We start from the raw sequence: 113747 nt of genomic DNA, 5'->3' as shown, positions 1-113747 counted from the left end.
ATCGACCAGGTGGACCTGGAGCTTCTGGCCCTCCTCAACAAGCGGGCGGGCTACTCCATCGAGGTGGGCAGGCGCAAGGCCGACAGCGACGAGCCCGTGTTCAAGCCCTTCCGTGAGAAGGAAGTGCTGGAGAAACTCTCGCACCTGAACCCCGGCCCCATGCCCGACGAGCACCTGCGGGCCATCTACCGGGAAATAATGTCCAGCTCCAGGCGGCTCCAGCGCCGCCAGAAGGTGGCCTACCTGGGGCCCGAGGGAACCTTCTCCTCCTTCGCTGCGGTCTCCTACCTGGGCAAGAGCGCGGATTTCGAGCCGCGCAAGACCATCGACGAGGTCTTCGAGGCAGTGAGCCTGCGCGACGTGGAGCTTGGGGTCATTCCCCTGGAGAACTCCCTGCAGGGCACGGTGGGCCAGAGCCTGGACCTCTTTCTCAGGCACGAGGTGTTCATCCAGGCCGAGCTCTACTGCAAGATCAGCCACGCGCTCCTCTCCAAGGGGACGGACCTGACGCGCATCGAAGAGGTATACTCCCACCCGCAGCCCCTGGCCCAGTGCGGCGGCTGGCTCAAAGCGCATCTGCCCATGGCCCGCATCGTGCCCGCTGAATCGACAGCGGCTGCGGCGCGCCGGGTGATCTACAACCCCAAGGCCGCGGCCATCGGACACGTGAAGCTCTCCGAGATGCTGGGCTTAAACGTCCTGGCCAGCCGCATCGAGGACCTGCCCGACAACTGGACGCGCTTCCTGGTCATCGGGCCAGCCGAGACCAAGTCCGGCAACCGGGACAAGACCTCCATCCTGTTCACCCTGCCGGACAAGCCGGGCGCGCTCTCGGTGGTGCTCTCCAAACTGGCCGGGGCCGGGATCAACCTGACCAAGCTGGAGTCGCGCCCGCTGCGCGGCGAGAAGTGGAAGTACGTGTTCTTCGCCGACCTGCAATGCGACCTGGGTCGCGAGGAGTTCCAGAACATGCTGGTGGAGCTCCGCAACGAACTGCACTCCCTGCGCATTCTCGGGAGCTACCCGGCGGGGCCGCACCTGGACGTGTCGGGCTCGGCCGTGGTGGAAAGGGGATAGACATGCGCGACCTCATCGACATCAAGGCTCCGGCCTCCAAGTCCGTGTCGCACCGGGCCTTCATCTGCGCCTCCCTGGCAGACGGCGAGTCCCTGGTGGTGGACGCCCTGGAATCCGACGACCTGATCCGCACCCGACGCTGCCTGGCCGCCTGCGGGGCCTCCTTCAAGAGCACCGACCGGGGCTGGGAGATCACCGGCATCGGCGGACGCCCCAGGGGCGGCACCTCCGAACCGGCGGACTGCAACGTGGGCGAATCCGGCACCACCTGCCGCCTGCTCACGGCCGTGCTGGCCGCCGGGGAAGGGCTGTTCCGCATCCACGGCGAGGGCCGCATGCACGACCGGCCCATCGGCCAGCTCACCAGCGCCCTGGAACCGCTCGGGCCGCAGTTCCGGTGGGAGGGCAAGCCCGGCTACCCGCCCTTCGTGGTATCCACTTCCGGCCTCTCGGGCGGCGACGCCTCCATCTCGCTGGACGAGTCCAGCCAGTACCTGTCGGGCATCCTGCTGGCCTCGCCGCTGGCGGACAAGCCCATGCGGGTGGGCATCGGGGGGGACAAGGTGGTCTCCTGGCCGTACGTGTCGCTCACGCTCATGGCCATGGCCGACTTCGGCATCGACGTGGCCGTGCTGGCCCTGGAAGGCTCGGACTGGGTGCGCAAGCAGTTCACCGAGGTCTCGTCGGTGGTTCCGGGCAAGCTCGTCTTCGAGGTGAGCCCGGCCCGCTACAAGGCCCGCACCTACGTGGTGGAGGGCGACTGGTCCAACGCGTCCTACTTCCTGGCCGCCGGTGCCGTGGGGCCGCGTCCGGCGAGGCTTCGCGGACTGCGCCGGGATTCGCTCCAGGGCGACAAGGCCATCCTCGACATCCTGGCCTCCATGGGGGGCAAGGTGACCTGGGACCAGGACGGCGTGGTGGTGTCACCCGGCGACGGCGGCCTCACGGGCGTCGACGTGGACATGGGCCACTGCCCGGACCTGGTGCCCACGGTATGCGCCGTGGCCGCCCAGGCCAAGGGCGCGACCACCATCCGCAACGTGGCGCATCTGCGCATCAAGGAATCGGACCGCCTCCAGGCCTGCGCCGACGAGGTGCGCAAGGTCGGGGCCGAGGTGGTCACCTTCGAGGACGGGCTGACCATCACCCCCGGCCCCATCCGCAGGGACGAGGCGGTCAACTTCTGCACCTACGGCGACCACCGCATGGCCATGAGCATGGCCCTCATGGAGCTCGCCGGCATCGACGTGCGCCTGGACAGCCCGGCCTGCGTGGCCAAGAGCTTCCCGGGATTCTGGGATCAGTGGAGGCTCACGCGGTGATGCGGACACGAACGCAACGCATGCCCGGCGGCCCGGCCGTCTCCTCCGGACCGGTATCGAGGTGCGCACGGTGAGCAAGGCCCAGGCCATTCGCACGCTGACGGTGGTCGGGGCCGGCGGCAAGATGGGACGGCTTTTCGTGTCCCGCTGCCGCCGGGAGGGCCTGGCCTGCTTCGAGCTGGACGCGCCGCTGGAGAGCGAGGCTTCGCGCGAGGCGGCAAGTCGCGCCCTGCCACGCACGGATATGGTGCTGCTCTGCGTGCCCGCCCAGGCCATGGCCTCGGTGCTGGCGCAGCTTGGGCCGCTGATCCCGAAAGGCTCTGTCGTGGCGGACATCTGTTCGGTGAAGGTGCGTCCGCTGGAAGAAATGATGCTTCTGCATCCCGGTCCTGTGGTTGGCACGCACCCGCTGTTCGGCCCCAGGCCCGCCGAGGGCGAGGAGCTTCGGGTGGCTGTGTGCCCCGGCCGAAGCGAGGAAGCGGCGCGCCAGGTGGAGGAGCTGATGGCCAAGCTCGGCTTCGCACCGTTCCGCACCACGGCCGAGGAGCACGACCGGGCCATGGCCTACGTGCAGGGGCTCAATTTCGTGTCCACGGTGGCGTACCTGGCGGCCCAGGCCAGCCACGACGAGTTCGACCGGTTTCTCACTCCGTCGTTTCGCCGCAGGCTGGACGCGGCCAAGAAGCTGATCCTCGAGGACGCGGACCTGTTCCGCCTCATCTACGAGGCCAACCCGTTCAGCCTGGAGGCCGTGCGCTCCTACCGCAACTACCTGAACGTGGCCGCGGGCGGCGACCTGGAAGTGCTGGTGGAGCGGGCCAAGAGCTGGTGGAAGGACGAAACGCCCCGCCCGGGCGGCAAGGTTAACTAAGACGGGATTCCAAAGGGACTGGTCCCTTTGGCCGCCGGAGGCATCCTCCTCCCGGCCGTCCCGCCCAAGAAACGCGAAAAACCGCGAGACCGCCGGATGCCTCATCCTCCCCGGCGTCCCGCAATGAACGAAAGGACGCGCCATGATCGAGCTCATGCAGGAAGCCAAGTGGCTGCCCGCCGACGTGCAGACGCCCATCAGCCTCTATCTGGGGCTTGTGGGCGACAGGCCGGGCATACTCTTCGAGTCCGCCGAGGTGGACGGACGCCTCGGACGCTACTCGATCCTGGCCTGGGACTTCCGCCTGACGGCCAACTGCCAGGACGGCAAGCTCTCCCTGACCACCCGCGACGAGCGCCTGAAGCCCCTCGAGGAACTGAGCGGCCAGCCTTTCCTTACAGGCGTGCGCGAGCTGATGGCCGCCATCACCCTCACCCCGCCCGAGGGCTTCGAGGACCTGCCCGGCATCACGCGCGGCCTGTACGGCTATTTCGGCTACGGCTCGGCCGCGCTCTTTTCGCCCAAGGTGGCCAAGGTCATCCCGCCCAAGGACATGGACTGCACCCTGGTGCTGCCCGGCCATGTGGTGCTCTTCGACCACCTGCGCCACCGCTGCTGCCTCTTGTCGCTCGGCGGCGGCATGCGGCCCAAGCTGGACGCCTCGGCCGTGCTGCGCACCATGGACAAGGCCGAGATGGGCGGAGTGCTGCACCATCCGGGCGAGCAGGCCTTCCTGGCCGGGGTGCGCAAGGCCAAGGAGATGATCCACCAGGGCGAGTGCATCCAGGTGGTGCTCTCCAACCGCTTCCATGCGCCATTCTCGGGCGACCCCTTCGCCGTGTACCGCCGCCTGCGCCAGGTGAACCCCTCGCCCTACATGTTCTTCGTGAGGCTGCCGCGCGTGACGCTGGTGGGCTCCTCGCCGGAGTTTCTGGTGCGCTGCGTGAACGGCCAGCTCACCACCGCGCCCATCGCCGGGACCCGCCCGCGCGGGCGCGACGAGGCCGAGGATGAAGCTTTCGCCCAGGACCTGCTGGCCGACCCCAAGGAGCGCGCCGAGCACGTGATGCTCGTGGACCTTGGCCGAAACGACCTGGGCCGCATCGCCACCCCCGGCAGCGTCCGCGTGGAGAAATTCATGCAGGTGGAGAAGTTCTCCCACGTGCTGCACCTGACATCCTACGTCACGGCCCACCTCAAGGAGGGCTTGGACGCCCTCGACGTGATCGGCTCGGTTTTCCCGGCCGGCACCGTGAGTGGCGCGCCCAAGGTCCGGGCCATGGAGATCATCGCCGAGATCGAGACCATCTCGCGCGGGCCCTACGCCGGAGCCATCGGCTGGCTCGGCCTGGACAAGGGCCGCGTGGACCTGGACACCGGCATCCTCATCCGCTCCATGTGGTTCAAGGACGGCATGGTGCACTGGCAGACCGGGGCCGGGATCGTATTCGACTCCGACCCGGACAAGGAATGGCAGGAAGTGCACAACAAGGCCCGGGTGCTTGCCGAGGTTCTGGCCAAACAGGGAGATACCGATGTTTTTGCTCATAGATAATTTCGACTCGTTCACGTTCAACCTGGTGCAGTACTTCCAGCAGCTGGGGCACGAGCCGGTGGTCCTGACCAACGACGACCCCGAGGTGCTTTCTCTGGCCGAGTCCGGGAAGATCGAGAGATGCGTCATCTCTCCTGGGCCGAGCAGGCCGGAAAACGCCGGACTGTGCCTGGAGTTCCTGGGCAAGCTGCCCAAGAAGACGCCGGTTTTGGGCGTGTGCCTGGGCCACCAGATCCTGGGGCACTTCGCGGGCGCGCCTGTGGTGGTGGCGGACAGGATCATGCACGGAAAGACCAGCCTGGTGACCCACCGGGAGAGCGGGCTTTTCGAGGGCGTGCCCAACCCCATGGAAGTGTGCCGGTATCACTCGCTCTTGGTTCTTGCCCATAAGGCCCCGGAAAAGCTTGAGATCACGGCTTGGACCGACGAGAACGAGGTGATGGGCCTGAGGTGGAAGGACCGCCCCTGGGTGGGCGTGCAGTTCCATCCCGAGAGCGTGCTCACGCCGGACGGAATGCGGCTCTTAAAGAACTTTCCGGAGAAGATCGCCTAGGCGGGGACGGCCATGCCACTTTCCATCCGCAACATCTCCCCCGGCGACGAGGCCGCGAGCGAAACCACTCTGTGGAAGTACCTGACCTTCGAGAAGTTCCTGGACTTTCTTCTCATGAAGCGCCTGTATTTTCGCCGCGCGGACAAGCTCACCGACCCCTTCGAGTGCCTGGTGCCGCCCGAGGTGTGCATGGGCGACCCCGCCGACGGCACTCCCCAGGCCGAGCGTGAATTCCTGGCCGCCCACGAGAGTTACATCAACTCCGCGCGCACCAAGGTGTTCCTAAACTCCTGGCACACCAACGAGCACGAGTCCGAGGCCATGTGGAAGCTCTTCGGCGGCGCGGGGCACTCCCTCGCCATCCGCAGCACCCTGGGCCGCATCACCAGCCGGCTGGCCGGGCACGACCTCACCGCCGGGAAGGTCCTCTACAAGGACATGGTGCGCGACGATTGCGTCATCTCGGACATTTTCGACTTCGCCCTGCTCAAGCGCAAACCCTTCGAGCACGAGCGCGAGTTCAGGCTGATATTCATAAACGAGGGCGGGGACGACAACCCCCGCCTGCTGGACAGCTTCGGGCTGCACATTCCCGTGGAACCGGCGGACATCGTGGATAGGATCTACGTCTCGCCGCTCTCCGAGCCGTGGCAGTTCGAGCTGACCCAGTCCATCATTACGAGGCAGGGATTGTCCGACCGGCTCATCCGGTCCACCCTGTTCAATTTCCCGGGAATGAAACGGTAGCGGGCCGAGGCGCGCGCACCTGAAAAGACCATGCGGCGGCCCGCCCGCCGGTAAAGAAGGAGCAGTCTCCATGGAAGTCCTGGAACATCTGGCCATCGGCAAGAACCTGACCGAAGAGCAGGCGCTCGCGTCGTTTCGCGCCATGTACACGGGCGAGATGCCCGCGTCCTGCGTGGGGGCCTTCCTCATGGGCCTCAAGACCAAGGGTGAGACCGGCCTCGAGATCGCCTGCGGCGTGAAGGCCGCCCTGGAGCAGGCCCGCCTGGTGCCCGGCCTCACCGAGGACCGCATCGACACCTGCGGCACCGGCGGCGACAACACCTGCTCCTTCAACTGCTCCACCGCCGTGGCCCTGTACCTGGCCGCGCTCGGGCACAAGGTGGTCAAGCACGGCAACCGCTCCGTGTCCTCCACGTGCGGCTCGGCCGACGTCGTGGAATCGCTAGGCCTCGGCCTCACCGTGGAGCCCGAAAAGGTGGCCGCGCAGCTCAAAGAGCGCAATTTCGTCTTCCTCTTCGCCCCCAACTTCCACCCGGCCTTCAAGCGCATCATGCCCATCCGCAAGGAGCTGGGCGCGAGGACGCTCTTCAACCTCATGGGGCCGCTCTTGAACCCGGCCCGGCCCACCCACCAGCTTCTGGGCGTGCCCACCGCCGGATTCGTGCCGCTCATCGCCGAGGCCCTGGCCCTCACCGGCGTGCGCCGCGCCGCCGTGGTGCACGGCGCGGGCGGCTTCGACGAGCTCTCGCCCTTCGGCCCGGCTGAGGTGGTTTGGATACGCGACGGCTGGACCCGCCGCGAGACCCTGGACCCGCAGACGGTGGGCATCCCGCGCCACAAGCTCTCCGAGGTGGCCGTGGCCAGCAAGGACGAGGCCGTGGCCGTGCTCCTGGAGCTCCTGTCCGGCGACGGCCCCGAGGCCATGAAGGACATGCTGGCCCTGAACCTGGGCGCCTGCCTGCACCTGCTGGAGGACGGACTCACCCTCAACCAGGGTGTGGAGAAGGCCCGCGAGGCCGTGCGAGCCGGAGCCGCCGCCAAGTTCTGGGAAGGAAAGATCAATGCTTGAGAAGTTCCGCCAGGCCAAGGGCCCCGGCATCGAACGCCTGATCGCCCTCGAGGATGAAGGCCTCATGCCCGCTCCCTTCGGGGGCGAGCGTCCGGACTTCATCCGCGCACTCTGGGAGCACGCCCCCGGCGCGGTGATCGCCGAGTACAAGCGCGCCTCCCCCTCGCGCGGCGAGATCGACATGACGCTCACCCCGGAGCAGGTGGCCGCCGCCTACAGGGACGCCGGCGCCGCCGCCCTGTCCGTGCTCACCGAGGAGCACTACTTCAAGGGGAGCCTCGAATACCTCAGCCGCATGGCCGGGGCGGGGTTGCCCATGTTGCGCAAGGACTTCATCCTGCACCCCGTGCAGGTGATCGAGACCGCCGCCACCCCGGCTTCCGCGTTCCTGCTCATCGCGCGCATGAGCACGCAGGAGGAGCTGCGCGAGATGCTGGGGCTGGGCATGGCCTTCGAACTCCAGGCCGTGGTGGAGGTGTTCGACGAGGCCGACCTGGAAAAGGCCCAGGCCCTGGACCCGGAAATCATCCAGGTCAACAGCCGCGACCTGGACAAACTGACCACCGACCTGGCCGTGGCCGAGCGGCTGGCCAGGCACAAGCAGGAAGGCCAGATCTGGATCGCCGCCAGCGGGATCACCACGCCCGACGATCGCGAGCGCATGATCCAGGCCGGATACGACGCCGTGCTGGTGGGCACGTCGCTCATGAGCGGCGGCGACCCCGGCGCGGCCCTGAAGAAGCTGATGGGGAGAAACGGGTGATGCGAGGGGAACGGCGAAGAAGAAGCCTCCGGCGGCAGGACGCGAGCGCAAGGCGGACAGGAGGAAGCCTCCGGCGGCCAAAGGGCTCGCGCCCTTTGGAATCCCGTGCACGGGTCCGTTTGCGGCGCATGCGTGATGCGTTCGCTGCGGCGGACGGCGGCATGCGGGAGACGGCCGGGGGAACGCCTCCGGCGGCCAAAGGGACAAGTCCCTTTGGAAACCCGTATGGAGACGCGTCGTGAGCCGCCTGGTGAAAGTCTGCGGCATGACGTTACCCGAACAGGTCAAAGCCCTGGACGGCCTGGGCGTGGACCTGCTCGGCTTCATCTTCGCGGCCAAGAGCCCGCGAAGGGTCACGCCGGAGCACGTGGCGTCGATAGCACGCGGGCGGGCCAAGCGCGTCGGCGTGTTCGTTGAGCAGGACGCCGACGCGGTGAACCGGATCATGGAAGCGGCCGGGCTCGATTACGCCCAGCTCCACGCCGGGCAGGACGAGGCCTTCTGCCGGACAGTCGGCCACGAGCGGGTCATCAAGGTGTTCTGGCCGCAGCGGTATCTCGTTGTTGGTTCGCCCAACCCGATCGCGCAGGCCGGGACCGTGGACCCGGCCGCCGCACTCGAGGCTCTTGAGCGCGACATGGACCGTTTCACGCACTCCTGCGCCCTGATGCTGCTCGATTCGGGCACATCCGGCGGCGGCCACGGCAAGAGCCTCGATTTCGCCGCGCTCTCCGGGCTTCGCGCCCCGAAGCCGTGGCTCCTGGCCGGAGGGCTCTCCCCGGACAACGCGGCCCTGGCCCTGCGGGAAGCTCATCCCGCCGGACTGGACCTCAACTCCGGAGTCGAATCCTCTCCGGGCGTCAAAGACATTTCCAGAGTTACTCAAGCGCTACACATAATTAAAAGTTTTTGAAGGAGAGTCCAAAGAGGCAAACTTTTTTTCAAAAAGTTTCCTCTCTGGCCGCCGGAGGCAAATCCCCATGCAAAAAGGTTATTTCGGCAAATTCGGCGGGATGTTCGTTCCCGAACTGCTCATGCCGCCCCTCCTCGAAATCGAGCAGGCCATGAACACCATCGTCCCCAGCCAGGCCTTCCAGGCGGAATTCCAGTCCGTCCTGGAGGACTACGTGGGCAGGCCCTCTGCCCTGTACCGCTGCCCCAACCTCTCCAACAAACTCGGATTCAACCTCTGGCTCAAGCGCGAGGACCTGAACCACACGGGCGCGCACAAGATCAACAACGCCCTGGGCCAGGGGCTTTTGTGCAAGCACATGGGCAAGTCGGTGCTTCTGGCCGAGACGGGCGCGGGCATGCACGGCGTGGCCACGGCCACGGCCGCGGCCATGCTGGGCCTGGAGTGCGTGGTGTACATGGGGGCGACCGACGTGGTGCGCCAGTCCCACAACGTGCGCCGCATGGGCCTTCTCGGCGCCACTGTGGTGCCCATCGACTCCGGCACCCAGACCCTGAAGGACGCCATCAACGCGGCGCTGCGCCGCTGGATCGCGGACCAGCGCACCACCCACTACTGCTTCGGCACGGCGGCCGGGCCGCATCCGTTCCCGCAGCTGGTCCGCGAGTTCCAGGCCGTGATCAGCCGCGAGGCCAAGGCCCAGTTCATGCGCAAGATAGGCCGCCTGCCGGACTACGTGGTGGCCTGCGTGGGCGGCGGCTCCAACGCCATCGGGGCCTTCCACGAATTCGTTCCCCACACCGAGGTCAAGCTGGTGGGCGTCGAGGCCGCCGGCACCGGCGAGCCCGGCTGCGACAACTCCGCTCCGCTCAATCTGGGCACGCCGGGCGTGCTGCACGGGGCCATGAGCATGCTGCTGCAGACCCCGGAGGGCCAGATCATGCCCTCGCACTCCATCGCGCCGGGCCTGGACTATCCGGGCGTGGGCCCCGAGCACGCCGGGCTTCAGGACAGTGGGCGCGCCGCCTACGGCACCATCAACGACGGCCAAGCCCTGAACGCCTTCCACACCCTGTGCAGGACAGAAGGCATCATCCCGGCCCTTGAGAGCTCCCACGCGGTGGCCTGGGTGCTGGAAAACGCAGGCAGCATCCCCAAGGACAGCCACGTGATGGTCTGCCTGTCCGGGCGCGGCGACAAGGATATCGGCATCATCGAAGAGTACGAGAAGAAAGGGAAGGCATAGCAATGTCCATTCTTACAGAGCGCATACAGGCCGCCAACGCATCCGGCCGCAAGGCCGTCATCCCCTACCTGCCCGCCGGTTTCCCGGACGGCGCCCGCTTCTGGGACGAAATCGCCGCCCTGGACTCCGGAGGGGCCGACGTGATCGAGATCGGCGTGCCCTTCTCCGATCCGGTGGCCGACGGCCCTGTGGTGGAGAAGGCCAGCCTGGACTGCCTTACGCGCGGCGTGAACCTGGCCTGGATCCTTTCCGAGCTTCAAAAGCGCAAGGGCGGATTCAAGGCCGGTATCGTGCTCATGGGCTATTACAACCCCTTCCTGCAGTACGGCCTGGAAAAGCTCGGGCGCGACTGCGCCGCCGCCGGAGTGGCCGGGCTCATCATCCCGGACCTGCCCATCGAAGAGATGGGGCCCATCCGCGCGGCGCTCGAAGGCACGGGCGTGGAACTCGTCTGCCTGATCGGGCTGAACACTCCCAAGGAACGCCTGGCCATGTATGCCGAGGCGGCCAGGGGCTTCGTGTACTTCGTGTCCGTGCTGGGCACCACGGGCGTGCGCGAGAGCCTGCCCCAGGAGGTGCTGGCCAAGCTCGGCGAGGTGCGCCCCCTGTTCAAGGTGCCCGTCGCCCTGGGTTTCGGCATCTCGCGCCCGGAGCAGGTGGCCCCCTTCGGGGACCTGATCGACGCGGTGGTCATCGGCTCGGCGCTGATCAAGATGATCGACGCGGGCGGCGACGCGGCCAAGTTCATGGGAGGCTGGCTAAGCGGCGGCAAGTAGGGTTATGGAGGGGCACGGAGGTGCGCCATGATCCGTCGCATACCGGCGGCTACCCGCCACTACTCTGACTTCAACTGGCTGAGGACCTACTGGCTGTTCTCGTTCTCGGACTACTACGACCCGGACAACATCCAGTTCGGGGCCCTGCGCGTGTTCAACGACGACGTGGTGGCCCCGGGAACGGGCTTTCCCACCCACCCGCACCGGGAGATGGAGATCGTGACCATCCCGCTCTCGGGCGAGATCACCCATGCGGACTCCATGGGCAACCGCACGGTGATCAAGGCGGGCGAGGTGCAGCGCATGAGCGCGGGCACGGGGCTGACCCACTCCGAGTACAACCTGGGGCACGAACCGGCGCACTTTTACCAGATATGGTTCTTCCCGGACGTGCTGGGCGCCGAGCCCTCCTACGACCAGCGAGAGTTCGAGGAGGCGTCCTGGCACAACCACCTGCGCCCGGTGGCCTCGGGCCAGGGGATTCCCGGCGTGGTCACCTTCCAGACCGACGCCACCATCTACCGGGCGGCCCTGGACGCGGGCACCACCCTGCGCTTCGACTGCGACGAGTCGCGCCGGGTGTTCATCTACCTGGCGACCGGGCGGCTCACGGTGGACGACGTCATGGCCGTGCAGGGCGACCAGGTGCGGGTGGACCTGCAGACAGCGGTCATCCTCAAGGCCGTGGAGGAGACGGAGATCGTGCTCATAGACTCACCCTCCTGCAAGGGCTTCGGCTACGACGGGCGCACCCTCAGGGGAGTCGCGGCGCGCTAGGCTCACGCCCTCGGGAAACATGTTCGTGGTTCCCGGGGGCACAACCAATTTTCCCGGTTGCACCCACGATTCGTTCCGGTGGACCGCGAGGACACGATACCGGAATGTGGGTTTTTCTCATGCTGATCGCGGCCTTCAGCCAGGCCGTGAAGGATCTGTACCTGAAGCGCAGCGTCGCGGGGGTGGAAGCCCCGGTGGTGGTCTGGTCCTATTGCCTGACCACCACGCTCTTCCTTGCGCCCCTGGCCCTGCGGGAGGGAATCCCCGCCCTGGACGCGGGCTTCTGGACGGCTCTCGCGGTCACGGGGCCGCTCGCGTCGGTCACGCTCTCCTGCTACGTGCTGGCGCTGGAGTCGTCCGACCTTTCCCTGGCAGCGCCCATGCTCACGGCCACGCCGCTGTTTCTTCTGGCCACCTCGCCCATCATGCTGGGCGAGACCCCAGACCCGGCCGGGATCGTGGGCATCGTGTGCATCGTGGGCGGGTCGTACGTGTTGAACCTGGGCCATGCGCGTAGCGGGCTGCTGGGGCCTTTCCGGGCGCTGATGCGGGACAAGGGCGCGCGGCTCATGCTCCTGGTGGCCTTTCTGTGGTCGGTGTCGGCCAACATAGACAAGATCGGGCTGCTCCATTCATCCCCGCTCTTCTGGATCATGTGCGCCTTCGGCTTCACCACCGTCTGCCTGACCCCCATCGTCTGGATGCTCAGCAAGCGCGGCTTCGGGCAGGTGCGCCACAAGCCGCTGGAACTGGCGGCCACGGGATTCCTCGAGGCCGTGACCTGCACGGTGCAGATGTATTCGCTGACGGTGGCCATCGTGCCCTACGTGATCGCTGTGAAGCGCATGAGCGCCGTGTTCGCGGTGCTCCTGGGCTGGCTGATCCTGGGAGAGGGGCAGGTGCGCGAGCGCCTGTCCGGCGCGGCGCTCATGGTGCTGGGGGTTTTTCTCATCGCGCTTTTGGGCTAGGCTCAGCCCTGCGCGGCTCCACGGGGCTGCCGGGCAACAATTTGAAACCTTTCGACATCCGGGCCGCACATGTCCACTTCCCATCGCTTCCTTCCAGACCTTTCCCAGGACGAACTGGCCGCCAAACAGGCCGCCGGGCTCAACTGGACCCTCAACCACGCCTACGCCGGCAGCCCGGCCTACCGCAGGAAGCTCGCGGGCGCGGGATGGGAGCCGGGCATCGAGCTCGGCCTTGAGGACCTTCCGAGCCTGCCCTTCACCACCGTGGAGGACCTGCGCGAGGGCTATCCCCTGCCGCTTCTGTCCGTGCCCGAGGACCAAGTGGTGCGCGTGCACGCCTCCAGCGGCACCACGGGCAAGCGCAAGGTGCTGGCCTACACCCAGGCGGACATCGACACCTGGAAGCACATGTTCGCCCGCTGCTACGAGCTGGCCGGACTCACCACCCTGGACCGGGTGCAGATCGCGGTGGGCTACGGCCTGTGGACGGCCGGCGCGGGCTTCCAGCTGGGCTGCGAGCACTTCGGGGCCATGGCCGTGCCCGTGGGCCCCGGGAACATGGAGATACACCTGCAGCTCCTGGAGGACGTGAAGTCCACGGTGCTGTGCTCCACGGCGTCCATGGCGCTGCTCATGGCGGAGGAGGTGCAGAAGCGCCACCTGAAGGACAAGATCGCCCTCAAGCGGGCCATCTTCGGGGCCGAGACCCACTCCCCCAAGATGCGCGCCCGCTTCCAGGACATGCTGGGCATCGAGGAGAGCTTCGACATCGTGGGCATGACAGAGCTCTACGGCCCGGGCACCGGGCTCGAATGCCGGGCCCACGAGGGCGTCCACTACTGGGCGGACCTGTACATCCTGGAGATACTTGATCCGGAGACGCTTATGCCGGTGGCCCCCGGCGAGGTGGGCGAGATGGTGGTGACCACCCTCAAGAAGGAAGCCGCGCCGCTGATCCGCTACCGCACCCGGGATCTGACCCGGCTCATCCCGGGCCGGTGTTCCTGCGGGGTGAGCCTGCCGCGCCACGACAAGATCCTGGGCCGCTCCGACGACATGTTCATCTTCCGTGGCGTGAACATCTACCCCGGCCAGATCGCGGCCGTGATCGAGCATTTTCGGGAGCTGGGCAGCGAGTTCCGCATCCACCTGTTCCGCAAGGCGGGAAAGGACCAGATGCTCCTGCAGGTGGAGCGCCGCCCCGAGGTGGACGCGGCCTACGACCAGAACCTCTCCGAGTCCGTGAGCGAAGAGCTGCGCAAGCAGGTGATGGTGCGGGCCTGGGTGGAGGTGACGGGCCAGGGCGAGCTGCCCCGCAGCTTCGGCAAGACCAAGCGCGTGGTGGACGACCGCGAGGCGGGGGAGCAGGCCTAGGCGAAAGCCTTCCCTCTACCGTCCCGCGCCTTTGGCGGGTGGAAGCGTGCACACGTCGCGCACGAGCTCCCCGGCGAAGCGCAGGGCGTCGGCCTGCAGGGCCGAGGCGGTGACGGCCGGAACCTTGAGCGCGTCCAGAACGACCTTGACGCTCTTCCAGTCGGCCTGCTCCAGGCCCTCGGCCAGGGTCAGGAGCTCCCGTGCCTGGTTCTGCCCGCCCTTGAGGGCTTCAGCCAGCTCCGCTGTCAGGGGAAGGTCCTTTATGATCTCGTCCATGGGCTGGCCCAGCAGCGCATCGAGCAGCGAGAAAAGCCCCAGCACGAAAAGGGCGTCCGGGCGGGCCGGAGGCTCACGCAGCATGCGGCCCAGAAGCTCCAGGAACTTGGCCCGGCGCACGGACAAAAACACCAGTTCCTTGCCCTTGGGCGTGGGGTTCAGGTCGCTCATGAGCACGGCCTGGAGCCACTTGGAGAGGTTGCGCTGCCCCAGCACCATGATGGCCTGGCGGATGGAGTCGATGGCGTCGCGACGCCCGAACGAGGCCGAATTGATGTAGCGCAGCAGCCGGTAGGAGAGCGACAGGTCCGTCTCGATGATCCGGGAGACCTTGCCCGGGTCGAAATCCTCGTCGGCCAGCTCCTTCAAGAGCTTGAGCTTGCTCATCTCCGAGCTGGACATCTTGCGGCCCTGCACCAGCTCGGGCTTCTGGAAGAAGTACCCCTGGAAGAGCGAGAAGCCCATGTCCAGGGCCCGCAGGTGCATGGCCGCGTCCTCGACCTTCTCGGCCAGAAGCGTCCTCTTGCCCCCGCCGAGCTTGGCTGCCAGCCTGGGCAGGTCGCCGGGCGGCGTGCCCAGCACGTCCACCTTGACGATGTCGGCCACTTCCAAAAACGGGGCGTGCTCGGGCTGGCCCACGAAGTCGTCCAGGGCCAGGGTGTAGCCCGCGTGCTTGAGCTTGCCCAGGGCGGCCAGAATTTCGGGCGAGGGGGTGACGGTCTCCAGAATCTCGATGACGCAGCTCTCGGGCGGCAGGGCGAAGCCGAAGCCAGCCAGCAGGAGCTTCTCCGGGAAGTTGACCAGGGTCTTCTCGCCAGGCGCAAGCCCGGTGCGGCCAAGGGTCACCCCGTCGGCAATGACCTGGGAGGTGGCCATGTCGCCGTCGGCGAAACTGGCCTCGCCCGCTTCGCCGGCGTGGCGGTAGAGCAGCTCGTACCCCCAGACCTTCATCTTCGTGTCGAAGATGGGCTGGCGGGCCACGAACACCTGCTCCTGAAAGCCTTCGCCTTTTGCCTTGTATTCAGCGGAATCCATGATCCCTCGCGAATTCGCTACGCCTCTTGCCAACCTTGGGCCTGAAAAGACGCCGGAAGTCAAATCACGTTTCCCCTGGTCGCGCCCGGCAAGGCAGGGACCTGAACGTGAAGAGTGCCACCAGCTCCTTCAGGCGACTTCAACCGCGATCCGCGCGGGAAGGCTCCGATGTCGAGCCCCTAGGGCATGAAGGGCGACAGGGCCAGGCCCTCGCCCATGTCCAGGCCCAGCATCAGGTTGGCGCAGGCCAGGGCCTGTCCGGACGCGCCCCGGCACACGTTGTCGATGGCCGAGCAGATGATGAGCCGGTCCGTGCGCGGATCGACCACGAGGCCGATGTCGCAGAACATGGTCCCCCGCACGAAGCGCGTCTCGGGCAGCTTGCCCGAGGGCAGCACCCGCACCCAGCCGTGGTCGGCGTAGTGGCGCTCGTAGACCCCGCGCACGCCCTCCTGGGTCACGCCGCCCTTGAGCTTGGCGTAGATGGTGGAGAGAATGCCCCGGTCGATGGGCAGGATGTGCGGGTTGAAGGACACGGTCATGTCGCGTCCGGCCACGAAGCCCAGCTCCTGCTCGATTTCGGGGGTGTGGCGGTGCTTGGCCAGCGAGTAGGCCCGGAAGGAGTCGTGGATCTCGCAGAAGAGCGTGGCCGTGCCCGGCTTGCGCCCGGCCCCGGAAGCGCCGGACTTGGAGTCGCACACGATGTCCTCGGGGTCGATGAGCCCGGCGGCCAGGGCGGGCCAGAGCCCCAGAATCACCGACGTGGGGTAGCAGCCGGGGTTGGCGATGAGCCGGGCCTTGGCGATCTTGTCGGCGTAGCGCTCGGGTAGGCCGTACACGGCTTCGTCGATGAGGGCCGGATGGCGGTGCTGCAGGGCGTACCACTGGGCGTAGACCGAGGGGTCGCGCAGGCGGAAGTCGGCGGAGAGGTCCACCACCCGCAGGCCGGCGGCCAACAGTTCGGCGGCGGTATCCATGGCCGCCCCGTGGGGCACGGCCAGAAACACCAGCTGGCAGGACTCCGCCAGGTCCTTGGGGTCGGGCTCGGTCAGGACCAGCTTGCCCAGGCGGGTGCCCTGCACGAACGGATAGATCTCGGACAGGGGCTTACCCGCGTCCGTGCGCGAGGTGGCCCGCACCAGTTCGAGCGAGGGGTGCACGGCCAGCAGCCTGGCCAGTTCCATGCCTGTGTAGCCGGTGACGCCCACCAGCCCGACGGGAATCCTGGACATGATATCTCTCCTCGTGTCCGCCACGGAAAGCGCGGGGCGCTCGTCCGCCGGCGATACGGTCACGTTCCTGTCATCGCGCCCAGGCTTGCCCGGACGCGCGAAAACGCGGCGTCAGCCGTTCTTGCGCACGCACAGCATGCGCAGGTGCCCCAGGATGTCGGCCACCTGCTTGGCCTCGTCCGCGGTCAGATTGCCCTTGGTCTTCTCTTCCAGCATGGCCAGGGTGTCGATGGTGTGCTTGGCCAGGGGGATGTTCACGGCCACCTGGCCGGACTCGGGCTCGGGCATCTCGCCCAGGTGCACCATGGCCGCCGAGGCCAGGGAATAGACGAAGGTGGTGAACTCCACCTGGGGCAGACAGATTCCGGCGTAGTCGGCCTGCCCGTCGGGGCAGTCGCCGCACTTGTTGTCCTGGTTCATGGGACGCTCCTCGGGATGCTTCTTCTACTTGGCCGGCGGGCCGGATTCCATGGCCTTGGCGTAGGCGTTCATGGCCTGCTCCAGCACGTCCGGGCAGCCCACGAAGCCGCCCGAGGCCGTGAACGCGGCCCGGAAGGCGGCGAGCCCGGCCAGCACGTCGCCGAAATCCACATGGCCCATGTGGCCCAGGCGCACCACCTGGTCCTTCATATGACCCTGCCCGGCGGCCAGTACCACTCCATAATCATTGGCGGCGGCCTTGACCACGGCCGAGCCGTCCACGCCCAGCGGCATGCGGATGGCCGTGAGCCCCCAGGTGAAACGGTCCTTGGCCAAGAGTTCCAGGCCCATGGCCGCAGCCCCAGCCCGGGCCATCATGGTCAGGGCCCACTGCTTGCGGAAGAGGTTCTCCAGGCCGAACTCCTGAAAGAGCTTCAAACTCTCGCGCAGGCCCACCAGAAGGCCCACCGAGGAGGTGAACATGGTCTGGTTCTTGGCGATCTTCTCGCGCTCGCCCATAAGCTGGAAATAGAAGTTGGACGGCCGGACCTTGGCGCACTTGGCCCAGGCCTTGTCCGAGCAGGCGATGAAGGCCAAGCCAGGCGGCAGCATGAGCCCTTTCTGGGAGCCCGTGAGCAGGCAGTCCAGCTCCCATTCGTCCATGGGGCATGGGGAAATGCCCACGGCCGAGATGCCGTCCACCACCAGGAGCACGTCGCGCCCCCCGATCCCCCCGGTGACCTGGGCCAGCTCCTTCACCGGGTGCAGGACGCCCGTAGAAGTCTCGGAGGCCTGCACGCACACGCCCTTGATCCCGGGGTCGGCGTCGAGAGCCGCGCGCACGGCCTCGGGGTCCACGGCGGTGCCCCACTCCACGGGCATGCGTACGGCCACCTGGCCGTGCATGTCGCAGATTTCTCCCCAGCGCTCGCCGAACTTGCCGCCCTCGATGCACAGAATCTTCTCGCCGGGGGCGAACAGGTTGGTGACGGCGGCGGCCATGGCCCCGGTGCCGGAGCACGACAGGGGCATGACTTCCTGGGAGGTCCCGAACAGGTATTTGAGCCCGGCGCGCACGTCCTGCATCACGGGCAGGAAGGCGGGCTTGCGGTGGTGGACCATGTCCCGGGCCATGGCCAGGCGCACCTCTTCGGGCAGGGGCGTGGGGCCGGGAGTGAGCAGTCTTTGTTTGTTGAGCATGGATGACGTCCTCGCTGGCGAGGTTTTACACAAAAGCCCGCCAAAGCGCATCCGCTTTATGCAAGTGGTCCGAAAAAGGCATTTTTTGATACACTTCCGGGACCCCTTCCGGTATGCATACGCCTGAACCCTTTTTTGGAGCATGCCATGACCACCAAGATAATCGCCACCCTGGGCCCGGCCTCCATGTCGCGCGAATCCATCAAGGCGCTGGCCCTGGCCGGCGCCAGCATCTTCAGGCTGAACTTCTCCCATTCCGTGGCCGCGGACTTCGAGCCCATCATCAAGATCATCCGGGACGTGGAGTCGGAACTGGGCAAGCCGCTCACCGCCCTGGGCGACCTGTGCGGCCCCAAGACCCGCATCGGCGAGATCGAGAACGCCCCCCGCCAGGTGGACAAGGGGCAGATCCTGCGCCTTGGCCTGCCGGGTGAAAACCCGGGCCAGGAAGGGCTCTTCGTGCCGCTGGACGTGCCCGCGCTGCTGGCCGGACTCGAGCCGGGCATGCCAGTGAACCTCTCCGACGGCATGCTCCAGTTCACCGTCACCCGGGCCGTCAAGCAGGACCGCCTCTACGAGATGGTGGCCCTGAACGCGGGCGTGCTCTCCTCGCGCAAGGGCATCGCCTTCCCCGGCAAGCACCACTCCCTGCCCGCCCTCACCGAAAAGGACATCAAGGACCTGCACGAGGGCCTGGAAATTGGGCTCAACGCCGTGGCCATCTCCTTCGTGCAGAACGGCGAGGACATCCGCCACATCAAGAACGAGATAAAAAAGCACGACGTCTGGGTGCCGGTGGTGGCCAAGCTGGAGCGCCAGAACGCCGTGGACCGCCTGGACGAGATCCTGGCCCTCACCGACGTGGTCATGGTGGCCCGGGGCGACCTGGGCACCGAATGCCCCATCGCGGAGCTCCCCATCATCCAGAAGAAGATCATCCGGGCCTGCCGCCACGCCCAGAAACCGGCCATCGTGGCCACCCAGATGCTCCTCTCCATGGTCAAGAACCCCATCCCCACCCGGGCCGAATCCACCGACGTGGCCAACGCCATCATGGACGGGGCCGACTGCGTCATGCTCTCCGAGGAGACCGCCGTGGGCGATTTCCCGGTCAAGGCCGTGGAGTACATGCGCGAAATCTCCGACAACGCCGTGGACTACTACCTGGAGCGCATCCAGGGGCCGTATGCGCCGAAAAGGGAAAAGAATCCCGCCAAGTACCTGGCCTACGCCGCCTGCATCCTGGCCGACAACGCCGAGTCCAAGGCCCTGGTGAGCCACTCGCTCTCGGGCTCCACGGCGCGGCTACTGTCCTCGCGCCGCCCCAACCTGCCCATCTACGCCCTCACGCCCGACGAGCGGGTCATCCACTACATGAACTTCGTCTGGGGCGTGCAGCCCAGGATCATCGAGGCCACCAACGAGAGCCACATGAAGCGCGCCGAGAAGTTCGTGGCCGAATGCGAGGATTTCAAGCATGGCGAGTCCGTGGCCATCACCGCCGGCCAGCCCACCCCGGGCCAGACCGAGCGGTTCACCAACCAGATCAAGCTGTATTACAAGTAGAGAGGAAGAGAAGAGCCTCCGGCGGGCAGAGAGGGCGCTGCCCTCTCTGCACTCTCCCGCCAAAGGAACTTCGCTCCTTTGGAATCCTGTATCGCTTCGCGGGTATCGCAGTGAGCTTCGGGCAGTGCCAAGGTGCCGCGCATGAACATTACTCTTCTGGAACAGAGGCTCGTGGAAGCGAACATCTTCCGGGCCATGTACGCAACCCTGTCCGAAACGCTGGGCCAACAGGCCGCCCTGGGGGCGGTGATCCAGGCCGCGAAATCCCTGGCCGCCCAGGCCGGGCGAGCCTTCGCCGCCTGCGCCCCGCCGGAGGACGGCGGCCCCGGTTTCGAACACTTCAAGACCGTGCTCGAACTGTGGAGCGGAACCGGGGCGCTCACGATCGAAAACGTCCGCGCCGACGGGAAGGAGCTCTCCTTCGAGGTGACCCGCTGCACCTACGTGGAGAAATACCGCGAGATGGGACTGCCCGAGGAGCTTGTCGCGACCATCTCCTGCTGCCGCGACGAGCCCTTCGCCAAGGCCTACAGCGGACACATCTCCATGGCGCGCTCGGATACCATCGGAGAAGGGGCCGACCGCTGCCGCTTCCGATTCACCTGGAGGGATTGATGTCTGCCCGTGCCGTGATTTTTGACTTGGACGGAACCCTGCTGGACACCCTGGAAGACTTGGCCGACGCGGGCAACAACGTCCTGGCCGCGCTGGGCTATCCCACGCACCCCATGGAAAGCTACAAGCAGTTCGTGGGCGACGGGGTAGCCATGCTCGTGCGCCGCGCCCTGCCCGAAGACGCCCAGCACGACTTCGACCGGGCTCTCGAGCGCATGCGCGAGGAATACGCCACCCACTGGAAGGTGAAGACCCGCCCCTACCCTGGCATCGCCGAGATGCTGGATGCGCTGGTGGCGAAGGGGGTGCCGCTCAGCGTGCTGTCGAACAAGCCCGACAAGTTCTGCCAGCTGACCATGGAGCACTTCTTTTCGCGCTGGCCCTGGGCCGCCGTGATGGGCGAGTCGGAAAAATACCCGCGCAAGCCCGATCCCACGGGGGCGAAAGCCATCGCCGAAAAGCTCGGCATCCCGCCGGGGGATTTTTTGTTTTTGGGCGATTCGCCCATGGACGTGAAGTGTGCGCTGGGCGCGGGGATGACGCCGGTGGGGGCCACCTGGGGGTTTAGGGAGCGGGCGACGCTTGAGGCAGCCGGAGGAAAGGTGTTCATTGACCGGCCGCAGGAGCTGTTGAGGCTAATATAATCGCAGCTCACAACGGATGATCTTCACTTCCTCGACAGGATAATCGCGAGCACACCCCATAACACGAAGAAGCAAATGCATGCCAAAAACGTCCCCAAAAACAAACAAACGTATTTGTACATACTTGACTTATATCTATCGAACCTTTCGTCCTCATTTATTCCGAATTCTTTAATTTGTTTTATCGTATTAAATACACATGGACCAGCCCCAACCCATTTCTCTCCATTGAACACATCCTTAAACGAATCAACTGGCACAAACCATTGAGGAAAGAACAGAAATAAGAAACCATTTTTCGACCACCACTCGGGGTATCTTCTTCGCAAATACAATACCACTTGAGTTTGAACAAAAACAATCATTGCTAACGAAAACATCATTATTGCCATCGCCGCAATGACGACTGAAAATAATACATAATCGGCATTCATGCGAAACCCTCGCCCATGAAATTCGAAGCTTCCTAGCGCATCCTGATACCTCGCAATTTCAAAAACTACAAATCCTCAAGCCAAAAGCAGTCTTTCTCCTCGCCGCAACACCCCCCTTACCCGCGACATCTCCCCCTCCATGGCCTCCAGGCGGGCGAGCACCCTCTCCTCCTCGCCGGTGCGGGTCTGAACCAGCTTCACCGCCCCGTGCTCGAACACCAGCCTCCGGTCCGCCGACAGGGCCAGCACGGGGTCGTGCGTGGCGATGACGATGATCTTGTCGCTGGCCAGCAAGAGATCGAGCGCCCTTCTCTTGTCCACGCCCGCGTTCTCGATCTCGTCGATCAGGAGCACCGGCGACCAGCTTAAAAGCGCCGTATCCGCGATCATGAGCGCCCGCGACTGCCCGCCCGAGAGCTGCGTCAGCTGCACTCCCGGGCCGAACGGCTCGCCCGCCAGGGCGTTGGCCGCCTGAAGCACCCGCGACGCGGCCGCTTCAGGGTCCTCCACCTCGCGGCTCTTGGCGTGGGTCAGCACGAAATCGCGCACCCCCATGTCCAGCACGAAGTTCATGTTCTGGGTCAGCTGGGCCACCAGCCTGCCCTGCAGGGCGAATCGCTCGTCCGCGTCCGGGGCGCGCCCGTCCAGCTTGAGCGTCCGGCCGGTGGGCGTGTCGCCGCAGGCCAGGGATTCGATGTCCGAGAGAAACCGGCTCTTGCCCGATCCGGTCGGCCCCAGCAGCGCCGTGATCTCGCCAGAACGGAACACCACGTCCCCGGCCTCGGGGTTGCCCGACTTGTCGCGCCCGGCCGTGAGAGTCATGCTGTCGGGGGTATAGGCCAGGGCCTCGCCGTGCGCCAGTTCGCCGTCACTGCCGGTATCCCCGCCGCCTGTCGTCCCCACGGGGGTGTCCTCAGTCCGCATGCGCGCCTCCGAATTCCTCGAACCGGGCCTTCTTCACATTGCCCTTCTGGTAGCGCCCGCCGATGCGCGTCTCGCTCAGGCAATACGAGCAGACCGCAGCGGGCATGGAGAACCGGAGCTTCATGTCCGTCACCGACGCGACCTCCGGGGCCTGGGCCATGATAGCGGCCAGCTCGGCGCAGCCCTGTCCCGTAAGGCCGTTTACGTGGCGGATCACGGCCCGCCTGTTCATTTGGCGGATGCGGTAGCGGTACACCTCCCGCTCGGCCTGGGACACCAGGTCCCCCTTGGTGACGATGACGATGTCCGCCATGCGAAGCATGGGCCCGATCTTCTCCGGGGCGTCGATGCCCATGAGGTTGTCGATGACGCACACCCCAAGCGCTCCCCGGATGTGCGGCGAGCAGCGGTTGCACAGCCCGGCGGTCTCGATGATCCCCACCTCCGCGCCGGTCTCTCCGGTCCAGGCGAAGGCCTCTTCCAGGTTGGTGGCGAAGAAGTGGTCCGGGCACAGGCCGCCGGAGAGGGTCACGCTAGCGGGCACACCGGCCTCGCGGTAGAGCTCGCCGTCGCGACTTTGCAGGCAGTCGAACTTGACCACGGCGCAGGCCGTGCCCTGGCCCATGAGCGCACCGCAGGCCCTGGCCACCACCGACGTCTTGCCGCATGAGGGCGGTCCGGCCACGGTTATGAGCCGCATGAACCCTTCCGCACCATGGACCGAAACAGCACGTTCAGCTGGTCGCGCAGGCCGCTCACGTCGTTGTCCCAGGTGAAATCCCAGCCCACCCACTTGAGCGCCACCCCTTCCGGCAGCCTGGAAGGCACGGAACCGTCCATGGGCGCGAACCACGACGCGCTCTCGATGGACGCGAACCCGCTCCCGAAGAATCCGGCCAGGCTCGCAAGGCGCTTCCGCTCGCTCTTTTTGGCCAGGAAATAGAGGGGGCTGGCCGCCGCGCCGTCCTGGGGCCAGATGACCTTGATGTGCTCGGGCGGGCGGGTGGAAAAGGCGAAGAAGGCCGGGATCACGTAGATTGCCCCGGCGTCCTCGTCCCGGCTCCCGGCGGACTTCACCATGGAGGACGAGTGCATGAGGCCCTTGCTGACGCTTGCCAGGGCCTCCAGGCCCTGCATGCCGAAATCCTTGTAGAGGTTCAGCACCACGGCGTCGGCCATGTCGTCGCCGTCGCCGCACATGACCACCTCGCCCGCATACCGCGGATGCAGGATGTCCTCCCAGCGGCGGGGGATTGGCTTGTCCCCCAGGCGGCGGGTGTCCACCATGAAGACGTAGGGCGTGGCCCCGTAGACCGTGTAGGCCCCGCGCGGGTCCACGAGCCCGGCCTTCTCGTGCAGCGGGCTTACCCGCTCAGGGAGCGCCGCTTCGAACACCCCGGCGCGCACGTGGGCGTCCACGAACTCCCTGCGCCAGAAGTCCCCGAAGCCGATGGAACCGATGATGCCCGGAAGCTTCGCCGGATCGGGCTCGCGGTACACCGGGTCGTAGGGGTCGATGGAGGTGCAGCCCATGGGGATGTGGGCGGTGAGTTCCAGGCCCTGCGCGGCGTGGGCGGCGATGATGGCGTCGACTCCGTCCTTCATCACCAGCTTCACCGGGCAGGGCGCGTAGAGGAGCAGATCGACCGGGGTATCGGGCAGGGCCGGAGCCTCGTCCTCCTGGCCCATGGCCTGGACGCTGCGCATCAGGTCGTCGAGAGCTTTCATGGTTCCCCTTTGGCGGATGGCCGCAAATTTGTACGAAAGGTCTCCATTTTTGTAACGCCTTATGGGGGCCGGCCCCCCGGCGAGCGGGCAGGCGCGCGGTTTTGAGGGGACCGGCCCACGCGGCGTGAAGGGGAATGAGCAACGGACGTGCCAGCCGGGAGGATGCGCAGCGCGGCCGCTTTCAAAAGGGTAATCCTCGCATGCTGGACAGCGCGGCCGCGCGGCAATTAGGTGGTGCCATGAACGTCCCGCAAAGGAGTGATCCGTGAAGTTCGGCAAGAAAACCATTGTCTCGATGCTGGCCGTCCTGGCCCTGGCCGCCGCGTTTTCCGGCTGCGCCGTGCGCGTGGCCCCTGCCCCGCCCCCCGCGGAGCGGATCGTCATCCAGGCTCCGCCTCCGCCCGCCCCGCGCGAGGAGGTCATCGTGGAAACCGCGCCCAGCCCGCGCCACGTCTGGGTGCCCGGGCACTGGGTATGGCACGGGGAATGGATCTGGGAGCCCGGCCACTGGCGCGTGAAGCCCCACCCCCACGCAGCCTGGGTGCCCGGCCACTGGGAGCGCCACGGCGGGGGCTGGGTCTGGATCAGCGGCTACTGGCGCTAGACCCCGCGCGAGCAACATGAAAGGCCCGGCCCACATGGACCGGGCCTTTCATTTTTTTTAATTTGAATCGATCATGCGAAACAAATATTGCGACTGATAAATCGCGATGCTACACTTATCGAGCATTAAATCCAATAACCTCAAGGAGCCCCCATGCCCCTGTTGCGCTTAATGTCGTGGCTCTTGATCGCTCTTTTGTGTACCTCGCGCAGTGCAACCGCCGCCGGTCCGGATACACCGCCAAGCCAGGATTTATCCTCCGACTGGATGAGCTACTACTACCTGAGCAAGAACTCCGCCATGGTCCCCATGTTTTTGCAACAACTTCAGAACTCCCAGGTATTGGACAACCGGACCAGTGCACTCCCCGGCATGATGGGGTTTCTGGCGGTCATTTTCTCCGACAACCCGTCCAAGGTTTCGGCCTGGGCCTCCAGCGCCGCATTCACGGGGAAAACGAAAGAGGTTATCGAAAGGGCTTTGTGGCTGTCGGGAAATTCCAAAATGATTCAGGAAATATTTCATGAGAATCCGGAATTCGTCGCGAAGCCGCCCAAAAGGATTCAGGACATCAACCCAACGCGGCCAGGCGACCTGGACTTCCTCTGGGGGGCATTCTTCGCTTCCGGAAACGATGCGTTCCCGGCCAAGATCGTGAACGTCCTGGATGACGGGTACGCCCTGACCGGCGACGCCAAGCTGGATGAAATCACCCGGAAGGCTGCGGCATGGTCGCTTTCGAGCAACATGCGACAGCATGAAACCGTGAACCGACTGCTGGTTCGGGAGTCCAAAACGAGAACCGGCCAGACGAAAACGCGTATCGACGAGATCATCGCCGACAACAAGGCCAAGTTGACTCGCCTTCCCAATGCTGCCGGTGATTTCTCCGCCCTCCTGATACTGACTGGGCCGGACCAACTGAAGGAGTTTCAAAAACCAAGCAAACAGCAGATGAACTTCACCCAGATCAAATCCGTCAAGCGCGGCGATCCTGTGATTCTGAACATACTCTTCACCGGAATGGAACTCAACGAAGACTTGAGCGGCGACGTATCCTATACGATAACGCTCATCAAGCCAAACGGAGAAAGTGACCCAGTCGGGAAGGACCAACTGAAGCCCGTCAAACACAAATTTCCCGCACGATTCATGATACACAATCCAGAGTCATATATCGACATTACATTTGACAACAATGACGCTCTTGGAAAATACAAATTCCTCGTCACGATGAGCGACAACATAGGGAAGAAGACGATTCGCATGGAGCAGGAAATTGAACTGGTCCAGCAATGATTGAGCCTTCAGACTCTACCGCGATATCGCGGCCAGGCTGAAGGCAACCTCTTCACCCACCCGCGAGCTTCACCGTGTAGCCGAGCTTTTTCAGCTCCGCGAGAAGCGTCTCTCGGTGGTCGCCCTGGACCTCGATGACCCCGTCCTTGACCGTGCCGCCCGAGCCGCAGCGCTGCTTGAGCTGCTTGGCCAGCTTCTCGAGTTCCGCCCCGGCCAGGGGCAGCCCGGTGATCAGGCAGACGCCGCTGCCCTTTCGCCCCTTGGTCTGGCGCATGATACGCACCACGCCGTCGCCTTTCGGGGCGGACGGTTTCTTGCCGCAGGCGCACGAGGCCAGGGGTTTGCCGCATTTCGGGCAGGAGCCTCCAAGTTCCGTGGAATAGACGAGGCTGGAATTCTTGGTGCTGCGAAGGGCCATGGTGTTCTCTGAATCTGCCGGATGATTGCAGGCGCGAGCCTGGCCCGGCAGCCGCAGGACCAATACGCCGCCGCCCCGCATCCCGTCCAGTCCGGGAAGACGCGAAAAGGCCGGAGAGGCTTTCGTCCCTCCGGCCCGTGCGATCCATGATGCCGGTTGCGGCCTAGTAGCGATAATGATCGGGCTTGTAAGTAAGCCAAGATCCATCAAGCTAGAATATTCCGCTGCTCGCCCACTTGATCTGATTCAGTTTTGATTTGGCCCTTAGACAATCAAGAGAACAAACATTATCCACTCACCATATCATTGATAATGATTCGAGTAGATACAAGATATTCATCAATTTTCGAGACAGGGACCCGCTTCGTAGAAGTTAAAAAAACACCAACTGGTGTTTTCACATCAGCACCATAACTCATTCTAACTACTTGCTTGTAATTTAATCGCGTCGAGGAGTTGTTATGTGCAATATGGTTTCTAACCTTCCGCATCTCATCCAACATCCCTCCATGCGTTCTTGCAAAGAATATAAATTTCTCGTGACCATCAATAGTATACTTTGTACTATCAGCTATATATTTCGACTTTGTCCACTTTAACTCGCTAGCAATCCTAGCCCTGCCGCGTGACAACATAGCAGCCCGAGCATCTTGAATACTACAAGCACGATACAACAAGACAGGAACATTCCCGTTAATATATTCTGCACCACAGCATATTTTGTAAGCAATCTCTGCTATTGTTTTTTCGAGAACTGAAAATAACCGGAGCATAATCATTTCAGCAACAAATTGCTGGTATTTTGCCGGGAGGTGTACAGAATCACTTCTTATTGAAACAAGCCTCGCAAGTGAAGTGGATGCACCTCGGAAAGTATTTGAAAGAAGCGGCCTAGGCATTTGTCAAGTAATGAATGATATAGTGATGCCTCACAGTTCTCTGCGCAATTCGCTGCGTAGTTGAATTACTCGCATTATAGAATTGCACGTCGGCCAACATTCTATTTTCCATAGTTACAAACCGCGAATCAATTTCGCGCAAAGCCCTTTCAACAACAGTGGCACTCAATGTATCTAACGAATCCAACGCAATGATCAATGAGAAAAAAAGTGGTTGGCGCGCAAAGATAGTCTCCTTAACTACATCTGGATCCAATCCAACAATAAAGTTAAAAACCCTATTTAAACGTGCTTCAACGTTTTCGGCCAAGGGGAAATCCTCATCGTACTTCCCATACATATTGTCAATCTCTTGATTGCTAAAATCAGACAGCCCGTGTAATATATTATAAACAACATCTGAAACAAACTGTATCTCAATCATTCTTGCAATATCGTTTGAAGAAAAAATATTATAATTCCTCCAAAATGAAACTCTATTCGCTGCCTGGTGAAGACAGAATTGCTTCATCTCCCCACTGTAAGCTGCGTTTCTTTTTTCTTGTGCATTCAATGTCTTAGAAACAGAGTTAATTCTACCGAATATATCTATCACATCGTAATCAGAAGCTCCAAGCAAATACCCAACAGGAATCGACGTCATAAGAAATTTTTGTTGTTGCGCCCTGCTTAGCTGATTAAATTTCACCTTTCTAGCATGTTCTGGATGCCTTGCAGCAAACTCTCCATCAGAATATTCTATTATTGTTCGCGTTCGCTGCTGACCGTCAACAACTTCACGCATGCTTTTCCCTTTTTCAAGATCAATTGAGTGGCGCACATATATGGCAGGTATAGGCTTTTGCTCGAGTATTGTATTAATTAAATATGATTTTTGCGAATTAGACCACACTGAACGTCGTTGATACCAGGGCGATAAATTCAGTTCATCCGACCGTTTCAAATTAATTATATCTTGAATTATTAGCGATTGATATTCTACCCTGTCCATATGAACCCCTCCATGCCAAATGTATTCAATAATTATTTTATAAGGGCAATTCTTTGCTGTCAAACGTAGGTTCTACAGAGACTAATAAAAGCGCCCGGATTTCTCCGGGCGCTCCGTGTATTCTCAGGTGCCGAAGGCGGCCAATGGCCTAGTAGCGGTAGTGATCCGGCTTGAACGGCCCCTCGGGCTTGATGCCCAGGTACTTGGCCTGGTCGGGGGTGAGCTTGTCCAGCTTCACTTCCAGGCGCTCCAGGTGCAGGCGGGCGACCTCCTCGTCCAGGAGCTTGGGCAGCGTATATACGCCGATCTCGTACTTCTTGAGCGCCAGGTCGATCTGGGCCAGGGCCTGGTTCGTAAAGCTGTTGGACATGACGAAGCTGGGGTGGCCGGTGGCGCAGCCCAGGTTCACAAGCCTGCCCTCGGCCAGCACCAGGATGGACCGGCCGGACTTCATGGTCCACTTGTCCACCAGGGGCTTGATCACGTCCTTTTTGCACTCCTTGGAGTTCTCCAGGTAGTGCATGGCGATCTCGGAGTCGAAGTGGCCGATGTTGCAGATGATGGCCCCTTCGCGCATCTTTTCCATGTGCGCGCCGGTGACCACGTCGGAGCAGCCGGTGGCGGTGACGAAGATGTCGCCCTGGGAGCAGGCCTCGTCCATGGTGGTCACTTCGTAGCCTTCCATGGCCGCCTGGAGGGCGCAGATGGGGTCGATCTCGGTGATGATCACCCGGGCGCCGAAACCGCGCATGGACTGGGCGCAGCCCTTGCCCACGTCGCCGTATCCGGCCACGACCACCACCTTGCCGGCCACCATCACGTCGGTGGCGCGCTTGATGCCGTCGGCCAGGGACTCGCGGCAGCCGTAGAGGTTGTCGAACTTGGACTTGGTCACGGAGTCGTTGACGTTGATGGCCGGGAACAGCAGCTCGCCGTCCTTCATCATCTGGTAGAGGCGGTGCACGCCGGTGGTGGTCTCCTCGGACACGCCCTTGATCTTCTTGACCCACTCGGTGAAGCGGGTCTTGGAGGACTTCACGGACTCGGCCAGGCGGGCGAGGATGATGGCGAATTCCTTGTTGTCGGTGGGCTTGGAGAGGATCGAGGGGTCCTTCTCGGCCTTGACGCCGTAGTGGATGAACAGGGTGGCGTCGCCGCCGTCGTCCACGATCAGGTCCGGGCCGGAGCCGTCAGGCCAGGTCAGGGCCATCTCGGTGCACCACCAGTACTCCTCCAGGGTCTCGCCCTTCCAGGCGTACACGGCGGCGGTGCCGGCCTGGGCGATGGCCGCAGCGGCGTGGTCCTGGGTGGAGTAGATGTTGCAGCTGGCCCAGCGGATGTCCGCGCCCAGCTCGTACAGGGTTTCGATGAGCATGGCGGTCTGGATGGTCATGTGCAGGCTGCCGGCCACCTTCAGGCCCTTGAGGGGCTTCTGCGGGCCGTACTTGGCGCGCACGGCCATGAGGCCGGGCATCTCGTTCTCGGAGATGATCATCTCCTTGCGGCCCCATTCGGCCTGGGACATGTCGGCGACTTTGTAGGGCAGCTTCAGGTCAAGAGGCGTAACGCTCATTTGGAGTCCTCCACTTGGGGAATTGAGGGCCTGCGGGCGGTGTAGACGCCCAGCTCCAGGCCCAGTTTGACGGGTGTTGTTTCGACCGTATCCAGGATGAATCCGGCCTGGTCAAGCCAGCCGGACATTTCTTTCGCTTCGAAGCCCAGCCAGCGGTCGCCGAAGCGCTCGCGCATGAGTTCGTTTGCGTGCTTGAGGTAGTCCACCACCACAAGCGTGCCGCCGGGAGCCACCACGCGCCGGGCCTCCCTGAGGGCGGCCAGCGGATCGGAGAGGTGGTGCAGGGCCAGGCTCAGCACGGCGGTCTGCGCCTCGGAGTCGGCCAAGGGCAGATGCTCGAGCTCCCCCACGCGAAGGCTCGCCCCGGCCAACTTCACCTTGCGTCGGGCCAGATCGAGCATGGCGGGCGAGGCATCCACGCCGATAAGCCCGCGCGCCTTGGCGGAAAGGGCCGAAAGCAGCTCCCCCGGGCCGCAGCCCAGGTCGACGGCGATCTCGCAGTCGGGGAGGCGCTCAAGAATCAGCGCGTCCAGGTCCAGGTCGCCCAACACCTCGCGGCGCATGGCCTGCCAGTCCGGGGCGATGGCGTTGAAGAAGCGGCGCGTTTCGCTGTTGCGGGCGTCCAGGGCGGCGCGGGCGGCGACGAGGTCCTCGTCCGGGCCGCAGCCTGTGATATGAGGAGCGATGGATGCAAGAAAATCCGTCTTGCGCGCGGCGTAGAACACCCACAGGCCGTCGCGCCGGGCCTCCAGAAGCCCCGACTCCACCAGGATGCGCAGATGGCGCGAGATGCGCGACTGGCCCATGTTCAGCACGCCCACGATCTCGCCCACGTTCAGCTCGAAGCGAGTCAGCAGCCGCAGAAGCCGAAGCCGGGTTTCGTCGGCCAGGGCCTTGAAGGCGGACAGCGGCGGACAGCTCACGCGCGCCTCGCGTGCAGCACCCGGTCGGCCAGAAGTCCGCCGGCCAGGCCCCAGAAGGCCGAGCCTATGCCGAAGAAGCTCACGCCGGAAACGGTGATGAGAAGCGTCACCAGCGCGGCCTCGCGCCTGCCCGCGTCCTCCATGGCCTGGGTCAGCCCCGAGGCGATGGCCCCGAACAGGGCCAGACCCGACACCACCGCGATGAGCGCGCCGGGCAGCGAGGTGAACACGCCCACCAGGGCCGCGCCGAACACTCCCACGGCCAGGTAGCACAGCCCGCAGACGATGCCGGCCACGTAGCGCCGGGACGGATCGGCGTGGGCCTCGGGGCCGGTGCAGATGGCCGCGGTGATGGCCGCCAGGTTCACCCCGTGGCAGCCGAAGGGAGCCAGCGCCGTGGAGAACAATCCGGTGAGCGTCACCAGGGGCGTCGCCGGGGTGTGGTAGCCGCTGGCGCGCATGACGCCCAGGCCCGTGGCGTTCTGCCCGGTCATGGTCACGAGGAAGAGCGGCAGCCCGAGCCCCACGATGGCCCCCAACCGGAAGGAAGGCATGGTGAGCACCGGCACGGCGAGCGACGCGTGCACCGAGGAGAAATCGAGCCCCCCGGTGAGCCCGGCAGCCGCGAACCCGGACAGCAGCGTGCACACGATGGCGTAGCGGGGGCTTACGCGCTTGGCGGTGAGATAGGTGGCTATCATGACCCCGGCCAGCACCGGGGCGCTTTTCAGGAAGCCGAACACGTCCACGCCGAAGCGGAACAGGATGCCCGCCAGCATGGCCGACACCACGGGCTTGGGGATGCGGTCCATCATGGCCTGGAACACGCCGCTGGCCCCGGCCACGGTGATGAGCGCCCCGGAGACGATGAAGGCCCCGACGGCCTCGGGGTAAGGGTAGGCGGCCCACCCGGCCGCAAGCAAGGCAACGCCCGGAGTGGACCAGGCGGTGATCACCGGCTCGCGGAAGCGCCAGGAGAGATAGACTCCGGTGAGCCCGCTGCCGATGGAGATGGCCCATATCCAGCTGGAAAGCTGCGCCGGGGAGAGCCCGGCCACCTTGGCGGCCTGGAAGATGATGGCCGCTGGCCCGCCGAAGGACACGGCCACGGCGATGACCCCGGCCACGGCGGCGGACAGGGAGAAGTCGCTTAGGAAAGCGCGGTGTTTGAGTGCTGCTGTGACCATACGTGCATCCATCTTTATATCAAGATATGTTGATATGAGGAACTACTGAACTCCCCCTCCTCCGTCAAGCGCTTTTTCGGGGCCCCCAGTTATCCGCCCGAAGCCGGGCCGGAAGGCCATACCGGGCGGTATTTGCGCAGGACGTTCATCATTTCGGGGATATAGACCGGCTTGGCGGTAAAGTCGCCCATGCCGGCATCTTTGAAGAAAGCCCCTGCTCGTCAACGGCGCGAGCGGTCACGGCGACGAGGGGGATGCGGGATCTTCCAGGGGCTATTCGGAGGTGCCGAGGGGCAGGGTGAAGCAGAACACGCTGCCCCGCTCCCTGGCGGGCTCCATCCAGATGAAGCCGCCGTGGCGGGTCACTATGTGGCGGCAGATGGCCAGGCCCAGGCCCGTGCCCTTGGGCTTGTCCTTGAGGGTGTCCTTGCGGTCGTGCTGGTGGAACTTGTCGAAGACCTTTTCGGCCTCCTCCGGGGCGATGCCCGGGCCCGTGTCCTCCACGCAGACCAGCAGCATGCTTCCGTCCTCGGTGAGCCCCGCCTCCACGGTGACCTGGCCCTCCTCGGTAAACTTGAGGGCGTTGTCCAGCAGGTTGATGAGCACCTGAAGGATGCGGTCGCGGTCGGCCACCACACGGGGCAGCCGCTTGGGCATGTCCAGGCGCAGCGACACCGCCGGCCGGGCCTCGAAGCGACCTTCCAACGCCATGACCGCATCGGCCACCACTTCCACGATGCTCACGCGCTCGTCGCGCCAGGGCATCTTGCCGGATTCGATGCGCGTCAGGTCCAGCACGTCGTTGATGAGCCGGGTCAGGCGTTCGGATTCCTTTTCCACGATGCCCAGGTTGCGCAGTATCCGCACGGCCTTGCCCCACAGGGGGCTGTCCGGATTCTGCCGGAAGAACCTTTCGAAATCCTTGGCGATGAGCTTGGCGAACCCCATGATGGACGTCAGCGGCGTGCGCAGCTCGTGGGACACTGACGACAGGAAGGAGGACTTGAGCCGCTCAAGCTGCTTGAGCTGCTTGTTGGCCGCCTCCATCTCGGCCACCTTGCGGAAGAGCGCCTTGGTTCGCACCTCCACCTTGGCCTCAAGACGCTGGTTCAGGGTCTCCAGCAGGGTCTCGGCCTTCTTGCGGTGGCGCACTTCCTCTTCAAGCCGGTTCAGGGTGGCCTGCAGTTCGCGGGTCTTCTCCTCGATGAGCCGGTCCTGGTTGTCCCGGTTGCGCATGAGCTCGGACTCCGAGCTGGCAAGGCTCGACACCTTGTCCTCCAGGGAGCTGTTCATGGCCTGGATGCGCTGGTGCAGGTGCAGGTTCTCCAACGCCTGGGCGGTGTTGCCCAGCACGATGGACAGGATCGACAGGGAAACTTCCGACAGCCCCGGCAGCGGTCGCGCGAACGAGGCCACGAACATGCCCCGGGTGCGCGAGGCGGTGGTGATCACGTGCAGCAGGCGGCGGGGCTGGCCGGGGGCGGCCAGGGGCAGCACGGCCCTTTTCTCCCGCAGGGCGAAGGCGAAGGTGCCGTCCTCGATGCAGGCCCGGGCGAAATCGTCGAGGTTTTGCGCCTCTTCGGCGGGCTCGGTCCGGACCATATGGAAGGAGGAGTCCTCCTCGTCCACCAGCATGACGCCCACGGCGTCGAAGGTCATCAGCTTCCCGACCTTCTGCAGGCAGGCGTCCAGGATGGGCTCAGGCCCGGCCATACGGGCCAGGCTCAGGGAAAAATCGGACAGCGCGGCCGCCTGGTCCAGGGCCGCCAGCGCGAAACGGGTGGTCTCCTCCAGGTGGGACAGCCTGTCGCGGGGGGGGCTGTCGTCCGGCTGGCCGGTCTTGTGCGCGTCAATGGGAGACATTCTGCATGAAGATGGATTCGAGTTGTCCAAGCTGGTCCTCCACCCGGGAGACCACCGTCCCGGCCACGCCGGACGGAGCGTCGAGCATGTCGAAGGCCACCGTGTGCAGGGGCATGAGCACGGACTGCCCGCCGGAGCCGGCCACCAGCGCCTCGGCCAGGAAATCCGCCACATGCACGATGGCCACGTTGCGGATGTCCGGGGAGGCCAGCGGCTCGTGATGGTGGCGCGTGGCCTCGGTCAGGGAGGGCGGCAGCCCCCAGCCTGCCAGCAGGGCGCCCCCGGCCAGCCCGTGGTCCACGCCCAGGACGCGCCGTTCCGCGCCGGTCAGGCTCTCCCCGCGTTCGCGCACCAGTTGCAGCACCTGGCGGAAGCGGTCCGGGGCGTGCAGGATGAAAAGAAGCAGCCCCACGTCGTGCAAAAGCCCCGAAACGAATATGCGCTCGGTGTTGGGCATGCCCAGGGCCGAGGCCAAGGCGCGCGCGCCACAGGCGCAGGCCAGGCAGTGCCGCCAGAATCCCCGGACGTTCAGCACGTCGCGGGGGATGTCCTTGAACATGTCCATGACCGACACGCCCAGCGCCAGGGCCGAGAGCTGCTGCACCCCGATGACCGTCACGGCCCGGGAAATGGTGTCGATGCGCTGGGGAAAGCCGTACAGGGCGCTATTGGCCACCTTGAGGAGCTTGGCCGCGAGCGCCGGATCGTTCTGGATGATGCCCGCCACCTCCACCGGCGAGGCGGAAGGGTTCTCCATGGCCTGGGCCAGGCGGGCCAGCACCTCGGGCATGGCCCCAAGCGCGGGGTTCGAAGCGGTCAGGGCCTCCAGGTCCAGCACCTGGGCCGATTCGCTCCGGGGTTCGGGCTCGCCGAGCTCCACCGGAGGCGGCGCGCACGGCTCGCCCCGCTCGATGGCAGCGGCGATGCGCGCCGCGCCCAGACGGAACACTTCCTGGACGAACCCATGGGAAAGATCGTTGCGGGCCAGGCGGGCGTCCATGATTTCTTCGGCCTGCGCCAGCGCTTCCTCGAGCCCGGCTTCGCCCGGTTCGCTGGCTTTCTCGCCCTCCACCTGGACCTCGCCCACGCCCCACGCCTTGAGCACGCCGATGAAGCGGTCATTGAGGCACGTGCCGCCGCTTATGAGCAGGCGTCCGTTCACGTCGCGCACGTCGCGGGCCAGCACGAGGCCGGGGTGGAGATCGGACACCCTCACGAGCGCGCCCCCGGGATGGCGAAGCCCCCGGCGTGAAGCGGAGAAGCAAACTGCATCCGGTCTTTCAAGACCATTCCAGACGGGTTTGTCAAGCCAAGCCCTTGGCTCCGGCCTCGGGAAGCGCTAGGGTGCGGGAATGAACACAGTCACCTTGAGCGAAACCGTCGATCCCGCCGGGATCGAACGCAAAAGCTTCGCCATAATCGATTCGGAAGTGCCCGAGCCCCGTCCGTTCACGGGCGGGGAATGGGAAGTGGTCCGCAGGCTCATCCACACCTCGGCGGACTTCGACATGCTGGATATCGTCCGCTTCTCCCCCGGATCGGTGCACGCGGGAATCAACGCGCTGCGCTCCGGTGCGGTAATCGTCACCGACACCCGCATGTGCCAGGCGGGCATTCCGTCGCACCGGCTGGACGCCCTGGGATGCCGCACCGCCTGCTGGATGGGCGACCCAGAGCTCGCCGCCAGGGCCAGGGACCTGGGCGTGACCCGGGCCCGGCTGGCCATGGAGGAGGCCGCGCGCTGCGAGGGGCCGCTGGTGTTCGCCATCGGCAACGCGCCCACGGCCCTCTTGCGGCTCCTGGAACTCATCGACGAGGGAAAGGTCCGCCCGGAACTGGTGGTGGGGATGCCCGTGGGATTCGTCAACGCCGCGGAATCCAAAGCTCTGCTCATGGAGCGCGCGGACACGCCCTACATCTGCATCTCCGGGCGCAAGGGGGGCTCACCCCTGGCGGCGGCCTGCGTGAACGCCCTGGCCGAGATGGCCTTGCGGGCCGGGTCGTAGCGGGAGCTTCCGGGCGGCCTGGATTCCGGACTCGTCAAAACGGAAGAGGCGTGGTCCCGCGCGCGAGCGTGGCCCGGCTCAGCCGAAGGCCTGGCGCAGGTATTCGAAGGCGGCCCCGGCCGCCAGGGGCCGGGCGAAGTGATAGCCCTGGCCGTAGCCGCAGCCGAGCTCCTGGAGCGCCTTGAGCTCGTCCTCGCCTTCGATGCCCTCGGCCACCACGTCCATCTCCAGGCTGCCCGCCAGCTGCACCACGGCCTTGACGATATGCAGGTTGTCCCGGTCCTGGTGCAGGTTGCGAACGAAGGCCCGGTCCACCTTAAGGGCGTCCACGGGGAAGCGGCGCAGGTAGGCCAGCGAGGAATAGCCCGTGCCGAAATCGTCGATCATGGTGGAGATGCCCAGGTCCTTGAGTTCCGTAAGCATTTCCACGGCCCGTTCGGCGTTGTCCATGACCACACTCTCGGTGATCTCGAGCTTCACGCACCTGGGCGGCAGGCCGGAAGCCCCGACGATCCGGCTGATGCGTCCGGTCAGGTCTTCCTGGATGAACTGGCGTCCTGAAAGGTTCACACTCACGGTCAGCCCCTGCGCCCTGGGCAGTTGCTCGCGCCACCGGGCCAGCTGGGAGCATGCTTCCGAGATCACCCACTCCCCGATGGGCAGAATGAGCCCCGACGCCTCGGCCACCGGGATGAACTCCAGGGGAGGGATGACCCCGTGTTCGGGGTGCCGCCAGCGGAGCAGGGCCTCGAAGCCCGCCGGGGTGCGTCCGTCAAGCTCCACGATGGGTTGGTAGACCAGGAAGAACTCGCCGCGCTCCAGGGCCCGGCGCAGGTCGTTCTCCAGGAGCAGCCGGGCGCGCACCTCGGCGTGCATGGCCGTGTCGAACACGGCGGTCTCCCCCTTGCCCAGCGCCTTGGCCTTGAACATGGCCGTGTCGGCGTCCCGCAGCACGTCGTCCACGCTCTGGTAGCGGTCGTCCAGCACGAGGCCGATGCTGCAGGACATGAACAGCTCGTATCCGTCCAGCCGCTCCGGGGCGGCCAGCTCCTCGTGGATGCGCCGGGCCACGTCTCCGGCCAGTCCCGGGGCGTAGGGCTCGTCGATGAGGATGGCGAACTCGTCGCCGCCGGTGCGGGCCAGCATCCTTCCGGGCCCGGCGGCCTCGCTCAGGCGCTCGCCCAGGGAGCGCAGCAGCCGGTCGCCCAAATCGTGCCCCAGGCCGTCGTTGACCACCTTGAAGTCGTCCAGATCCAGAAAGAGCAGCGCGAACCGGGGGATGTCCGGGGTCCTGGCCAGGCTGGCCTCCAGGCGGGCCTTGAGCTGGGCGCGGTTGGGCAGGCCGGTGAGCTCGTCGAAGAATGCCTGCCTGCGCAGGCGCTCCTGGGCGCGCTTGCGCTCGGTGATGTCCTCGAAGAGCACCACCGCGCCCTGCACGGCGCCACCGGCGGACAGGGGGGCGATGGAGCAGTCCACGGGGAAGCCGGTGGAGTCCTTGCGCCAGTAGAGGTCCTCTTCCACGTGCCGGTGCCTGCCGTCGGAGAGGGTATGGGTCAGGGGGCACTCCTCCTCGGGGTAGGCGGAGCCGTCCGGGCGGGTGTGGTGCAGGAGCCGGTGGGAATGGGCCCCCAGGAGCTCCTCGGAGGAATACCCCGTCAGGCGCTCCACGGCCGGGTTGGCGAAGGTGACGTGCCCGGCCTTGTCCACGCCGAAGATGCCCAGGGCCACGGAATCGAGCACGGCGGCATTGCGCTCGGACAGGTTTTCCAGGGCCTTGAGCGCGTGGAAGCGCTCCACCGCGTCGGAAAGGACGTTGGCCACGGACTGGAGGGTGTGGACGTCGTCGTCGGAGAACCCCCTGGGCCTGGTGGAGTGCACGCCGAGCACCCCGTAGGGTCCGCCCGTGCCGTGGATGACCACGCTTATGCCGCTTGCCACCCCATGGCGCCCGAGCAGGCCGGGTTCCGATATCCGCTTGTCCGTCAGGAGATTCTCCACCACCACCGGGGCGTTGGTGGAGAGGGCCAGGCCCGCCTGGGTGCCCTCGACGCCGACCTGGATCGGCGTATCCGCGTTCCAGCCCGCGTCCGCCACCAGCGTCAGCCTGTCCCGGGCGGGCGAGAGTTCCAGCACCTCGGCATACTCGACTTCGAAGATCGTGGACAGAAGGCGGCAGGTCCTGCGCATGAGTTCGGACGGGGTCATGGAGCCCAGGGCGAAAAGCCCGAGCTCGGCCACCACGCCCTGCTGGAAGGCCCGGCGGCGAAGCTTGGCCTCGGTCTCGCGCCGCTGGGTGATGTCGCGCGCGAAGATCGCCACCTTGGAGACCTTGCCCGTGCCGTCGAACACCGGCACCAGATTGTTGTCGAAGACCAGGCCCGCGCGAAGGTCCTCCGTGCGCAAAGGCTTGGCCGACGCGAACACCACGCGGATGGACTCGAGGCGTCTCTCGAAAACCTCGCGGGGAATGAAGTCGCCCATGCTGCGGCCGACCATGGACCTGGCGTCGGGCGCGCCCATCTTGATCGCGCCGCGCTCGTTGGCCGCGTGGATGATCCCGTCGCGGTCCATGAGGAAGGCGGAATCGAGCGTGGCGTTGAGCAGAGCCCAGGCCGTGCTCTCGGACTCGCCCAGGGCGCGCAGTATCTCGCGCGTCCTGGAGTCGCACTCCTCGAGGCGGGGACTTATCCCCTCGCCTGACGGCGGCGGGGGGGCGGACTTGCTCATGGGCTCCTCAGACGTTGAACAGAAAATGCACCACGTCCCCGTCCTTGAACACGTATTCCTTGCCTTCCTGCCTGAGCACGCCCGCCGCCCGGCAGGCGGCCTCGGAGGCATGGGTCACGTAGTCCTGGTAGGAGATCACCTCGGCCCGGATAAAGCCGCGCTCGAAATCGGTGTGGATCACCGAGGCGGCCTTGGGGGCCTTCCAGCCGTTCTCTATCGTCCAGGCCCGCACTTCCTTGGGCCCCACGGTGAAATAACTGATCAATCCAAGTACCGCGTAGCCGGTACGGATGACCTGGTCAAGGCCGGAGCTGTCCACGCCGTAGGATTCCAGGAACTCAAGGCGCTCCTCGTCGGCCAGGGTGGCCATCTCCTCTTCCATCTTGGCGCAGACCTTGACCACGGGGGCGCCCGTCCTGGCGGCGAAGGCGCGCACGGCCTGAACCTGGGAGCCGTCCTCCGTGAGGCCGGCTTCGTCCACGTTGGCGCAGTAGATCACCGGCTTGGCCGTGATGGGGGCCAGCTCCGCGAACAGTTCGGCCATGGCCCCCTCGTCCGCGCCCTCCATGGCGGAGGCGGGCTTGCCCTCCATCAGGTGGGCCAGCAGCTTCTCGGCCACGGCCAGCTTGGCCTGGTGCTCCTTGCCCGCCTTGGCCTGCTTGCGCAGGCGGTCCATGCGGTTCTCCAGCACCTGGGCGTCGGCCAGGATGAGCTCGGTTTCGATGACCTCGATGTCGCCCACGGGGTCCACCTGGCCGTGCACGTGCACCACGTCGTCGTCCTCGAAGCAGCGCACCACGTGCAGGATGGCCTGGGTCTCGCGGATGTTGGCCAGGAACTTGTTGCCCAGTCCCTCGCCCTTGCTGGCGCCCTTCACCAGCCCGGCGATGTCGGTGAATTCCACCGTGGCCGGGACGGTCTTCTGGGGGTTGGCCATGCTGGTCAGCTTCTCCAGGCGGTCGTCGGGCACGGCCACCACGGCCTTGTTGGGCTCGATGGTGCAGAAGGGGTAGTTGGCGGCCTGGGCGTTCTGGGCCCTGGTCAGGGCGTTGAACAGCGTGGACTTGCCGACGTTGGGCAGACCGACGATTCCGATGGAGAGCGACATGTCGACACCTTGTGACTGTCCTCCCGGGAAACGGGGCGGCGGCGTCCCGGCCTCGCCTGGGCCTCGCGATCGAGACGGGCGGGCCTGGAAGGGGCCACCGGGGTCAATCCCCAGGGAGGACATGGTATTGTTTTACAGGGATTCCAGCCCCGGATGGAGCGGACGCCGCCAGGGGGCGGCTCGCATGGAACCGCAGGCTCTTACCCCGGCTTTCCGCGGGAGTCCAGTCAAGAAAACCGCCTTGCCTCGAGGGCTTCCGAGGCCGGCCGGGCCGGGCCGCCGAAACGGAGGGGCAAGCGGATTCGCACCCCGGAGGAGCGGATCAGGCCTCGGGGGCCATGGACCGCACGCCGCATTGCGGGACGTGGCCGAGCGTGTCCAATTGCGCCAGAAGGCGCTCGGCCAGCGCGGGCGCGTCAGCGGCGTCGCCCTTGCCCGCAGCCGATTCAAGGGCCTTGGCCGAGTCGGCGCAACCATCCTCCCCGAGGGTCACGGCCACCCCCTTGATGGCATGGGCTATTCCCCGCAGCTTACGCAGATCGCCGGAATCGAGAGCCGACCTGATTGACTCGGCGCGATCCGGTATGCTTGCAGCGAACATTTCGTATAGCTCTGCGAAGAGCCTTTCATCCCCCCCGAGCCGTTTGACCGCCGCCTCCATGCCCACCGGACACGAACGGCGAGGCCGGGCGCCGCTCCTCCCGGGCGCATTCCCTGCGACACAGCCCAGCACCCTCGTCAGATCCGTAATCCCCATGGGCTTGGGAATGAAATCGTTCATCCCCGCCTCGAGGCAGCGTTCCCGGTAGCCGGTCAACGCATGGGCGGTGATGGCGACGATCTGGACGTTCTTCGCCGCCCGGCCCGCCTCTCCCTTCCGGATGCGCCGGGTGGTTTCCAGGCCGTCCATGCCCGCCATTTCGAGATCCATCAGAACCGTGTCGAAAGCGTTCGCGGAAAGGATCTCGATGGCCTCCTCTCCACTTTGGACGGCGCTGGATTCATGCCCGATCCGGGCGAGCAGCGCCTGCGCGACTTTCAGGTTGACGGCGTTGTCGTCCACCACCAGCACCCGCAGCTTCCGGACCACGCAGACATACGGCGCGATCCTGCCCCGCCGGTAGGCGGCGGCGTCACCCGGGTGCAGCGACACCTCGAAGGTGAAGGTGCTGCCTTTTCCCAGGATGCTTTCGACGGTAATATCACCCTCCATCATTTCCACGAGCCGCTTGGAGATGGCCAGCCCCAGTCCTGTTCCTTCGGCCGGGGCGTGGCCGGATGACTCCTGGGTGAACGGCTCGAAAATCGCCTCCTCCTTGCCGGGAGGAATGCCCGGCCCCGTGTCGGTGACGGCGAACCGCAAGCGGATTTGTCCGCCGGGATGGCCCCGCCCCATGGAGACCGACAGGACGACGCCCCCCGTCTGGGTGAACTTGACGGCGTTGCCCAACAGATTGTTGAGGATCTGGCGAAGCCGGTTGACGTCCCCGCGCAGGTACCTCGGCAGGCCGGGTTCCAGGGTTTCCCGCAGGAAAAGGCCCTTGGGCGCGGCCAGGACGGTGAACGTCTTGTGCAGGGAATCGATGAACTCGTGGAGATCGAAATCGGACTCGGACAAGGCAAGCCGCAGCTCCTCGATCTTCGAGAAATCCAGGATGTCGTTGATGATGGCCAGCAGGGTGCGCGACGACTCCCGCGCGGTATGCAGATAGTCCAGCAGGAGGGGGTTGGAGGCCAGTTGCAGGGACAGCTCGGTCATGCCCAGGATGGCGTTCATGGGGGTGCGGATCTCATGGCTCATCTTGGCCAGGAATTCCGACTTGGCGCGGTTGGCGGCCAGTGCCTGGTCCTTGGCCTGGAGCAGTTCCTCCTCGGCCAGCTTGCGGGTGGTGATGTCCCTGGAGATGACCAGGAAGCGGAGCCCCGAGGTCGCATCCAGGGGGGTGATGATCACGTCCCACCACATGGGGCGGCCCTCCGCGTCGGGGCAGTAGCCCGTGAACCTGCCGGTTTCGCCGCGCCTCGCGGCCTGAAGGGCGGCCGCGCATTCCTGCTTGTCCGAGCCTTCCCAGAATTCCGAATACCGCCTGCCGAGCACGCCCGTCAGGCTCTCGAGTTTCAGCAACTGCAAGCCGCTCTCGCTGAAGTATTCGATCCGCTCGTGTTCATCCAATATCTTGATGCAATCCGGGGTGGCCTGAATGATCTTGCGGCTCAACTCCTCGCTTTGGCTCAACGCCTGTTCGGTGCGCACGCGCGCTGAGATGTCGGAAACCACTGCGAATATTCCGGAAATCCGGCCGAAATTGAAAAGCGGCGTGACGGACAGCTCGGTCCAGATGGGTTGGCCGTCCGTGCGTTTGAACCTGAATTCGAATCTGTCGAGCTGGCCCCGAAGGAGTTCGGAGAACGTCTGATGGGCAAGGGGAAGATCCTCCTCGAACACGAAGTCCCAATAGGGCCTTCCCGCCAGCCCATGATTCCCGGCACCGAACATCACGGCCATCATCGGATTGTTGAATACGGTCACGCCCTTTTCGTCGGTCTCCCAGACTCCTGCAATCGACGTGTCGACGATAGTCCGGTACCGCAGCTCGCTTTGTCTCAACAATTCCAGTTCAGCTATGAGTTCTTCCCTTGTCTTCCCACTATCCCGCATTCCCTTTCTCCCGCCCGGGAAACTGTTTCGAAATCTACTTCCAAAGCTAACAGCTCGAAACGATTTTGGAAAGAAGAATCCAGACCGGGACGGTCTGGAGTTTGCGTGATTCCACTCAAGATCGCCGCGGCACGACGACCTTGCCTCATGGAAAATCCGGCCATGCAACCCGCTCCGGCAACAGCCGGAAACGGTTGCCTGACATTCGGGAGCACCTCTTTCGCGTCTTTCGCAATCGCGGACCTAGCGTCGCACTTTTGATAAACATGAACATGTATTTCAAAAATAAAAGAATAAACTCAAACCATTATCCACGAAATAAATGTGCATTGATTTCGTGGACGCGATACTAGGATTTGATGAAGGCCAGCAGATCGGCGTTGAACCTGTCCTGCATCGTGATGGCCAGGCCGTGCGGCGCGCCCGGATAAACCTTGAGGATCGAACCCTTCACCAGCTTGGCGGCGAGAATGGACGAAGCGCCGATCGGCACGATCTGGTCGTCGTCGCCATGGACGAAGAGCGTGGGTACGTCGATCTTCTTGAGGTCCTCAGTAAAGTCGGTCTCGGAAAACTGCCTGATGCAGTCGAGGGCGCTCTTGAAACCGGCCTGCATCCCCTGGAGCCAGAACGAATCCTGAACGCCCTGCGAGAACTTGGCTCCGTCGCGGTTGTAGCCATAGAAGGGAATGGCGAGATCCTTGAAGAACTGCGAACGGTTGTTGAAGGTCGCGTTGCGGATGCCGTCAAAGACCTCCATGGGCAATCCCCCGGGATTGGCCCCTGTCTTGAGCATCAGCGGCGGGACCGCTCCCACCAGGACGGCCTTGGCCACGCGCGAGGTGCCATGGCGTCCAATGTAGCGCGCCACTTCCCCTCCTCCCGTGGAATGCCCAACGAGCACGGCGTCCTTCAGATCCAGGAATTCGATCAGACCGGCCAGATCGTCCGCGTAGGTGTCCATGTCGTTGCCGTTCCAGGTCTGATCCGACCTGCCATGCCCGCGGCGGTCATGGGCGACCACGCGATAGCCGCGTTCGCCGAGGAATACCATCTGGGCGTCCCAGGCGTCGGCGCTGAGCGGCCATCCGTGAGAAAAAACCACGGGCTGGCCTGCAGCCCAATCCTTGAAATAGAGAGAGATGCCGTCACTCGTTTTGAATGTGCTCATGATTTCTCCTTGTCTGGCAGAGACGGAGGATTAACGGAAAATCCCGTCATAAAGCCTCTTCGGCTGCCCGGCAGGTGTCGGGGATTCCGTCGGATGCGCAGCCCGGATGCGGCCGGCGCCTAGTCGGTGAGCCTGGCGCGCACGTCCACCACTTCCGCGTAATGGCGCTCGAAGGCGTCCACCACGGCCGGCTCGAAGTACGTTCCCCGGGCTTCGAGGATCTTGCGGCGGCAGAGTTCCTGGGGAAGGGCCTTCTTGTAGGAACGGGCGCTCCCCAGGGCGTCGAAGACGTCCACAAGGGAGACGATCCTGGCCTCGACGGGGATGTCGCCCCCTCCCAGGCCGTTGGGGTAACCCCGGCCGTCCCAGCGTTCGTGGTGGCACAGGGCGATCCTCTGGGCCATGGAGATGAGATCGTCCTGCCCCGCAAGCACTTCAAGCAACGAAAGCGTGCACCCGCCGTTTTCCACCTTGGTGTCGAAGTGCAGCATCTCGCATCCGTAAACCGTGTGCCGCTTCATGATCTCCCATTGCGCGTCGTCCAGCGGCCCAGGCTTGAGCAGAATGCTGTCGGGGATGGAAATCTTGCCGACGTCGTGCATGGGCGCCGCAAGGCGGATCAGCCGGGTGAAATCCGGCCCCATGTCCAGGGCCGTGGCCAGGATGACCGAAATCTCTCCGGTGCGGACCACGTGATGGCCCGTGTCGTTGTCCCGGAATTCGGCAGCCTTGCCCAGGCAGTGCACCACCCGCTCGTTGGCCTTTTCGAGTTGCTGCGTCCGGATGCGGACCAGTTCTTCGAGGTGGTCCTGGTATCGCTTGTTCTCCTCGATGAGCGTGGCCTTCTCCAGGGCGGAATCCAGCGAATGCAGCAGCACGTCGAGGTTCATGACGGGCTTGGAGATGAAGTCCCAGGCCCCGAGGCGTATGGCCTCGATGGCGTCGTCAAGCACGCCCACGCCGGAAAGGACGATGATGGGCAGGTGCGGGCGAAGCTTCCGGGCGGAGGAGATGAACCCGTAGCCGTCAAGCACCGGCATGTTCAAATCCACCAGGACGATCCCTATCTCCGGGTCCTCCCCCAGGAGCTTGAGGCCTTCCGCGCCATGTTCCGCAAGAACGACGTCACGGCCGCAATCCTCAAGAAATCCGCGGAGCGAGGTCCGCAGGGTATGATCATCGTCAATCACGAGAATCTTCATGGCGTTCCCCATGGCGTACATGAACTGCCACGACAAAGACGTAGAAACCTTCTCCGGACGCCTGCAACACTCTCTTAAGGAGGACCTTATTTTATTACCATCCTCGTGCGTTGAGTCAAACGATTTTCCCTCAACACTTTCCCTGAGCCGCTGCGGCAATACGTGGCCGCCCTTTACGCAGGCGAAGGGGAATCCCCGCCTGCCGTAAGGGGAAGCGCCCCCTTGGCTTGCGGCCCGGCCTCCGCTATAGCCCCGCCCAGGCGGGGGGCCGCGCCGAGGCCCGATGCGTCCCGCCACGGACAAACACCTTGAAATTTCACATCTTATTCCTGTCCGCCAGGATTGCGGCCGTTCTCCTGCTGCTGGCGGGCCCCTGTCTGGCCCAGGACGTGCCCGGCGTGAGCCGCCCCATCATCGTGGGCGGCGACCGCGATTATCCCCCCTACGAGTTCCTGGACAAGAACGGCCACCCCGCAGGCTACAACGTGGATCTCTCCCGGGCCATCGCCGAGGTCATGGGCATGCAGGTGGAGTTCCGCCTGGGAGCCTGGAACGAGATGCGCACCGCCCTGGCCGAGGGGCACGTGGACATCCTCGAGGGCATGTCCTACTCCGACGAGCGGGTCCAGCACGAGGTGGACTTCACCCCGCCCCACACCATCGTCAACCACGCCATCTTCACCCGCCAGGGTTCCCCCCCGGTCTCGTCCCTGGAGGACCTGAAGGGGCATATCGTGGCCCTGCACAAGGGCGGCATCATGCACGACACCCTGCGCCGGATGGGCTTCGAGAATGACCTCGCCTTCGCCGACACCCCGGCCGACGCCCTGCGCCTGCTGGCCTCGGGCCGGTGCGACTACGCCGTCACGGCCATGCTGCCGGGCATGTACATCATCCGGGAGAACAAGCTGGACAACCTGGAGGTGGCCTCGGGCACCGTGGCCACCATGCGCTACGGCTTCGCGGTCAAGAAGGGCAACGAGGTGCTGCTGGCCCGCTTCAGCGAGGGACTGGCCATTCTGAACCAGACGGGCAAATACGAGGAAATCCGCCGCAAGTGGCTGGGCGTGCTGGAAAACCGGCCCATCAAGTGGGACCAGGCCCTGAAGGCCCTGTCCATGGTGCTCGCGCCGCTGGTGGCCCTGCTTTTGGGAACGGCCTTCTGGTCGCACGTTTTGCGCAAGAAGGTGGCGGAGCGCACCCTCTCGCTCACCGGGGCGCTGGACCAGCTGCGCAACAACCAGCAGCAGCTGGTGCAGGCCGACAAGATGGCGGCGCTTGGCATCCTGGTGTCCGGCGTGGCCCACGAGATCAACAACCCCAACGGGCTGATCCTCCTCAACCTGCCCATCCTCAAGAAGGCCCAGGCCGACACGACGCGCATCCTGGACGAATACGACGAAAGGCACGGCGGCCTCACCCTGGGGGGCATCCCCTACCGGCGCATGCGCGAGGAGCTGCCCGTGATGCTCGACGAGATGCTGGAAGGGGCCCAGCGCATCAAGCGCATCGTCAACGACCTCAAGGACTTCGCCCGCTTCGAGGAAGGGGCCGGGCGCGAGCCCGTGGATGTGAACGCGGCCGCCGCCAAGGCCGTGCGCCTGGTGGACGCGGCCATCCGCAAGGCCACGCGACGCTTCAAGGCGGACTACGCCCCGGAGCTGCCCAAGGTCCTTGGCAGCTCCCAGCGCATCGAGCAGGTGGTCATCAACCTGGTGCTCAACGCCTGCCAGGCCCTGCCGGACCAGGACCGGGCCGTGGAGATATCCACACAGGCGGACGGCGACGGGGTGCTCGTGGCGGTGCGCGACGAGGGGACAGGCATCGCCCCCGACCACATGCCCCGCCTGACCGACCCCTTCTTCACCACCAAGCGCGAGAGCGGCGGCACGGGCCTGGGGCTCTCCGTGTCTGCGGGCATCGTCAAGGAGCTTGGCGGCACTCTTGAATTTTCCTCGGTCCAGGGACAGGGAACCGTGGTGACCCTGCGCCTGCCCGCAGCCCGTGAGGACCACCGGCAATGAACGACGCCCTCTATCCTTCCTTCAAGATCCTCCTGGTGGACGACGAGCCCGCCTGGCTGCGCTCGCTCACCCTGACCCTGGAATCCTCGGCCGGAATCACCAACACCGTCGCCTGCGGAAGCGGCAGCGAGGCCCTGGATGTGCTCGAGCGCGAAAACGTCGGTCTGGCCCTGCTTGACCTGACCATGCCCGGCCTCCCCGGCGAGGAACTGCTGGCCCGCATCGGCGAGCGCCATCCGGACATCGCCTGCATCATCGTCAGCGGCTTGAACCAGCTCGAAAGCGCCGTGCGCTGCATGAAGCTCGGGGCCTACGACTATTTCGTGAAGACCGACGAGGAAGACCGCATCGTCACCGGCGTGCTGCGCGCCGTGCGCATGCTGGAGCTGCGCGACGAGAACCGCCAGGCATTGAGCCGCCTGGCCTCGGGCGGTCCCCTGGACCCCGGGGCCTTCAGCTCCATCATCACCCGCAGCCGGGCCATGCAGGCCATTTTCGCCTACATCGAGGCCGTGGCCCACAGTCCGCAGCCCCTGCTGGTCACCGGGGAATCCGGCACCGGCAAGGAGAACCTGGTCCGCGCCGCCCACGGCCTGAGCGGGCGCAAGGGGCCGCTGGTGTCGGTGAACGTGGCCGGGCTCGACGACGCGGTCTTCGCTGACACCCTGTTCGGACACGTGCGTGGGGCCTTCACCGGCGCGGACGCGCCCCGCAAGGGCATGGTGGAGGAGGCCTCCGGCGGAACGCTCTTTCTGGACGAGATCGGCGACCTCTCCGTGGCCTCCCAGGTGAAGCTTTTGCGCCTGATCCAGGAGGGAGAGTACTTTCCCCTGGGCAGCGACCAGCCCCGGCGCACCAGCGCCCGCATCGTGGTGGCCACCCACCAGAACCTGGCCGCCAAGGAAGCCGCGGGAGGCTTTCGGCGCGACCTCTACTACCGGCTGCGCACCCACCACGTGCACGTCCCCCCCTTACGCGAGCGCAAGGAGGACATCGAGCCCCTGCTGCACCACTTCCTGGAGGAGGCCGCCCGCGCCCTGGGCAAGCGCATGCCCACCCCGCCGCGCGAACTGGTCCGCCGCCTGTCGGCCTACTCCTTCCCGGGCAACGTGCGCGAGCTGCGGGCCATGGTCTACGACGCCGTGAGCGTCCACCGCGACCGCATGCTCTCCATGGAGACCTTCCACAAGGCCATCGGCCAGGCCGAGGCCCTGGCCCAGCCCGCGCCCGAGGTGAACCCGTTCGCGAGCTTCGAGCGCCTGCCCAGCTTCTCCGAGGCCGCCCAGTTCCTGGTGGACGAGGCCCTTGAGCGATCCGGCGGCAACCAGACCCTGGCCGCGCGCCTGCTGGGCATCTCCCAGCCGGCACTCAGCAAGCGCCTCAAGCTCACCCGCCGCGCTGAGAACGGATGACCTTTCCGGCCGCGCCATCCTCGAGGGAGGACCCCATACCCGCACTTTCCGCATGCTCGTTCCCGCAACGCAAGCGGACCTCCCGCTCGCGCGCAATCCTGCTTTTGGCCGTCTTGCTGGCAGGATTGTGCCCCGGGGGCGTCTCCCGAGCGCTGGCCGCGCTGGTGATGGAGGAGACGGCCCTCCCGGCCAGGTTCGGCCCCGGCCAGGAGCCCACCCCATTGGAAGCGGTGATTGTCAGGCCCGGGGAGCCCGGCCGCCACCCGCTGGTGGTGATCAGCCACGGCTCCCCCAGGGACAAAAAGGACATGCCGGGCATGAACGCGGTCTCGCGGCTGCGCGAGGCCGAGGAGTTCGCCCGCCGGGGCTTCGTGGTGCTGGTGTTCATGCGCCGGGGCTTCGGTGCGTCCGCCGGGGGCTTCGCGGAAACCGTGGGCACGGGGGACAACCCCGACTACGCCGCTTCGGGGCGCACGGCCGCCGAGGACATCCGCGAGGCCATCCGCATCATGAAGGCCATGCCCTACGTGGACCCGGCCAGGATAGTCTGCGTGGGGCAGTCGGCCGGAGGACTGGCCACGCTGGCCCTGGCCGCCGATCCGCCGCAGGGCGTGGTGGCGGCGGTCAATTTCGCCGGGGGCAAGGGCTCCACCGCCCCGGACGTGGTGAAAAAGGAATCGAACCTCGTGGGCGCCTTCGCGCAATACGGCCGGACGGCGCGCATTCCCGTGCTGTTCGTCTACAGCGAGAACGACCATTTCTTCGGCCCCAGGCTTGCCCGGGAGCTCCACGCCGCCTTCAACTCGGCCGGGGGCAGGGCGGAATTCGTCATGGCCCCGGCCTTCGGGGAGGACGGGCACCATCTGTTCTCGCGCAAGGGCATTCCCCAATGGACCCCCATCGTGGACGCGTTCCTGGCCGCCCACGGGCTTAAGCTCCGCGAGAAGCCCCTGCCGGCGGAGCGGACCAGGGTTTCCCCTCCCGGCAAGCTCGCGGAGAGCGGCAGGCAGGCCTTCGAAAACTACCTGGACGCCCCGCCCCACAAGGCCTTCGTCATGGGCTCGCGCGGCGGCTACGGTTGGTCCACGGGCAAGCGGACCGCGCAGGAAGCCCTCGAAAAGGCCACTGAGAACTGCAGAAGCAACGGCAACGACGGCTGCACCCCGGTCATGCTTGACGACAAGCCCAGGTAGCGCTCACCCCTTCAGGCCCGCCAAACCCCCATAACCGTTTTCATGCCCATTCCCCAGGGAATGGGCCGCAACACCTCGATTTCTCAAAATTTCCATGATATCGCCAAGCCAGGCATAGCCCAGGTTATGCCCCTTCGCCGGACGCAAAACGCCCGGAAGAGTCGTTTTCTCTTTTCATTCCAGATTGTTGAGCTGTTCAAGCGTTGTTGGCATATTCCCTGCTGTGGTCGTTCGGGGCGAGGCTCCTGGCGAGCTCCCCGCTCGCCAGCCTCCAATGGGCAGTCCCTTCCGCCTGGGCCCGGAGCGGAAGGCTGAGTGGTGGTCCGGGCCGTCATGCAACGAGGAGACGCTATGAAAGTGAATGTGAAGGCCCTGATCCCCGTGATCGCCGGGCTGGCCGTCTGGGCCATCCCCGCTCCCGCCGGCCTGTCCGGCGGAGCATGGACGTATTTCGCCGTGTTCGTGGCCGTGGTGGCCGCGCTGGTTCTGGAACCCATCGCTCCGGCCTTGGCCGGCCTGATCGGCGTGTCCCTGGCCGCCGTGCTCAACCTCGTCCCCGCCGCCCCGGGAAAGCCCGGCACGGCCGCCGCGTCCATCAGCTGGGCCCTGTCCGGCTTCTCCGACGGCACGGTGTGGCTCATCTTCGCGGCCTTCATGTTCGCCCTGGGCTACGAAAAGACCGGGCTGGGCAAGCGCATCGCGTTGTCGCTCATCAAGCTCATGGGCAGGCGCGCCCTGGGCCTGGGCTACGCCGTGGCCCTGGCCGACCTGGTGCTGGCCCCGTTCATGCCCTCCAACACGGCCCGCAGCGGCGGCACCATCTTCCCCATCATCAAGAACATCCCCCCGCTCTACGGCTCCACCCCGGAGAACAACCCGCGCGGCCTGGGGGCCTACCTGATGTGGACCGCCCTGGCCACCACCTGCGTCACCTCCTCCATGTTCCTCACCGCCCTGGCCCCCAACCTGCTGGCCCAGTCCCTGGTTGAGAAGACCGCCAAGGTGTCGCTCAGCTGGAACGACTGGTTCATGAGCTTCCTGCCCGTGGGCCTGATCCTCTTCGCCGTGACCCCGCTTCTGGCCTACATCCTCTACCCGCCCACCAAGAAGTCCTCCGACGACGCCCCGGCCTGGGCTGGCGCGGAACTTTCCAAGCTGGGCCCCGTCTCCTTTCGCGAGATCGTCATGGGACTCCTCGCTGCCGGAGCCCTGGCCTGCTGGATCTTCCTGGGCAAGGAAATCAACGGCACCACCGTGGCCATCGCGGCCATCTGCCTCATGGCCCTGTTCAAGGTTGTCAGCTGGGACGACATCGTAGGCAACAAGCAGGCCTGGAACGTGCTGGCCTGGTTCGCCACCCTGGTCACCCTGGCCGGCGGCCTGGCCAAGACCGGCTTCCTGGAGTGGTTCGCCAAGTCCATCTCCGGCTCCCTGGCGGGCCTGTCCCCCACGGCGGCCATGCTCGGACTGGTGGTCATTTTCTTCCTGAGCCACTACATGTTCGCCAGCGTCACCGCCCACGTGGCGGCCATGCTGCCGGTGATGCTGGCCGCGGCCATGGCCGTCCCGGGGATCAATATCCCGCTGGTGTCCATGCTGTTGTGCTCCACGCTCGGGATCATGGGCGTGATCACTCCCTACGGCACCGGACCTTCGCCCATCTACTACGGATCGGGCTACATCAAGGGCAAGGACTTCTGGGTGCTGGGCCTGGTGTTCGGCGCGATCTACCTGGGCGTGTTCCTGCTGATCGGCTTCCCCTGGAACCTGGCCCGGGCCTAATCTCCCAAGCTGTTCCTCCTCGCGCCGCCCTCGCCCCGGACCCGTTCCGGGGCGGGGGCGCAATCCTCAAGGAGTCCGCATGAGGATCATCGCCGCCCAGACCGTCATCGACGAGGTCGCGGCCCTGTGCATCGACGCCAACCGCATCCTCCCGCCGGACATCCGCCGGGCCTTCCTGCACCGCCGATCCCAGGAGACCCCCATGGGGCGCGAATCCCTGCGCCAGCTCTCCGACAACGCCGAACTTTCGGCCACCCTGGGGCTGCCCCTGTGCCAGGACTGCGGCGTGGCCGTCTTCCACGTGGAAAAGGGCCAGGACGTGCGCGTGGCGGACATGCCCCTGCGCCAGGCCATCAACGAGGGCATGGTGCGCGGATACCGCGAGGGCTACCTGCGCAAGTCCACCTGCGACCCGTTCAGCAGGGTGAACCGGGGGGACAACTCCCCGGCGGTGATCCATTTCGACGTGGTGCCCGGAGACTGCCTGCGCATCGTCATGACCCCGGAGGGGGCCAGCGCGGACAACGCCTCCAAGGTGGCCATGCTGCGTCCCAGCCTGGGCTTCGAGGGCGTACGCGATTTCGTGGTGGGTTGCGTTTCCGAGGCAGCCCATGGGGTGTGCGCGCCGGTGCTGGTGGGGGTGGGTGCGGGAGGAAGCTTCGAGCTGGCGGCGCTGAACGCCAAGAAGGCCCTGCTGCGCCCGCTGGACGACGTCCACCCGGACCCGGCCCTGGCCCTCTTGGAAGACATGCTCCTGGAATCGGTCAACAAGCTCGGCACCGGCCCCCTGGGCCTGGGCGGACGGACGACATGCCTTGGGGTCAAGGTCCTGTCAGCACCCTGCCATCCTGACGCGATGCCGCTTGCGGTGTACATTCAATGCCACTGCGCCAGGAAGAGGGAGGTGCTGCTGTGATCAGGACCCACGCCCTGACTACGCCCCTGACCGAAGACAACGCGGAGAACCTGCGCGCCGGGGACGTGGTCTACCTGACCGGAACCCTGTACACGGCCCGCGAGGACGCCCACCAACGCATCCTGGACGACCTGGACCGGGGCGTCTCCCCGCCGTTCCCCCTGGAGGGGGCGGTGATCTACTACGTGGGGCCGAGCCCCATGACCCCGGACCGCCCCATCGGCGCGGCCGGTCCCAGCTCCGCCAGCCGCATGGACCCCTTCGCCGCCCGGCTGCACGCGGCGGGCGTGCGGGCCACCATCGGCAAGGGCAGGCGCAGCCCGGAGCTGCGCAGCGACCTGGCCCGGCTTCGCGCCGTCTACCTGGGAGCGACCGGCGGCGCGGGCGCGCTTCTGTCGCTGCGCATCAAGAGCGCGCGCGCCATTGCCTATCCGGAACTCGGCCCCGAGGCCGTGTTCGCCCTCACGGTGGAGGATTTTCCCCTGGTGGTGCTGTGCGACTGCCACGGAGGCGACATCCACGCCACGCCAGACCTCGGAGCGGCCCTTTCCTGACCGCCATCGTGCGATTATCACCGCAAAACCGGTGATTTCCCCCTGCGAACGTGATATGCTTTCGTTGGAAAGCCGCCTCACCCGACGGGGGAAGCATGCTCAGGCGATTCGCCATATCCACCCGGCTTTTCGGCCTGGTGGGCCTCGTGATCCTGTTCTCGGCCTCTGCGCTCATGAGCACCGCCGTCATTTCCATGCGCCTTGAAGATGCCGTGGTGCACCATACCCAGGCGCTCATGCTGGAAAGCGAGAAGAGCAAGATCAAGGCCGCGGTGCACTCCATGGCCCTGACCCTGAGCGAAGCCCTGAAGCTGGTGCCCGAGGACGACCGGCGGCGCGAGTTCATGCGCAATATACTGGGCCCGGTGCGCTTCGAGGAGGACGCATCGGGATATTTCTTCGTATACTCCGGCACCGTCAACGTGGCCCTGCCCGCGCGCCCCGACCTGGAAGGCGCGGACCTGGGGGCCTTCACCGACCGCGAGGGCGTACGCTACGTCTACGAGCTGGCCCGCCAGGCCCAGGCCGGGGGCGGGTTCGTGCGCTACATCTTCCCCAAGCCCTCGGGCGTCGTGGAGCGCAAGCTCTCCTACGCCGAGATGATCCCCGGCACCGACTTCTGGGTGGGAACCGGGGTCTACATCGACAACGTGGACCGGGAGATGGCCCATATCGCCAGCTTCATCAACGAATTCTTCGAAAAGGCCCTGACTGCGTCTGGGGTGCTGACCGTGACCCTGATCGCCGTGCTGTGCGCCCTGTGCCTGATGATCGCCCACAGCGTGGCCGGGCCCATGGAGGAAGCCACCATGGCCGCCGAGCGCATCGCGGCCGGGGACCTGAACGTGAGCCTGAGCGCCCGGGGCAGGGACGAAGCCTCGCGCCTCCAGGCCGCCCTCAACGACATGACCGCCATCCTCAGGCGCAACATCCAGGAGATACACGCCCGCCGGGAGGAGGCCGAGGAAAAGGCCGCCCAGGCCGAGCAGGCGCTCATCGAGGTGCAGAAGGCCGGGCGCGAAGTGGAGGCCCAGGTCACCCTGCGCATCGAGAGCCTGCAGAAGATATCCTCGGCCGTGGCCCACCAGCTGCGCAACCCCACCACCATCATCGGAGGGCTGGCCGGGCTTCTCATGAAGAAGCCGACCCTCAAGGAACACTACCTTGACTATCTGGACGGCATCATCGACGCCGCCCGCCGCATCGAGCACATCACCTCGGCGGTGAAGGAGTACAGCTCCATCCACCTGGGGCTCGCCCGGACGGCCCCGGCCGGGCGGATACTGGAGGACGCCCTGGCGGCCGGGCGGGAGTGCGCCGCCAGCCTGGGCGTCCCTGTGCGCTGGGAGGTCGAGGGTGCGGACGTCCCGGTGTTCGGGGACCAGGACCTCCTGTCCATGGCCCTCAAGGAGGTGGCGATCAACGCCGTGGAGGCGCTTCCCCCGGATGGCGGAAGCGTCCGCCTGGAGGGGCGCGCAGCCGGGGAAGGGAGCGAACTTCTCGTGGCCGACACGGGGAAGGGCATCGCGGATGCGGAGCTCCAGTACCTGCTGGACCCCTTCTACACCACCAAGTCCGTGGGCGTGGGCATGGGCCTGACCAAGGCCAACCGGGCCGTGCAGGAGCACGGCGGTTCGCTCAGCATCCGAAGCGAACCGGGCCGGGGCACCACCGTAAGCTTGGCCCTGCCGGGAGAATGAGCCCATGGTCACGCCCAATGTCGTGTCCATCAGGGCCTGCCTCATCGGGCTCATCGTCCTGAGCACCCTGCCCGCCCTGGGCATCATCTGGCACATAGGGGCGGGCCAGCGTGACGCGGCCCTGGAGAATGCCCGCCAGGGCGCCCTGAACCTGACCGCGGGGTTCGCCTACGTGCAGAAGGACATGACCGCCGCGGTCCAATCCCTCACCGAGACCCTGGCCGAGATGCCCGAAGTCCGGGAGGGCGATATGGCCGCGTGCACAAGCCTGTTCAAGTCGCTCCTGGAAAAGCACCCCGAATACGCCAACATCCTGGCCGTCTCCCCTGCGGGTGACGTGCTGGCGTCGGCCCTGCCCGCGATGCGGGTCAATGTGGCCGACCGGGCGCACATCCGCGAAGCCCTCTCCCACAAGAGTTTTTCGGCCGGGGAGTACATGGTGAGCCGCATGGCCTTCGAGCCGGTGTTCCCCTACGCCTGCCCGGTGCTGGGACCCGACGGCCATGTGCGCCTGGTGCTGGTGGCCACCCTGCGCCTGACATCCTATGCGCGCCTGCTGGCGGAGCTCTCCCTGCCCAAGGGCAGCGTCGTGAGCGTCGTCGACCGTTCGGGCAGACGCCTGTTCCACAGCCCGGACAAGCCGGACACCAACCCCCTGGGCGGGCTGATCCGTCCGGAAGCGTTGTCGCGCATCTCCGGGCCGGACGAACAGGGCACCTTCGAGACCACCAGCTCGGACGGGGTCCGGATGATCTTCGCCTTCAAGCGGCTGCGCCTGGCCCCGGACCAGCCGCCCTACGCCGCCATCATGGTCGGGCTGCCCGAAGCGGCCGTGCTGTCCGCCGCGTACCGCGAGCAGAGCACGTCCCTGGCGCTCATGACCGTGGCCGCCATCCTGGCCATGGCGGCGGCCCTGGGCCTGGGAGAAAGAACCGTGGTCCGGCCGATCACGCGCATCACCGCCGCTGCCGGAAAAATCGCCCGGGGCGACCTGGGAGCCAGGGCAGGTCGGGGCTACGCGCCTCGCGAACTGGCCGGGCTAGCCGGGACGTTCGATTCCATGGCCCAGTCCCTGGAAAAACGCGCCCGGGACCGCGAGACCATCCACAGCGCGCTCCGTGCCAGCCGCAGGCGCTTCAAGGACATCGTCTCCAAGCTCTCCGACTGGATATGGGAGCTCGACGCCCGGGGACGGTTCACCCTGTCATCCGGGCGTGTGGAGGAAATCATCGGCTACCAGCCCTGGGAGATGCGGGGTAGGCACTTTCGGGAGTTCCTGATCCCCGGCGAGCGCGAGCGCATCCAGGCCCTGTTCGAGATGTCCTCCGCCGCCCTGGCCCCCATCAGGGACGTGGAGGCCTGGCATCAGGCCCGCGGCGGCGGGCAGGTCTGCCTGCGCACCAACGCCACGGTGCTCCTGGACGCCGAAGGCCGCTTCGCGGGCTACCGGGGAGTGTGCATGGACGTGACCGCCCAGCGCACCTACGAGGAACAGCTGGTGCGATCGCTCAGGGAAAAGGAGCTGCTGCTCAAGGAGATCCACCACCGGGTCAAGAACAACCTCCAGATCATCTCTAGCCTCTTGAGCCTCGAATCCCGGGATTTCCTGGCCTCGCCCCAGGTGGAGCAAGCTTTCGAGGACATGCGCGGCCGGGTGCGCTCCATCGCGCTCATCCACGAACTGCTCTACACGGCCGAGAATTTCTCGGCCGTGAACATGGCCCAATACCTGTCGAGCCTGTGCGGGACGCTTGCGTCCACCCTGGCCCTGCCCGGTCAGCGTGTGGATTTCTCATGCCAGGGCCCGGCCCTGCTGCTGCCCCTGGACCGGGCCATGCCCCTGGCGCTCCTGGCCAACGAACTGACCACCAACGCGCTCAAGCACGCCTTCGACGGGGGAAGCGGCGAGGTGCGCGTGGCCCTCGAGGGGGCCTACGGACAGGGGCGGCTCCTGGTGGAGGACGACGGGCGGGGGATTTCCCCGGACGTGAAAAAAGGCGAGCGCCATGGGCTCGGCATGGAGCTCATCATGGCGCTCGCGGATCAGCTGGGCGGCGCGGTCGATTTCCCGGAACGCACCCGGGGGACCGCCGTGCTGATTACGTTTCCCCTGCCTACTCCCCCTTGATGGGCTTGCCCTGCAGGGTGTCCTTGCCCAGATACTGCACCATCTCCGGGTCCGAGAGGAGCATGGAGAGCGACTCGGACAGCACGTCGTTGACGAACCGGGCGTTGGCGTTCTCGTCCGGAGTGCTGACCACTTCCTTTTCCTGGGCTACGGGGAAGGATCCTTCCCAGGTGCCGGGACCGTTGACCACGCGGGCGGACACCACGCACTTCACCGCCACCTTGCGGGTCACCGTGGCGGACTGGGCCGAATAGGAGAGCTCGCGGATGGTGATGGTCATGGACAGGGGAGCGCCATCCTTGAAAGGCACGGGCTTGAAGCCCAGTTCCGAAAGGGTGCGCTCGGCGGCCTCTCCCACAGACTTGGTGAGTTCACCCTCCACCTTGATGGGGGCGGTCCTGGCGCCGTCGGTGTCGCGGTAGCCGACGATCTTGTCGCCGCGTCCGTCCACGACCTTCAGGGCCACGGTCTTGCCCTTGCCCACGTTTCCGGTGGGGACCTTCACGTGGGGGGCCAGGCTCACGCTCTGGGGCGGAAGGGGCGAACATCCGGCAAGCCACACGAACGAGACAATCGCCACGAGGGCGGCAATACGGCGTTTCATCCTTGTTGCTCCTGTTTCATCTTGGCGGTCAAGGCCCACATGGCTTCCACCAGTTTTTCCAATCCGTTCCCGAACTTGGCGGAGATGAAGCGTATGTCCAGACCGCGTTCCCGGGCAGCGGCCTTGAGTTCGGCCAGGCGCTCGGGGCTTAGGGTGTCCACCTTGTTCACGGCGCGCAGCTGCGGCCGCTTGGCCAGTTCAGGATCGTAGCGGACCAACTCCTCGTCCACCAGGGAGAACCCGGCGAAGGGGTCGTCCCCCTCGGTCTCCTCGGCGGCGAGGAGGTGCACCAGCACCCGCGTGCGCGAGACGTGCTTAAGAAAATCGTGGCCCAGGCCCTGGCCCTCGTGCGCCCCCTCGATGAGCCCGGGGATGTCCGCCGCCACCAGTTGCACGCCGTCCTCGCCCTGGATCACCCCCAGGTTGGGGGCCAGGGTGGTGAAGGGATAGGGCGCGATCTTGGGGCGAGCGGCCGACACGGCGGAGATGAGCGTGGACTTGCCCGCGTTGGGAAGCCCGATGATGCCCACCTCGGCCAGCAGCCGGAGTTCCATGCGCAGGCGCTTCTCCTCTCCGGGCTCGCCGGGCTGGGCGAAGCGCGGGGCGCGGTTGGTGGAGGTCTTGAAGTGCATGTTGCCCTTGCCGCCGCGCCCGCCGTGGACGGCGACCCACTCCTCGCCTATCTGGGTGAGGTCGGCGGCCAGGCGCTCGGTCCCGGCCTCCTCGTCCAGCTCGTAGATGAGGGTGCCCTGGGGCACCTCCACCACCAGGTCGTCGGCGTTCTTGCCGTTGCACTGCCAGCCCAGGCCCATCTGGCCGTTCTTGGCCTCGTAGCGGCGCTTGAGCCGCAGGTCGTAGAGCGTGAGCAGGCTCGGGGAGACGCGGAAGATCACGTCTCCGCCCTTGCCGCCGTCGCCGCCGTTGGGGCCGCCGAAGGGGATGTACTTCTCGCGCCTGAAGGCAATGCACCCCCGGCCGCCCTTGCCGGACACGACCGTTATGACTGCTTCGTCGATGAATCGCATAGATGATAGTCCTTACTTGGATAGCGGGCCGCGATACGGCCCCCGGGCCGCCACGTCAAGGCTTTGGTCCGCCGCCGGGTGGTTTTTTTCCCAACACCACCAGCGCGATGAAGAGCGCAATGAGCGCCAGGCCCATGAACAGGGCGTCCAGGTCCATGAACCCCCTCCTAGTACCGGGCGCACGCCAAGTCAAACCGTCCGGTGTGGCGCGCCGGGGCGCTTCGTGTTAGACGGGGACCATGCGCACCACCATCATCCTCTGCGTGTCCATTGCTGCCCTGGCCGTGTTCGGGGCCTGGCTGCACGCCCAGCCTTCCAAGGCCTATCAAGCCGTGCAACTCTCCATGGACCGCGATGACCCGGCCCTGCTGGCCCCCTGGCTGGACCTCGAGGCCATCCGCTCCAACATCAAGAGCCGCGAGGCGGCCCGCCTGCAGGGCGGAATGCCCCCGGCCGGGCAAGGCGGACCGGGCGGGCTCCTGGGCCTTCTGGGCCAGGTTTTGGCCGACAGCGTCATCGGCGCGCTGGTGCAGGGCGTGACCACCCCGGAGGGCGTGCTGGCCATGCTGCGCGGCGCCGCCGCAGCCGCCCCGGACGTTCCCGGAAAAACCCCGTCCACGCCCTCCGAGCGGCTCTTCGGCCGAGCCAGCACGGAACTCGTCGGGTTCGACCGCTACGTGGTCAGCGCGCAACTCAAGGGCAACGCCGTGCTCAAGCTGGTCTTCGCCCGCCAGGGCACCCAATGGAAGCTCTCGGACATAGACGTCTCGAAAGCCGCCGGAGATACGTTGTAACCGAACCCGATGCCCGGCCCGTCTTCCTGTTCGGACCGGGCGGGCCCGGGCAGCCATGTTCCCGCGCCGCCGCAACGAAACCCAAACCCGAAAGGGGATTCCAAAAAGGCTCGTCCCTAAGGCCTGCGGAGGCTTGCCCCGGTCCGGTCCCCTTCCCAACCTCGCCCCCAGGAGCCGTTTCCCCTCATGAAAGATCGTCTGGCCTTCATCAAGGATATCTGGCGCATCGCCCGCCCCTACTGGTTCTCCGAGGACCGCTGGGCCGGGCGCGGACTGCTGGCGGTCATCGTGTCCATGAGCCTGACCCTGGTGTACATCACGGTGCTGCTCAACAAGTGGAACAACGACTTCTACGACACCCTCCAGAACCACGACCTGGACGGATTTTACCAGCAGCTGCTCAAGTTCACCGTGCTGGCCGCGGCCTACATCGTGGTGGCCGTGTACCAGCTCTACTTGAACCAGATGCTCCAGATACGCTGGCGGCGCTGGCTCACCGACTCCTTCCTGGACCGGTGGCTTGACGACAAGGTCTACTACGCAGTGCAGATGCGCGGCGCGGCCACCGACAACCCCGACCAGCGCATCGCCGACGACATCCACAGCTTCGTCACCCAGACCCTGGCCCTGACGCTCGGCCTGTTGGAATCCGTGGTCACGCTGGTGTCCTTCATCGGCATCCTCTGGGGCCTTTCGGGGTCGCTTGCCCTGACCGTCTCGGGGCGCGCCTTCGACATCCCCGGCTACATGGTCTGGGTGGCCCTGGTCTACGCCGTGGCGGGCACCTGGCTCACCAAGCTGGTGGGCCGCCCGCTCATCCGGCTCAATTTCGACCAGCAGCGCTACGAGGCCGACTTCCGCTTCAGCCTGGTGCGCCTGCGCGAAAACGTGGAAGGCGTGGCCCTGTACCGGGGCGAGAAGGACGAATCGGCCATCTTCCGAGAGCGTTTCGGCCACGTGGTGCGCAACTGGTGGTCCATCATGAAGCGGCGCAAGATGCTCAGCTGGCTGACCAACGGCTACGGCCAGGTGGCGGTGATCTTCCCCTTCATGGCCGCCGCGCCGCGCTACTTCTCCGGGGCCATCCAGCTGGGCGGACTCATGCAGACTGCCTCGGCCTTCAACCGGGTGCAGGGGGCCCTCAGCTGGTTCGTGGACGCCTATACCGAACTGGCATCCTGGAAGGCCACCGTGGACCGCCTGACTTCCTTCGGCCAGGCCATGGACCAGGCCCGGGCCGACCGGACCAACCCCACGGCCCTGCGCCCGGCCACGGGAACCGCCGGGGAGCTGCGCCTGGCCTCCCTGGACCTGGACCTGCCCGGCGGCGAGCCCCTGCTGCGCGCCATCGACCTCACGGTGAAGCCCGGCCAGTCCGTGCTGGTCAGCGGCCCCAGCGGCAGCGGCAAGAGCACGCTCATGCGGGCCATGGCCGGGCTGTGGCCCTTCGGGCGCGGCGTCATCGAGATGCCCGCCACGGGCGCGGTGGCTTTCCTGCCCCAGAAGCCCTACCTGCCCATCGGGTCGCTTCGCGCCGTTGCCAGCTACCCCACTGCCAGCGGGGGCATCAGCGATGCGGCCATCACCGAGGCCCTCACTGCCTGCGGCCTGGCCCACCTGGCCTCCCGCCTGGACGACGAGACCTACTGGCCCCAGGAGCTCTCCCCCGGCGAGCAGCAACGACTTGCCTTCGCAAGGCTCCTGCTCCAGGCCCCGGACTGGATCTTCCTTGATGAGGCCACCTCGGCCATGGACGAGGCCGGGGAACGCGCCCTGTATTCCCTGCTACGTGAACGCCTGCCCCGCGCGGCAGTGGTCAGCGTAGGCCACCGCAGAACCCTGGAGTCCTTCCACGCCTCGCGCCTGGCCATCGGCGCGGGACGCCCGGGAACGGCCGTGCTTGCGCCCATTGCGGCCTGAACCCGGGTCCGGTAAGCGGCGGCGAGGCTTGCGCGCGGCGCAGGCCGCGAACGTCCAGGCGCCCGGAAAGACAGGAGCGACACCAAGGAGAGAACCATGTTCAAGAAGGTCGTTTTCATACACGGCAGCCCCCGCAAGAAGGGCAACACCCTGGCCCTGGCCCGGGAGGCTATGGCCGCGCTCGCGGAAATGGGCATCGCGTCGGACGTGATCGACGCGGCCCGGCTCGATTTCAAGCATCCCGGCTGCATCGCCTGCTACAAATGCCAGGGCAGCGAGCAGTACGGCTGCCACGTGGACGACGGGCTGGCCCGGGCCGTGGCCACCCTGCCGGAATACGACGCCGTGGTGCTGGCCACGCCGGTCTACTGGTTCAGCTACCCGTCCCAGGCCAAGATGGTCATCGACCGCATGTTCAGCCTGATCAAGTTCGGGGAGAACCACGAAATTCTCTCGCCCCTGGCGGGCAAGCCCCTGGCCCTGCTGGCCACCGGCGGCGGAGTGGTGGAAGAGAACCTGGAGGTGCTCGAACAGCAGTGGTCCATCCCGGCCAAGCGCATCGGCGTGCCGTTCCTCTCCTGCCTGTTCCCGCTGTGCCACTATCCCCCCGGGGAGGCCGCCCAGGACCCGGCCCTGGCTGCCAAGGCCCGCGAATTCGGCAAGGCTCTGGGGGCCATGATCGCCTGATCCCCCCGTTTTCGACCGTCATCCAAGCAAGGACCCCGCGCCGTGGCGCGGGGTCCTTTTTTTTCGCGACGCAGGAAAATTCGCTCCGGAATTCAGGACGCTTGACTTCCTGCACCTGCTTGACCATTACAATGGAACATAATGCCCTCCGGACCCGATGGAACGCCCGCTGTCCGGGCGCACTCCGAAGGACCGGAAACCATGGAGGAGCACATGATCCCACGCTCGATCATCCGCGCGGCGCGCGCGTCCGCCGCCGTGGCCCTGCTGGCCGTCCTGGCCGTTGTCACGTCCGTTCCCCCGGCCCAGGCTCAGCAACCCCAAGCCAAAGCCAAGATGGAAAAGGCCAGCCCGGCCGACGCCAGCAAGCCGGAGCAGGTAGAAAAGCGCATCGCCGACCTGCGCGAGCAGCTGCGCATCACACCCGCCCAGGAACCGGCCTGGAACGACCTGGCCAAGGTGATGCGCGACAACGCGTCGAGGATGAAGACGCTCCTGGACAAGTGGTCCACCCAAAAGGACGCGATGACCGCCGTGGAGAACCTGAAGATCCACCTCGAAATGGCCGATGAGCACGCCCAGGCCTTGCGCCAGCTCATCCCGGCCTTCGAGAAGCTCTACGCGTCCATGACGGACGACCAGAAGAAGACCGCCGACGACGTGTTCGCGAACCGCATGAACCGGGGCAAGAAGAAGGCCAGGTAGGCCGTAGCGCCGGATGGGCCCTCCGTCCCGTCACCAAAGAACCGCCGCTCCAAGGAGGGGCATCATGACCAGCTTGCGGACTTTCCAGACAACAGCATCGGCGATCGCTCTCGCCGTGGCGCTGATATTCGCGGGGGCCCTTCCCGCGCTTGCCCAAGGCAGACATCTCGGCTGGTATAAAGGAGGGCACGGCTATCCGTATTATGCCGTACCCCCGCCGGGATACTATTACCCCAGGCCCAGGTACTACCGTCCCCCGCCACCGCCGGGGTACTACTACGCGCCGCCCCCGGGGTTCTACTATCCGCCTCCGCCGCCGGTGGTGCTTGTGCCGCCGCCACCGCCGCCGGGGTTCAACATCATCATTCCCCTGCCCATCCCCTGAACGGATCCTCCGAAACGAAAATCCCGGCCAAGGCCGGGATTTTCGTTTCGCATGGGCAGGCGAAGCTCACGCCCCCCGGGCACGGCGCACCGTCACTGTCTCGCCGCCGATGCCCCAGTTGTCCGTGGGCACCTCCTCGATGACCACCACCGTGGTCTGGGGATTCTTGCCCAAGACGTCCCGCAGCAGGTTGGTGACGCCCTCAATGAGCTGCGCCTTGGCTTCCTTGCTGGCGCCCTCCTGGGTGATCTTGATGTTGACGTAGGGCATCGAGGGTTCCTCCTAGTTTGGGTTGCGATTTGGCGGCCAGCCACGCGCCCGCGCTGACCAGCGTGAGCGCGACCGCCAGGGCCGGGGTCATGTCCTCGCCGAGGATCAGCGCCGCCAGCCCGCCGGATACCGCCGGGACCAGGGCCATGAGCGCCCCCAGCCGGGCCGGGCCAAGCCTGTCCTGGGCGCGCAGGTACAGCCACATGACCAGAAGCGTGGTCACCACGCCGTGGTAGACGCCCTGGGCCGCCAGCCACGCGGGCTCGGCCGCGCCCAGGTTCTTGGGCAGAAACAGGGCGTAGACAGGAAGATACACCACGGCCGGAGCCAAGGCCAGAAAACGCGTGAGGAGCCAGGGCTCCATGTTCCAACGCTTGGCCAGCACCCCGTACACGGCCCAGGCCAGCGACGATCCGAGCAGCAGGGAGTCCCCGGCCAGGGTGTCCGCGCCGCTCGCGCCTGCCAGGAACTGCGGTGCCATCAGAGCCAGGCCCGAGGCGATGAGCGCGTAACCGCCCCACTGCGCTCCGGCGGGACGCCTGCCCAGGAGCCACCAGCCCAGCATGGCCGTCTCGAAGGGCAGCATCCCCGGAAAGAGCAGCGCTCCGTGGGTGGCCGGGGCCAGCTTGAAACCGCCGTACACCAGAAGACCGTAGGCCAGCCCGCCGATGAGGGCCAGGGTCCACAGCCGCCAGGAGGACCACACAGCCCGGCCCATGTCCCCACAGAACGGAGCCAGCACCAGGGACGCCGTGGCCAGGCGCAGGGCCAGCATGTCGAAGGGGGTCACGGGCGACGCCCCGGTGAGGCCGAGCCTGCTCACCAGCATGAAGGCCGACCAGAAGGCGACCACGGCGAAGCCTGCCAGGTAGCCGGTGCGCGAGGAGGATGGGACTGGCGAGAGCAAGGGTGATGGTGATGGTGAGGGTGAGGCGGTCATCAGCGTACACCTTTGGAGTCATGGGAGAAGCGCAGGTTTGGAAGCCTCCGGCGGCCAAAGGGGCTTGCCCCTTTGGAATCCCATGCCGGGGCGGGAATTGTGCCGGGGTCCGTGCATTTGCGGCCTGGGCGGGAGTTGCCCGTCGAGCGCCGCAAGCGCCGCTTGCCTTGACCCGCGCGAAGGATTACCGAAGAAAAGAAGCATGTAAAACGATGAATGATGATATTTATAATCGCGAGACATGAACGATGGAACTGACCGACCTTGAGATATTCCAGACCGTGGCTCGTCTGGGCGGCGTCACGCAGGCAGCGTCAAAGCTCAACCGGGTACAGTCCGGAGTTTCGGCGCGCTTGACGCGCCTGGAGGCCGAACTGGGAGCGGAACTCTTCGCCCGGCAGGGGCGGGGCATGGTATTGACCGCAAACGGGCGGGCGCTGCTGGACTACGCCGACAGAATTCTGCTGCTGGCCGGGGAGGCCAAGGCCTGCGTGCGCGGGGACGTGCCCGCGGGGCCGTTCCGTCTGGGGGCCATGGAGAGCACGTCGGCCTCGCGGTTGCCCAAGCTTCTGGGAGAGTACCATGCGCGCTACCCGGGAGTCGCCCTGGAGCTGTCCACCGGGGCCACGGCCGACCTCGTGCGCGACGTGGCCGGGTACAAGCTGGACGCGGCCTTCGTGAGTGAGCCCGTGACCGCACCGGGCATCGAGAAGATCGAGGCGTTCCGGGAGGAACTGGTGCTGGTGGACGCGGCCGGACGGCCGGCGATCACCGGCCCGGCGGATATCGCGGGGCGCACGCTTTTGGTGTTCAAACAGGGCTGCGCCTACCGCAAGCGGCTCGAGGATTGGCTTTCCGCAGGGGGAGGCGCTTCCGGACGCACGGTGGAGCTCGGCTCCTACCAGACCATGCTCGGCTGCGCGGCCTCGGGCATGGGGGTGGCCATCATGCCGCGCAGCGTCACGGACATGCTGTCTGGGACCTCCGGCGTGAGCGTGCACGCGTTGCCGCCGGAACTGGCCAGGGCCGAAACCTCGCTCATCTGGCGCGCGGGCGGCGACACTGGGGCGGTGCGGGCCCTGGCGGCGATGGTGCGGGAGGCAAACAAGTGATAGCTTTAGGATTGAGCGCCATTCACCCCATTGAATGCCATTCAACTTGACCAAGTGAACAGGGTTCACTATCTGGAGTCATGGGCACGATCAAGCGGTTCGGCAAGGTGCGTCTGGCTGTTTTCGGCGGAGAGCATGGAAGAGCCCATTTCCATCTTGCCGGGCCGGGATTCCAGTGCTCGTTGGACCTGGAGACGTTGGAGATGCTGGCGAGTGACGCGCCTCCTGCAGTGCTTAGGCAGGTGCGGGAATGGGCCAGGGCCAACCATGACGTCATCATGGCGGCCTGGGAGGAATGGAACGAATGAGCGACAAGTATCCGAGAATCAAGGCCGTGGAGGCGTGCGGGGAAACCCGGCTCAAGGTGGATTTCGGGCGCGACGGCGTCCGCGAGGTCGATCTGTCGGAATTCGCCACAGGGAAGAAGGCCGTCTTGCGTGACGAGGCCGCCTTCGCCGCCGTGCGTGTCGGCGAATACGGCGCCAGCGTGGAATGGCCGGGCATCGGCCTGGAAGTAGGCGGTGACGCGCTGTGGCGGATGTCGGAGCGCCAGTTCGGCAACGCCATGCGCCCGGAGGACTTCAAGGCGTGGCGCAAGCGTCTGGGCCTAACCCAGGCAGCCACGGCCAAGGAACTGGGCATCACCCGCCGGGCGGTGATCTATTACGAACAGGGCGCGCGCATCATCCCCAAGGTGGTGATGCTGGCCTGCAAGGCGCTGGAGATGGAGCGCGAGAGGCAAAGGGCGGCGTAACGCCCCCCAACGCAAAAAACCCCGGGTCGCCCCGGGGTTTCGCTTTCAATCATGTTCGGCCGTGCGGCCCGCGTTCCCTATTCTTCCTTGGCCTTCTTGTGCTCGGCGATCACCTTCTCGGCCACCGGGGGCGGGGCGTCCTCGTAGTGGTCGAAGCCCATGGTGAAGGCCCCCTGGCCGCCGGTCATGGAGCCCAGGGTCTTGGCGTATTCCTGCATCTCGCTCATGGGCACGTGGGCCTGCACTTCCGTGACGCCTCCCGTCGAATCCGACCCCAGCACCTTGCCCCGGCGGCTGGAGAGGTCGCCGATGACGTCGCCCATGAAGCTGTCCGGGATGGACACGCTCACCAGCGCGATGGGCTCCAGGAGCACGATCTTGAGCTTCTCGCAGGCCGCCTTGAAGGCCACCGACCCGGCGATCTTGAAGGCCATTTCCGAGGAATCCACGGTGTGGAAGGAGCCGTCGAACAGCTCCACCCGGAAGTCCACCATGGGGTATCCGGCCAGCACCCCGCGCGCGGCCGCCTCCTGCACGCCCTTGTCCACGGCCGGGATGTACTGGCGGGGGATGGAGCCGCCAACGATTGCGTCAACGAATTCGTAGCCCTCGCCGCGCGCCTTGCCCTCCATCCTGATCCAGCAGTCGCCGAACTGGCCGCGCCCGCCGGTCTGCTTCTTGTGACGGCCCTGCACCTCGGCCTTGCCCCGCACGGTCTCACGGTAGGGGATGGTGGGTGCCTTGAGCACCACGCCCACCTTGAAGCGCCGCTTGGCCTTTTCCACCAAGGCCTCCACGTGGGACTGGCCCATGCCCGAGATGAGCATGTCCCCGGTCTCCTCGTTGCGGGTGAGCCTCAAGGTGACGTCCTCGTCCAGGAGCTTGGCCATGGCCTGGTAGGCCTTGTCCTCGTCGCCCTTTTCCGCCGGGGCCATGGCGTAGGAGATCATGGGCTCGGGCAGCTTGGGCTTCAGCATGGTGAACGGCTTCTTCTCGTCGCAGAGGGTGTCGCCGGTCTTGGTTTCCTTGAGCTTGGCCACGGCGATGATGGCGCCGGGCCCCACGGGCTCCTTGACCTGCTGGTTCTGAGCGCCGTTCAGATAGAGGATGGAGCCGAAGCGCTCCCTGGCGTCGGAGCGGGTGTTCAGGAGCGCGGCGTCCTGGGCGATGGTGCCCGAGAGCACGCGCATCACCGAGAGCTGTCCCGCGAACTGGTCGAACATGGTCTTGAACACGAAGCAGGCGGGCGGACCGCTGGGGGTGACCGTGAGAAGCGACTCGTCCTCGCCGTCGACGGTTTTTTCGCCCACGGGGGTGTCCAGGGGCGAGGGGAAGAAGAGCTGGGCCGCGTCCAGGATGCGCTGGCCGCCCATGCACTTGAGCCCCGAGGCCACCATGACCGGGTAGAGCTCGCCGCAGACCACGGCCTTGCGGGTGGCGGCCACAAGATCGTCCAGGGAGACGCTTTCGGGGTCTTCCAGGTAGCGTTCCATGAGGGTTTCGTCGCACACGGCGATTTCTTCCATCATGGTCTCGCGCATGCCCTCGACCTCGTCCTTCATGTCGGCGGGGATGGCGATCTCGCTGACCTTGCCGGTGGCGTCGAAAGCGTAGGCCTTGTTCTCGACGATGTTCACCACGCCGGAGAAAGAGTCGGCCTTGCCAATGGGGATGTTCTGCAGGAAGGGCTTGACGCCGAGCTGGTTCTTGATGCCGGAGAGGGCCATGTCGTAGTCGGCCCGGTCGCGGTCCATTTTGGTGATGAGGAAGATCGTGGGCAGGCGAAATTTGGAGACTTCCTGCCAGAGCTTCCTGGTCAAGGGCTTCACGCCGTCGACCGCGTCCACCACGAAGATGACCGCGTCCACGGCGGCCAGAATGTATCCCAGGTCGCCGTTGAAGGAGAGGTCTCCCGGAGTGTCGATAAGGAAGTGGCGGTTCTTGTTCCATTGGAAGGTGGCGAAACCGGGCTGAACGGAACCCCGGCGCTTGATTTCCTCGGGCTCGTAGTCAAGGGCGGTGTTGCCGTCTTCGATTTTTCCCAGTTTGGGCACCGCCCCGGCTACATACAGAAGCATTTCGGCCACGGAGGTTTTGCCGCAACCGCCGTGGCCGATGAGAGCGTAGGTCCGCTGATTTTTGAGAACGTCAAGCATGCCAGTCTCCCTTGGTATCCTTTAAAGGTTCGTCCCTGGAGCCTTATCTGCCGTCCGCCTCCGCCCAATGGACGGGTTTTCCACTCACATGGCACCTTTGTAACGGGAACGCCATCCGGACGCAACCGCCGGGACGAAAATGCCGAGAAATCAGCACATCAGCTCCCCACTCTCTCCCAAAACTTGCCGTTGTGCCCGGAGGCGGCGCGCGGTAGTGTCCCCCGCCGACATCATTTGCGAGGTTGCCATGTCCGTTGTCCTGATCGCCGACGATTCCATGTTCCAGCGCTTCTTCATCAAAAAGATCGTGACGGAAACGGGCCACGCGCCCCTCGAGGCCGCCACGGGCAGGGAACTCCTGGACCTGGCCCTGGACAAGGCCCCCGACCTCATCATCATGGACCTGAACATGCCGGAGCTCTCCGGGCTGGAGGTGCTGGAAGCCCTGCGCGACAGCGGCAAAGCCTTCACCACGGCCGTGGTCACGGCGGACATCCAGCACACCACCAAGGCCCGCTGCCTGGAACTCGGGGCGCGCGAGGTCCTCCACAAGCCCGTGGACGAAGAAGCCCTGCGCGGCGTCCTGTCCAGGCTCCTTCCAACCGCCTGATCCGCCGGTTTCCGGAAACGCCCCATGGATCCGGCCCTGTTGGCCATCTTCAGGGAAAGCTCCCTGGACCAGCTCACCCGCGCCGAGGCCCGTATTCTGGACCTGGAGAACGCGGACGCCGACACCGCCGCCCAGGCCGTCGAGGCGGTGTTCAGGGGCGTGCACACCATCAAGGGCGACGCCGCCACCCTGCATTTCTCCCGCATATCCCAGCACTGCCACGAGATGGAGACCGTGCTGCACCGGCTGCGCGGGCGCGAGCTTGCGCCCTCCTCCGGGCTGATTTCGGCCCTGCTGACAGCCTTCGACGCCCTGGGGGAAGCCATCCGGTGCGCGCCGGACGAGCCAGCCACCGGCGCGGAGCAGGCCCTGGCCGCCCTGGCCCAGTGGCAGGATTCCCCGGGACGGCGCGCCCAGGCCGCCGGCTCCCTGCAGCCCCTGGCCCAGACGCAGGAGGCCCAGGCCCCGGAGGCGCTGGAGCTGAGCTACAACGTGAGCGCCGCCCGGCTGGACCATCTGCTCGGCCGCATGGGCGAGATCATGCTGGCCAACGCCAAGCTCGGCGCCCTGGCCCGCAGCGAGCGGCGCTGGCAGTACCTGAGCCTGTCCGGGGATCTGGAGCGCCAGCTTGCGGGCCTCGGCCAGGCCATCCTGGAGATGCGCCTACTTCCCTTCCAGGCGGTCACTGCCAAATACCGGCGCATGGTGCGCGACCTGGCCGCCGAGGCGGGCAAGGATATCGACTTCATGGTGTCTGGCGAGATGACCGAGCTGGACAAGTCGCTCATTGAAAAGCTCAACACGCCCCTGGTGCATCTGCTGCGCAACGCCGTGCGCCACGGCATCGAGACGCAGGCCCAGCGGCTCATGGCCGGGAAGCCGTCCACCGCGACCATCGCGGTGGACGTCCGCCAGGAGGGCGGCGAGATCGTGCTCACCGTGGCCGACGACGGGGCGGGCATCGACGCCCGGGCGGTGTTCGACAAGGCCGCGCAGGCCGGGCTCGTGGCGTCCGACGCGGCCATGACGCCCCGGGAGATGGTCGGGCTGGTGTTTCTGCCGGGCGTGTCCACGTCGGGAGAGGTGGACGCCGTTTCGGGGCGCGGAGTAGGCCTGGACGCGGTGCGCGCCTCCCTCGAGGAGCTGGGCGGCGAGGTGAGCCTCGAGACCGCGCCAGGAAAGGGGGCGGTGTTCACCCTGCGCGCCCCGCTGTCCATGTCGCTGATGGAATGTTTACGGGTGCGGGTGGGAGAGGAGTTCTACTTCCTGCCCATGGAATGCGTGGAGCAATGCGTGGAGCAGGCCGTGCCCCCGCAAGAGGAACAGTCCCCGCGTCGGGCGGCCGCCACCTGCGCCCCGGACGGGCGGCTTCTGCCCTGCCTCAACCTGGACGTGCTCTTCGGGCTTGCGCGCCCGGGCCGGACCGTACGCCATCTGGTGGTGGCCCGGCACGGCGGGGTGCGTTTCGGGGCCACGGTGGACGAGGTGCTGGGACTCAGCCAGGTGATGGTCAAGGCCCTGGACAAGAAACTCCTGGCCCAGGATGCGTTTCTCGGGGCGGCCTTGGGCGAGGATGGGTCCATGTGCCTGATCGTGGACCCCCGCTTCCTGGCGAGGCAGGCCCAGGGGGTTGTCCTGGCGGAGTGAGCGGCGTCACATCCCCGGCGCCTGCACCACCCGGTCGCGCCCCCGGCTCTTGGCCAGGTACAGGGCCTGGTCGGCGGCATGGAGCACGTCCTCGATGGTCTGGTTCTCCGAGAGGCAGGTCACGCCCAGGCTGGCCGTGACCGATATGACCCCGCCCTCCTTGAGGATGGCGATGCTCTTCACCCGGTGGCGTATGCGCTCCGCCACCTGCATGGCCTCGTCGACGCCGGTTTCGGGCAGGATGATCCCGAACTCCTCGCCGCCCAGGCGGCCCACGGAGTCCACGTCGCGCACCTCGTCCTGGCAGACATGGGCGAAAGCCTTGAGCAGCTCGTCGCCCGCCAGGTGCCCCCAGGCGTCGTTGACGTCCTTGAAGTGGTCCACGTCGATGCCCACCAGGCACAGAGGGTGGCCGTAGCGCTTGGCGCGGCGTATCTCCTTGATGAGCAGGTTCAGGAAATGGCGGCGGTTGGCCAGGCCGGTGAGCATGTCGAAGGAGGCCAGCTTGCTGAGCTTGGTCTCGATGCGCTTGCGCAGGCGGTTTTCGCGCTCGAGGCTGGCCTTGATGCGCAGGTTCTCCTGCAGGCGGTTGTGTATCTCGGTGACGTCCTGGAGCGAGAGCACCACATGGTCCACCGTGCCGCCGGGCCCGCGGACGCCGTAGGCCACGGAATGCTGCAGCCGAAGCGCCCCGCCCGGCAGCGGAGCCGGGATGATGTGGTTGTGCAGATGGTAGGAGAATACGGCCGGGGGCGCGCCCTCGAACAGGTCCAGCAAGCGGTCCGTGACGATGGGGCGGTTCAGCTGGGGAAAGAGCTCCCGGGCGTCGCGGCCCACGGCCACGCCGCGTCCGAGCCCGCTCCAGGACTCCAGGCAGGCGTTCCAGAAGAGTATCTCGAAGTTCCTGTCCAGCACCATGATCCCCAGGGGCAGGAAATCCATGGAGTGGAACGGGCCGTTGTGCGGCATGTCGGGCCTCGCTCTCTACGTCTGGGGGTTCAGGAGCCTGTCCAGCGCGGCCAGAAGGTTTTCGAAGGTGGCCATGTGGAAGAAGATGAGGATGTCGCCTTCGGCCACGGTCCCTTCGAGGCTGAACCGGGCCTTGATGAGGATGATCACCCGAGGGTTCTCGCCGCCGTCCTTGAACAGGTCGGCGATGTTGCTTTCGAAGTAGTCCGGGGGAAAGTAGTCCACGCCCACGCCGAGCACGTTGACGATGGACCCCATCACCCCGTTGAGCACGATGTTGCCCACTTCCTGGATGGTGCCTATGCGCAGCGAATCCAGGTCCATGGGGTAGCCGTCCAGGTCCTGCCCGAGCATCTGGGAGACCAGCCAGGATGCGCTCTGCTTGGGAAAAACCAGCCCGGCCCAGCCCGAGAACGGGCCGCGGAACCCCAGGCGCACGGTGGAGAGCGTCTGGTCGTAGCCGTGCCCGAGCCTTCCCTCGCATTCGGCGGGGGACAAAACCAGTATCTCGGGCAGGTCGAGGCTCACGTGGGTGCTCACCATCTGGTTGATGAGTCCCGCCGCCTTGCCGACACCGATGTTGATCAACTCTTTGAGGAGGTCGAGCTGCTGGGGAGAAAGATTCATTTGGCCTGCCGCATATATCCAATCACTGATTTATCTTTTGCAAATTTAGCATGTTCGAAAGAGCAGTTCAACGCGAAACTGCCCCTGCGGGCGCGGGGGCACGTGCGCGTCCGGCTCGCGCCCTCGGACAGCGGCACGGACGAGATACGGGTTTTCCTCACCCGCGTAACCGTGTAGGATGGTGGCGGGTTCCTCGCGCAAAGACGCCGGTCTGCCTGGTCTGCCTGGACCAGGCCCAAAGGGGACAGGACATGCTCACCGACTACTCGCAATCCCTCGAGAGGCTGCAAAAGGCCCTGGGCGAGAATTACCAGCATTCGCCCTACATCCTGGGCACGCCGGGAACGTCCCTGGCCTGCAAGGTGGACCCCTTTTACTACCTGGCCATCCAGCCGGGGTTCCTCAAGTACCTGAGCCGCTGGGCGGGCATGCTCCCCGAGAGGGTGCAGGCCACCCTGGTCAAGACCGGCAACATGCTCTCCGACGCCTCCCATTCCCTCGTCACCGCCAAGCTCCACGTTTTCGAGGAGGGCCGAAGCTCCCTGGCCGAAGTGACCGCCAGCTTCATCCTGGCGGGCTTCATCGACCAGGCGCTGGTCCTGTACGGGGGGAGGCAGGAGCCGCCGTCGGTCTCCCGGCTCAAGATCCTCGACTCGGACCGGAGCAGGACGGACGTCCTCTTCGAAGGCAAGACGCCTCTTGCCGCCCTGGCCTTCGGCAACCCCAACCAGAGGAAATCATGAAAAGACTCCTTGCCGTTTTTCTGCTGGCCCTTCTCCTGCCCGCCTGTTCCATGATCGGCCTGGGTGATTCGTCCAGCATGCTGGAAACCACCGAGTACGGCATCTTCAAGGACGGCCGCCTGGACATGCAGACGAACGGAGTGCCCATGGCCATCGGCACCACCTTCGGATTCCGCTTCAAGGTCGCGCAGAGCAAGTCGGGCCCGGTCAAGGCCCGGATCGTCACGGCCACGCCGGGGCTCATCGACCCGTCCAAATCCAAGGTCCAGACGGACTACGTCTCGGAGTTGACCCTCGACCCCGGCCAGACCTACGATGTGTTCTTCACCTTCTCGGAGCCCTGGGAACTGGTCTCAGGGCACTGGGAACTGCGCGTGGAAACGGACAAGGGAGAGACCCTCTCCCAGAAATTCGACGTCTATAAACAGCAGATGTGAGCCATGAGCGAGAAGCCTTCCATTGTCGTCTTGGACGGCGCCACCCTCAACCCGGGAGACAATCCCTGGGACGAGGTGGCGGCCCTGGGCCAATTCACCCTCTATGACAAGACCCCGCCCGAGCTGACCGTCGAACGGGCCAAGGGAGCGCGCATCGTCGTCACCAACAAGACCCGCATCACCCACGAGGTGCTGGAGGGCTTGAAAGCCTGCGAATTCATCGCTGTGCTGGCCACGGGCTACGACGTGGTGGACGTCTCCGCCGCGGGCAAGCGAGGCATACCGGTCTCCAACGTGCCCGGCTACGGGGCCGAGTCCGTGGCCCAGTTCGTCATGGCCCAGCTTCTGGCCCTGACCCGCAGGGTGGAGCTGCACGACTCGCTGGTGCGCGACGGGGAATGGAACAGGCGGGCCGAATTCACCTTCTGGGCCACGCCGCAGTTCGAGCTGGCGGGAAAAACCCTGGGCGTGGTCGGGTTTGGGGCCATCGGCAGGCGCGTGGCTGAGCTGGCCCTGGCCTTCGGCATGCGCGTGGTGGCCCATGCGCCCAGGCCCAAGGAGCCCCTGAAATCCCCCTTCTTCGCCTTCGTCGGCCTGGAGGAACTTTTCAAGGAAGCGGACGCGGTCAGCCTGCATTGCCCGCTCACCAAAGGCAACGAGGGGTTCGTGAGCGAGAGGCTGCTCAGGCTCATGAAGCCAGGCGGCTACCTGGTGAACACCGCGCGCGGAAAGCTGGTCAACGAAGCGGACTTGGCGCAGGCCCTCAATTCAGGCCATCTGGCCGGAGCCGCCCTGGACGTTCTGGGCGTGGAGCCCCCCGATCCGGCCAATCCGCTGCTCGGCGCAAGAAACTGCCTCATCACCCCGCACATGGCCTGGGCCTCGCTCACGGCGCGGCAGCGCCTCATGGGCATCACCGCGGCCAACATCCGGGGGTTCCTGAACGGCCAAGCCCAGAACGTGGTCAACGCCGACTTCCTGACCGAAACCGCATGAACGAAAACGCCGGTCCGGCGTCAAGCCGGACCGGCGCGTACTGCATGCGGCGCATCCGTCGGTTCTAGACCTTTCCCGAAACCATCGTCCCCTTGGCCATGAAGCCGCCCTCGAGGACCTTGGTCTGAAAGTCGTAATCCGAGTTCTTGCCCGACCCGCCGAAAGAGCCGGAATTCATGTAATCGAGCGTGGTCTTGACCACTCCGGCCCCGAATTCCTGCTTCGCGGCCTTGGTATCCATCGCCGTCTGCATCGTGTTCATGCCGGAGACTCCGGACATGCCCGAGATGCCGCTGCTGTCGCTGCTCATGACCCACCTCCAGGAGACGGTCTGCGCCGTTTCGAAACTCATATCGGCACCCTGGAGGCGGACTTTAGGGACAGGGCGAAATTTATTTCGCCTCTTCCACGGGGTATTTGGCCCCTTTCCAGGCGTAGATGCCGCCGGGAAAGCGCACCACGCTTGCGTAGCCCAGTTTCTTGGCCCAAATGGCCCCGTTGTGGCTGCGGGTACACTTGACGAAGCCGCAGTAGAACACGATGAGCCTGTTCTTGTCGGGGCCGAGCAGCTTCTCGAAATCCTGGGGGGTCTTACCGCCGGTCTTGGAGGCGTCCCACTGCTCCATGGGCTCGATGGGGAACTCGAAGGATACGGCTCCGGCCACGTGCTCCTTCTTGTAGCTGGCCTCGAAGGGCATGGTGTCCACAACCAGCATGGGCTTCTTCTCGTCCTGCATCTTCTTGAGCTCTTCGGCCGTGACCAGGGTGTAGCCGCCGGACACGGTCTCGCGGGCCAGCTTCACGGACAGGGCGTCCTTGTCCACTTCCTCCTCGAACATGTCCTTGGCGAAAGCCCCGGCGGTGAAGACCGTCATGATCACGGCGCACATGAGCGCGGACACTGAAAAACGAAACGCCATCGGAATCCTCCTCAGGTTGGAATTGCACGTTTGGGGGAGGAGAGGCCCGGGCGGAGCGTGCGCATCCGCCGCCAGCACAGGAAGGCCACCCCCGCCAGCATGGCCCCGTCGCGCCAGAGCGCCCGACGGATGGAGCCGAAGGCCTCGAGCTCCGGATCGGAGGGGCCGTAGCAGCCGCAGTCCACGTCCAGGCCCATCTTCAGGGCGTAGAGAAGCACCGCCACGAACAGGACCAGAAGCCCGCCGGTGAGCGCGAGCCCGCCCCCGCGGTTCAGCAGGAGCAGGACGCCCGCCACCAGTTCCAGACAGGGCAGCGCCACGGACAACGGCCCCACGGCGGCCTCGGGCAGGACGCCGAAGGCGCCGACGATGACGGCGAATGCCCCGGGCCGGGCCAGCTTGACCGCACCCGCCGCGAGAAACGCGAGGGCCAGGGAGACCCTGACCAGATGAGTGAAGAGGTTGTCCATGCCGCCTGCTCTCCGGAAATTTTCAAGCATATAGCACGGCTGGACCCGGACGGACCAATCGCTTGTGGCAATGACCGGGGCACTATGGCATCACCCCTGGCAATAGGAATAATTATCAGATTCGATAGCTAAAAAGGCGGAGGGCTGCACGAGCGATCGACGGACGCCTGGCGGCTTGAGAAAACGTGTCCGGGGCTGGACTTGCGGGCACGTTCCGTGCATGAAAAAGACATTATGATCAAAACCGTCCTCTCCGCCCTGCTCTTTTCGGCCGTGCTCTGCGCAAGCCCCGCGAACGCCGTGGACAACGAGGCGGTAATGCGCTGCATCCTGCGGGAAATACTGGCCTCGGTCACCTGCAAGAGCGTGGACGAGTTCCGCCTGGTGGGCAAGCGCGACGAGGTCTACGTCTTCAACACCCACTATGCGGCAAAATTCACCGAATTCTACTGCCAGGTTTTCGACAAGGACGTGATCATCACCTGCAAGGCCTGGCAGGGAAACATGGCCTCGGCGCGCCTGCGCTTCGAGTCCCAGCCGGGATGCATCTCGGCCACGGTGAACTCGCCCTGGGCCGAGTGCCACGCCCCCAAGATCGTGCAGTGCTGCGGATCGGACTAGCCCCGCCCTCCCAGGACCAAACCGCACCAAGAGCCTGATCGGACTCGCGGCCCACTCCTGCCGGGCCGGCGGCGCCCGTCCCCCCGCATTCAGTCCTTCCAGGTCATGCCCCGCATCCAGGCATAGGCCGCCGCCACCACCGTCAGGGGGTAGAGCGGCCAGTACCAATCCGCTTCCAGCAGCCAGCAGGCGACCCCCCAGACCAGGACAGCCACGGTCCATGCCTCGACGTATTTGCGCACCTTGCGCCGGGCGGCCGGACCGGGGGGCCTGAGAAGGGGCAGAGGCTCCAGGCCTGCGCCGCCGCTCTCCGCGCCGGCCCTGCGCCCGGACTGGAGCTTGTGCCCGCACTCCTGGCAGCTTCTGGCTTCGTCGGGGTTTTCCCGGCCGCAACGGTTGCAGATCATGGCGTATGGTGCGTTGACAAAATTCCCGCCGGAAATACATTCATGGGGTTGTCGTAACGTCCTACCGCCCCGCCGGGCGGCGGGCAACCACAAAGCGAGGCGCGCCATGAGCGGCGGCAAGTCCGACAAGAACGTTCCCGTCTACCTCGACCTAGTCCCCTGCCACGGTTGCGGAGCCTGCGCTGAAATCGCTCCGGAGCTTTTCGGCATGGACCAGGATGTGGAGCGCCCCTTCCTCAAAACCCCCGAGGGCCCCGAGGATTCGGTCCGCCAGGCCATGGCCTACTGCCCCAACGACTGCATCACCACGGACGAGTAGTCCAAGCCCCCCCCTTTACTCGCAAGCCGGGCCGGAGGCCCGGGTCCGTCGAGCATCCGGGTGCGCCTTAGGCATCAGCCCATCACGCGCGGGGACGCGGGACGTTTTGCGCGGGCGAGGCTTGACGCCGTCAAGTTCGGCACGCTTTATGCTAAAGTAAAAAACAAACCTGACCTTATCAGGAGGAAATACCATGCAGACAGAAACCACCTTCAACGCGATGACCGTGCTTCAGGCCATGCTTTCCGGCTACGCCGTGGAGATCGAAGGCGTGAAGTACGCATATGACGAAGAAAGCAGGAAAGTCGGCGTCCTGGGCAAGAAAGGCGACGAGGACTTCATCCTGTTCTGCGACATTGACCTCAACCGCTTTTTGTCCATGTGCGAACAGATCGCCCCTGAAAAAATCCAGGAAGTGCTCGCCGTGCTTCAGTATTCTCCCCAGCAGGAATCCCGGGGGCTCGATGCCGGCAGCCAGCACTTTCACTAACCGGCGCTCAAGCCATGCCCCGCCCGAAACCGGCGCGGCGGCGCCCAGGCCTTTGCGCCGGGTGTCCCGCGCCGGTACGTCGGCCCCCTCCCCGACCGGCAGGAACGCCAAGCGGTTCAAAATTCCAAAGACGGAAATTTTGACGGTTGCGTGATCTGTTCGCCAGCCGCTTCGCCCGCGAACTGAAAAACGGGCCATCCAAAGGCAGAATTTGGACTGCTCCGGGCTCAGACTTCCGCACATTTTTGTCGACAATCTTCATTTTTGAAAACATTCATGTCGTTCCCGCTTGCCCGCCCAATACAATTTTGTTAAGAGCGTCCTCGCAACAAGCGCTGGATACATTTTTGTAATCAGGCATCCCACCGAAACCATTGTAAACTTTGGCCAAGCAGCCGCTGGAGCGGACATCCCTGTCCACTCCGGGAAAAGGATGCCGGGAAGAACGCCTCACTCGCGTTTTTTCCGGGCGCACAGTGCTTTCCCCTCGGCGTCGGCCAAAAGGCAGCAGGAGGAAACCCCATGATCCAGGCGGGCGACACCGCGTTCATCCTCGTCAGCGCGGCCTTGGTGCTGCTCATGACCCCGGGGCTGGCCCTGTTCTATGGCGGCATGGTCCGGCGCAAAAACGTGCTGGGCACCATCATGCAGAGCTTCATCATGATCTCGCTCGTAAGCATCGAGTGGGTCTACCTGGGCTACTCCATGAGCTTCGGCCCCGACGTGTCCGGCTTCATCGGCAACCTCTCCTGGGCCGGACTGGCCGGAGTCGGAGCCACGCCCAACGCGGACTACGCCCCCACCATCCCCCATGTGGTCTTCATGATCTACCAGTGCATGTTCGCGGTCATCACCCCCGCGCTCATCACCGGCGCGTTCGCCGAACGAGTGAAATTCAGCGCTTTTGTCATTTTCAGCCTGGCCTGGACCGTGCTGGTCTACAACCCGGTCTGCCACTGGGTGTGGGGCAACGGCGGATTCCTCAAGGAGATGGGCGTGCTGGACTTCGCGGGCGGGCTCGTGGTGCACCTGACCTGCGGCGCGGCCGCCCTGGCCTCGGTGATGATCGTCGGCCCCCGCAAGGACCACGGCAAGCGCCAGTTCTTCCCCCACAACCTGCCCATGACGCTGCTCGGCACCGGGCTTCTCTGGTTCGGCTGGTTCGGCTTCAACGCCGGCTCCGCCCTGGCCGCCGACGCCGTGGCCGGATCGGCCTTCGTGTCCACCCACCTGGGCGGCATGGCCGGCATGGCCATGTGGACCGTGGTGGAATGGCTCTACCAGGGCAGGCCCACCACCCTGGGCGCGGCCTCGGGCGCCGTGGCAGGGCTGGCCACCATCACCCCGGCCGCCGGGTACGTCACCCCCAACTCCGCGGTGCTCATCGGCCTGACCGCCGGGTTCTGCTGCTACTGGGCGGTGGTGTTCAAATCCAAGATGCGCTTCGACGACAGCCTGGACGTGGTGGGCATCCACGGCCTGGGCGGCCTCATCGGCACGCTCATGGCCGGGCTTTTGGCCACCAAGGGGATCAATCCCAACGGCGCGGACGGGCTTTTCTACGGCAACGCCGCGCAGCTCGGCATCCAGGCCCTTGGCATCGCCGTCGTGGGAGGGTATGCTTTCGTGGTGAGCTACGTGATCCTGAAGGTCGTCAACGCCTTCATGGGCCTGCGCCTGACTCCGGACAACGAAGGCGTGGGCCTGGACGTGGCCGAGCACAACGAAGCCGCCTACAGCGAATAAGCCAAGGAGCCCGCCCATGAAGAAGATCGAGGTCGTTACCCGCCCCCACAAGCTCGAGGACGTGAAACAGGCCCTCACCGAGATCGGCGTCATGGGCATGACCGTCACCGACGTGAAGGGCTTCGGCCGCCAGCGCGGCCACAAGGAAGTCTACCGCGGAGCCGAATACAAGGTGGATTTCCTGCCCAAGGTGAAGATCGAGATCGTGGTGGACGACGCGCGCACCGCCCAGGTTGTGGAAACCGTGCGCGCCGCCGCCCAGACCGGCGAGGTCGGCGACGGCAAGATCTTCGTCCTGCCCGTGGGAGACGTGCTGCGCATCCGCACCGGCGAGACCGGAGACGACGCGGTCTGATCGGCCGTACCAAGAGCGTATTACGAAAAAGCCCCTCCCCGTGGGGCTTTTTTCGTTCTTTTCTCGGGATTCATGCTAGGGTGATTTGCAAAAATGCGCGAATGCGCACGGGGGGCCCTCCAATGAACGCCATCGTATGGTTTCTTCTCATCGGGCTTGTGGCCGGCTGGCTGGCCGGGGTCTTGGTGAAGGGCGGCGGCTTCGGCATCGTCGGGGACATCGTGGTGGGCATCGTCGGCGCGGTGGTCGGCGGTTTTCTGTTCGGCATGCTGGGGATCATCGCCGGAGGCCTGCTGGGCGCCATCGCCACGGCCACGGCGGGCGCGGTGGTCTTCATCTTCCTCGTGCGCCTGCTTAAGCGGATGTAGCGCAGGCTCCCACGCCCCGGCGGCCGCCCTGCCGACGTCCCGGAGCGCTTTGTGCGAAGCCCCCGGGCCGGCTTTCCTCAGCCGCGCGCCTTTGGCCTGCATGCGCCCTGGCAGCATCCCCCGGAAAGCATCTCGGAATAGGCATAGAGGATGCGCCGCTCGCGCTCGGCCTGATCGGGCGTGAGCGGCCTTGCGGGATGGGCCTCGGCCAAGGCGGCCAGATCGTCGCAATGGGGGATGGCCCGCAGGCCCGTGCCCAGCACCTCCCCGGAAGCGCTTGCGGCCAGCGCGGCGGACTTGGTGTCCGTGGCCAGCACAAGCGGCACGGGGGGATCGTGCAGCCGAGCAGCGGCCAGGGATTCGCGCAGGTAGCTGCCCGGCTCGCCCGAACAGAACACCACCAACATGAGGATCTCGCCGCCCGGCCCCAGAACCGCCAGGTCCACCATGCGGGTGTACTCCGTGCCGTCCACGGGGAAGCGGATTCCGATCTTGGACATTACCCTGTCCCTGGGATAGCCGCGCTCCTCCACGAACAAACGGGCGAGGGCCTGGCGGTAGACCTCGTAGGAGGTCTCCTCGAGCTCCTCGCCCGTGAGGTAGTCGCGGATGACGGTTCCGAGTGATTCTTCGTGCATGGGCGGCCCTCCAGCTCCTGGGAAGAGGCTACCCCACGGGCACGAAACACCACAAGCGCGATTTGCCCGACACTGCACCGGTCGCGCCCGCCGCTCAGCTATTGGCTTTTAGCACCAATCAGTGCCACGCGGATGGCTTTGACCTTGGCGGAATCCTTGAAGTCTGCCCTGCTCAAGCTCGTGGCGGAATCCGTCCCCGCCAGCAGACGCTTCATTCCCGATAGCAACTGGTCCACTTGCTTCGAATAGGGACAGTCGCCTTTCTTGGCCTTGCTTGCAGCGGCCTTGCAGGCTTCTTCTTTGGCGATCAAGTCGACAGTCTGGTCCACGAGGTCCGTGGCCCAAAGCGTCCGCGCCTGCACCTGATCCTTGGACGCCGCCCCCAGGGCGTTCATTTCGTTCTTCACACGATTGAGGTTTTGCGCCGTTTCGTACTGAGCAAGCAAATCATCCACCAAGTCGGCGTATTTCTTGGATTCGGCGTCGTAGGCTTCCTTGACTACCTTGAGGTAGTCGCCAAAGGTTGTGTCCTTGAAATCGGCCGGCATGGCCTTCAGGCCTTTTTGCACCTGAAAGACCACAAAACTGTCGTCCAGGTATTCCCGCAAGCTTTCCTTCCAAACCAACTCGCCTCCCTCGTCCACTACCAGCTTTTTGTCCAGATGCTTGGCCGGATCGCGGCTTTCATCGCGCACCAGCGCGAAATGCCCGGCCGACAGAAGAGGAGGATGCAGTCTCTCGTCCGCCCCCACGGGCAAGAAGGTCATGGTGAAGGTGAAGATGGTGTCGTCGTGCCTGTCGCTGATGAGAGTGCTTCCGAGTGAATCCAGCATCTTCAACGCCGGGGCCGCCTGGGGCGAGTTCAAGGCGCCCGCTGTAGCAAGCATGTGCAAGAGAGGCTTGACCCATGGAGGCGTCTTGTCCAGTTCGAGGATGAACACTTGCAACAACAACATCCCACCTTCGTATTTCCTGGGAAGGCAGACCGGAGCAAAAAACGTGTTGAGCACTTGTCCCTGGCGGACGTCGTCTCCATAGAAAACCAGACGGCCGTTGTTGACGGCCTGCTGCGTGTAGTCCACATCCCTGCCGGGACCAATTTCCGTGACCCTGGCTACGATGGCTATCTCCCCCCGTTTTTTCTTCTGGCTTATGGCCAGTTCGGGAAAGCGGTTAATGTACGCTTTTCGAAGAAAGATGGACACGGTGTCTTTCCCGGGCAACACCAGTGCCCCGGCATCGGTGACTCCAGGCTGGACCAAGGAAGACTGAGAGGGAAACTTCCCTTCAACATAACTCACCGCACCATGATTCTTAATGGAGCAGCCAGCAAGCACGCACGCCAATGCAAGTGTCCCGAAACAGGATGCCCAGCGCACATTCGCCTTCTCCCTCAGCATGGTTCACCTCGGCATGTTTGATGGTATTCGTACTCCTTCGTTCAGCCGTCGCCACTTTCAAAAATAAATATAAAACATCACCATATATTCGTACAACACATTCAAATCCGAAATAGTTGACTGCGGGAACTCCGCAACAAGGGTTTCCCTCATTTTCCTTGACCCGTTCCCCTACTTCTCAATATCTGACCTTCTTTCGTCATAAATTGGAGAGCCGCCATGCCGAACCCCCTTTGCCAAGAAATCTCCTCCTTCCTGGTCATGGACATCCTGGAGCGGGCCTGCGCCCTGGAGCGCCAGGGCAAGCACGTCGTGCACATGCAGATCGGCGAGCCGGACTTCGACACCCCGGGGCCCGTCAAGGAAGCCGCCGTCAAGGCCATCCGCGACGGCCACACCCACTACACCCATTCGCTGGGCCTGCCGCTCCTGCGCGAGGCCATCTGCGCCTACTACCTGCGCACCTACGGCGTGGCCGTGGAGCCGGACCGGGTCATCGTCACCTCGGGCACCTCGCCTGCCATGCTGCTGACCTTCTCGGCCCTCATCCATCCCGGCGACGAGGTGGTGCTCACCGACCCGCACTACGCCTGCTACCCCAACTTCATCACCTACGCCGGGGGACGGGTGCGGCGGGCCAAAACGCGCCCCGAGGACGGTTTCCAGTTCACGCCCGAAACCCTGGCCCCGCACTTGGCCGATTCGCCCCGGGCCGTGGTGGTGAACTCGCCCGCCAATCCGGCCGGAACCATCATCCCGGACGCCGACTTCGAGGCCATCTGCCGCATGGGGACCACCATCGTCTCCGACGAGATCTACCACGGCCTGGCCTACGGCGGAGCCAAGGCGAGGTGCGCCCTGGAGTACACCGAGGACTGCTTCGTCCTGAATGGCTTCTCCAAGCTCTGGGCCATGACCGGCTGGCGCCTCGGCTGGGTGATCGCGCCGAAAAGGTACGTGCCCGCCATGCAGCGCCTGCAGCAGAACTTCTTCATAAGCGCGGGCAGCGTGGCCCAGTGGGCTGGGATTGCGGCGTTAAACGAGTGCGACACGGACGTGGCCCGCATGGTGGACGAATACGCCAGGCGGCGCGTGGTGCTGCTGGAAGGGCTGGCGAAACTCGGGCTCAAGGCGCCCGTGGAGCCCAAGGGAGCGTTCTACGCCCTGGTGGACGCCAGGCACTTGAGCGGCGACAGCCTGGGCCTGGCCCGGGACATCCTGGAGAAGGCCCTGGTGGGGGTGACGCCTGGCATCGACTTCGGCCCCGGCGCGGAGGGGTATCTCAGGTTCAGCTACGCCAGTTCGGTGGAGAACATCGAGGAGGGGCTTGCAAGGCTTGGCAAATACCTAGCCGGTCGTTGAACCGTCTTCACGGACACCGGCCGAGAAGCGCCGCTCCCACGGTGGCCGCGCCCCACAGTCCCACGTCCTGGTCGCGCACCAGCCGCACCGGTACGTTCCCGAGCAGGCGCGCATGGGTGGCGCTCAGGCGAAATTCATTCGTGAACTCGGGGTGCTCGAGAAGGACGGGATTTCGCGCCGCAACCCCGCCGGAGATGAAGAGCCCGCCTGTAGCCATCACTTCCAGCACGTAGTCCCTGCAGGCCCGGCCAAGCAGGCGCGCGAACCATCCGCACACGGGCGAGGACGCTTCGAGCGAGGCCTCCGCTTCCGCCGGGCTGACCTTGCGCCCGGAGAGGAACCGGTGCAGCAGCGCGAGCCCCTGGCCGGACACCACGCCCTCCCACCGCACGTATGGCTCGCCGGTGATCTCCAGGACGAAATCCTGGAAGCGCTGTTCCTCGGGTCCGTTGAAGGGAAAGGCCGCGTGCCCGCCCTCGGAGCCGCAGACCACGTAGCCGCCCCGCCCGTCCGGAACCAGCGCCGCCTTGCCCAGTCCCGTGCCCGGCCCCAGCACGGCCTGGGTCAGCGAGGGGTCCATGGCCCCGGGCAGCACCTCCTGGGACCGCTCCTGGCCGAACAGGCGGCAGCCGTGGGCCTGGGCCGCGAAATCGTTTATCAGCACGCTGTGCGCCGGAAGCAGGCCCGGCTCAAGCGTATCCAGATCCATGGCGTAGGCGATGTTGGGCGGGCGGCAGAAGCGCCCGCGCTCCACGGGACCGGCCACGGCCAGTACGGCGGCCGAGGGGACAGTGCCGTGCCCGGCCAGCGCCTCCAGGGCGGCCTGGAGCAAGCCGGCGAAGCTTGCGTGGCGCGCCGTCTCCAGCTCCACCCGGTGCGCGAGGCGGACGCCTCCGCCTGTCTCGAAGAGAGCGAACCGGGCGCGGGTGCCGCCGATATCCGCCGCCAGGATTATCTCGAAATCCTTGCTCATTTCCGTCTTCTAGAGGCAATCGTCCCCAGGGGCAAGGCCGAGGTTGTCAAAACCGGGGGATTCTGGAAAAAACCGGGCACACGACACACGCCGGAGGCATCATGCGCATGCGCGCCCTTTTCGTTCCCGTTCTTTTCCTGCTTCTCTTCGCGGGCTCGGCCCAGGCCGAACCCGTCAACTTCAAAGAACTCATCCCCCTGGTGAAGATATCCATCCCCGGCTGGACCCCCGGCGAACCCACCGGCCAGACCGTGAAGGCCCCCGTGGAGGCCAGCGAGGCCGTGCTGGAATTCTCGAATGGCGACAAACGCCTGGAAATCGCCATCTTCGACGGCGGCCCGGCCATGGCCGCGGCCATGGCGGCCGTTTCCAACGTGGAAATGGAGAGCCCGGACGAGTCCGTGAAGCCGGTGACGGTCAAGAGCTTCAAGGGGTCGCTCTACCTGCACCACAAGGAGAACGAGGCCGACCTGGTGATCATGGTGCCCTCGCGCTTCGCGGTGTCACTGCACCTGGACAACGCGGTGGACGGCGAGCTTCTCAAGAACGCCGCCGCCCAGATAGACTTGGCCAAGCTGTCGGGCCTGGGCAAATAGGCTCAAGACGAATTCCCGGCCGCCCGGACAACCGTCCGGGCGGCCGCCTTCCTGGCGACCCTCGTGGCGCCGAAGCCCGAACGGAACCTCGAAACGGCCGCCGGCCGCGTCAAGAGGAGGCGGCATGAACGCAGCCGATACGATCCTGAACTTCACGCCCTGGGGCGAGCGGCTGGCCTCCTCGGGCCAGCCCAAGCCCGGAGAGTTCGCGATCCTGGCCGCCGAGGGATTCGAGACGCTCATCAACCTGGCGACCACGGCTTCCACCGGCCACCTGCCCGACGAACCCGGGCTGTGCGCCCGGGCGGGGCTTGCCTTCGCCTGGCTGCCCGTGGACTGGAAAGCTCCCTCCCTGGAGGACTACCGCACCTTTGAGGCATGGCTGGACGCCAACCGTGGCCGCAAGGCCCTGGTGCACTGCGCCATGAACTGGCGGGCCTCCATGTTCTGCGCCCTGTACCGGGTGATCCGCGAAGGGCTCGCCCCGGCCCAGGCCCGGGAGGACGTCTTGGGCGTGTGGGAGCCAGACCAGGTCTGGACGGAATTTTCCCGGGCGGTCCTGGCCGCCCACGGGCTTGGCCCCATCGAGTTCCAGCCGCCGCCCGGCGCCGACCGGCCGGCCTGACCCGGACCTATCCGTCCTTCTTTTCCGGCCCTCCAGGCTTTTCCGGCTCTTCCAACCGCACCGTCACCGGCTCCTTCACCCGCAGGTCGCGCTGCGGGAAGGGCAGCTCGATACCGTGCTCCGCGAACGACCCCCAGATGGCCTTTCGCACGTCGCTGGCCACGCTGGCCATGCCGTGCTGCGGATGCAGGATCCAGAGCCGCAGCTCCAGCAGGACGCCGTTGTCCCCGAAATCCTTGAGCAGCACCACCGGCTTGGGGTTGTCCAGAATTCTCTCCCCCCCCTCGCAGGCCCCCAGCATGAGCTCCATGGCCACCGTGAGGTCCGTGGAATAGGCCACGGACACGGGAATCTTCACGCGCACCGTGGGGCCGGTGAAGGACCAGTTCACAACCTGGTTGGATATGAGGTCGTCGTTGGGTATGAGAATGGCCTTGCCGTCGCGGGTCACCATGGAGGCGAACCGGGCGTTCATGGACTCCACCCAGCCGTACACGCCCCCCACCTCGATCACGTCGCCAGGCTTGATGGAGTTGTCCATGAGCAGGATCACCCCGCTCACCAGGTTGGACACCACCTTCTGCAGGCCGAAACCGATTCCCAGGCCCACCGCCCCGCTGAACACGGCCAGCATCTGCAGGTTGATGCCCACCAGGTTGAGCACCGTCACGAAGGCCAGCCCGTACAGCCCGACCTTGGTGATCTTGGTGACCAGCACCTTCACGCGCGGGTTCAGGCCGCTGGAGCGTTCGAATAATCCCTCGATGAACTGGCACAGCCTGTTGATGAGCGGCAGCATCACCGCCAGCATGAGCCCCGCCTGGATCACCTCCAGCAGGGATATGCGCTGGTCCTTGAAGCTGAGCGCCAGCGAATCCGTGTAGCCGATCAGATGGTCGAGGATGCCGAACATCTCCAGGGCGAAAACCGAACCCACCGTCACGGCGACGCCCCTGGCCCAACCCGGAGGCAGGATCACCGCCGCGAACAGCTGGATCGCAAGCCACGCTTCGCAGAACTTGATGAACACCCGCGTGAGCACCGGCTGCCAGCCCAGCTCCAGGGAGACCCCCAGGATGATCTCCATGAAGAGCAGCGTGAACGCGGGGAAGAAGAGCGCCGGGAGGCGGCTAACGGTCCAGTCTCCCTCGCCGGGAGATTTTTCCCGTCCCGCGAGCATCCTGCCGCGCAGCTTGCCCCGCAGCCATCGGACGGCCCCGTAGGCCAGAAACAACGACCCGGCGAAAGCCGCGGTCTCGAGCAGTCCGGCCTGGCTCCAGACGTGGTCCTTGAACCATGCGCCCGAGGCGCCTTGCACTCTCAAGAGGTTCAGTATGGGCGTGTTCGCCATGGGCAATCCCCCTTTTCACCGCCAGGACCACATCTGCGGCGGCTCTCTGCCTTGACAAGTATCCGTGACTAGGTTTTCTAGCACCTCCTTGTCCGGGAAGAAACCAATATGCACGACGCCTTGACCTATCTCGCCACCGGCGCGGCCCTGGGGCTGACCGGCGCGCTCTCACCGGGGCCGCTCCTGGCCCTGGTCTGCGTGCAGACCCTCACCCACGGCCCCCGCGAGGGCGCGCGCGTGGGCATGGCCCCCCTGTTCACCGACCTGCCGGTCATGAGCCTGTGCATGCTGGTGCTTACGGCCCTGTCCGGACAGGCGTGGCTCATGGGCGCGCTGTCCCTGGCCGGAAGCGTGGTGGTCTTCCGTTTCGGGCTGGCCTCCTTCAAGACGAAGCCCCTCGAGATCATGGCCTCGCCCACGCCCGCACGCTCCTGGCGCAAGGGCGTGGCCACCAACCTGCTCAATCCCAACGTGTGGATATTCTGGGGCACGGTGGGCGCGCCCACTGTGCTTGAGGCGTTTGGCTCGTCCGTGGCGGCCGGGGCGGGATTCCTGGCCGGATTCTACGTCTGCCTCATCGGCGCGTTCGCCGCCGTGGCCTGGATCTCGGCGCGCTGCTCGAGCTTTCTCTCCGGCACGGGCTACGTGCGCACCATGCGGGTGCTCGGCGTGGTGCTCATCCTGCTGGCCGCCCGCCTCGCCTGGGGCGGCATTGTTCGCCTCGGCCTTGCCTAAGACCGGCCCGGCGCGCTACACGCAAAGTCTCACGAACCATGCGAGGTATTCCCATGCCCCATCACAAGCCCTTCACCGTGGCGCTCATCCAGATGGCCCCGGCCGACACGCCCGGCCGCTCCATCGAAAAGGCGGCCGAACTCTGCATCCAGGCCGAAAAGCAGGGGGCCAAGCTCCTGTGCCTGCCCGAGCTCTTCGCCACGCCCTATTTCTGCCAGACCGAGGACCACGCCCACTTCTCCCTGGCCGAGCCCATCCCCGGCCCCACCACCGCCGAGCTGGGCAAGGCCGCCAAGGGAGCCTCCGCCACCATCATCGCGCCCTTGTTCGAGCGCCGCGCGGCCGGTCTCTACCACAACTCGCTGGCGGTCATCGGCCCGGACGGCGAGGTGCTCGGCGTCTACCGCAAGATGCACATCCCCGACGACCCGCTCTTCTACGAGAAGTTCTACTTCGCCCCCGGCGACCTGGGCTTCAAGCGCTTCGACACCGCCGTGGGGCCGGTCGGCACCCTCATCTGCTGGGACCAGTGGTATCCCGAGGCCGCGCGCCTCACCGCGCTTCGCGGCTCCAACATCCTGTTCTACCCCACGGCCATTGGCTGGCACCCCTCAGAAAAGGCCCAGTACGGCGACGAGCAGCGCGACGCCTGGATGACCATCCAGCGCGCCCACGCCATCGCCAACGGCTGCTACGTGGCCGCCGTGAACCGCGTGGGGCACGAGATCCCCGAGACCGGCGGCGACGGCCTGGAATTCTGGGGAACGAGCTTCATCTGCGGGCCCATGGGCAAAATCATCGCCCAGGCCTCCACCAACCAGGAGGAGATCGTCCTGGCCGAGGTGGACCCCAAGCTGGTGGACACCACCCGCACCCACTGGCCCTTCCTGCGCGACCGCAGGATCGACGCCTACGGGCCGCTGGAGAAGAGGTTCATCGATGAGTGATGCTGCGGCCTATCGCCTGCCCGCTGAGTGGGAACTCCACGCCGCCACCTGGCTCGCCTGGCCCAAGAATCCCGCGGACTGGCCGGGCAAGTTCCATCCCATCGGCTGGGTGTTCGGCGAGATCGTGCGCAAGCTCGCGCCGTATGAAAAGGTGCGCATCCTCGTGGACGACGCGGCCTGGGAGGCCAAGGCCCGGCGCGTGCTCGCCAAGGCGGGCGTGGACCCGTCACGGGTGCGCTTCTACCACATCCCCACCGACCGGGGCTGGTGCCGCGACATGCTCCCGGCCTTCACCGTGCGGGAGGAGTCGCCCCGCGCCCGCGCCGTGAGCTTCGGCTTTACCGGCTGGGCCAAGTATTCCAACCACCTGCTGGACGCCGAAGCATCCGAGGCCGTGGGCCACGCCCTCAAGATGCCCGTGACCGCCGCCATGCACGGCTCACGCAAGGTGGTGCTGGAGGGCGGCGGCATCGACTGCAATGGCCAAGGCGTCCTGCTCACCACAGAAGAGTGCTTCCTGGACCCCCTGACCCAGGTGCGAAACCCCGGCATGACCGCCAGGGATTACGAGGCCGTGTTCCGGGAGTATCTTGGCATTGAACAGGTGATCTGGCTGGGCCAGGGCATCGCCGGGGACGACACCCACGGCCATGTGGACGACCTGTGCCGCTTCGTCTCGGCCGATACAGTGGTGCTCTGCAAGGAGAACGACCCCTCCGACGCCAACTACCGCCCCCTGCAGGAGAACCGCGAGAGGCTGGAGGGCGTGCGTTTGCCCGGCGGCGGCAAGCTTCAGGTAATAAGCCTGCCCATGCCGGAGCCGCTGTACTTCGAGGGGGTGCGGGTCCCGGCCAGCTACGCGAATTTTTACATCGCCAACGGCACGGTGCTGGTGCCCACGTTCAATGACGTGAACGACCGCAAGGCGCTGGGGATACTGGCCGAGTGCTTCCCGGACCGCGACGTGGTGGGGATACACGCGGTTGATCTGGTGTGGGGATTCGGCACGCTGCACTGCCTGACCCACGAGCAGCCAGCCACGGCCAAGGCCGACGCGGACTGATTTTCAAAACAATTTCGCGGGATTCACCGGCCAGACGGTGAATCCCGCGAAGCTGCCGAGGAGTCCAGAGGGCGGCAGCCCTTTGGCCGCCGGAGGCTTCTCCCGAGACAATCACCAGCCGGCTATCACTTCCTCCAGCCCCGGGCCTCGAACCCGCCGTTCAGCAACTCTTCCTTGTTATAGAGAAAATCCCCGCCATCCATGGCGCTGAAGCTGCCCCCGGCGCCCAGTATGATCGCGTGCCCCGCTGCCGTGTCCCACTCCCAGGTGCGGTTGAAACGCGGGTAGACATGGGCCGCGCCCTCGGCCAGCAGCCCGAACTTCAGGGCCGACCCCGCCGCCACCATGCGGTGTTCGGGGAAACGCTCCAGGTAGGCGGCCAGACGCTCGTCCGGGTGGGAGCGGCTTCCCACCACCACGACCGGCTCGCCGGGTTCCGGGCCGCGCGCATGGATAGCCTGCCGCTCGCCGCTTTCGTATTTCACGCTGCCAAGGCCGGGGCCGCCCGCGTACAGCACGTCCTTCACGGGCACGTAGAGCGCGCCGAACACCGGCCTGCGGTCCACCACCAGCCCGATGCACACGGCGAACTCGCCGTTTCGCTTCACGAACTCCTTGGTGCCGTCCAACGGGTCCACCAGCCAGAAGCGCTTCCACTTCAGACGCTCGGCGTAGGCGGCCTTGGGCGACTCCTCCGAAACCACGGGGATGTCCGGGTTGAGGGCCGCGAGAGACTGGGTGATGATTTCGTTGGAGGCTTTGTCCGCCCTGGTGATGGGGGAGTTGTCCTCCTTGCACTCCACGTCGAAGTCCGTGGAATAGACCTGCATGATGGCCTGCCCGGCCAGGCGGGCCACTGCGCAGATGGAGTCGTAATCGAGTGTGGTCATGAAGGTTCTCCCAATGATGGATCGGCTGCGGCGCTTTCCCCCGCCTTCGTCAAAACCACCAGTTTCAGGTCCGGCCGGGCCGCCAGGATGAAGGTACTTTGCGAGTAGCGCAGGAAGCCGTCCCCGGGATGATTGAAGGTCCGTTCCCCGCCCTCGCGGCCGAGTACGGCCTGTTCTTCCCAGAGCCGGGCGAACAAGGCGCTGCGGCTGCCCAGGTCCTCGATGAGGCCCCGCATGTCCGGATCGTTCGATTTCGTCCCGTAGTCTGCCCGGAGTTCCGCCACCACCCGGCGGGCCCGCTCCTGCCAACCGTTGATGAGCGATCGGGCGGCCGGGTCCAGGAAGATGTACCGCAGGAGGTTCCTGTCGGCGTCGCGGTCCAGCCACCCGGCGAAGAGCCGGGATGCCGGGGGATTCCACGCGCGCACGGTCCAGGTTGCGTCCAGCAGGTAGGCCGGGGCGGCGATGGCCGCGACAACCCCGAAGAGGGCGTGCGGCAGGGCGGCCGGCCCAGGGATCTCGCCGCCCTCGGGATCGCGCTTCCCGGCCATCTCGAACAGATAGGCCCGCTCGGCCCGCGACAGCCCGAACGCCATGGCCAGCCGCCCCAGCGCCTGCGGGGAAATGGAGACGTCGCGGCCCTGCTCGATCCAGGTGTACCACGTGGTGCTCACGCCGCACAGCTGGGCGACCTCCTCGCGACGGAGGCCCGGAGTGCGGCGGCGCTGGCCGACCGGGAGCCCCGCCGCCGCCGGGGACAGGCGTTCCCGATGGGCACGGACGAACTGTCCCAGGGCGTGGCGTTGCATTGGCGCTGATGCGTGCATGGCAGTGTTGATACTAGGATAAATCAGAAACTTGTACCAGTGTAAACAGGCTCGTACGGTCAGCCTCAAGACTGCCGGAAAGGAGGCATCGACCATGACCGACAAAGCCCATGAAACCGTTGTCCGCGAACAATTCGGCGCCCGCGCGGGAGCCTATGTGGCGAGCACCGTCCACGCCGGGGGCGAAGACCTGGACCACCTGGAGGAACTTGTGGGGGAGCGCCCGCAGGCCCTGGTGCTGGACCTGGGCTGCGGCGGCGGCCATGTGAGCTACCGCCTCGCGCCCCATGTGGGCCGGGTGGTGGCCTTCGACCTGTCGGAGGACATGCTGCGCACGGTGGCGGCCGAGGCCCGCAAGCGCGGCCTGGACAACATCGCAACCGAACGCGGCTCGGCGCAACGCCTGCCGTTCGCCGACGGCTCCTTCGACGTGGTGGTCAGCCGCTACAGCGCCCACCACTGGGGCGATCTTCCGGCCTGCCTCAGGCAGGCGCGACGGGTTCTCAAAAGCGGCGGGCTCGCCGTGTTCATGGATACGGTCTCGCCCGGCCCGGCCGTGGCGGACACGTATCTGCAGGCTGTGGAGCTCCTGCGCGATCCGTCCCACGTGCGCGATTACTCGGTCGACGAGTGGCTGCGGGCAGCCCGGGAGGCGGGGTTCACGCCCGGCGCGGTCATCCGGCGGCGCCTGCGCCTGGAATTCTCCTCCTGGGTCCGGCGCATGGCCACTCCGGAGCTTTCCGTGCGGGCGATCTGCTCGCTCCAGGAGCGGATGGCCGGGGAGGTGGCCCGGCATTTCGAGATCGAGGAGGACGGAAGCTTCACCGTGGACACGCTGACCTTGACCGCCACCGTCTAGACGCCCCCAACAGGCGCGGGGGCCCCCCGCCACGACCCCGGGGGGGCCGCGCCCCCCCAAATTTACCGGGTGGCCCCCCGGGTTCGCCCCCCCCCCCGGGGGGGGCCCGGCCGTCATGGGGGCGGGGGGGCCCCGCGCCGATCAATTTATACGGGATGCCAAAGGGCGTTGGCCCTTTGGCCGCCGGAGGCATCTCCCCTGCCTCTCTCCCATCCTCCTACGGATTGTACGCGGCCAGCGCCTCTTCCACCGCTCCGCAGGCCACGGCACGCCCGGCTTCCAGCACCAGGGCCCGGTTCACGCAGGCGGGAATCTCCGCCGGGTTGTGCGTGACCATCACCAGCTGCTTGCCCTGGGCGGCCAGGTCGTCCAGGAGCACCAGGATTTCGGCCCTGGCCGAAGGGTCGAGCCCTCCCAGGGGCTCGTCGAACAAAAGCACCTGCGGATCGAAGGCCAGGGCGCGCCCGATCATGGTCTTCCTGGCCTGCCCCTGGGACAGGGTGGTCATCTCCCGGTCGGCCAGGGGGGTGAGCGAAAGCTTGTCCAGCCAGGACGCGGCCGTGGCCAGCATCTCGGACGAGGGCTCCTCGTAGAGGCCGAAGCTACCGAAGAATCCCGACACCAGGACGTCGCGAACCGTGAACCCGGCTGGATGCTCGGCCTGCCATTCCCAGGAGACCAGGCCCATGCGGGCGCGCAGGTCCCAGAGGCTGGCCGGTTCGGGCAGGCCGAAGCGGGTGATGGCCCCGCTCGCGGGGTGCAGGTCCCCGGCCAGGAGCTTGACGAAACTCGATTTGCCCGCGCCGTTGCGCCCGGCCACCACCCAGTGTTCGCCGGGCGCGAGCGACCAGTCGAGGCGTGCCAGCACGTCGCGGCCGGACAGGGTGACGGTGGCCCCGCGCACCTCGATGAGCGGCGGTCCTGAAGACTGCGCCACCGAGGGCTCCTGCGCGGCCGCGCGAGTGCGTCTCGTGGGGGCCAGACGCCTGGCGGCCTCTTTGAGGGAGCCCTGCATCACGGCGCGGCCGTTCTCCAGCACCAGGGCCTCGAAACCAAGGTCGGGCAGGCTGGACGGATGGTGGGTGGTGGCGCACAGGCCCACGCCGCGCTCGGCCAGGCGCGTGAGCACCGATCCCAGCAGCTTGCGCGAGAGGGCGTCCAGGCCGTCCACGGCCTCGTCCAGGAAGAGCCATTCGGGCTTACGCACCATGGCACGGGCCAGGAGCACGGCCTGGGCCTGCCCCTGGGACATCTCCAGGTACGGCTTGTAGGCAAGCTGGCCAAGCCCCAACGTTTCGAGCGCCTCCAGGGCGACGCGGCGCTCGGGCTCGCCCACTGTTCCCGAGGGCAGGGGAGTGTCGGTGAGCCCCGAGACCACTACCAGCCAGCCGGACACGTTCCAGCCCCGTCGGCGGTAGAGATCTCGCATGTCCGATCCCGCCAGCCCTATGCGCGGGCGGGCCTCGATGGGGCTTGCGGTCTCGCGGCCGTCCACGATGTAGACGCGCTGCCCGGCGAAGCCGCCTCCGGGAAGCTGGTCGGGCCAGATTTCGCCGCGCGCCAGGCGCAAAAGCGTGGACTTGCCCGCGCCATTGGAACCGGCCAGGGCCACCCGGCCGCCTGCAGGCAGCCGCCAGGACACCCCGTCCAGGATGGGGCGTCCGCCCCGGCTCACCCGGACGTTCTCGAGAATGATTTCAAGACTCATGGCCCGGAGGTCATAGCCCCGCCCTGCCCAAAAGGCCAGAGCGCCGCGCCGGGCCCGGGCTGGGCCGCCGATCCCGTCCGGGAGCGCACACCGCCAAGCGCCTTGCATTTCCCCGGTGAAAAAGCCATTTTGTATCCTGCAAAAGCTGAAGGGGGAATGCCGTGAGCACCTGCACCGTTCTCTTGGTGGACGACGAGGCCGAATTCATCGACACCCTGGGCAAGCGCCTGGCGCGCCGGGGGCTTGAGGTCCATCTGGCCCACTCCGGCCAGGAGGCCCTGGACGTGGTGGCCGCCCAGGAGCTCGACGTGGTGGTGCTGGACGTGAAGATGCCCGGCATGGACGGCATCGAAGCGCTCCAGAAGATCAAGGCGCTCAAGCCCGACCTGGAGGTGCTCATGCTCACCGCCCACGCCAACGTTGAGGTGGCCATGCGCGGCATGGAGCTTGGGGCCTTCGACTACCTCATGAAGCCCGTGGAACTGGACGAACTGCTGTACAAGATCCAGGACGCCAACAAGAAGAAGTGCCTCATCGCCTGATTGGCGGGGCAATCACGTGTTCACCCGCCTGAAGACCATCTTCTCAAGCCTGCTCGGAGGCGACGGGCGCGGCCAGGGCCTCTCCGACGAGGATATCCTGGCCGAATTCAGGAAGCGCTACCACAACTTCCGGCTGCTGCTCACGGCCAACAAGAAGACCCTGGGCATCATGAGCGAGATGGAGCAGGCCCTGCGCGGCCAGTTCGTCTTCGGCATGTCCTTCGTGCGATCCCAGGCCACGGCCGCCTCGGTCAACGTGTTCCGCATCGTCAAGCACCTCTCCGAGATCGCCCCCGGCAAGTACGATTCTCTCTTCGAGCGCTTGAAGGACATCCAGGCCCAGATCGCCGCGGTGCTCGACCGCCAGCCCCACAGCGAAGCCACGGAGCTTACGCTGCCCCTGGAGGCGGTGGGACGCGAGACCTCCGACCAGGTGGGCTCCAAGATGGCCAACCTGGGCGACATCATGACCCGGGTGGGCCTGCCCGTGCCCCCGGGTTTCGCCATCACCTCCCTGGCCTACTACCGATTCATGAACGACACCGGCCTGCAGGACGAGATCAACCGCCTCATCCAGGTGGTCGGCTCGGACGACCAGGCCAAGCTCCTGCCCCTGTGCTCGCAGATCCAGCAGATGATCGTCAGCGCCGAACTGCCCCAGAGCGTGGCCGACGCCATCACCTCGGCCTACAAGGACCTCGAGGCCAAGACCATGCCCGCCGTGCATGTCTCCATGCGCTCGAGCGCCCTCGGCGAGGACGCCCTGGGCCAGTCCTTCGCCGGGCAGTTCCGCAGCGTGCTGGGCGTCAGCCCCGAGGACCTGCTCATCGCCTACAAGGAGATCGTGGCCTCCAAGTACAGCCCCCAGGCCGTCACCTACCGGCTGGCCAAGGGCATCCCCAGCGAGGACGTGGCCATGTGCGTGGGATGCATGGCCATGATCCACGCGCGCTCCGGGGGCGTGGCCTATTCGCGAAACCCCCTCTCCATCCGCGACGACGAGGTGTATATCCACTCGGCCTGGGGACTGGCCAAGACCGTGGTGGACGGGGCCGTATCCTCGGACCTGTTCGTGGTGCGTCGGGGCGACCCCCCCGCCCTGGTGGAGAGCCACATTTCCCTGAAAGACAGGCTCTTCGTCTGCGACCCGGTGGCCGGCGTGTGCCGCAATGAAGAGGCCGGCCCCCTGGCCGGGCAGCCGAGCCTCACCGACGAGGAGGCCCTGGAGCTCGGCCGCATCGCCATCGCCCTGGACAAGGCCTACGGCGAGCCCCTGGACATCGAATGGGCCATGGACGAATCCAGGCGGATATTTCTTTTGCAGTGCCGCCCCCTGCAACAGATGGAGGCGGGCCGGGCCGAACGCCCCGAGAGCCAGTTCGGCAAGCCGCTCATGTCCGGCGGGGTCACGGGCAGCCCGGGCATCGCGGCCGGGAAGGTCCACCCGGTGCGCCGCGACATGGACATGCTCACCTTTCCGGAGGGAGGGGTGCTCTTGTGCTCGGAAGCCTTGCCGCGCTGGGCCACGCTCCTGGGCAAGGCTTCAGCCGTGGTCTCGGAGCGCGGCAGTTCGGCCGGGCACCTGGCCAACGTGGCCCGGGAGTTCGGCGTGCCCGCCATCATGGGGCTCACGAATGCCGTGGCGGCCCTGTCGGACAAGGGCGTGGTCACGGTGGACGCCGACGGCCTGGGCATCTACGCCGGGCGCGTGGAGGCCCTCCTGGCCCTGGCCCCGCCCCGCGACACGGACCAGGCCCTGCACTCGCCCATGCACGCCATCCTGCGAGAGGTGCTGGACCACATCGCTCCCTTGAGCATGCTCGACCCCACGGCCCAGGAGTTCGCCCCCGAGAATTGCAAGACGCTCCACGACATTACCCGCTTCTGCCACGAGAAATCCGTCGTGGAGATGTTCCGCTTCGGGCAGGACTTCCACTTCTCCAAGCGGGCTTCCAAGCAGCTCAAGTACCGCGTGCCCATGAAGTGGTTCTTCGTGAACCTGGACGACGGGTTCGTGAGCGACGTGAAGGGCAAGTACGTCACCATGGAGCAGATCGCCTGCGACCCGGTGCACGCCCTCTGGGAGGGGTTCGTGGCCGTGCCCTGGAAGGGGCCGCCGCCCGTGGACGCGGCCGGGTTCATGCACATCGTGGCCCACTCCACGGTGAACCGGAACATCGCCCATGTGGACGACGAGTACGCCCAGGGCAACTACTTCATGATCTCCAATCATTACATGTGCTTGAGCTCGCGATTCGGCTACCACTTCTGCACGGTGGAGGCCCTGGTGGACGAGCGCGAGAACGAGAACTACGTGAGCTTCCAGTTCAAGGGCGGGGCTGCGGAGCTGGACCGGCGCATGCGACGGGCGCGGTTCGTGGCCGAGGTGCTGGAGAACTACAGCTTCCAGGTGGAGATGCAGGGCGACGAGATGCGGGCCATGTACGCCAAGGGTCCCATGGACGTGATGCTCGATAGGCTGCGGGTGGTCGGGTATCTCTTGATGCACACCCGGCAGATCGACATGGTCATGACCAACGACGCCCTGGTGAACCACTACCGCCAGCGCTTCGCCACCGAGATCGGGGACATCCTGCGCGAGTCGGGGGAGAAGCACATGTCCCAGGTGATGCGGGAGATGGCGTAACGCGGCCTCTCCCCGACCCTACTCCTCTTCCCCAAGCTCCCCGCTCAACTGAAATTTCGTCATGAACGCCCGGTCGATGCGGTCCTTGAGCCACATGGCCGTGCGCCCCTCGTAGGCGAGGCGCCCCTTGCTCAGGATGCCGTGGCCGTCGCCGCAGTTGAGTATCAAGAGATACCCCGGCTCCGAGCCGGTGAACTCCTCAAGCTCCCGCCCTTCCAGCGCCGCCATGAGGTTGTGGTGCAGCACCGGGTTCTGGCGCACCGGGTACACCCCCACCTTGTCCAGCTCCCGGGGCGCAAAGCTCACGCAGTCGCCGCCGCCGAAGACGTTGTGGTGACTGACGCTTCGCAGGTACTTGTCCACCAGAATGCCGCCCTTGGGCCCGGCCTTCAGCCCGAAGCGGGTCAGGTTGGGCTGCGGCTGGATGCCTATGGCCAGGAAGGCCACGTCGTAGGGCACGTGCAGGCCGTCGGTGAGCACGGCCTGGCCGTCCTTCAGGCGGGACACCCCCAGCCCTTCGAAAATCTTGATGCCCCTCCGGGCAAGCGAGCGATAGGCCAGCAGGCGCACCCGCTCGGGAAAACGCTTGAGCATCGCGCTTCCCGGGGCGATGGACACGTCCGGGGTTTCGGTGCAGCCGCAGCGAATGAGGGTGCAGGTGTTTCCGGCCAGCTCGAACCCGGCCGGTCCGCCGCCCATGACCAGCACCCTGGGGGAACGCCCCAAGGCCAGGATGTTCTCCAGGCGGAGCTTGGCCGCGAGCAGGTTGTCGATGGGCTTGACCGGGAACACGTCCGGGCGGCCCGACCCGGTCACGCCGTGGGGGGGCAGGGAGCCGGTGTTGAAGGAGCAGACGTCGTAGCCCACGGCCATGCCGTTCTCCAGGCGCGCCACGTTGCGGTCCGGCTCCAGGGACACGGCCTTGCTGCGGATGAAGGTGGCCCCGCCCGCCTCGGCCATCTTGCGCACGTGGAAGCGGCACTCCTGCGGCCGGTAGCGCCCGGAGAGCATGCCCGGCCCCATGCCGGAGTAATAGTGGTAGTCGCTGGGGCTGACCAGGGTGACGTGGTGCCCGGCGTCGCGGTAGCCGGCCAGGTTGGCCAGCACGGTGAGGTGGGCGTGGCCGCCGCCCACGAGCAGAAGGTGCTTTCCCATATACGCGGTATGCGGGAAAGCCAGGGAGAAGGCAAGGGGCGATGGAGGCCTAGTGCTCGGTCACAAGCCCCAGGCGCTTGAGCTCCGTGAGCAGGGCCTTTTCCTCGATGGGTTTCTGCAGGAAGGCCATGGCTTCGCCCAGGAACATGGCGTTGTGGGTGTCCTCGGCATCCTCGAGCACGGACGTGATGATGATCTTGGCCCGGCTGCCCTTGTCGATGCCGTGGTCCTTCTCCACGTCGCGGATCTCGCGCATGGCTTCGGACCCGTCGATCTCGGGCATGCGCAGGTCCATGCAGACCAGATCGTAGGGTTTCTGGTCCTTGAGGGCGCGCTGGAAGGCCATGACGGCTTCCTCCCCGTTTTCGGCCACGTCGCACGCGGCGTAAGGGTGGAGGATGTACTCCAGGAAGCTGCGGCTGTAGAAATCATCGTCGACGATGAGCACACGCATGACCGTCTCCGCGTTTGGCTGGACTGCAGTGAGAGAGAGCCCACATCTATCGCCGGAGCCGAGGCCATGTCAAGGTTGGCCGAAGGGGATCATGTTCAAGGCGTTTCCGGCGCAGTGGCAGTTGGAATCGTACCCGGAAACGTATTCCAGGCGCGAGCGCAGGCAGGCCGCCACGCCGTCCTCGAAGACCACCCACACCCGGCCGTAGCCCAGGCACAGGTAGCGCCCGGACCGCTCCGACGAGGCGAACCCGCGCGGCTCGCCCAGCAGTTCGCGCACCTCGTCCACGCCCATGCCGCGCCGCACGTATTTGCGGATCAACGCCTCGTCGTCGCCGAGCTTCTCGTTCAGCTCCCTGCCCTTCTGTTCGGCCTTGGCCTTGCGATCCTGGATGGAGGGAGGCGGCGGCGCGCCCGGCGTGGTGGGCCAGACGTCTCCGGTCCCCTGGGCGAACGCCGGGGCGGACAGCGCGAGACAGAGAAGAAGAAGCGGCAACGACCTGGGCATGGCCCGTGCTAGCACATCTCGCGGGGATTTGGAATCAGACCGCCTGGAATTGATCGGCGATGAGGGTTTCGGCCTCGTCCCGGGGAACGGGGCGGGAGAACAGGAACCCCTGGCCGTACTGGCAGGCCAGGTCCTTGAGTTCGCTCAGCTGCCCGTGCTGCTCCACGCCCTCGGCCACCACCTCCAACCCCAGGTTGTGGGCCAGGTTGACGATGGCCCCGACGATCTCGGCGTTTTCCGGACCCTCGCCCATCTTGCCCACGAAGCTGCGGTCGATCTTGAGGCTGTCCAGGGGGAAGCGGTGCAGGTAGGCCAGGGAGGAATAGCCCGTGCCGAAGTCGTCGATGCTGATCTTCACGCCCAGGTCCTTCATGTGGGTGAGCATGCGCGAGGCGAATTCGGCGTTCTCCATGACCTTGGTCTCGGTGATCTCAAGCTTGAGCGATTCCGGGGGCACGCCGGTTTCGTCCAGCACGGAGCGGATCTCGGCCACCAGGTCCAGGTGCATGAACTGCTTGGCGGAGATGTTCACGCTCATGGTCAGCGGGGCGGCCGACGGCCAGCTCTTCTGCCACTGGGCCAGCTGCCTGCACGCCTGGCGGAGCACCCAGCTGCCGATGGGCAGGATGAGCCCGGTTTCCTCGGCCAAGGGGATGAAGTCCCCGGGCGCGATGAGCCCGCGCTTGGGGTGCTCCCAGCGCACCAGGGCCTCGAAGCCCTGGAGCTTCCCCGTTTCGATGCTCACGATGGGCTGGTAGTGCAGCAGGAGCTCCCCACGCTCCACGGCCAGGCGCAGGTCGGTCTCCAATTGCAGAAGCGACGTGGCGGCCTGGTGCATGGTGGGGTCGAAAATCTCGTAGCGGTCCTTGCCCAGGGTCTTGGCGCGGTACATGGCGATGTCCGCGTCGCGCACCAGGTGTTCCGGGCGCTCGTAGGTCCAGGTCTTGAGCACCACGCCGATGCTGGCCGAGGTGAACACCTGCCTGCCCTGGATGGTGAAGGAGCGGGTCAGTTCGTCGTGGAGCCGGGACAGGATGTGGGTGGCGTCCAGGGTGCCGGAGATGTCGTCCACCAGCACCGCGAACTCGTCGCCGCCGAAGCGGGCCACGGTGTCCATGGGCCGAAGCGCCCGCTTGAGCCTGGCCGAGACCTCCACCAGCAGGGCGTCGCCGGCCTGGTGTCCCAGGCTGTCGTTGATGATCTTGAAGCGGTCCAGGTCCAGGAAGAACACGGCGAAGCGGTAGCCGTGCTTGCGCTTGGAGCGGTGCAGGGCCCAGTCCAGGCGGTCCATGAACAGGATGCGGTTGGGCAGCCCCGTGAGGGCGTCGTGGAAGGCCTGGTGGCGCAGCAGCTGTTCGGCGTTCTTGCGGGCGGTGATGTCCTGGACGTGGCCCTCGTGATACAGGAGCATCCCGTCCTCGCCCCGCACCTCCCAGGCGCTTTCGTTGATCCAGACCAGCACGCCGTCGGCGCGGCGGATCTCCGATTCGAAATTGGCCACCTGGCCTGTGTTGGCCAGGGCCTGGCGGAACTCCCCGCGCCGGGTGGAGTCCACGTACAGGCGGGCGTCCAGGTCGTCGGTTTCGTCCATGAGCGCCTGGGGCGACTCGAAGCCGAAGATGCGCGCCAGAGCCGGGTTGGCCGAAATGTAGCGCCCGCCCGGGGCACACTGGTAGATGCCGTCCAGGGAGTTCTCGAAGATGGAGCGGTACTTGGCCTCGGCCCGGGTGAGCTCCTCCTCGGCCTTCTTGCGCTTGGTGACGTTGGTGAGCGTGCCTTCGTAGAAGAGCGGTTCGCCGTCCTCGCCGCGCACCAGCCTGGCCTGCTCGCGTATCCAGATGACGCTGCCGTCCTTGCGATAAACCTGGGACTCGAAATCCGTCACCTGCCCGTCGCGGTGCATGGCCCGGACGAATTCCTCGCGCCGGGCGGGATCGGCGTAGAGCATGTTGGGGAGGTCCCCGGGACCGGCCATGAGTTCCTGGGGGGATTCATAACCGAAAATGCGCGCCAGGGCCGGGTTGGCCGAAATGCAGTGCCCGGAGGGGGTGGTCTGGAAGATGCCTTCCTGGGCGTTCTCGAAGATGGTGCGGTACTTCTCCTCGGCCAGGCGCAGGCGTTCCTCGGCCAGCTTGCGCGCGGTGACGTTCTCCACCGTGCCTTCCAGGAAGCGCTGCCCACCCGCGCCGTGCACCAGCTTTCCGGTCAGGGCCAGCCAGATGGGCTGGCCGTCGCGGCGGCTGGTGGGCACCTCGAAGCCGGACACCGCGCCGTGCGTCTCCAAAAGGCTCCAGAGCTGGCCGCACTTTTCGGGATCGTCCAGGAACAGTTCGCACATGTCCGGGCGGGCCAGCAGCTCCTCGGTGGAGGCGCAGCCCAGTATCTCCGCCAGGGCGGGGTTGACCATGGTCAGCTTGAGATCCAGCGTGGCCTGGAAGATGCCCATGACCGCGTTCTGGAACACGCCCCGGTACTGGCGTTCCGCCACGCGCAGGGCCTCTTCGGCCTGCTTGCGGGCAGTGATGTCGGTGTAGATCCAGAAGAGCCCCACCCGCACACCGCCGGCGCTGATGGGGCAGCCCACCACCAGCACGTGGACCTGGGTCCCGTCCTTGCGCACCCGCACGGTCTCACGCTGGATGATGCCCTCCATGAGGGCCTTGCGGCGCAGGTCGTTGGACTCCTCCATCATGTCCCCGGACACGATGAGTCTCGGCAGCCAACGTCCCTTGGTTTCGACCGGGGTATAGCCGAAGAGGTTCTCGAAGCCCCGGTTCACCTCCAACACGTCGATGGCGTTGTTGGTGATGGCGATGGCCTGGGGGGAGTTTTCGAAAAGCTGCTCGAAGTAGGCTTGCTGCAAGAGGAGGTCGTCGCCGCTGTCCGTGGCCGGGATGTCGGGCAGGCTGCTGCCCAGGAGACGGCGGACGACCTGGATCAGGCGGGTCCTGTCCTCGAGGCCGGCATGGTCCAGGGCGCGCAGCTCCTCCGGATATCCGGGGGCGTCCGCCGCAAGCGGGTTTTCCAGTATGAGCAGCGGGGTTCTTGGGCGCCTGCGGCGCATGAAGGCCACGGTGTCGGCTGCAGACAGGGCGGGGCCTGAGCCCACCATGAAAAGATCCCAGGCGTGCGTGGCCAGGCGGCACTCCAGGTCGGCCAGGGTGTCCACCCGGGCGTAGACGGGCGAAAAACCGGCCCGGGACAGTTCGCGCACCAGATCAGCCGAAATGGCTTCGGAAGCGTGGACGATAAGGACTCGCAGGTGGTCACTCACGGCGGTCTCTATTACACTGCGGATGCAAGGACTTGGGAGCTGAAATGCCAGGCGCAGCCTACGGCCAACCTCTCAGAAAAGCCATAAAAAAATATTCCGTGTCAGTCCGGATGGTTGGCTTTTCCGGCCAATTCGGCCGCCGTCCGCACGGCAAGCTCCAGGAACTCATCCAGCGCGACCTCAAAGCCGTCGAGCATGGCCCGGGGCGGAGTCTGACCCGCCCCCAGCGCGCCCTCCAGGTCCAGGGCAGCCGCGTGCAGCCTCCCCCCTCCCAGGTTGGCGGCCAACCCTTTTATGGAGTGAGCCAATATGGCGCCTTCCCGGGCCTTCCCTCCCGTGACGAGATCGCGCATGTGGCGTCCGGCCTGGGCGTATTCTCCCGCGAAACCCGAGAGCAGCCGCGCGTACAGGCCCGCGTTGCCGAGCAGCAGAGCCAGGGCGCGCTCCTTGTCCAGGGCCGGCGGCCGCTGGCCGCCGCCAGGGACGCGGCCAGCCAGGTGCGGCCGCAGGGCGGCCAGGAGCGACGCTATGTCCAGCGGCAGAGGCAGGTGCTCCTCCATGCCATATTCCAGCGCCCTGATGCGGTCGTCGATGGCCCCTCCACCGCCGAGCGCCAGCACGGGCAAGCCCTCCCCCGACTCGCCCTGGGGCATCCCCGCCAGGGCCTCGTCCAGCCCCGGCAGGCTCAAATCCACCAGGACGGCGTCGTATTGCGAGCGAGCCATCAGTCCGGCCGCCTCATGGCCGCTCCCGGCCAGATCGGCGACGATACCGGCCGCGCCCAGCATCCTGCCGACAGCATCCCGGTCCGCTGCGGACCTCGCCGCAACCAGCGCGCGCTTGCCGGACATCCCCCGGGCCAGTTCCTCCAGCATGCCGGGGGCAGCGAGCCCCGATTCGGGGTGCTGGACTGGCGGGGCGGCCGGAGCCCTCTCCGGCGATTCGCCCGGACGCGCAGGCGCGGAGTTTTCCGGTTGGGCGGGCGCAACGCACGCCGCCGGGTCGCTGGCGGCCGGGGTAGCCTGCGTCCCCACGGGAGCAGCCCGCCCGGAGAATTTGTCGCGCAGGTACAGAGAGAGGAGCACGCAGAACGCCAGGGCCAGGGCCGTTCCTTCCAGGTAGTCCCCCCAGTGCGAACCGGGCCCCTCCGGAAGAGCGGCCGCGCCGATGGTCAGGCGCAGTTTCACTCCAGAAATGTCCAACTCCGAGGAGGCCGCCAAAGGTAGATTCCCGGTCGTTCCCGCGATGGTCTCCATCTGCTCCGCCGTGCCCCCGCGTTTCTCCAGCCGGTAGGCGAACCCAAGCGCCGCGAGGTCGTCGAGCCCGGCCGAGGCGGTCAGGCCTTCCAGGGTCATGGTTGCGGCAACGAATCCCCAGAAACGTTTTTCGGAGTCGCCGGGAGTGAAGGCGGGGACCTTGCCCAGAAAGCCTGTCTTCCCGATGGTCAGGGTGTAGGGCTCGGTGATGGCCCCCCTGCCGGTTCTGGCGGCCTCGGCGGAACCGAACCCTCGTATCGGGTCGGCCAGGAGATCCATGCCCAGCAGATGTTCTCGCCCCTGCCTAGGATCGATGGTGGTGACGATCCCGCCCGGGGCGAGCCCCAGGGACTCGACGCCCGGAAATGCGGCCCTGACCGCCTTGGCCACCACCTCGAAGGACGACGACTCCACGGCTCCGGCGTAGATCATGGAGGCCACGATCCCGGGCGCGGTGAGAAGGAACGAGAACTTCTCCCCCAGGTCGGCGCTCTTGCGCAGGCACAGGGCTTCGATCTCATGGTGCAGGGCCTCCCGCTCGCCCTCGAGATGCCAAAGGACCCGGCAGTGAACCAGGCCCATGATCAGCACGAAGAGCAGAAAAGGCGCAAGGATGGTTTTCAATTTCCCCATGTCCGGGCAAATTCCTGGGTCGGTATGGAATGGATACAACTGTGTCTTTTGAATACAGGCTGCACGGAACAATGTAAATGCTCAGCCGAAAACCCATAAGCCCCGCACTTGGGGCGGAGCTTCGGCTCCAGGCCGCCCCCGCTTTTGCCATGCGCCCCGAATCCGCCTAGAATGCCCCTCATGAAACGCCTTCTCGCGCTCGCCGTCATGTTGTTGCTGGCCTCGCCCGGTTTCGCGGCCGAATCCGTGCAGGATTTCCCCATGCCCCGCCCGCTCTCCCAGCCCGTGGCGGACGCCGCCGGAAAGATCGCCGCGCTAGCCGCGCGCCCGGCCTCTCCCGGGAACGCCCTGTGCCTGGGCATCGTGCAGGCCCTGTCCAAACGCTATCCCGAGGCCGTCCAGACCCTGGCTCCGCTGAAAAACAGCCTGCCCGCCATGGCTGCATGGACCGGGCTCTACCTGGGCTACGCCAAATTCCGCCTTGGCGACTTCCCGGGGGCGCTCGGCGAACTGGACGCCCTGCCCCCCGAGGACATGCCCTTCGCCCCGGAAGCGCTGCTCCTCTCCGCCTATTGCCTGGAGGGCATGGGCTCGCCGCAAGCCCTCACGCGCTACGCCCGGTTCCTGGAACAGGGCGACCATCCCTTCCGCCCGGCCGCCCTGTGGCGCGGCGCGGCCGTGGCCGCCTCGTCCGGTGATTTCTCCACGGCCGAGGCGTACCTGCGCGAACTTTTTCAGGCCGCGCCCTGGACCTTTTCCGCCGAAAAGGCCGAGCCGCTGGCCAGGGAGCTCTTCCGCTCCGGCAAAACCTCGTTCGACCCCGACTCTCCGGACAGCCTGCGCGGGCGCATCGAAACCCTGCTGGACAAGTCCCAGACCGCCAAGGCCCAGCCCCTCATCGCCCGCTACGGGGCCGCCCCCGGATCGGACCCGGCCAGGGCCCTCTACCTGGAGGGCAAGGCCCTCTACGCCCGGCGCGACACCACGGCGGCCATCCAGCGTTTCGAGGACGCGGCCGGGCTCTTCGCCGACCCGCTCCCGGCCGCCTGGGCGCTCTACCACCAGGCCCGCGCCCTGTGGAGGTTCTCCGGCCCGGAGGACGCGGCCCGCATGGAGGAGCTTCTGACCCAGTGCCTGCGCCGGGCCCAGACGCTGCCGGACGGCGCGGACCTGGCCGAGGCGTCGCGGCGGCTGCTCATGCTCTCGCGCCTGGAGCGGGGCCGCATTGGCGACGCCCGGGCCATGGCGGACGAGTTGGCAGCATCCGGTCAAGGGGGTCAGCCCGGCCAGATCGGGCAGCCGGGCACCGAGGCCAGGGAGCAGGCCGCCTGGCTTTCCGGGCTTTTGAGCTTCGCCCAGGGGGACTTCGCCTCCGCCGAAACTGCCCTCGCGACGTTCCTGGCTGCCTACCCCAATTCGGACGCCCTGCCCGGCGCGCACTACTGGATCGCCCGGTCCAGGGAGGCCGCCGGGGACGCCGTCCAGGCCAGGGGGGCGCTGCGCATGGTGCTGGCCCGCTGGCCCAACGGCTATTACGGGATGTTGGCCGCCGCCCGGCTGGCGGCTCTCGAGGGCCGGTCCGGGGCGGCCCCCGGCGCGGCGGCCGCACTGTCTGCCTCGCCCAGCGCCGATGCGCCCCAAGCCGCATCCGGCATCGCCGCACCCGAAGCGCGTCCCGCCTCGCAGGCGGGGACGGACACGGCCCAGCCAGCCGCGGCGAGCCTCGCCGGGCTGTCCGCGACAGCCCCGGCTCAAGTGCCCGGGGCCTGCTCCATGCTGGCCGATGCGCCCGTCCCTCCCGAGGCCCGGGCGGGCTTCGACCGGGCCGGAGTCCTTGAGGCCGGGCTCCTGCCGGAACTGGCCGAGCGCGAGCTCGCGGCGCTTAACGCCCGCATGCCCCGGGACCCGGCCGTGGCCCTGCGCTACGCCCGGCTGGCCACCAGCCTCGGCAGCCACCAGAGCGCGGTGCGCGCGGCCTCGCGGGCCTTCCAGGCCTGCCTGTGGCGCGGCACGCGAGACGAGCTTCGCCCCCTGCGGGAAATCGTCTACCCCGACCGCCACCAGGACCTCATCGCGCGGAACCTGCTGGGAACCGGAGTGGACCCCAACATCATCCGGGGCCTCATCCGCCAGGAGAGCTTCTTCGAGCCCGAGGCCGTGTCCGGGGCAGGGGCCGTGGGGCTCATGCAGGTGATGCCGTCCACGGCGAAAACCCAGGCCGAGAAGTACGGGGAGAAGGGATTCAGGCCGGAAAGCCTCAGGGACCCGGCCGTGAACATCCGCTACGGAGTGCGCTATTTCCTGGAGCGCTACGAGGAGTACGGCGGCAACCTGGCCCTGACCCTGGCCAGCTACAACGCGGGGCGGGTGAAGATCGGCGTATGGCGGGAATTTTTGGGCGGGCTCGACCAGGAGCTGTTCGTGGAGTTCATCCCGTACACGGAGACGCGCGAATACGTGAAGCGCATCCTGGGCAACCGGGCCATGTACGCCATGTTATATTAGCCCAGAAGTGGGCTATTAATAATCAGTCATTCATTTCTATTATGAAAACACCCTAAAAGCCAGCGTATCCATCAAAGCCTCACTTGAATCAAACAATGACAACGCATTTATATTATAATACTTATCCAATCTAGACATAAATTCATTTCGTTTCGACCATGGTATTGTTATTTTCCACAACAAATCTTGCCTAGATTTTTGCGAATCGTCAGAAGCAGGCATAAACATTCCTTCGTATGGGGCATAAATCCAATGCTCATTCTTTCGCATCACGCAAAGTGTATACTCACTCTTTTGATTATAATGCCTCTTAAGGGCACCTCCAAAGGGACCAATATTCAATATCACAGGCTCACCACTCCACCCACTTTTCGTTCTAAACTCACTCATCGAATCCAAATACACAAATACAGCAACATGACCTTGTCCATCACGAGCACCATTGAATGCAAAATAAGAAGCGATATATGGCGATCCAGTCCAATCCAAAAGCGGAGATGGAAAACCATAATGACGCAGCCAAAACATATATCTTAGCGTACCATTGAATTCTTTAAGCAACAATGAATGAGGCATATAACTATCATTGTCGTCCAGCCACGCATCAAAACTCTTTTGAAATGTCGCCGTATCCCAATGGCCGCCCGAAAACACCTCAATTTGAGGTTTAATTTTTTCTATAATTCCATGGTATTCAGCAATTGGCATCATTTTTCTTTGTTTTCTGTCAAGTGTCGTTTCCAGTTCATATGAAGCATCGCTTTGCCCTCTGTAAATAAAATTACTCCCTGCCCTCCGACTGGAGCGCATTTCTTCTAGACGAGCCAATTCATCTTCGAAATCGTTCCAGCTATCAACAATGATATCTCCAATCATCGTCTACCCCCTAAGAAATATTAACACCCAAACAACTTACCATCAGCACTTGACGAGGCCGAATATTCTCAAACTTGAGTGTATTAAATCTTAGCACTCATACCTTGCTATTTCCCGTCGAACAGCCGCCCGCGCTTCACGGCCGCGCGGCCGTGCTTGTCCCTTATGGCGTCCACGGCCCGGTCCAGCTTGCTGGTCCTCTCGCGGGACGTATCCGGCACCAGGGTCAGCTGCTCCTGGCCCTTGGCGAAGTTCGACACCCCCACTCCGATCAGGCGCACCTTCTTGGCCAGCGGCACCGCGTCCAGCAGGGAGCAGGCCGTGCGGAAGATCTCCTCGTCCAGGTCGGTGGGGGAGTCCACAGTGTGGCTGCGGGTGATCTGCTTGAAATCCGCGTATTTGACCTTGAGCGTCACGGTGCGCCCCCGCAGGCCGTGCTTGCGCAAATCCCGCCCAACCCGCTCGGACTGGCGCAGCAGCCATTTCCGGAGCTCCTCCACGTCCGAGGTGTCGCGCTCGAAGGTGTTCTCGGCGCTGGACGACTTGGCCTCGCCGTGGGTCTCGATCTTCGTGGAGCCGACCCCGCTGGCCCTGGCGTGCAGCACCCTGCCCCACTCGCCAAGCCTGTCCTCCCAGAACTGGGCCGAGTAGCGCAGCACGTCCCCGCAGGTCTTCACCCCGAGGCTCGTCAGTCTCGGGAGGGTCTTGCCGCCCACGCCGGGAATCCTGCCCACGGGCAGGTCCTTGAGGAAGGCCGCCACCTCCTCGGGTTCGACGATGGTGATGCCGCCGGGCTTGCGGAAGTCCGAGGCGATCTTGGCCAGGAACTTCACCGGCGCGATGCCGATGGAGCAGGACAGCCCCGTCACCTCGCGCACCCTCGCCTGGAGCTTCAAGGCCAGTTCCTCCGGAGGCCCGAAGAGCCTGCGGGTTCCGGTGATGTCCATGTAGGCCTCATCCACGGAGGCCTGCTCAACCAGCGGGGAGAACTCGTTAAGCACGGCCATCACCTGGCGCGACACCTCGGCGTAGCGGCGCATGCGCCCGGCGACGAAAATTCCGTTGGGGCAGAGCTTGCGGGCCTGGGCCACGGGCATGGCCGAACGCACGCCGTACTTGCGGGCCTCGTAGGAGGCCGCCGACACCACGCCCCGGTCGCCCTTGCCCACGATCACCGGCTTGCCGCGAAGCGACGGGTCGTCCAGCTCCTCCACCGAGGCGAAGAAGGCGTCCATGTCCAGGTGCAGAATGCGTATGCTCTCGTCCATTGGCCTTGACATCCGTGCCGTATTGGTATGGCTACGTGCTTACGTGGCTCGTTTTTTTCCACCCATAGCCCAAGGACAACACGAATGAAACCGAAGGTGGGATTCGCCGGCATGGGGATCATGGGCAAACCCATGGCCCACAATATCGTCAAGGCAGGCTTCGCCGTGTCTGTCTACAACCGCACCAAACCCCAGCCGGACGACGTTGCGGGCGCTTACGTGGCCGACACGCCCCTGGCCCTGGCCAGGGAGAACGACGTGCTGGTGATCATGGTCACGGGTCCCAAGGCCATCGAAGCCATTCTCTGGGGCGAGGACGGCATGGCCGCCGCCCTGGGACAGGGCAAGAAAGTGGTCAACATGAGCACCGTGTCCCCGGAATACACGGCGCAGATAGCCGCCAAGGTGGAAGCCACGGGAGCCGTGTTCGTGGACGCCCCGGTGTCGGGCTCCAAGATTCCGGCCCAGCAGGGCACGCTGGTCGTCCTGGCGGGCGGCCCCAAGGACGAAGTGGAAGCCCTGGAGCCGATCTTCGCGGCCATGGGCAAGAAGACCGTGTACTGCGGCCCCGCCCCCCAGGGCTCCATGATGAAGATGGCCGTGAACCTGCTTTTGTCCAACATGATGTGCGGGCTCTCGGAAATGCTCACCTTCGGCAAGGCCGGGGGGCTCTCGGCCGAGACCATGCTGGAGGTGGTGCTGGGCGGCCCCATGGGCTGCGACCTGTTCAAGATCAAGGAGCCCCTCATCACCCAGCGTAAATTCCTGGCCCAATTCCCGCTCAAGCACATGGCCAAGGACCTCAAGTTCGTCACGGACACGGCCTGCGCCCTGCGCTGCCCGGCCCCCAGCGCGTTTGCGAACCTGCAACTCTTCAACCAGGGCATGTCCAAGGGCATGGGCGAGTTGGACTTCGCCGCCGTGATCGAGGTGCTCGAGGGCATGATCTGACGCCGTGCGCCAAAGGTCGCTTACATTTGGGACCGTTTCTGGACGCAACGCCCGGCCGGGGGTATCGGGGTTCTTCAGACTTCGCTTGAGGAGGTTATCGTGGACACCCTCGACTGCCTGTTCACCAGGCGCTCCATCCGGAAATACACCCCCGGTGCCGTGGACCCGGCCCTGATCGGGACGGCCATCCAGGCGGCCATGTCCGCGCCGAGCGCCGGGAACTCCCAGCCCTGGCATTTCGTGCTGATCACCGAGCGGGACATCCTGGACAAGATCCCGGAGTTCCACCCTTACGCGGCGATGGCCCGCCAGGCCCAGGCCGGCATCCTGGTCTGCGCCGACCCGGCCCTGGAGAAATACCCGGGCTACTGGGTGATCGACTGCTCCGCCGCGGTGGAGAACCTGCTCCTGGCCCTGCACGCCCAGGGCCTGGGCGCGGTGTGGGTAGGCGTCCACCCGGACCAGGGGCGCGTGGAAAACTTCCGGAAACTGCTCGGCATCCCGGAATCGGTCATGCCCCACAGCTTCATCCCCATCGGCCTCCCGGACCAGCCCTCCGGCCGGGCGGACCGGTACAAACCCGAGCGCATCCACCGCAACCGGTGGTAGCGCCGACCAAGGACGTATCCATGAAGACATCGCTCGGAGCCAAGACCCTGGCATCCCCCACCCCCACCTGGGTGGTCTGCGCCTACGACGCGGCCGGGAAACCCAACGGGGCCACCATCGCCTGGGGCGGCATCTGCTGTTCCAAGCCGCCGTGCCTGGCCATTTCGCTGCGCGCCGCCACCTACACCCACGGCTGCATCACGGCCTCCAAGGCGTTCACCGTCAACGTTCCCCGCCAGGACCAGGCCGTGATCGCCGACTACTTCGGCATGGCCTCGGGCCGCGACACCGACAAGTTCGCCGCAGCCGGAGTCTCGGCCGGGAAGAGCGACCTGGTGAGCGCCCCGTACCTCCAAGAATTCCCCCTGGTGTTCGAGTGCGCCCTGACCCACGTGGTGGAACTCGGCCTGCACACCCAGTTCGTGGGTGAGATCAAGGACGTCAAAGCCGACCCGGAAATCCTCACCGACGGCAAGATCGACATGGAGAAGCTGGGCACGGTGCTCTACTCGCCCGCCACCCGCCAGTACTTCGGCCTGGGGCCGCTGCTGGGAGCCGGATTCTCCATCGGAAACGCCTACGTGAAATAACCTGGGGAGGCCCGGTTGCCCCGCGAAGCCTTCGACATATCGGCCTATCCGGGCCTCACCGGGGAAGAGGCCCGCAAACGCCTCCGGGGAGAGGGACCCAACGAGATCCCCTCCCCGGACAAGCGGTGCCTTGCGTCCATCGTGCTTGAGGTGCTGCGCGAGCCAATGTTCCTTTTGCTCATGGCCAGCGGGACCATCTACCTGCTGCTGGGCGAAAAGACGGACGCCGCCATGCTCCTGGGCTTCGTCTGCATCACCATCACCATCACCGTCTTCCAGGAGCGCAAGACCGAGCGCGCCCTGGAAGCCCTGCGCGACCTCGCAAGCCCCAGGGCGCTGGTGGTGCGCGATGGCCAGCGCAAGCGCATTCCCGGCCGGGAGGTGGTGCGCGGGGACGTGATCGTGGTGGCCGAAGGCGACCGCGTGCCTGCGGACGCCAGGCTCCTCATGGCCATGAACCTCTCGGCGGACGAGTCCATGCTCACGGGTGAGTCCGTACCCGTCCGCAAGCCTCCGTCGGAAGCCCCTTCCGGCGACGCCAGGCCGGGCGGAGACGACATCCCCTTTCTCTTTTCCGGTTCGCTCATCGTCAAAGGCCTCGGCCTGGCCGAGGTGACCGCAACCGGCCCGTCCACCGAGATGGGGCGGATCGGCAAGGCGCTCTCCGGCGTCAAGACCGAATCCACCATGCTGCAGAAGGAAACCGGAAAGATCGTGCGCGCGTTCGCCGCGGCCGGTCTTGTTCTCTGCGGCGCCGTGGTGGTGGTCTACGCCCTTACCAGGGGAAGCTGGCTGGGAGGCTTTTTGGCGGGCATCACCCTGGCCATGTCCGTGCTGCCGGAGGAGTTCCCGGTGATCCTGACGATCTTCCTGGCCCTGGGAGCCTGGAGGATGTCCAAGCGCAACGTGCTCACCCGGCGGATGCCGGTTCTCGAGATGCTGGGGGCGGCCACGGTGCTGTGCGTGGACAAGACAGGCACCCTCACCCAGAACAGGATGGCCGTGTCCCAATTGCGGATCGGCGGGGAGAGCCTCGACCTGACCGGGTATGCGCCCAAGCTGCCGGACCAGTTCCACAGGCTGGTGGAGTACGCCCTCCTGGCCAGCCAGCGCGATCCCTTCGATCCCATGGAAAAGGCCATCCGGGAGCTGGGCCTGCTCCCCCTGGCTGGCACGGAACACCTGCACGACGACTGGACGCTGGTGCAGGAATACCCGCTTTCATGCCGCCTCCTAGCCATGTCCCACGTGTGGCGCTCCCCGGACGGCCGGGAGTATGTCATCGCCGCCAAGGGGGCGCCCGAGGCCATCGCCGAATTGTGCCACCTCCCCGAGGACGAACGCGAAGAACTGGCTCAGCGCGTGGAGGCCATGGCCTCGGGCGGCCTGCGGGTGCTGGGCGTGTCCGAGGCCACGTTCAGCGCGAGCGGCCTGCCCGAGGACCACCACGACTTCTCCTTCTCCTTCCTCGGACTGATCGGCCTGCACGACCCCATACGGCCGGCCGTTCCCGCCGCCGTCAGGGAATGCTACGGCGCCGGAATCCGCATCATCATGATTACGGGAGACTATCCCGGCACGGCCAGGAACATCGCGGCCCAGGTCGGGCTTGTCGATACCGACGGGGTTCTCGTGGGGCAGGATCTCGAAAAGCTCGACGACGGCCAGTTGGCCAGGCAGCTGGACACCGTTTCGATTTTCGCCCGGGCCGTGCCCGAACAGAAGCTGCGGGTCGTCAACGTGCTCAAATCGTCGGGAGAAGTGGTGGCCATGACCGGCGACGGGGTCAACGACGCCCCGGCCCTCAAAAGCGCCCATATCGGCATCGCCATGGGCGGCAGGGGGACCGACGTGGCCCGGGAAGCATCCTCCCTGGTGCTGCTGGACGACGATTTCTCCTCCATCGTCGAGGCCGTCCGGATGGGGAGGCGCATCTTCGACAACATCAGGAAGGCCATGGCCTACACCCTTGCGGTGCACGTGCCCATCGCGGGGCTGTCGCTCATCCCGGTCTTTTTCGCGGACTGGCCCCTGGTGCTCCTACCGGTGCACATCGTCTTCCTGGAGATGATCATCGACCCGGCCTGCTCCTTCGTGTTCGAGGCCGAACCCGAAGAGGAAGACATCATGCGGCGTCCTCCGCGCGACCCGGCCTGTCCGCTGTTCGACCGGGAGACGGTGCTCCTGGCGCTCCTGCAGGGGGTGAGCGTGCTGGTCATCGTCCTCGCGGTGCTCTTCTTCGCAGTGCGCGACGGCCACACCCAGGAAGACTCGCGGACCCTGGCCTTCTCCACCCTGGTGGTGGCCAACATAGCCCTGATCCTGACCAACCGGTCCTGGAACCGGTCGCTGCTCTCCATTCTGAAAAGGCCCAACCGGGCGTTCTGGTGGGTTCTCGGCGGAGCGGCAGCGCTGCTGGCGACGGCGGTCTACACCCCCGTTCTACGGGGCGTGTTCCACTTCGAGGAGCTGCACGCCAGGGATGTGGCCCTGTGCCTGTCGGCTGGCGCGGCCAGCGTCCTGTGGTTCGAGGTGGTGAAGAGGCTCAGGAACAAACCGGGGAACGGACGCGCCTGCGGCCTGGGCGTCTGAGGCGACCCTAACAGCAGGTGGAGCCGCCATCCCCCCCGCAGTCGCACGACGGCGGCCCGCCCGTGATCCAGCCGTGGATGATGGCTCGGGCACAACCCACGCCCTGGGACACGGAAAGGGCCCCCTCGCGGCAGTTGAGCGCGCAGGCCCCGCACTCCATGCAGGCGTCAAGATTTTCGATGCGGGCCTTGCCCGGCTCGGTGCCGAACACGCCGTGCGGGCAGACCTCGCGGCACATGCCGCAGCCCGTGCAGGCTTCCTCGTCCAGGCGCAGGGTGGCCACGCCTTCGATGTACTTGAGTCCCGCCATCAGAAACCTCCCAGGCCCATTCGCCAGAGTATCACGGCAAGTATAAGCCCGGCCGCCTGGAAGGGAATGGCCGCGCGCATCTCCTTCTCCACGCCCGAGGGCG

106 protein-coding genes (2 of these 106 only partly in view) are annotated in these 113747 nt (G+C 65.7%); 60 read left to right on the top strand and 46 right to left on the bottom strand.

Annotation, left to right across the window (positions count from 1 at the left end):
* From pheA to ML540_RS08895, 14 genes are all read left to right on the top strand, one after another.
* Positions 1-1077: the 3' portion of a prephenate dehydratase gene (gene pheA / locus ML540_RS08960; protein WP_243360116.1), read on the top strand. It extends 60 nt beyond the left edge of the window; the window shows 1077 of its 1137 coding nt (coding positions 61-1137); the start codon falls outside the window, past its left edge; it ends in the stop codon at positions 1075-1077.
* Between the two features lie 2 nt (positions 1078-1079).
* Positions 1080-2399, top strand: a complete 1320-nt coding sequence (gene aroA / locus ML540_RS08955) for a 3-phosphoshikimate 1-carboxyvinyltransferase (protein WP_243360115.1) — start codon at positions 1080-1082, stop codon at positions 2397-2399.
* Positions 2400-2469: 70 nt separating this feature from the next.
* Positions 2470-3270: a prephenate dehydrogenase/arogenate dehydrogenase family protein gene (locus ML540_RS08950; RefSeq protein WP_243360114.1), complete on the top strand. Its 801-nt coding sequence runs from the start codon at positions 2470-2472 to the stop codon at positions 3268-3270.
* A gap of 142 nt (positions 3271-3412) precedes the next feature.
* Entirely contained in the window at positions 3413-4825 is a 1413-nt protein-coding gene (locus ML540_RS08945) for an anthranilate synthase component I family protein (RefSeq protein ID WP_243360113.1), read from the top strand.
* On the top strand, positions 4806-5378 hold the full coding sequence (locus tag ML540_RS08940) for an anthranilate synthase component II (RefSeq protein WP_243360112.1): 573 nt from the start codon (positions 4806-4808) through the stop codon (positions 5376-5378). The genes ML540_RS08945 and ML540_RS08940 overlap by 20 nt, the downstream gene beginning before the upstream one ends.
* A gap of 12 nt (positions 5379-5390) precedes the next feature.
* Entirely contained in the window at positions 5391-6125 is a 735-nt protein-coding gene (locus tag ML540_RS08935; RefSeq protein WP_243360111.1) for a hypothetical protein, read from the top strand.
* Positions 6126-6195: 70 nt separating this feature from the next.
* A complete protein-coding gene (gene trpD / locus ML540_RS08930) occupies positions 6196-7194 on the top strand; it encodes an anthranilate phosphoribosyltransferase (RefSeq protein ID WP_243360110.1) in 999 nt (332 codons plus the stop codon).
* Positions 7187-7957, top strand: coding sequence for an indole-3-glycerol-phosphate synthase (locus ML540_RS08925; RefSeq protein ID WP_243360109.1), 771 nt, complete (start codon positions 7187-7189; stop codon positions 7955-7957). The genes trpD and ML540_RS08925 overlap by 8 nt, the downstream gene beginning before the upstream one ends.
* Before the next feature lie 247 nt (positions 7958-8204).
* Positions 8205-8870, top strand: a complete 666-nt coding sequence (locus ML540_RS08920) for a phosphoribosylanthranilate isomerase (protein WP_243360856.1) — start codon at positions 8205-8207, stop codon at positions 8868-8870.
* Positions 8871-8937: 67 nt separating this feature from the next.
* Complete coding sequence (gene trpB / locus ML540_RS08915; protein WP_243360108.1) at positions 8938-10116, top strand: tryptophan synthase subunit beta; 1179 nt, start codon at positions 8938-8940, stop codon at positions 10114-10116.
* A complete protein-coding gene (gene trpA, locus ML540_RS08910; protein WP_243360853.1) occupies positions 10113-10892 on the top strand; it encodes a tryptophan synthase subunit alpha in 780 nt (259 codons plus the stop codon). The genes trpB and trpA overlap by 4 nt, the downstream gene beginning before the upstream one ends.
* 27 nt (positions 10893-10919) lie before the next feature.
* Entirely contained in the window at positions 10920-11669 is a 750-nt protein-coding gene (locus ML540_RS08905; protein ID WP_243360107.1) for a pirin family protein, read from the top strand.
* A 104-nt stretch (positions 11670-11773) separates the two neighbouring features.
* Complete coding sequence (locus tag ML540_RS08900) at positions 11774-12637, top strand: EamA family transporter (protein WP_243360106.1); 864 nt, start codon at positions 11774-11776, stop codon at positions 12635-12637.
* A 69-nt stretch (positions 12638-12706) separates the two neighbouring features.
* Complete coding sequence (locus tag ML540_RS08895) at positions 12707-14011, top strand: phenylacetate--CoA ligase family protein (protein WP_243360105.1); 1305 nt, start codon at positions 12707-12709, stop codon at positions 14009-14011.
* Between the two features lie 15 nt (positions 14012-14026).
* Here ML540_RS08895 and ML540_RS08890 read toward each other — a convergent pair whose 3' ends face one another.
* From ML540_RS08890 to ML540_RS08875, 4 genes are all read right to left on the bottom strand, one after another.
* Entirely contained in the window at positions 14027-15322 is a 1296-nt protein-coding gene (locus ML540_RS08890; RefSeq protein ID WP_243360103.1) for an EAL and HDOD domain-containing protein, read from the bottom strand.
* Between the two features lie 179 nt (positions 15323-15501).
* A complete protein-coding gene (argC, locus tag ML540_RS08885) occupies positions 15502-16554 on the bottom strand; it encodes an N-acetyl-gamma-glutamyl-phosphate reductase (protein WP_243360101.1) in 1053 nt (350 codons plus the stop codon).
* A gap of 111 nt (positions 16555-16665) precedes the next feature.
* On the bottom strand, positions 16666-16974 hold the full coding sequence (locus tag ML540_RS08880; protein WP_243360099.1) for a DUF1844 domain-containing protein: 309 nt from the start codon (positions 16972-16974) through the stop codon (positions 16666-16668).
* Positions 16975-16998: 24 nt separating this feature from the next.
* Positions 16999-18174, bottom strand: coding sequence for a pyridoxal-phosphate-dependent aminotransferase family protein (locus ML540_RS08875; RefSeq protein WP_243360097.1), 1176 nt, complete (start codon positions 18172-18174; stop codon positions 16999-17001).
* Positions 18175-18321: 147 nt separating this feature from the next.
* On the opposite strand from ML540_RS08875, the gene pyk reads away from it, so the two are divergent.
* The 3 genes from pyk (at position 18322) to ML540_RS08860 (ending at position 20999) form a co-directional block, all read left to right on the top strand.
* Positions 18322-19740, top strand: a complete 1419-nt coding sequence (gene pyk, locus ML540_RS08870; RefSeq protein WP_243360095.1) for a pyruvate kinase — start codon at positions 18322-18324, stop codon at positions 19738-19740.
* A gap of 141 nt (positions 19741-19881) precedes the next feature.
* Positions 19882-20355: an L-2-amino-thiazoline-4-carboxylic acid hydrolase gene (locus tag ML540_RS08865; RefSeq protein WP_243360094.1), complete on the top strand. Its 474-nt coding sequence runs from the start codon at positions 19882-19884 to the stop codon at positions 20353-20355.
* Positions 20355-20999, top strand: a complete 645-nt coding sequence (locus ML540_RS08860) for an HAD family hydrolase (RefSeq protein WP_243360093.1) — start codon at positions 20355-20357, stop codon at positions 20997-20999. Before ML540_RS08865 ends, ML540_RS08860 begins: the two co-directional genes overlap by 1 nt.
* A 509-nt stretch (positions 21000-21508) precedes the next feature.
* On the opposite strand, the gene ML540_RS08855 is transcribed toward ML540_RS08860, so the two are convergent.
* Genes ML540_RS08855 through ML540_RS08845 form a run of 3 tightly spaced genes read right to left on the bottom strand, consistent with a single transcriptional unit; the run spans position 21509 to position 24085 of the window.
* The gene (locus ML540_RS08855; protein ID WP_243360092.1) at positions 21509-22357 is read right to left on the bottom strand and encodes an ATP-binding cassette domain-containing protein; all 849 of its coding nucleotides are present in this window, start codon (positions 22355-22357) and stop codon (positions 21509-21511) included.
* Positions 22347-23057 carry a GTP-binding protein gene (locus ML540_RS08850; protein ID WP_243360091.1) on the bottom strand — a complete coding sequence of 237 codons (711 nt, stop codon included), beginning with the start codon at positions 23055-23057 and terminating at the stop codon, positions 22347-22349. Before ML540_RS08850 ends, ML540_RS08855 begins: the two co-directional genes overlap by 11 nt.
* A complete protein-coding gene (locus ML540_RS08845) occupies positions 23045-24085 on the bottom strand; it encodes an ABC transporter substrate-binding protein (RefSeq protein ID WP_243360090.1) in 1041 nt (346 codons plus the stop codon). Before ML540_RS08845 ends, ML540_RS08850 begins: the two co-directional genes overlap by 13 nt.
* Positions 24086-24350: 265 nt before the next feature.
* Here ML540_RS08845 and ML540_RS08840 point away from each other — a divergent pair, with 265 nt between their 5' ends.
* A complete protein-coding gene (locus ML540_RS08840) occupies positions 24351-24689 on the top strand; it encodes a hypothetical protein (RefSeq protein ID WP_243360087.1) in 339 nt (112 codons plus the stop codon).
* A 153-nt stretch (positions 24690-24842) separates the two neighbouring features.
* Complete coding sequence (locus tag ML540_RS08835) at positions 24843-25988, top strand: hypothetical protein (RefSeq protein WP_243360086.1); 1146 nt, start codon at positions 24843-24845, stop codon at positions 25986-25988.
* A gap of 52 nt (positions 25989-26040) precedes the next feature.
* Here ML540_RS08835 and ML540_RS08830 read toward each other — a convergent pair whose 3' ends face one another.
* The 7 genes from ML540_RS08830 to ML540_RS08800 all read right to left on the bottom strand — a co-directional run bounded on the left by ML540_RS08830 (position 26041) and on the right by ML540_RS08800 (position 35058).
* Complete coding sequence (locus ML540_RS08830; RefSeq protein ID WP_243360085.1) at positions 26041-26406, bottom strand: translation initiation factor Sui1; 366 nt, start codon at positions 26404-26406, stop codon at positions 26041-26043.
* Between the two features lie 891 nt (positions 26407-27297).
* The gene (locus ML540_RS08825; protein ID WP_243360084.1) at positions 27298-28296 is read right to left on the bottom strand and encodes a DUF262 domain-containing protein; all 999 of its coding nucleotides are present in this window, start codon (positions 28294-28296) and stop codon (positions 27298-27300) included.
* 148 nt (positions 28297-28444) lie between these two features.
* Positions 28445-29869: an adenosylhomocysteinase gene (gene ahcY / locus ML540_RS08820; RefSeq protein ID WP_243360083.1), complete on the bottom strand. Its 1425-nt coding sequence runs from the start codon at positions 29867-29869 to the stop codon at positions 28445-28447.
* Positions 29866-30792, bottom strand: coding sequence for an ArsR/SmtB family transcription factor (locus ML540_RS08815; RefSeq protein ID WP_243360082.1), 927 nt, complete (start codon positions 30790-30792; stop codon positions 29866-29868). The genes ahcY and ML540_RS08815 overlap by 4 nt, the downstream gene beginning before the upstream one ends.
* Positions 30789-31979 (bottom strand): benzoate/H(+) symporter BenE family transporter, encoded by a 1191-nt coding sequence (locus ML540_RS08810; RefSeq protein WP_243360081.1) that lies wholly within the window; start codon positions 31977-31979, stop codon positions 30789-30791. Before ML540_RS08810 ends, ML540_RS08815 begins: the two co-directional genes overlap by 4 nt.
* A gap of 273 nt (positions 31980-32252) precedes the next feature.
* The gene (locus ML540_RS08805; RefSeq protein ID WP_243360080.1) at positions 32253-33842 is read right to left on the bottom strand and encodes a GAF domain-containing sensor histidine kinase; all 1590 of its coding nucleotides are present in this window, start codon (positions 33840-33842) and stop codon (positions 32253-32255) included.
* Positions 33829-35058, bottom strand: coding sequence for an HDOD domain-containing protein (locus tag ML540_RS08800; RefSeq protein WP_243360079.1), 1230 nt, complete (start codon positions 35056-35058; stop codon positions 33829-33831). The genes ML540_RS08805 and ML540_RS08800 overlap by 14 nt, the downstream gene beginning before the upstream one ends.
* 136 nt (positions 35059-35194) lie before the next feature.
* Here ML540_RS08800 and ML540_RS08795 point away from each other — a divergent pair, with 136 nt between their 5' ends.
* A complete protein-coding gene (locus ML540_RS08795) occupies positions 35195-35848 on the top strand; it encodes a precorrin-8X methylmutase (protein WP_243360077.1) in 654 nt (217 codons plus the stop codon).
* Between the two features lie 78 nt (positions 35849-35926).
* Here ML540_RS08795 and ML540_RS08790 read toward each other — a convergent pair whose 3' ends face one another.
* The 5 genes from ML540_RS08790 to ML540_RS08770 all read right to left on the bottom strand — a co-directional run bounded on the left by ML540_RS08790 (position 35927) and on the right by ML540_RS08770 (position 44715).
* On the bottom strand, positions 35927-38575 hold the full coding sequence (locus ML540_RS08790; RefSeq protein ID WP_243360075.1) for an EAL domain-containing protein: 2649 nt from the start codon (positions 38573-38575) through the stop codon (positions 35927-35929).
* A 7-nt stretch (positions 38576-38582) separates the two neighbouring features.
* On the bottom strand, positions 38583-39683 hold the full coding sequence (ychF, locus tag ML540_RS08785; protein WP_243360073.1) for a redox-regulated ATPase YchF: 1101 nt from the start codon (positions 39681-39683) through the stop codon (positions 38583-38585).
* Positions 39684-40005: 322 nt separating this feature from the next.
* Positions 40006-42342: a PAS domain-containing hybrid sensor histidine kinase/response regulator gene (locus ML540_RS08780; protein WP_243360070.1), complete on the bottom strand. Its 2337-nt coding sequence runs from the start codon at positions 42340-42342 to the stop codon at positions 40006-40008.
* A 349-nt stretch (positions 42343-42691) separates the two neighbouring features.
* A complete protein-coding gene (locus tag ML540_RS08775) occupies positions 42692-43513 on the bottom strand; it encodes an alpha/beta fold hydrolase (RefSeq protein WP_243360068.1) in 822 nt (273 codons plus the stop codon).
* 119 nt (positions 43514-43632) lie between these two features.
* The gene (locus ML540_RS08770; protein WP_243360066.1) at positions 43633-44715 is read right to left on the bottom strand and encodes an HD-GYP domain-containing protein; all 1083 of its coding nucleotides are present in this window, start codon (positions 44713-44715) and stop codon (positions 43633-43635) included.
* 308 nt (positions 44716-45023) lie between these two features.
* On the opposite strand from ML540_RS08770, the gene ML540_RS08765 reads away from it, so the two are divergent.
* From ML540_RS08765 to ML540_RS08730, 8 genes are all read left to right on the top strand, one after another.
* Positions 45024-46739 carry a transporter substrate-binding domain-containing protein gene (locus tag ML540_RS08765; protein ID WP_243360063.1) on the top strand — a complete coding sequence of 572 codons (1716 nt, stop codon included), beginning with the start codon at positions 45024-45026 and terminating at the stop codon, positions 46737-46739.
* Positions 46736-48151, top strand: a complete 1416-nt coding sequence (locus ML540_RS08760) for a sigma-54-dependent transcriptional regulator (protein WP_243360061.1) — start codon at positions 46736-46738, stop codon at positions 48149-48151. The genes ML540_RS08765 and ML540_RS08760 overlap by 4 nt, the downstream gene beginning before the upstream one ends.
* A 113-nt stretch (positions 48152-48264) precedes the next feature.
* Positions 48265-49344, top strand: coding sequence for a dienelactone hydrolase family protein (locus ML540_RS08755; RefSeq protein ID WP_243360059.1), 1080 nt, complete (start codon positions 48265-48267; stop codon positions 49342-49344).
* 351 nt (positions 49345-49695) lie between these two features.
* Complete coding sequence (locus ML540_RS08750; protein ID WP_243360058.1) at positions 49696-51126, top strand: anion permease; 1431 nt, start codon at positions 49696-49698, stop codon at positions 51124-51126.
* Positions 51127-51205: 79 nt separating this feature from the next.
* A complete protein-coding gene (locus ML540_RS08745) occupies positions 51206-52042 on the top strand; it encodes a fumarate hydratase (protein ID WP_243360057.1) in 837 nt (278 codons plus the stop codon).
* Positions 52042-52596, top strand: coding sequence for a FumA C-terminus/TtdB family hydratase beta subunit (locus tag ML540_RS08740; protein WP_243360851.1), 555 nt, complete (start codon positions 52042-52044; stop codon positions 52594-52596). The genes ML540_RS08745 and ML540_RS08740 overlap by 1 nt, the downstream gene beginning before the upstream one ends.
* A 95-nt stretch (positions 52597-52691) precedes the next feature.
* A complete protein-coding gene (locus ML540_RS08735) occupies positions 52692-54296 on the top strand; it encodes a cache domain-containing protein (RefSeq protein WP_243360056.1) in 1605 nt (534 codons plus the stop codon).
* 4 nt (positions 54297-54300) lie between these two features.
* Positions 54301-56424, top strand: a complete 2124-nt coding sequence (locus tag ML540_RS08730; protein WP_243360055.1) for a sensor histidine kinase — start codon at positions 54301-54303, stop codon at positions 56422-56424.
* On the opposite strand, the gene ML540_RS08725 is transcribed toward ML540_RS08730, so the two are convergent.
* Both ML540_RS08725 and obgE read right to left on the bottom strand, forming a co-directional pair.
* On the bottom strand, positions 56411-57028 hold the full coding sequence (locus ML540_RS08725) for a YajG family lipoprotein (protein WP_243360054.1): 618 nt from the start codon (positions 57026-57028) through the stop codon (positions 56411-56413). The two genes, ML540_RS08730 and ML540_RS08725, sit on opposite strands and share 14 nt — an antisense overlap.
* Positions 57025-58053, bottom strand: coding sequence for a GTPase ObgE (obgE, locus tag ML540_RS08720; protein ID WP_243360053.1), 1029 nt, complete (start codon positions 58051-58053; stop codon positions 57025-57027). The genes ML540_RS08725 and obgE overlap by 4 nt, the downstream gene beginning before the upstream one ends.
* A 239-nt stretch (positions 58054-58292) precedes the next feature.
* Here obgE and ML540_RS08715 point away from each other — a divergent pair, with 239 nt between their 5' ends.
* The 4 genes from ML540_RS08715 (at position 58293) to ML540_RS08700 (ending at position 62159) form a co-directional block, all read left to right on the top strand.
* A complete protein-coding gene (locus ML540_RS08715) occupies positions 58293-58847 on the top strand; it encodes a DUF2939 domain-containing protein (RefSeq protein ID WP_243360052.1) in 555 nt (184 codons plus the stop codon).
* A gap of 186 nt (positions 58848-59033) precedes the next feature.
* On the top strand, positions 59034-60767 hold the full coding sequence (locus ML540_RS08710; RefSeq protein ID WP_243360049.1) for an ABC transporter ATP-binding protein/permease: 1734 nt from the start codon (positions 59034-59036) through the stop codon (positions 60765-60767).
* Positions 60768-60863: 96 nt separating this feature from the next.
* A complete protein-coding gene (locus ML540_RS08705; protein ID WP_243360048.1) occupies positions 60864-61454 on the top strand; it encodes a flavodoxin family protein in 591 nt (196 codons plus the stop codon).
* 213 nt (positions 61455-61667) lie between these two features.
* Complete coding sequence (locus tag ML540_RS08700; protein WP_243360047.1) at positions 61668-62159, top strand: Spy/CpxP family protein refolding chaperone; 492 nt, start codon at positions 61668-61670, stop codon at positions 62157-62159.
* A gap of 451 nt (positions 62160-62610) precedes the next feature.
* On the opposite strand, the gene ML540_RS08695 is transcribed toward ML540_RS08700, so the two are convergent.
* Positions 62611-62814 carry a tautomerase family protein gene (locus tag ML540_RS08695; RefSeq protein ID WP_243360046.1) on the bottom strand — a complete coding sequence of 68 codons (204 nt, stop codon included), beginning with the start codon at positions 62812-62814 and terminating at the stop codon, positions 62611-62613.
* On the bottom strand, positions 62747-63721 hold the full coding sequence (locus tag ML540_RS08690; protein WP_243360045.1) for a DMT family transporter: 975 nt from the start codon (positions 63719-63721) through the stop codon (positions 62747-62749). Before ML540_RS08690 ends, ML540_RS08695 begins: the two co-directional genes overlap by 68 nt.
* A gap of 281 nt (positions 63722-64002) precedes the next feature.
* Between ML540_RS08690 and ML540_RS08685 the strand changes: the two genes are divergently transcribed.
* The 3 genes from ML540_RS08685 (at position 64003) to ML540_RS08675 (ending at position 65620) form a co-directional block, all read left to right on the top strand.
* Positions 64003-64866 carry a LysR family transcriptional regulator gene (locus ML540_RS08685; RefSeq protein WP_243360044.1) on the top strand — a complete coding sequence of 288 codons (864 nt, stop codon included), beginning with the start codon at positions 64003-64005 and terminating at the stop codon, positions 64864-64866.
* Between the two features lie 80 nt (positions 64867-64946).
* The gene (locus ML540_RS08680) at positions 64947-65174 is read left to right on the top strand and encodes a DUF4160 domain-containing protein (protein ID WP_243360043.1); all 228 of its coding nucleotides are present in this window, start codon (positions 64947-64949) and stop codon (positions 65172-65174) included.
* Entirely contained in the window at positions 65171-65620 is a 450-nt protein-coding gene (locus ML540_RS08675; protein ID WP_243360041.1) for a helix-turn-helix domain-containing protein, read from the top strand. Before ML540_RS08680 ends, ML540_RS08675 begins: the two co-directional genes overlap by 4 nt.
* A 77-nt stretch (positions 65621-65697) precedes the next feature.
* Here the strand turns inward: ML540_RS08675 and ML540_RS08670 are convergent, their stop codons facing one another.
* Complete coding sequence (locus tag ML540_RS08670) at positions 65698-67776, bottom strand: elongation factor G (RefSeq protein WP_243360039.1); 2079 nt, start codon at positions 67774-67776, stop codon at positions 65698-65700.
* Between the two features lie 247 nt (positions 67777-68023).
* Between ML540_RS08670 and ML540_RS08665 the strand changes: the two genes are divergently transcribed.
* Together ML540_RS08665 and ML540_RS08660 are read left to right on the top strand one after the other, a co-directional pair.
* Positions 68024-68386 carry a response regulator gene (locus tag ML540_RS08665; protein WP_243360037.1) on the top strand — a complete coding sequence of 121 codons (363 nt, stop codon included), beginning with the start codon at positions 68024-68026 and terminating at the stop codon, positions 68384-68386.
* A gap of 24 nt (positions 68387-68410) precedes the next feature.
* Positions 68411-70033 (top strand): chemotaxis protein CheA, encoded by a 1623-nt coding sequence (locus ML540_RS08660; protein WP_243360034.1) that lies wholly within the window; start codon positions 68411-68413, stop codon positions 70031-70033.
* 6 nt (positions 70034-70039) lie between these two features.
* On the opposite strand, the gene ML540_RS08655 is transcribed toward ML540_RS08660, so the two are convergent.
* The gene (locus ML540_RS08655) at positions 70040-71002 is read right to left on the bottom strand and encodes a sensor domain-containing diguanylate cyclase (protein ID WP_243360033.1); all 963 of its coding nucleotides are present in this window, start codon (positions 71000-71002) and stop codon (positions 70040-70042) included.
* Between the two features lie 15 nt (positions 71003-71017).
* Positions 71018-71629, bottom strand: a complete 612-nt coding sequence (locus tag ML540_RS08650) for a chemotaxis protein CheC (RefSeq protein ID WP_243360032.1) — start codon at positions 71627-71629, stop codon at positions 71018-71020.
* A 251-nt stretch (positions 71630-71880) separates the two neighbouring features.
* Between ML540_RS08650 and ML540_RS08645 the strand changes: the two genes are divergently transcribed.
* From ML540_RS08645 to ML540_RS08635, 3 genes are read left to right on the top strand one after another with little or no spacing between them, the layout of a single operon-like run.
* The gene (locus ML540_RS08645) at positions 71881-72372 is read left to right on the top strand and encodes a hypothetical protein (RefSeq protein ID WP_243360031.1); all 492 of its coding nucleotides are present in this window, start codon (positions 71881-71883) and stop codon (positions 72370-72372) included.
* Positions 72369-72809 (top strand): DUF3859 domain-containing protein, encoded by a 441-nt coding sequence (locus ML540_RS08640; protein ID WP_243360030.1) that lies wholly within the window; start codon positions 72369-72371, stop codon positions 72807-72809. Before ML540_RS08645 ends, ML540_RS08640 begins: the two co-directional genes overlap by 4 nt.
* A 3-nt stretch (positions 72810-72812) precedes the next feature.
* Positions 72813-73805, top strand: coding sequence for a D-2-hydroxyacid dehydrogenase (locus tag ML540_RS08635; protein WP_243360029.1), 993 nt, complete (start codon positions 72813-72815; stop codon positions 73803-73805).
* A gap of 64 nt (positions 73806-73869) precedes the next feature.
* On the opposite strand, the gene ML540_RS08630 is transcribed toward ML540_RS08635, so the two are convergent.
* The 3 genes from ML540_RS08630 to ML540_RS08620 all read right to left on the bottom strand — a co-directional run bounded on the left by ML540_RS08630 (position 73870) and on the right by ML540_RS08620 (position 75195).
* A complete protein-coding gene (locus ML540_RS08630; protein ID WP_243360028.1) occupies positions 73870-74115 on the bottom strand; it encodes a hypothetical protein in 246 nt (81 codons plus the stop codon).
* 82 nt (positions 74116-74197) lie between these two features.
* Positions 74198-74680 carry a rhodanese-like domain-containing protein gene (locus tag ML540_RS08625; RefSeq protein WP_423747887.1) on the bottom strand — a complete coding sequence of 161 codons (483 nt, stop codon included), beginning with the start codon at positions 74678-74680 and terminating at the stop codon, positions 74198-74200.
* Positions 74681-74736: 56 nt separating this feature from the next.
* A complete protein-coding gene (locus tag ML540_RS08620) occupies positions 74737-75195 on the bottom strand; it encodes a MauE/DoxX family redox-associated membrane protein (RefSeq protein ID WP_243360025.1) in 459 nt (152 codons plus the stop codon).
* Positions 75196-75429: 234 nt separating this feature from the next.
* On the opposite strand from ML540_RS08620, the gene ML540_RS08615 reads away from it, so the two are divergent.
* On the top strand, positions 75430-75816 hold the full coding sequence (locus tag ML540_RS08615; RefSeq protein ID WP_243360024.1) for a hypothetical protein: 387 nt from the start codon (positions 75430-75432) through the stop codon (positions 75814-75816).
* Positions 75817-75905: 89 nt separating this feature from the next.
* Here the strand turns inward: ML540_RS08615 and ML540_RS08610 are convergent, their stop codons facing one another.
* Positions 75906-76223, bottom strand: coding sequence for a zinc ribbon domain-containing protein (locus ML540_RS08610; RefSeq protein ID WP_243360023.1), 318 nt, complete (start codon positions 76221-76223; stop codon positions 75906-75908).
* Between the two features lie 106 nt (positions 76224-76329).
* Here ML540_RS08610 and ML540_RS08605 point away from each other — a divergent pair, with 106 nt between their 5' ends.
* From ML540_RS08605 to ML540_RS08585, 5 genes are all read left to right on the top strand, one after another.
* The gene (locus tag ML540_RS08605; RefSeq protein WP_243360022.1) at positions 76330-76542 is read left to right on the top strand and encodes a ferredoxin; all 213 of its coding nucleotides are present in this window, start codon (positions 76330-76332) and stop codon (positions 76540-76542) included.
* A gap of 193 nt (positions 76543-76735) precedes the next feature.
* Complete coding sequence (locus tag ML540_RS08600; RefSeq protein ID WP_243360021.1) at positions 76736-77032, top strand: hypothetical protein; 297 nt, start codon at positions 76736-76738, stop codon at positions 77030-77032.
* Between the two features lie 522 nt (positions 77033-77554).
* Positions 77555-78778 carry an ammonium transporter gene (locus ML540_RS08595; RefSeq protein WP_279343334.1) on the top strand — a complete coding sequence of 408 codons (1224 nt, stop codon included), beginning with the start codon at positions 77555-77557 and terminating at the stop codon, positions 78776-78778.
* 16 nt (positions 78779-78794) lie between these two features.
* Positions 78795-79133, top strand: coding sequence for a P-II family nitrogen regulator (locus tag ML540_RS08590; protein WP_243360020.1), 339 nt, complete (start codon positions 78795-78797; stop codon positions 79131-79133).
* 122 nt (positions 79134-79255) lie between these two features.
* Positions 79256-79501 carry a GlsB/YeaQ/YmgE family stress response membrane protein gene (locus ML540_RS08585; protein WP_243360019.1) on the top strand — a complete coding sequence of 82 codons (246 nt, stop codon included), beginning with the start codon at positions 79256-79258 and terminating at the stop codon, positions 79499-79501.
* 77 nt (positions 79502-79578) lie between these two features.
* Here ML540_RS08585 and ML540_RS08580 read toward each other — a convergent pair whose 3' ends face one another.
* Positions 79579-80139 carry a type I restriction enzyme HsdR N-terminal domain-containing protein gene (locus ML540_RS08580; protein WP_243360017.1) on the bottom strand — a complete coding sequence of 187 codons (561 nt, stop codon included), beginning with the start codon at positions 80137-80139 and terminating at the stop codon, positions 79579-79581.
* Between the two features lie 98 nt (positions 80140-80237).
* A complete protein-coding gene (locus ML540_RS08575; protein ID WP_243360015.1) occupies positions 80238-81539 on the bottom strand; it encodes a hypothetical protein in 1302 nt (433 codons plus the stop codon).
* Between the two features lie 219 nt (positions 81540-81758).
* Between ML540_RS08575 and ML540_RS08570 the strand changes: the two genes are divergently transcribed.
* The gene (locus tag ML540_RS08570; RefSeq protein WP_243360014.1) at positions 81759-82901 is read left to right on the top strand and encodes a pyridoxal phosphate-dependent aminotransferase; all 1143 of its coding nucleotides are present in this window, start codon (positions 81759-81761) and stop codon (positions 82899-82901) included.
* A gap of 7 nt (positions 82902-82908) precedes the next feature.
* Here the strand turns inward: ML540_RS08570 and ML540_RS08565 are convergent, their stop codons facing one another.
* Positions 82909-83874, bottom strand: coding sequence for a glucokinase (locus ML540_RS08565; protein ID WP_243360013.1), 966 nt, complete (start codon positions 83872-83874; stop codon positions 82909-82911).
* A gap of 101 nt (positions 83875-83975) precedes the next feature.
* On the opposite strand from ML540_RS08565, the gene ML540_RS08560 reads away from it, so the two are divergent.
* Together ML540_RS08560 and ML540_RS08555 are read left to right on the top strand one after the other, a co-directional pair.
* Positions 83976-84470, top strand: coding sequence for a hypothetical protein (locus tag ML540_RS08560; protein WP_243360012.1), 495 nt, complete (start codon positions 83976-83978; stop codon positions 84468-84470).
* A 124-nt stretch (positions 84471-84594) separates the two neighbouring features.
* Positions 84595-85095: a protein tyrosine phosphatase family protein gene (locus ML540_RS08555; protein ID WP_243360011.1), complete on the top strand. Its 501-nt coding sequence runs from the start codon at positions 84595-84597 to the stop codon at positions 85093-85095.
* Between the two features lie 7 nt (positions 85096-85102).
* On the opposite strand, the gene ML540_RS08550 is transcribed toward ML540_RS08555, so the two are convergent.
* Positions 85103-86446 (bottom strand): mechanosensitive ion channel family protein, encoded by a 1344-nt coding sequence (locus ML540_RS08550; protein ID WP_243360010.1) that lies wholly within the window; start codon positions 86444-86446, stop codon positions 85103-85105.
* 108 nt (positions 86447-86554) lie between these two features.
* Between ML540_RS08550 and ML540_RS08545 the strand changes: the two genes are divergently transcribed.
* Genes ML540_RS08545 through ML540_RS08535 form a run of 3 tightly spaced genes read left to right on the top strand, consistent with a single transcriptional unit; the run spans position 86555 to position 89191 of the window.
* Entirely contained in the window at positions 86555-87181 is a 627-nt protein-coding gene (locus tag ML540_RS08545; RefSeq protein ID WP_243360009.1) for a LysE family translocator, read from the top strand.
* 53 nt (positions 87182-87234) lie between these two features.
* The gene (locus tag ML540_RS08540; protein ID WP_243360007.1) at positions 87235-88128 is read left to right on the top strand and encodes a carbon-nitrogen hydrolase; all 894 of its coding nucleotides are present in this window, start codon (positions 87235-87237) and stop codon (positions 88126-88128) included.
* A complete protein-coding gene (locus ML540_RS08535) occupies positions 88121-89191 on the top strand; it encodes an agmatine deiminase family protein (RefSeq protein WP_243360004.1) in 1071 nt (356 codons plus the stop codon). Before ML540_RS08540 ends, ML540_RS08535 begins: the two co-directional genes overlap by 8 nt.
* Positions 89192-89316: 125 nt before the next feature.
* Here the strand turns inward: ML540_RS08535 and cysQ are convergent, their stop codons facing one another.
* Positions 89317-90081 (bottom strand): 3'(2'),5'-bisphosphate nucleotidase CysQ, encoded by a 765-nt coding sequence (gene cysQ, locus ML540_RS08530; RefSeq protein WP_243360003.1) that lies wholly within the window; start codon positions 90079-90081, stop codon positions 89317-89319.
* A complete protein-coding gene (locus ML540_RS08525) occupies positions 90078-90890 on the bottom strand; it encodes a helix-turn-helix transcriptional regulator (RefSeq protein WP_243360001.1) in 813 nt (270 codons plus the stop codon). Before ML540_RS08525 ends, cysQ begins: the two co-directional genes overlap by 4 nt.
* 112 nt (positions 90891-91002) lie before the next feature.
* Here ML540_RS08525 and ML540_RS08520 point away from each other — a divergent pair, with 112 nt between their 5' ends.
* On the top strand, positions 91003-91767 hold the full coding sequence (locus ML540_RS08520) for a class I SAM-dependent methyltransferase (RefSeq protein ID WP_243359999.1): 765 nt from the start codon (positions 91003-91005) through the stop codon (positions 91765-91767).
* A gap of 217 nt (positions 91768-91984) precedes the next feature.
* Here ML540_RS08520 and ML540_RS08515 read toward each other — a convergent pair whose 3' ends face one another.
* Positions 91985-93475 (bottom strand): ATP-binding cassette domain-containing protein, encoded by a 1491-nt coding sequence (locus ML540_RS08515; RefSeq protein WP_243359998.1) that lies wholly within the window; start codon positions 93473-93475, stop codon positions 91985-91987.
* Between the two features lie 161 nt (positions 93476-93636).
* Between ML540_RS08515 and ML540_RS08510 the strand changes: the two genes are divergently transcribed.
* Together ML540_RS08510 and ML540_RS08505 are read left to right on the top strand one after the other, a co-directional pair.
* Positions 93637-94017, top strand: a complete 381-nt coding sequence (locus tag ML540_RS08510) for a response regulator (RefSeq protein ID WP_243359997.1) — start codon at positions 93637-93639, stop codon at positions 94015-94017.
* A 16-nt stretch (positions 94018-94033) separates the two neighbouring features.
* Positions 94034-96664 (top strand): PEP/pyruvate-binding domain-containing protein, encoded by a 2631-nt coding sequence (locus ML540_RS08505; RefSeq protein ID WP_243359996.1) that lies wholly within the window; start codon positions 94034-94036, stop codon positions 96662-96664.
* An 18-nt stretch (positions 96665-96682) separates the two neighbouring features.
* Here the strand turns inward: ML540_RS08505 and ML540_RS08500 are convergent, their stop codons facing one another.
* From ML540_RS08500 to ML540_RS08480, 5 genes are all read right to left on the bottom strand, one after another.
* Entirely contained in the window at positions 96683-97819 is a 1137-nt protein-coding gene (locus ML540_RS08500) for an NAD(P)/FAD-dependent oxidoreductase (protein WP_243359995.1), read from the bottom strand.
* Positions 97820-97868: 49 nt separating this feature from the next.
* Positions 97869-98273: a response regulator gene (locus ML540_RS08495; RefSeq protein ID WP_243359994.1), complete on the bottom strand. Its 405-nt coding sequence runs from the start codon at positions 98271-98273 to the stop codon at positions 97869-97871.
* A 69-nt stretch (positions 98274-98342) separates the two neighbouring features.
* The gene (locus ML540_RS08490) at positions 98343-98780 is read right to left on the bottom strand and encodes a hypothetical protein (RefSeq protein WP_243359993.1); all 438 of its coding nucleotides are present in this window, start codon (positions 98778-98780) and stop codon (positions 98343-98345) included.
* Positions 98781-98814: 34 nt separating this feature from the next.
* Complete coding sequence (locus tag ML540_RS08485; protein ID WP_243359991.1) at positions 98815-102054, bottom strand: sensor domain-containing protein; 3240 nt, start codon at positions 102052-102054, stop codon at positions 98815-98817.
* Positions 102055-102155: 101 nt separating this feature from the next.
* Positions 102156-103943: a CHASE domain-containing protein gene (locus tag ML540_RS08480; protein WP_243359990.1), complete on the bottom strand. Its 1788-nt coding sequence runs from the start codon at positions 103941-103943 to the stop codon at positions 102156-102158.
* A 180-nt stretch (positions 103944-104123) separates the two neighbouring features.
* On the opposite strand from ML540_RS08480, the gene ML540_RS08475 reads away from it, so the two are divergent.
* Positions 104124-106448, top strand: a complete 2325-nt coding sequence (locus ML540_RS08475) for a transglycosylase SLT domain-containing protein (protein WP_243359989.1) — start codon at positions 104124-104126, stop codon at positions 106446-106448.
* Between the two features lie 39 nt (positions 106449-106487).
* On the opposite strand, the gene ML540_RS08470 is transcribed toward ML540_RS08475, so the two are convergent.
* Positions 106488-107324 carry an FRG domain-containing protein gene (locus ML540_RS08470; RefSeq protein ID WP_243359988.1) on the bottom strand — a complete coding sequence of 279 codons (837 nt, stop codon included), beginning with the start codon at positions 107322-107324 and terminating at the stop codon, positions 106488-106490.
* A gap of 107 nt (positions 107325-107431) precedes the next feature.
* The gene (locus tag ML540_RS08465; RefSeq protein WP_243359987.1) at positions 107432-108592 is read right to left on the bottom strand and encodes a DNA polymerase IV; all 1161 of its coding nucleotides are present in this window, start codon (positions 108590-108592) and stop codon (positions 107432-107434) included.
* Between the two features lie 84 nt (positions 108593-108676).
* Between ML540_RS08465 and ML540_RS08460 the strand changes: the two genes are divergently transcribed.
* The 4 genes from ML540_RS08460 to ML540_RS08445 all read left to right on the top strand — a co-directional run bounded on the left by ML540_RS08460 (position 108677) and on the right by ML540_RS08445 (position 113334).
* Positions 108677-109543 (top strand): NAD(P)-dependent oxidoreductase, encoded by an 867-nt coding sequence (locus ML540_RS08460; protein ID WP_243359986.1) that lies wholly within the window; start codon positions 108677-108679, stop codon positions 109541-109543.
* A gap of 99 nt (positions 109544-109642) precedes the next feature.
* Positions 109643-110152: a nitroreductase family protein gene (locus ML540_RS08455; RefSeq protein WP_243359983.1), complete on the top strand. Its 510-nt coding sequence runs from the start codon at positions 109643-109645 to the stop codon at positions 110150-110152.
* Positions 110153-110172: 20 nt separating this feature from the next.
* Complete coding sequence (locus ML540_RS08450) at positions 110173-110742, top strand: flavin reductase family protein (protein ID WP_243359982.1); 570 nt, start codon at positions 110173-110175, stop codon at positions 110740-110742.
* Positions 110743-110757: 15 nt separating this feature from the next.
* Complete coding sequence (locus ML540_RS08445; protein ID WP_243359981.1) at positions 110758-113334, top strand: cation-translocating P-type ATPase; 2577 nt, start codon at positions 110758-110760, stop codon at positions 113332-113334.
* Positions 113335-113341: 7 nt separating this feature from the next.
* Here ML540_RS08445 and hgcB read toward each other — a convergent pair whose 3' ends face one another.
* Positions 113342-113644: a mercury methylation ferredoxin HgcB gene (hgcB, locus tag ML540_RS08440; RefSeq protein WP_243359980.1), complete on the bottom strand. Its 303-nt coding sequence runs from the start codon at positions 113642-113644 to the stop codon at positions 113342-113344.
* Positions 113644-113747, bottom strand: the final stretch of a protein-coding gene (gene hgcA / locus ML540_RS08435; RefSeq protein WP_264175406.1) for a mercury methylation corrinoid protein HgcA. It continues 1102 nt past the right edge of the window; the window shows 104 of its 1206 coding nt (coding positions 1103-1206); its start codon lies off the right edge, out of view — the gene reads right to left on this strand; its stop codon occupies positions 113644-113646. Before hgcA ends, hgcB begins: the two co-directional genes overlap by 1 nt.

The sequence above is a fragment of the Fundidesulfovibrio terrae genome (assembly GCF_022808915.1).
Classification (GTDB): Bacteria; Desulfobacterota; Desulfovibrionia; order Desulfovibrionales; family Desulfovibrionaceae; genus Fundidesulfovibrio; species Fundidesulfovibrio terrae.
Note: the sequence above shows the minus strand (reverse complement) of the source record. Positions and strands in the feature narration are given on the sequence as shown.

Coding starts and splice junctions, on each gene's coding strand:
- aroA (WP_243360115.1), top strand. CDS start 1,080: ATGCGCGACCTCATCGACATCAAGGCTCCGGCCTCCAAGTCCGTGTCG.
- ML540_RS08945 (WP_243360113.1), top strand. CDS start 3,413: ATGATCGAGCTCATGCAGGAAGCCAAGTGGCTGCCCGCCGACGTGCAG.
- ML540_RS08940 (WP_243360112.1), top strand. CDS start 4,806: ATGTTTTTGCTCATAGATAATTTCGACTCGTTCACGTTCAACCTGGTG.
- ML540_RS08935 (WP_243360111.1), top strand. CDS start 5,391: ATGCCACTTTCCATCCGCAACATCTCCCCCGGCGACGAGGCCGCGAGC.
- trpD (WP_243360110.1), top strand. CDS start 6,196: ATGGAAGTCCTGGAACATCTGGCCATCGGCAAGAACCTGACCGAAGAG.
- ML540_RS08925 (WP_243360109.1), top strand. CDS start 7,187: ATGCTTGAGAAGTTCCGCCAGGCCAAGGGCCCCGGCATCGAACGCCTG.
- trpB (WP_243360108.1), top strand. CDS start 8,938: ATGCAAAAAGGTTATTTCGGCAAATTCGGCGGGATGTTCGTTCCCGAA.
- ML540_RS08905 (WP_243360107.1), top strand. CDS start 10,920: ATGATCCGTCGCATACCGGCGGCTACCCGCCACTACTCTGACTTCAAC.
- ML540_RS08900 (WP_243360106.1), top strand. CDS start 11,774: ATGTGGGTTTTTCTCATGCTGATCGCGGCCTTCAGCCAGGCCGTGAAG.
- ML540_RS08895 (WP_243360105.1), top strand. CDS start 12,707: ATGTCCACTTCCCATCGCTTCCTTCCAGACCTTTCCCAGGACGAACTG.
- ML540_RS08890 (WP_243360103.1), bottom strand. CDS start 15,322: ATGGATTCCGCTGAATACAAGGCAAAAGGCGAAGGCTTTCAGGAGCAG.
- argC (WP_243360101.1), bottom strand. CDS start 16,554: ATGTCCAGGATTCCCGTCGGGCTGGTGGGCGTCACCGGCTACACAGGC.
- ML540_RS08880 (WP_243360099.1), bottom strand. CDS start 16,974: ATGAACCAGGACAACAAGTGCGGCGACTGCCCCGACGGGCAGGCCGAC.
- ML540_RS08875 (WP_243360097.1), bottom strand. CDS start 18,174: ATGCTCAACAAACAAAGACTGCTCACTCCCGGCCCCACGCCCCTGCCC.
- pyk (WP_243360095.1), top strand. CDS start 18,322: ATGACCACCAAGATAATCGCCACCCTGGGCCCGGCCTCCATGTCGCGC.
- ML540_RS08865 (WP_243360094.1), top strand. CDS start 19,882: ATGAACATTACTCTTCTGGAACAGAGGCTCGTGGAAGCGAACATCTTC.
- ML540_RS08860 (WP_243360093.1), top strand. CDS start 20,355: ATGTCTGCCCGTGCCGTGATTTTTGACTTGGACGGAACCCTGCTGGAC.
- ML540_RS08855 (WP_243360092.1), bottom strand. CDS start 22,357: ATGCGGACTGAGGACACCCCCGTGGGGACGACAGGCGGCGGGGATACC.
- ML540_RS08850 (WP_243360091.1), bottom strand. CDS start 23,057: ATGCGGCTCATAACCGTGGCCGGACCGCCCTCATGCGGCAAGACGTCG.
- ML540_RS08845 (WP_243360090.1), bottom strand. CDS start 24,085: ATGAAAGCTCTCGACGACCTGATGCGCAGCGTCCAGGCCATGGGCCAG.
- ML540_RS08835 (WP_243360086.1), top strand. CDS start 24,843: ATGCCCCTGTTGCGCTTAATGTCGTGGCTCTTGATCGCTCTTTTGTGT.
- ML540_RS08830 (WP_243360085.1), bottom strand. CDS start 26,406: ATGGCCCTTCGCAGCACCAAGAATTCCAGCCTCGTCTATTCCACGGAA.
- ML540_RS08825 (WP_243360084.1), bottom strand. CDS start 28,296: ATGGACAGGGTAGAATATCAATCGCTAATAATTCAAGATATAATTAAT.
- ahcY (WP_243360083.1), bottom strand. CDS start 29,869: ATGAGCGTTACGCCTCTTGACCTGAAGCTGCCCTACAAAGTCGCCGAC.
- ML540_RS08810 (WP_243360081.1), bottom strand. CDS start 31,979: ATGGTCACAGCAGCACTCAAACACCGCGCTTTCCTAAGCGACTTCTCC.
- ML540_RS08805 (WP_243360080.1), bottom strand. CDS start 33,842: ATGTCTCCCATTGACGCGCACAAGACCGGCCAGCCGGACGACAGCCCC.
- ML540_RS08795 (WP_243360077.1), top strand. CDS start 35,195: ATGAACACAGTCACCTTGAGCGAAACCGTCGATCCCGCCGGGATCGAA.
- ML540_RS08790 (WP_243360075.1), bottom strand. CDS start 38,575: ATGAGCAAGTCCGCCCCCCCGCCGCCGTCAGGCGAGGGGATAAGTCCC.
- ychF (WP_243360073.1), bottom strand. CDS start 39,683: ATGTCGCTCTCCATCGGAATCGTCGGTCTGCCCAACGTCGGCAAGTCC.
- ML540_RS08780 (WP_243360070.1), bottom strand. CDS start 42,342: ATGCGGGATAGTGGGAAGACAAGGGAAGAACTCATAGCTGAACTGGAA.
- ML540_RS08775 (WP_243360068.1), bottom strand. CDS start 43,513: ATGAGCACATTCAAAACGAGTGACGGCATCTCTCTCTATTTCAAGGAT.
- ML540_RS08770 (WP_243360066.1), bottom strand. CDS start 44,715: ATGAAGATTCTCGTGATTGACGATGATCATACCCTGCGGACCTCGCTC.
- ML540_RS08760 (WP_243360061.1), top strand. CDS start 46,736: ATGAACGACGCCCTCTATCCTTCCTTCAAGATCCTCCTGGTGGACGAC.
- ML540_RS08750 (WP_243360058.1), top strand. CDS start 49,696: ATGAAAGTGAATGTGAAGGCCCTGATCCCCGTGATCGCCGGGCTGGCC.
- ML540_RS08745 (WP_243360057.1), top strand. CDS start 51,206: ATGAGGATCATCGCCGCCCAGACCGTCATCGACGAGGTCGCGGCCCTG.
- ML540_RS08735 (WP_243360056.1), top strand. CDS start 52,692: ATGCTCAGGCGATTCGCCATATCCACCCGGCTTTTCGGCCTGGTGGGC.
- ML540_RS08730 (WP_243360055.1), top strand. CDS start 54,301: ATGGTCACGCCCAATGTCGTGTCCATCAGGGCCTGCCTCATCGGGCTC.
- ML540_RS08725 (WP_243360054.1), bottom strand. CDS start 57,028: ATGAAACGCCGTATTGCCGCCCTCGTGGCGATTGTCTCGTTCGTGTGG.
- obgE (WP_243360053.1), bottom strand. CDS start 58,053: ATGCGATTCATCGACGAAGCAGTCATAACGGTCGTGTCCGGCAAGGGC.
- ML540_RS08715 (WP_243360052.1), top strand. CDS start 58,293: ATGCGCACCACCATCATCCTCTGCGTGTCCATTGCTGCCCTGGCCGTG.
- ML540_RS08710 (WP_243360049.1), top strand. CDS start 59,034: ATGAAAGATCGTCTGGCCTTCATCAAGGATATCTGGCGCATCGCCCGC.
- ML540_RS08705 (WP_243360048.1), top strand. CDS start 60,864: ATGTTCAAGAAGGTCGTTTTCATACACGGCAGCCCCCGCAAGAAGGGC.
- ML540_RS08700 (WP_243360047.1), top strand. CDS start 61,668: ATGATCCCACGCTCGATCATCCGCGCGGCGCGCGCGTCCGCCGCCGTG.
- ML540_RS08695 (WP_243360046.1), bottom strand. CDS start 62,814: ATGCCCTACGTCAACATCAAGATCACCCAGGAGGGCGCCAGCAAGGAA.
- ML540_RS08685 (WP_243360044.1), top strand. CDS start 64,003: ATGGAACTGACCGACCTTGAGATATTCCAGACCGTGGCTCGTCTGGGC.
- ML540_RS08680 (WP_243360043.1), top strand. CDS start 64,947: ATGGGCACGATCAAGCGGTTCGGCAAGGTGCGTCTGGCTGTTTTCGGC.
- ML540_RS08675 (WP_243360041.1), top strand. CDS start 65,171: ATGAGCGACAAGTATCCGAGAATCAAGGCCGTGGAGGCGTGCGGGGAA.
- ML540_RS08670 (WP_243360039.1), bottom strand. CDS start 67,776: ATGCTTGACGTTCTCAAAAATCAGCGGACCTACGCTCTCATCGGCCAC.
- ML540_RS08665 (WP_243360037.1), top strand. CDS start 68,024: ATGTCCGTTGTCCTGATCGCCGACGATTCCATGTTCCAGCGCTTCTTC.
- ML540_RS08660 (WP_243360034.1), top strand. CDS start 68,411: ATGGATCCGGCCCTGTTGGCCATCTTCAGGGAAAGCTCCCTGGACCAG.
- ML540_RS08655 (WP_243360033.1), bottom strand. CDS start 71,002: ATGCCGCACAACGGCCCGTTCCACTCCATGGATTTCCTGCCCCTGGGG.
- ML540_RS08650 (WP_243360032.1), bottom strand. CDS start 71,629: ATGAATCTTTCTCCCCAGCAGCTCGACCTCCTCAAAGAGTTGATCAAC.
- ML540_RS08645 (WP_243360031.1), top strand. CDS start 71,881: ATGCTCACCGACTACTCGCAATCCCTCGAGAGGCTGCAAAAGGCCCTG.
- ML540_RS08640 (WP_243360030.1), top strand. CDS start 72,369: ATGAAAAGACTCCTTGCCGTTTTTCTGCTGGCCCTTCTCCTGCCCGCC.
- ML540_RS08635 (WP_243360029.1), top strand. CDS start 72,813: ATGAGCGAGAAGCCTTCCATTGTCGTCTTGGACGGCGCCACCCTCAAC.
- ML540_RS08630 (WP_243360028.1), bottom strand. CDS start 74,115: ATGAGCAGCGACAGCAGCGGCATCTCGGGCATGTCCGGAGTCTCCGGC.
- ML540_RS08625 (WP_423747887.1), bottom strand. CDS start 74,680: ATGACGGTCTTCACCGCCGGGGCTTTCGCCAAGGACATGTTCGAGGAG.
- ML540_RS08620 (WP_243360025.1), bottom strand. CDS start 75,195: ATGGACAACCTCTTCACTCATCTGGTCAGGGTCTCCCTGGCCCTCGCG.
- ML540_RS08615 (WP_243360024.1), top strand. CDS start 75,430: ATGATCAAAACCGTCCTCTCCGCCCTGCTCTTTTCGGCCGTGCTCTGC.
- ML540_RS08610 (WP_243360023.1), bottom strand. CDS start 76,223: ATGATCTGCAACCGTTGCGGCCGGGAAAACCCCGACGAAGCCAGAAGC.
- ML540_RS08605 (WP_243360022.1), top strand. CDS start 76,330: ATGAGCGGCGGCAAGTCCGACAAGAACGTTCCCGTCTACCTCGACCTA.
- ML540_RS08600 (WP_243360021.1), top strand. CDS start 76,736: ATGCAGACAGAAACCACCTTCAACGCGATGACCGTGCTTCAGGCCATG.
- ML540_RS08595 (WP_279343334.1), top strand. CDS start 77,555: ATGATCCAGGCGGGCGACACCGCGTTCATCCTCGTCAGCGCGGCCTTG.
- ML540_RS08590 (WP_243360020.1), top strand. CDS start 78,795: ATGAAGAAGATCGAGGTCGTTACCCGCCCCCACAAGCTCGAGGACGTG.
- ML540_RS08585 (WP_243360019.1), top strand. CDS start 79,256: ATGAACGCCATCGTATGGTTTCTTCTCATCGGGCTTGTGGCCGGCTGG.
- ML540_RS08580 (WP_243360017.1), bottom strand. CDS start 80,139: ATGCACGAAGAATCACTCGGAACCGTCATCCGCGACTACCTCACGGGC.
- ML540_RS08575 (WP_243360015.1), bottom strand. CDS start 81,539: ATGCTGAGGGAGAAGGCGAATGTGCGCTGGGCATCCTGTTTCGGGACA.
- ML540_RS08570 (WP_243360014.1), top strand. CDS start 81,759: ATGCCGAACCCCCTTTGCCAAGAAATCTCCTCCTTCCTGGTCATGGAC.
- ML540_RS08565 (WP_243360013.1), bottom strand. CDS start 83,874: ATGAGCAAGGATTTCGAGATAATCCTGGCGGCGGATATCGGCGGCACC.
- ML540_RS08560 (WP_243360012.1), top strand. CDS start 83,976: ATGCGCATGCGCGCCCTTTTCGTTCCCGTTCTTTTCCTGCTTCTCTTC.
- ML540_RS08555 (WP_243360011.1), top strand. CDS start 84,595: ATGAACGCAGCCGATACGATCCTGAACTTCACGCCCTGGGGCGAGCGG.
- ML540_RS08550 (WP_243360010.1), bottom strand. CDS start 86,446: ATGGCGAACACGCCCATACTGAACCTCTTGAGAGTGCAAGGCGCCTCG.
- ML540_RS08545 (WP_243360009.1), top strand. CDS start 86,555: ATGCACGACGCCTTGACCTATCTCGCCACCGGCGCGGCCCTGGGGCTG.
- ML540_RS08540 (WP_243360007.1), top strand. CDS start 87,235: ATGCCCCATCACAAGCCCTTCACCGTGGCGCTCATCCAGATGGCCCCG.
- ML540_RS08535 (WP_243360004.1), top strand. CDS start 88,121: ATGAGTGATGCTGCGGCCTATCGCCTGCCCGCTGAGTGGGAACTCCAC.
- cysQ (WP_243360003.1), bottom strand. CDS start 90,081: ATGACCACACTCGATTACGACTCCATCTGCGCAGTGGCCCGCCTGGCC.
- ML540_RS08525 (WP_243360001.1), bottom strand. CDS start 90,890: ATGCAACGCCACGCCCTGGGACAGTTCGTCCGTGCCCATCGGGAACGC.
- ML540_RS08520 (WP_243359999.1), top strand. CDS start 91,003: ATGACCGACAAAGCCCATGAAACCGTTGTCCGCGAACAATTCGGCGCC.
- ML540_RS08515 (WP_243359998.1), bottom strand. CDS start 93,475: ATGAGTCTTGAAATCATTCTCGAGAACGTCCGGGTGAGCCGGGGCGGA.
- ML540_RS08500 (WP_243359995.1), bottom strand. CDS start 97,819: ATGGGAAAGCACCTTCTGCTCGTGGGCGGCGGCCACGCCCACCTCACC.
- ML540_RS08495 (WP_243359994.1), bottom strand. CDS start 98,273: ATGCGTGTGCTCATCGTCGACGATGATTTCTACAGCCGCAGCTTCCTG.
- ML540_RS08490 (WP_243359993.1), bottom strand. CDS start 98,780: ATGCCCAGGTCGTTGCCGCTTCTTCTTCTCTGTCTCGCGCTGTCCGCC.
- ML540_RS08480 (WP_243359990.1), bottom strand. CDS start 103,943: ATGGGGAAATTGAAAACCATCCTTGCGCCTTTTCTGCTCTTCGTGCTG.
- ML540_RS08475 (WP_243359989.1), top strand. CDS start 104,124: ATGAAACGCCTTCTCGCGCTCGCCGTCATGTTGTTGCTGGCCTCGCCC.
- ML540_RS08470 (WP_243359988.1), bottom strand. CDS start 107,324: ATGATTGGAGATATCATTGTTGATAGCTGGAACGATTTCGAAGATGAA.
- ML540_RS08465 (WP_243359987.1), bottom strand. CDS start 108,592: ATGGACGAGAGCATACGCATTCTGCACCTGGACATGGACGCCTTCTTC.
- ML540_RS08460 (WP_243359986.1), top strand. CDS start 108,677: ATGAAACCGAAGGTGGGATTCGCCGGCATGGGGATCATGGGCAAACCC.
- ML540_RS08450 (WP_243359982.1), top strand. CDS start 110,173: ATGAAGACATCGCTCGGAGCCAAGACCCTGGCATCCCCCACCCCCACC.
- hgcB (WP_243359980.1), bottom strand. CDS start 113,644: ATGGCGGGACTCAAGTACATCGAAGGCGTGGCCACCCTGCGCCTGGAC.